This window comes from Alteromonas sp. CyTr2 (assembly GCF_947311905.1).
Classification (GTDB): domain Bacteria; phylum Pseudomonadota; class Gammaproteobacteria; order Enterobacterales; family Alteromonadaceae; genus Alteromonas; species Alteromonas macleodii.
In genome coordinates this window covers 173015-259621 of sequence record NZ_CAMZMZ010000003.1, presented here as the reverse complement: position 1 = coordinate 259621, position 86607 = coordinate 173015, and the positions used below count along the sequence as shown (strand labels likewise).

The following is an 86607-nucleotide window of genomic DNA, read 5'->3' as shown; positions in this document are numbered from 1 at the left end:
TGGCTCCCCCTCCCCGACTCGAACGGGGGACCTGCGGATTAACAGTCCGTCGCTCTAACCAACTGAGCTAAGGGGGACCTGTGCTTCAACGGAGGCGAATATTAAAGACGTACTTAGGAACTGTCAACAACATAAATGAAATATTTGTGCTGACTGCGCAAAAAATAGCTTTTTACGGCTTTTATGTTCATTTTGTCGCCAATGCTGAGAAAATGATGGTTAATAACTGCACATTATTCCCTCATTGCTTATGAACAAGAGGTTGTTTTAGTAATTGATAGTTTTACCCATCTCGTTTTCTTATATATCTCACTAAAGTTAAAGGGTATAACTAAATAGAATAAAAAAGCGCTTCCATACTGGTATTATGTACAGGCTTTAATAAATCTGTAACCTGTACCTGAGGATTAAAAGGTTAGTCACCACTTACGTGCTGAGAAATTAATCGAGCACGAAATCCCGCCGAATATGGTCTGGCGTTAGTTATCCACTAAATCTGTGGATAACTATGTTGATAGCTTAGAATCGCTGTAGTTATTTACGAGATCGCGTACGTATTGATCTAATCAGGTTATGGCGTTATTGAGTGGATAATCTTTTTAATACAGGGGTTTAGGGTGTTTTTTTTGATCTTGTTTCTCGATCGGAATAGATCGGTTGAACAAAAAGTAGCTTGTGTGTTAATTCAACGAATGCCTAAATGCTATTCAATGAAATCCATCTTAATTCTCAATGCCTTACATTTTGTTAACATTTTTGTGTGTCTTTTAAACGCTCTATTTGGATAGCTAGATGCGCCCGAGACGTTTTGCCTGCATATTAAAAGTGAAACAGGATAGAAATTAAACTGTAATGAACACATACGCACGTGTTTTGATTTATTTTTACAAAAACTCGTAGTTTTGTGGCGTAGCCAGCGAAATGGGTCATCGCACGTACTTTTGTCAAAAACATCGCTTTTCATACAACCCTCTTATGCTTTGTTTTGTTTGTCGAATACACATAGCTAAATAGTGTTCACTCTTTTACACTAACGCGCAATTGATGAGGGGATTTTAGTTTGCCGGAGCTCAAGTGATAAAAAGTAACGCTAAACAACGTACTTCCGACTTATTGGAAGGAGATATAGGTACTACGTTAAAGCGTATGACTATTCCCATGATACTGGGAATGGTAATGATGATGAGCTTTGGACTTATCGATACCTTTTTTGTGAGCTTGCTGGGCACCGACCCTTTAGCCGCTATTAGTTTTACCTTTCCCGTTACTTTTACCGTAATAAGCCTAAACATAGGTTTAGGTATTGGTACCTCTGCAATTATAGGCAAGTTACAGGGCAGTAAAGAAATAACCAAGTCTCAACATTATGCGACGGGTTCATTAATGCTGTCCGTTTTGCTTGTGGGTGCACTAGCTGCAATTGGCTTTTTCACCATAGAGCCTGTGTTTAAGTTGCTTAATGCAACAGACAATCTAATGCCGTACATTTCTGACTATATGGGGCTATGGTACTTGTCGAGCATCTTTCTTGCTATGCCGATGGTTGGCAATAGTGTGCTGCGAGCGTGTGGCGATACCCGCACACCCAGTATTGTTATGGCGGCAGGCGGCGGATTAAACGCGTTGCTTGATCCTATTTTCATTTTCGGACTTGGGCCCATTCCGGCAATGGGAATAAAAGGTGCGGCACTCGCTACCTTTATAGCGTGGATAGTTGGTGCATTATGGATTCTTTATATTTTAGCCGTTCGTCGAAAGTTGATGTTGCCTCGACTGCTGACACTTGCCGAGCTGCGTGATAGCAGCCGTGAAATTCTCAAAATAGGACTACCTGCGGCGGGTGCAAATATGCTTACCCCTGTTGCCGGTGGCGTGATGACAGCTGTAGTTGCTGGTTACGGTGCTGAAGCGGTTGCAGCGTGGGGAGTGGGAAATAGAATGGAGTCTATTGCAAGTATTGTTGTGCTAGCACTTTCCATGACACTGCCTCCATTTATCAGTCAAAACGTTGGAGCAGGCCAAGTAGAACGGGTAAAAACGGCATATTCGCTTACATTGAAATTTGTTCTGGTTTGGCAGTTCGCTATTTTTCTTGTCATGTGGGGACTATCTAGCTGGATAGCCGTCGCCTTTGCTAATGAAGCAGAGGTAAGCGTACTAATACAGCTGTTCCTTATGATTGTACCGCTGGGTTATGGCATGCAAGGCATTATCATTCTGACTAACTCATCGTTGAATGCCATGCATCGCCCAATGACGGCATTAACGTTAAGTGTCATCCGCTTATTTGTTTTCTTCGTACCTATCAGCGTTGCGGGTAGTTTTCTATTTGAACTGAAAGGGTTATTTGCAGGAACGGTCATTGCCAATATTGCAATGGCGTGTGTTTCATTTGTTGTTTTCAAACGTGCGATTACTCAGTTTGAATTAGATAAAGAAACGTCTGAGCACAGCTAATACCAGAGCGGTTATTTAAGGTTGTGCGTTTTTAATGTTGAGTAGTTTGACCGCAAGCAAGATGTTAAGCAGTAAGCTAAAGAAAAGGTTAAGTAAATGAGTAGAGGGTTTGAGCTTCATTCTAAATACAAGCCAGCAGGCGACCAGCCAAAAGCAATAGAAGCTTTGGTGGATGGCCTAGAAAGTGGCTTGGCCGGCCAAACACTGCTTGGTGTTACGGGGTCGGGTAAAACCTTTACCATGGCTAATGTCATTAAAGAAGTGCAGAGACCAACGCTTATTCTTGCACACAACAAAACATTAGCGGCTCAGCTTTACGGTGAGATGAAAGAATTCTTTCCCAATAACGCCGTAGAGTACTTCGTTTCATATTACGATTATTATCAGCCAGAAGCCTACGTTCCAAGTACCGATACCTTTATTGAGAAAGACGCGTCAATCAATGATCATATTGAACAAATGCGACTGTCCGCCACTAAAGCGTTGATGGAGCGCAGAGACGTAGTCATTGTAGCGAGTGTGTCGGCTATTTATGGTTTGGGTGACCCTGAATCCTACATGAAGATGCTATTGCACCTTCGCCAGGGCGACACCATGGACCAACGTGACATTTTACGTCGCCTTGCAGAACTGCAGTACAAGCGTAACGATTTAGCGTTTGAAAGGGGTACGTTCCGTGTGCGTGGCGATGTTATAGATATTTTCCCTGCGGACTCTGAAAAGCAAGCCGTAAGGGTTGAGCTTTTTGACGATGAAATAGATAAAATTAGTCTGTTCGACCCGCTAACCGGGGCTGTCGATAAGTCAGTTATTCGAGCAACGGTTTTTCCTAAAACGCACTATGTAACCCCTCGAGAGAAAATCCTCAATGCTATTGAGCATATCAAGGAAGAACTTGGCGATCGCAAAAAGCAACTTCAAGAGGCGAATAAGCTGATTGAAGAGCAGCGTATTTCACAGCGCACCCAGTTCGATATCGAAATGATGATGGAGCTTGGCTATTGTTCTGGGATCGAGAATTACTCTCGCTATCTTTCAGGAAGAGCACCGGGCGAACCACCTCCAACCTTATTGGACTATTTTCCAGCAGATGGCCTAATGTTTATCGATGAGTCTCACGTAACTGTCTCTCAAGTAGGGGCAATGTATCGCGGGGATCGCTCTAGAAAAGAGACCTTGGTGGAGTTTGGTTTCAGGCTGCCGTCGGCGTTGGACAATCGTCCGCTTAAGTTTGAAGAGTTTGAACAGATTTGCCCTCAAACCATCTATGTTTCTGCGACGCCTGGCGATTATGAATTAAAGAAAACTGACGGTGAGATAGTGGAGCAGGTTGTGCGTCCAACAGGTCTGCTAGACCCTGTTATTGAAGTACGTCCTGTAGCCACTCAGGTAGATGATGTCCTGTCTGAAATTCAAAAGCGGGTAGAGCTTGACGAACGTGTGCTTATTACTACCTTAACCAAGCGTATGGCTGAAGATTTAAGCGAGTATTTAAATGAGCACGGCGTTAAAGTTCGTTATCTGCATTCGGATATCGATACCGTAGAGCGAATTGAAATAATCCGAGACTTGCGACTGGGTAAATTCGACGTGTTGGTAGGTATTAACCTTTTACGTGAAGGTCTAGATATGCCGGAAGTGTCGCTGGTGGCGATTTTAGATGCCGATAAAGAAGGCTTTTTGCGAGCCGAGCGTTCATTAATTCAGACTATTGGTAGAGCCGCGCGTCACGTGAATGGTAAAGCTATTTTGTACGCTGACAGTATTACCAAGTCGATGAAAAAAGCGATGGACGAGACTGAGCGCCGTCGTGAGAAGCAAATGGCGCATAATGAGGCAAATGGTATAACGCCGATGCGACTTAACAAGCCTATTACCGATATTATGGACTTAGGCGACAGCGCGCACCCTGCGTCTGGAAAAGTCAGACTGCGCAAAGTTGAAGAGAAGAAGAAGCAACAGAAAACAGCAAGTGCTACTGAATTAATGGACCAAATCACGGAGCTTGAAAAGCAGATGTTTGAATATGCGCGTGAGCTTGAGTTTGAAAAAGCAGCATCATTGCGTGACGATATTGAAGCACTTCGAAAGCAAGTTGTTACACTCTCTTAAAAATGGCGATGTGTCCCGCTAGCTGAGGCTGTATGTGGGTTCTTTCCGTATAAAACCGGATAACTCACCACAGCACTTTTCCTTTTGATGTAAGAAAATCCCCCTTTTTTCCTGTGGACAATACGACTTGACGTCAGTTTTTGGGTAGCACAAAACTCAAATTTTTAATAAAAAATGAGATGAAAAGCCGCAAAATGTCGTTGTAATAGCACAATTAGTTGAATATAGTTCTAAGTTGAGTATCGATAACTATACCTATAAACAGGTGCTAATATGCTTAATCGTCTTCAGGAGTCAGATATAAAGCTACTGCGTGTGTTTTACGCTGTAGCGAGCTGCAACGGATTTACTGCGGCAGAACCCGTGTTGCGTATGCAACGACCCAACATCAGTGCAGCCATCAAAAAACTGGAAGAACGTTTAGATTTGGTGTTATGTCATCGCGGTCGTGGTGGCTTTCAAATGACAAAAGAGGGTGAGGTGGTTTTCCAAGAAACCAAACGCATCTTTAATGCCTTCGACAACTTTGTCTTCAATCTGAAATCGCTGCATGATGACTATTCTGGTCATATCACTTTGGTCTTGATGGCTGGTCTTCCGCTTTCTATGCACTTAGCCGTAAGTAAAGCGGTTAAAAGTACAATGAAGAAGTTTGACGATATTCACGTTAATATCCAAACTCGTTTATATAATGAAGTTGAGCATGTCGCTCTATCTGGTGAGTGCCACCTCGTTGTTTCAACCTATGACATGGTCAAACCGGAATCAGTAACCTTTCATCCTGTCGGCATTAAAACTGAAGGGCGATTGTACTGTGCGCCTACACATCCTCTGGCAAAGTATCGCGACACTGATTTACCAGAAGGCGTGAAAATTGGTGATTATCCTGCCATTGGTATTTCTGGATTGTCGTCGGCAAACTACATTGAAGATGAAACCAGATTATCGATTCAAACTTTCTCTGACTCATTTGATGCAGCGATGTCTGCGATTATGACCGGCGAATATGTTGGTTTGCTGCCAGACTATATGGCGAAAGAGCAGGGCGCTGCACTTGGGCTCGTGCCTATTGCAAAAGGGAGCTTATTTAAATTTAGTCACGAACTGTTTGTAATGAATGGAAAAAATACGCGATTAAACCCTGTATTACGCCACTGTATTAAAGAATTGAGCTACTTCATTTCAGAAAGTCAAAAGTAGTAGCAACAAGCACCTGCGATCACACCTCTTATTGTTTATAAACGCTTGGAATAAAGCGCTTATAAACAATAAGAGGTGTTTTTATTTCAGATTACGCTATTCGTATTCTAGAGGATCGACGGCGTTATTTTCCTTGAACGCCTCTAAGCGCTCTTCGCACGCACCGCATTTTCCGCATGCTTTTTCTCTGCCGTTGTAACAGGTCCACGTTTGGCCGTAATCCAGTCCCATTGACAGACCATCGGTCAAGATAGCGGTTTTGCTGTCGTCGATATAAGGCGTCATAATCGTAACCGGTGTATAATTCGCAATGCCGCACACATCATTCATTTTATGAACAAACTCAGGGCGGCAGTCTGGGTAAATGGCGTGATCGCCAGAGTGAGCGCCATAGTAAACTTCGTTAGCGTCTAAACTGACCGCGTAGCCAACGGCCAGCGATAACAAAATCATGTTGCGATTGGGCACCACGGTTTGTTTCATGCTTGGCTCTTCATAGTGGCCTTCTGGAACTTCGATATCTGAGGTTAACGCTGAACCCCCTATGAGCGTATTTATGGCGCTAATATCTACAATTTTGTGGGGAACGTTAAGCGAATTACACACGTTGGCAGCATAATCGAGTTCTTTCTTGTGGCGTTGTCCGTAGTTAAAGCTCAGTGCATGAACTTTTTTGCCTGCTTTTAGCGCCTTATGCAGCACTGTGAAGGAGTCCATGCCTCCTGAATAGATAACAACAACGTTTTCTGACATAGTTTTTCGAAGATTTAAGAAATTATGCCCGAATTTTATGTGATCCTTGGTAAAATCCCAACATACAATCGTTAAAGGGTGTCAAATTGTCTGTAATGTCCACATTAAACATCAATGAGATGTTTGAAACTATCCAGGGTGAAGGTGCTCACACTGGTATTCCCTCTATCTTTGTTCGTTTACAAGGCTGTCCTGTGGGCTGTCCATGGTGTGATACAAAACATACGTGGGAAATTAAGCCTGACTTGAGTGTGTCGCCACAAGCTGTGATCACAAAAGGCGAAGAGTCTGAAACCTATTTCATCTCCAGTGAGGAGGCTTTGCTGGCTGAGTTTGGGAAACAAGGCTATGTGGCAAAGCATGTGGTTATTACCGGCGGTGAGCCATGTATGTACGACCTACGTCCTCTGACGAGCCTACTTCACGACAACGGATACACAACACAAATAGAGACCAGCGGTACTTTTGAGGTACTTTGTGACACGCGTACGTATGTGACGGTTTCTCCTAAAATAAACATGAAAGGCGGATATGACGTCTTAGTAAGTGCGCTTGAAAGAGCGAATGAAATCAAGCACCCCATCGCAATGCAAAAGCATATTGACGAGCTTGATGCGCTGCTTGCTAATGTATCGTCATTAGACGGAAAACAGGTTTGTTTACAACCAATTAGCCAGCAAAAGAGAGCCACAGAACTTGCAGTGCGTACTTGTATTGAACGTAACTGGCGGCTATCTTTACAAACACATAAATACATTGGTATTGAATAAGTGTTTGAAATGCGCCGCCTTTGTGGCAAACACGTCTTGCGCTTAAGTATTCAAATTAACAAAGGACATAAAGAAGATGCATAGCTTTAATCTGCTAAAAAAAGCCGTGATAGCGGCCGTCGCTTTATGTTCTTTTACTGCTGCATCAATGGTTGAGGCCGCTACTTGGACAATCACTTATCCGCGTCCGATTGACGACTCAGATGCCCGTGCTCAATATCCGATAGCACTGCTTAAACTTGCGCTCGATAAAACCGGCGTAAATTATGAGCTACGCCCTTCTGATCGTATATTGCTGACGGGCAAAGCGATGCGTCAGCTGCGTGAAAACAGAGAAGTTAACGTAGTATGGAGTATGACGGACAGCCAGCGCGAGAAGGAACTGACCCCCATTCGTATTCCAATCGCAAAAGGGCTTATAGGTCTTCGTGTTTTCGTTATTAACGAAAATAAAAAGACGAAGTTCGACGATGTCTTATCGCTGACCGACATGCGTAAACTTATACCCATTCAGGGTGAAGAATGGCCGGACACCAAAATTCTTCAAGCCAACGGGTTTAACGTGTTTACTGTGCCTGAGTTTCGCGAAGCGTATGACATGATTAAACAAGGTAAAGGAGACTTCTTTCCTCGTTCTGTTATGGAAGTGGACGCAGAGCTGGAGGTGGAAGGTCGTCGTAACAACCTTTACCTTGAGCCTTCAATGGCGCTGTATTACCCCACAGCTATGTATTACTTTGTAAGTTCAAGTAATAAGACGTTAGCGAATCTTATTGAAACAGGCCTTAACAGAGCCATTGAAGATGGCTCTTTTGATGCGTTATTTGAATCTACGTACGCCCCAATCTTAGCGTCTTTAGGGGTTAATGAGCGTAAAATTTTCACTCTCGAAAATCCGTTATTACCCATTGAGACTCCTCTTACTAATTCTGCTTTATGGTATAAACCAAAAACAGAAGCTTCAAAAGAATAAATAGACAATAAAAAACGCGGCTTAGGCCGCGTTTTTTTAATGTTAGCTCTGCTTGTACGATTGTCTATTAAGACTCGCCAGCGTGGACGCCTTTCATCGAACGGCCAGAAGGATCTGCGTTGTTTTTAAAGCTCTCATCCCACTCAAGTGCTTCTGCTGTACTACACGCAATAGATTTACCGCCTGGCACACAGCGCGCCGCACTTTCTTGAGGAAAGTAGCTCTCGAAAATAGTGCGGTAGTAGTAGCCTTCTTTGGTGTCTGGTGTGTTAACTGGGAAGCGGAATTCCGCTGTTGCAAGTTGCTGATCAGTCACTTCGTTTTCAACGAAATCGCGAATTGAATCAATCCACGAATAACCTACACCATCACCAAACTGCTCTTTTTGACGCCAAAGTACTTCTGCTGGAAGGGTTTCGCCGTTATCAAACGCTTTACGAAGGATCCACTTCTCCATTTTTCCATCTAGACACATTTTGTCTTGTGGGTTTAAACGCATAGCTACGTCAATGAAGTTCTTATCTAAGAATGGTACACGAGCTTCTACACCCCATGCTGATGTGGCTTTGTTAGCACGCGCACAGTCAAACATATGTAGACGATCAAGTTTACGTACCGTTTCTTCGTGGAATTCTTTGGCGTTTGGCGCTTTATGGAAATATAGGTAACCACCAAAAATTTCGTCAGAACCTTCACCCGATAGCACCATTTTAATGCCCATCGCTTTAATCTTGCGTGTCATTAAGTACATTGGAGTAGCGGCGCGGATCGTTGTTGTATCGTAGGTTTCCAAGTGATAGATAACATCACGGATGGCATCTAAACCTTCTTGAATGGTAAAGTGAATTTCATGGTGTACGGTGCCAATCATGTCGGCCACTTTCTTCGCTGCCTTAAGGTCAGGTGCTCCTTCAAGACCTACAGCAAAACTGTGCAGGCGAGGCCACCATGCATCTGTCTTGTCTTCGTCTTCAACGCGCTTTGCAACGTACTGCGCAGCGACAGCTGAAACCAGTGAAGAGTCCAAGCCGCCCGATAGAAGTACAGCGTATGGAACGTCAGACATCATGTGTGACTTCACAGCTTTCTCGAATGCTACACGTAGCTCTTCTAGGTTGCTGGTGTTGTCTTTTACGTTGTCGTATTCCATCCAGTCGCGTTTGTAGTACTTGGTAATTTTACCTTCTTTGCTCCACAGGTAGTGGCCAGGAGGGAACTCACTGATTGTCTTACATACGCCTGCTAACGCTTTCATTTCAGATGAAACATAGAAGTTACCGTGTTCATCGTAACCGGTATAAAGCGGAATAATACCAATATGGTCGCGGGCAATAAGGTAAGCGTCTTGTTCTTCATCGTATAGAATGAACGCAAACATACCCTCTAGTTCATCGATAAAGTCGATGCCTTTTTGCTGAAAAAGCGGAAGAATAACTTCGCAATCAGAACGGGTTTTAAATGGGTACGGCTCATCTAGATTAGCAGCAAGTTGCTTGTGGTTGTAAATCTCGCCGTTAACGGCAAGAATTTGTTTATCGTTTTGGCTGATAAGAGGCTGCGCCCCTGTATCAACGTCGACAATCGCCAATCTTTCGTGACAAAGAATGGTATTGTCATTATTCCAGATACCCGACCAGTCAGGGCCACGGTGGCGCAAAAGTTTTGATAAATCGAGGGCTTGGGTTCTGAGTTCAGACACATCGGTTTTGATATCAAGGATACCGAAAATACCACACATATAACGGATTCTCTCTGTTCACTTGTTGAAAAAAATAATAGAAGTTTTTTCTGTCGGTACTCGCGTACGAGTGGGCGATGATTTGTTGTTATTCTTATTCGCGTGCCCCTGAATGTGCCAGTCTGACAGGAAATTGCAAGTACATTATGATGAGAAAATGGAAATTCTTATTCCATTTATCCCAAAATAGCCGTTTATTAACATTTTTATCCTAATTCCATGCAAAGGTAAGCTTATGAATGCGGTAAGCAGTGCTTAATATAGAGGGAAGTGAGTTCAAATGTAGAGGGTAGTAAATTAATGCGGGTCAATAAAAAAGGGTTTCACGAAGAAACCCTTTATTAACGATAAAGAAGACGCGGCCTTCTTTGCGTTTTTACGTCAAGGTGATTTAGTTTTGGCGCTGGAACTCGCTTGCTTCATTCCACTTCGGCCAAGCCTCTGCATTTGCAACACCTACACCCACATCAAACAGCATTTGTGTGTCTTGCACGATACCGCTTAAATCCCAATCGTCACGATACTGATCGCACACTTGATGATAACAGCCCGTAACAATGACATTCATACGTTTTCTGTATTTGGCTGTCTCTTCATCTGCTGGTTCATTTCCGCCTTCAGCGTACAGTGCTGGAACACCTTGCTTGGCAAAGCTGAAGTGATCTGAGCGGTAGTAGTACCCAGCTTCTGGTCTGTCTTCTTGAGTCAGTGTACGACCTTGCTTAGCCGCAGCGGCTTCAAGATAGTCTTCCATTTCTGACTTACCCATGCCTACAACGGCAACGTTTTTGGTCTTACCTAATACGTTCATTGCGTCCATGTTGATATTAGCAACCGTATTTTCAATCGGAATAACAGGATTGCTTGCATAATATTTACTGCCTAACAGCCCTTGTTCTTCAGCAGTTACTACTAAAAATGATACCGAGCGTTTTGGTGCAGGCGTCAACTCTGAGTATGCTTTGGCCATGGCTAGAATAGCCGCAGTGCCCGTGGCATTATCATGAGCGCCATTATAGATTTGGTCGCCTTCTTTGCTCTCATCTTTACCTAAATGATCCCAATGTGCCGTGTAGATAATATGCTCATCAGGAAACTCTTCGCCCGGCAGAGTCGCGATAACGTTGTTGCTCTCTGACTTTTTGAAGGTGTTGTTAACCGTAACCGATGCTTTGATATCCATTGCTTTGTTGTAAGGACCTTGCATGGCGTTTGCTTTCTCTTGGTCAAAGTCGAGCCCTGCATCAGCAAACACTTTTTTCGCCGCATCTAACGTTAACCAACCTTCAACAGCCACACGGCTTGCTCCTTTGTCGGCGCTTACAAGGCCGTACTGCGGACCACTCCAGCTGTTAGCAACAACTGACCAGCCGTAAGAGGCAGGTGCAGTTTCGTGAACAATAATGGCGCCAGCAGCGCCCTGACGGCTCGCTTCTTCATATTTGTAGCTCCAACGACCGTAGTAGGTCATCGTTGTGCCTTGAAACTTACCACTTTCTGGATTTTCAAATCCCGGGTCATTAATTAGCATGACGACGGTTTTGCCTTCAACATCTAACCCTTCGTAGTCGTTCCAGTCGTACTCTGGTGCATTCACACCATAGCCAACGAAGACTAATTCTGAATCTTCGAGCGACACTGAGCTCTGTTCTCGCTTAGAAGAGGCAACCATTTGCTCTTTATACGCGAAGTTATTGTCGCCAATAGTCATGGTCATATCTGGGTCAGCAGTAATTTCCATAAGGGCTACTTTTTGTAAAAAGCTATCCCCGTTACCCGGTTTAAGTCCCGCTTTGGTAAATTCACTAACCAAGTATTCAATGGTTTTCTTTTCGCCTTCAGTCGTCGGTAAACGGCCCTCAAACTCATCTGAAGACAGTACCTTTAATGGCTCGCGAATATCGGCGTCTGAAATATTGTTGTAAACACTGTCAAAGTTAGACGCCACAGGCATCTCTTTTTTCGCAGACTGATTTTGTGACGCGCTGTCGTTGTTAGGTGTGCAAGCACTTACGCTCAGAAGGGTAGGTACAAGCAATGGCAAAAACATTTTTTTCATTGTTAGTCTCTGTTTGCTCTACAATACTTGCTCAGTATAGAGAAAACCCCAGAGCGAACCAATAGTTGATATGCAATCAGACTCAATCCCTTTCTGTAAAGACTACTTAAAAAAACACGCAAGTTATCCTGTAACCATTCTTTTAGATGAACTCGGTTTAACGAGTCATAGTAAGTTTCCATCTCCTGATGTGCTTAATGAACTTACATCTAGATATCACAAGCAATGGACGGGGCCTGTATTTAAAGGACAGAGTCAGTTTTCAGAAGATGAACAGCGTTACTATGAAACGATTATTAGTGAAGATGGGGTTGTCCCTACCAGAGAGCAAAGCTGGCACGATTTGTTTAATGCACTGATCTGGCTGCAATTTCCCAAAACAAAATCCTTATTAAATGAACTGCATATAAGCGATATCGAGGCGTACGGCGTAAACCCTCGCACCGCACGTCGCAATCGGATTACCCACTTTGATGAATGTGGCGTGGTGCTAGCGATAGAAGAGCCCAGACCAAGTGGCGTTGAATCGCTAGAAGTTTTCCTACAGCAACTGGCCACCCATGAATGGGAACAGGTATTTCTAGCAAATCGAGGGCGTTGGCATGCTGAAGTAACGCCCTATGTATTTGGGCATGCGAATTTAGAAATGATGCTGAACCCGTTTATTGGGCTTACTGGAAAGTGGCTCGCGGTTTCAGTGCCTCAAGGATTTAGTGAGCTCGATAAATGGCAACAACGCGCCGTACTCGACGATGCAATGTCAGCCCGAATTTCAGCACTCGATGCTTTTCAGATCACACCGCTCTTAAAGCCCCTTCCTTTGTTAGGCGTGCCTTTATGGCATTCACCGCAGGATGCGAAGTTTTATCAAAATAAAGATTATTTCAGGCCGTTACGACAAGGGGCTAAGCCAACGAAACAGCTGCCGCTGTGGGTGTAATACCATATATGGTATAATGATACTTCGTGTGACGACAAAAGCGGCAATGATGCTATTCATGGGTAGTGAAAGAAATGAAAGGGTGCGTCTTTTTAAAGTAAGGCTGCGCGGCCAGTTTATAGAAACGCTGTACTAAAACACGGTAATCACAAACATTATATTCATAACTACTGTATTAATAGCACAGCGCACTTTTCGTATAGTGGGCGCGTTACATTCGCAAGGTTAATTAGAACAAGGCGAGGGCAATCAACCAGATGCCGTAGATAACAATATAAGGTGCACTTGCAATTAATGCCGCTTTTTTAAGAGAAAAGGCGGTCCATTGAGTAATGCCTACGGTGGCTAAATAAATGCCCCAGAATAGCTCTACCCTTAACGCCTGGCCGAAAGCGTACCAAGGCGAGTCCATCGGGATATTCGCAATATACCCAAGAGACGCTGGCGATAAAATTGATGGCGCTACTTGATGGTCGCCTGCGAACAACAGCAAAGCAACACCCACCAAACCAGTAAGCACATAAGGCATTGAAAGCCACCAAGCGAAACCATACCAGTCAGTAAAGCCATACACATGGCTGTCGTCAGAACGGGTCATTAAATTCACGTACACGGCGTAAATGGCGTTTACGATAATAGGAATAAAAAAGGCACCTATAACCGATGACCAAAGCAAAGCATCCCTGGTGAAGAAGGCCTTCATTTGCTCTTCTTCTGCCGGACTCATATCCCCTTGCGCGGCAATATTCATCTGAGCGAACCATTCAATGTCAACGAAGTTTACATACAAGTACTGGGAAACAAGCGAAATTGCCATGATCAATATAAATGGCATCCAGCTCCAATTGTTGTTTTCACCTACTGCTTTAAATACGCCATTAGGCTTGAAGAAAATATCGTTACACGCTTGAAAGGGGTTCGTTACATTGTGCATCCCTTGCTCCTATTTCGTTTTTCTTATTACTCTGGCTCTGGGTAAAGCCATGAGTCATTGTTAGCTTGCCAACAGGCAGGCAATAAATTGAGGTATAGATTACTGTTGGCTACAGGTGTTGTACAGCACAACATCTTGATATTTGTAAGAGAAAATGAATGTATTGAAAGGTTATAAATAGAAAAAGGGAAGCGCTTGCTTCCCTTTACGTAATGCTGCTGATTGCTGCTCTATCTTTGGTGATTTTCTGTGTACTCTCAAAACACGCCGCAAGACCTTACAAATAAGTAATATTAAGCAGTGTCAAAACTATGGTGCTGTACAACAGCGAAATAGGCAGTCCAATTTTCATAAAATGCGAAAACTTATAATTCGCCGCATTATAAACAAGCAAGTTGGTTTGATAGCCGAATGGTGAAATAAAACTGGCACTTGCTGCAAATGCTACCGCTAATGCAAATGGCATTAGCGGTGCGCCAATGATTTGCACTAACCCGTAGGCAAACGGGAACATTAACGCTGCAGCAGCGTTGTTGGTAACGAACTCTGTTAAAACCAGTGTTAGCAAGTAGATGACTAACAATGCTATGAACCAGTCAGTACCCGACAACACCGGCATAAGTGCCTCGGTGGTTATATTAATAACCCCTGAATTTTCTAATGCGGTTGCCAGGCTTAGCGCGCCTACAATCACAACAATCAAATTCAACGGTAAATTTCGTTTCATTTCGCCGTTTGACGTTACCCTTACGCCAATTAGCACAGCGGCTAAAAACAGCAGACCAATAGCCAGTGAAATGACATTAGTTGCAGCCAATAACACCGTGGAAAGGAAGCCGCCAAGGGTAATCCACTCTTGCTTGTTGGTTAGTGGGCGGGCTATTTTTTGCTCTGACAAAATAAAAAAGTTTTTATTTAAATTTTGACGAGTCGCAAAGTCTGGGCCTGTAGCTAAAAGTAAGAAGTCACCTGCTTGAAGCTTAATTTCTCCTAACTTGCCTGACAGCTGCTCTCCATCGCGGCGAATGGCTACAACGGCCGCATCAAACAGGGCTCTAAAGCCAAGTTTTTTAATGGTTTGCCCAATAACTTGAGCGCGATTGGCAACAACTACCTCGGTTAAGCTCTCACGCAATACCCCATCGGTCTCAGCAAACATGCTTAGCCCCTTTATGTGGCTAAGGTTATCAAGCTTTTGAACGTTGCCAGAGAAGATAAGTTTGTCGTTTTCCAGAATGACCAGGTCAGGCCCAACAGGAGATATCAGGTTGCCATTGCGCACCACTTCTACCAAAAAGAGTTCTGGTAAGTTACGTAAATGGTTTTGTTCTACGGTTTTGCCTATGAGTTCTGAACCAGACTCCACTTCGGCTTCAACCATATACTCGTGATAGTTATTACTCTTATTGCCAATATGAGGTAGCAAAGGAAGTAGCAAAAACATGAGTAGACCACAGCTTAAACCCGCTACGGTGCCATAAAGTGTGAAGTCAAAAAAGTTAAAGCCTGGATGCCCGTGCTCTTGCAAGAAGCTGTCTACGATTAGGTTGGTAGACGTACCAATTAAGGTTACCGTACCGCCTAAAATAGCTGCGTATGAGAGCGGGATTAGTAATCGAGAGGCAGGATGATATTGGTTTTGCTTAATTGGACCAATAAGGCTTGCCACAATAGCAGTATTGTTCAAAAGCGCAGACGATAAAAAGGTCAGTGAAAACAAGCGCCAATAGGATTGAGTAAAGTTAGCACTTACAAGTTTCCTACCTAGGCGTTTTATTAACGCTGTTTTATCAATTGCACTGCTTACCAAAAGCAACAAAACAAGGGTAATAAGCCCCTTGTTTGTTAAATTTAGCAAAATGTCATCAAGAGATAACTGCTGGGTAACCAGTAAAGCTAACACTGCACCAGAAAACACAGTGGAAGGGCGCTGATTGGTAAAGATCAGCGCGCATATCGTACCGGCAAATACTGCCAGTACGATGAACTGGGTCACATCCATATTGCTCCAGTCCTGCTTAAAGTTTACTGATATCCACAGAGTTCCAATGCGGGAAGTGCTTGCGTACTAGTGCATTGAATTCAAGCTCGAACTCAGAGAAGTTTGGTGAGGTATGCTGTGCGTCACCCGCAATTTCGTCAATGATCATACCTGCACCAACGGTTCCGTTGGTCAAGCGATCTATGACGATGAATGAACCGGTAGGGCGGTTGCGCTTATACGGGTCGCAGGCAACAGGTTGAGTAAACTTAACGTCTACTACACCAATCTCGTTAAGATTTAAGTGCATGGCATCCGTTTCTTCCAACGTGTTCACATCAATTTGATTATCGATATGAGCAACTACCCCTGGCGTTGATTTAGTCGCGAACTTAAACAAGTATTGCTTGTTTGGCATTAGCGGCTCTTCAGACATCCACACGAGGTGAGTTTTAAATTGCGTGTTAAGCAGTGGCAAGTTGTCTGATTTTACAATCATATCGCCACGAGAGATGTCAATTTCATCTTCTAGCGTTAACGTTACTGCTTGAGGTACATAAGCGCGCTCTTGGTCGCCTTCAAACGTAACGACTTGCTTCACCTTTGATTTCTTACCAGAAGGAAGTGCCGTTACTTCATCACCAGGTGCAACTTGGCCAGATACCACGGTACCCGCAAAGCCGCGGAAATCTAAGTTAGGACGGTTAACGTATTGTACAGGGAAGCGAAAATCTTCTAAGTTATCGTCTTCACCAATTTCAATGTTTTCCAACATTTCCATAAGTGGCGTGCCGTCAAACCATGGTGTCTTTTCGCTCTTACCTACTACGTTGTCGCCTTCAAGTGCTGAAATAGGTACGAACTGAATGTCAGGAATATCAAGCTGCTCAGCAAACTTCAGGTAGTCTTCCTGAATTTGCTTGTACACTTCTTCTGAATAGTCCATCAAGTCCATTTTGTTGATAGCAACAATAACGTGTTTTATACCTAGAAGAGAAACCAGGAACGAGTGACGTTTCGTTTGTACCTTAACGCCGCCGCGAGCATCAACAAGAATAATAGCAAGGTCGCATGTTGACGCACCGGTTACCATGTTACGAGTGTACTGCTCGTGCCCCGGAGTATCAGCGATAATAAACTTACGCTTGTCAGTAGAGAAGTAGCGATAGGCTACGTCGATAGTAATCCCTTGCTCACGCTCAGACTGAAGACCGTCTACAAGAAGGGCAAGGTCAACTTTCTCGCCGGTAGTGCCCACTTTTTTACTGTCTTTAGTGATAGCGGCAAGTTGGTCTTCATAAATCATTTTAGAATCGTGAAGTAAGCGACCAATAAGGGTACTTTTGCCGTCGTCTACGCTACCGCAGGTAAGGAAACGTAGCATGTCTTTCTTTTCGTGTTGCTCAAGGTAAGACAGTATATCCTGTCTTAATAATTCGTTTTCGTTGTTCATGTTATGCGCTCACAAGGAAAAAGGGGTTTAACACAGACTCTTTTTGGTTGTACGTAAGAGCGTCAGCGTTGTCATCTAATGGGTTTCCAGGGTCTAGTACGGTTACGTTTGCGCCTGCCGCTAATGCGACGGCGTGCGCTGCTCCCGTATCCCATTCAGATGTTGGGCCTAATCGAGGGTAAAGATGTGCTTCGCCCTCAGCCACCAAGCAAAGCTTCAGTGAGCTACCCATCGCCACAAGCTCGGTTTCACCTTTAAGCTGTGCCAATAAATTCTGAATTTCTGGGCTTTGGTGAGAACGACTACCTACCACTTTCCACACTTCGGCACCATCGTGCTTGCGCGCAGAAATAGCGGAAAATTCGCCATTTACTTCAGTCCACGCACCTTCACCAACAATACCTACATAGCTTTTGTTTAGTGCTGGCGCGTAAACCACACCCATGGTCGGTTTACCGTTTTCGATAAGTGCAATATTTACCGTAAACTCACCGTTTTTCTTAATAAACTCTTTAGTGCCGTCTAGCGGGTCTACCAGCCAGTATGACGACCACGTTTTGCGCTCTTCCCATGAAATATCTGCTGACTCTTCAGAAAGAATCGGTAGGTTAGATTCAGCTTCAAGGGCGTCAACGATTACGTTATGTGCGGCAAGGTCAGCTTCTGTTAGCGGGCTGGTATCCTGCTTTTCATAAATGGCGAAGTCTTTCTCGTAAATGGCCATTATCTTATCGCCGGCTTCTTTGGCGATAGCTAGCACTTTCTGTGCAAGACTATTTAAAGGCTGTGTCATTACACCAATCCCTTTTCTTGAAGCAAAGCATACAATCGCTCAGCGGTTTGCTCTGCTGGTTCATCCTGATAGGTTAAGTGTACTTCTGGCGCTTCAGGTGCTTCATAGGCTGAATCAATACCTGTGAAGTCCTTAATTTCACCGCTACGCGCTTTCTTGTATAGCCCTTTCGGGTCGCGTTTTTCACACACTTCAAGAGGTGTATCGACAAACACTTCTACAAACTCTCCGTCTTCCATTAAGCTGCGGCAATAATCGCGGTCGGCTTTGAAAGGCGAGATAAAAGCGGTAAGCACAATGGTACCGGCATCGACAAAAAGTTTTGCGACTTCGCTAATGCGGCGAATGTTTTCAACGCGATCTTTATCGCTGAAACCTAAATCGCCACACAGACCGTGGCGCACGTTGTCGCCGTCAAGCAGATAGGTGTGCTTGTTCTGCTCGTGAAGCTTTTTCTCAAGCAGGTTGGCTAATGTCGATTTACCAGAGCCGCTTAAACCCGTTAGCCAGAATACACGAGGCGTTTGACCAAGCTTTTCAGAGCGGGTGGTCTTGTTTACTTCGTGTTTATGCCAAACAACGTTGTCGGTGGCCATTAGAAGTACCCTTCCATTTTCTTCTTCTCCATAGAGCCTGCGCTGTCATGGTCGATAACTCGGCCCTGACGTTCAGACGTCTTGGTAAGCAGCATTTCTTGGATAACTTCAGGTAGGGTAGCTGCTTCTGATTCTACCGCACCGGTAAGTGGGTAACAGCCAAGAGTACGGAAACGCACAGAGCGCATCTCTGGTACTTCACCTTCTTCTAGCGGCATACGGTCGTCGTCAACCATAATAAGAACGCCGTCGCGCTCAACGACAGGGCGAGGCTTAGAAAGGTAAAGTTGCGGAATATCGATGTTTTCTAGGTAGATGTATTGCCAGATATCTAGCTCAGTCCAGTTAGACATTGGGAATACACGAATGCTTTCGCCTTTGTTAACCTGAGAGTTATAAATATTCCAAAGCTCTGGACGCTGGTTTTTTGGGTCCCAGCGGTGGTTGCTGTCGCGGAATGAGTAAACACGTTCTTTGGCACGTGATTTTTCCTCGTCGCGTCGAGCACCACCAAATGCAGCATCGAACTTATATTTGTTCAGCGCTTGCTTAAGTGCTTGGGTTTTCATGATGTCAGTATGTTTTGCTGAACCGTGGCTAAATGGGCCAACACCAGCTTCAACACCTTCTTCATTGATGTGAACAAGCAAATCAAAACCGTGCTTCTTAGCTTGTTCGTCACGGAACTTAATCATTTCACCAAACTTCCACGTGGTATCTACGTGTAATAGTGGGAAAGGAATTTTGCCGGGCGCGAACGCTTTACGGGCAAGGTGAAGCAGTACAGAAGAGTCTTTTCCTACAGAGTAAAGCATAACTGGGTTTTCAAACTCAGCAGCAACCTCACGGAAAATCTGGATACTCTCGGCTTCGAGTTGTTTCAAATGCGTTATAGACGGGATACTAGCAGTCATTTTGAAGTCCGAATTTTATGTTATATACAAAAAAGTTATATGTGGGTTATTTTTCTGCATAGAACGATAGCATATTTAATTTCAAAAGTAGTATGCGATTTTGCTATTTAAAATAGCTATCTTATTCCGTTAAATAAAACTGTCATGCAATTGAAGCATAAGCCACTTTTTTCAAGGCCTATAAAAAGAAAAAAGCCCTGTTTAGTAATATAAACAGGGCTTGTTATTCACTTTCGTTGCGAATGACTTATTTCGTATCGTTCGCTTACCTTTCACTCAATTTGGTCTGGAAAGCGTCGAACGTATCAACCACACCTTCTCTTGGCGAGCCAGATTTACTTAAAATCATGATGGTTAAGCTAGATAAAATAAACCCAGGGACAATTTCGTACATCCAGTCACCAAGCTTTTGGCCGCCGATTTCAATAGGAAGATAAATCCAGAATAACACCGTCACTGCACCAACGATCATACCGCCTAAAGCAGCACGGCGAGTCATTTCACGCTTAAACAGGCTAAATAGTACAAGCGGTCCGAAGGCTGCACCAAAGCCAGCCCAAGCATTACTTACAAGCGTTAAAATGGTGCTGTCTCTATCATAAGCTAGATAGATTGCTACAAGCGCGACAACTACTACGCTGACACGACCAGCAATGACGAGCTCGCCATCTGACGCATCACGTCTTAGGAAGGCTTGATAAAAGTCACTGGTTAGTGAACTTGAGGTTACCAACAGCTGAGAAGAAATCGTACTCATGATCGCCGCTAAAATAGCAGCGAGCAGGAAGCCACCGATAAGCGGGTGGAATAGAATTTGAGATAAGTAGATGAAGACGGTTTCTGGATCGATTTCGTTTCCGTTACCTGTCACATAGGCAAGGCCGAAAAGCCCCGTCATTAACGCACCAATAATCGACACAATCATCCAACTCATACCGATATTGCGCGCAGTTGGTATATCTTTAACAGAACGTATCGCCATAAAACGCACAATGATATGAGGCTGACCAAAATAACCTAGGCCCCATGACATCAGTGAAACAATGCCTATTACGCTTAGTGCTTCATTGGTAGACGCATCCATAAATGCATCGAAAAGCGCCGGATTAATGGTATCTAAGGCGTCAATTGACGCGCCGATTCCACCCAACTCACTAATAACAACAGCAGGTACCATAATGAGAGATACAAACATGATGCACCCCTGAACGAAGTCGGTCATGCTTACTGCCATGAAACCGCCAACAAGGGTATAAGCTACGACAACACCCGCGGTGACGTATAAGCCGGTCTCATAAGTTAATCCAAATGATGTCTCAAAGAGCTTTCCGCCAGCTACCACACCAGAAGAGGTGTAAAGCGTAAAGAAGACAACGATAACCACAGAGGCTATAACGCGCAGTAAACGCGTGTTGTCAGCGAAGCGATTTTCAAAATAGTCGGGGAGGGTAATGGAGTTGTTGGCTACTTCAGTGTAAACGCGAAGGCGTGGAGCAACTAACATATAATTTGCCAGAGCACCGAGTGTCAAACCAACGGCAATCCAGCCAGCAGATAAGCCTGATACATACATTGCACCGGGTAAGCCCATGAGCATCCATCCGCTCATATCCGATGCACCTGCCGAAAGCGCGGTTACCGCGGGACCTAGTTGGCGGCCGCCAAGCATATAGCCTTCTACGTTGGTGTCTGTCTGCCGATAAGCGAAAAGGCCTATCCCTAACATTACAACAAAATACAAACCCAACGAGATTATCGTGCCAGTAGCCATATAAATTCCCTATGTTTTTTCTTTCATGCTAACACCTATGACATAGAGTCTCTATGTCAGTCAGCGACCTTGCATGTTTTCTATACGGTAATTCGTAAATAAAGTTTGGCGAAAGATTAAATTGGAAAAGATGCAACGCGTGCTCGACCTTCTCTTTTGGCTCTGTAGAGAAGCTCATCGCACATCTTGATAATGGTATCTAAGTTGGTTTCTCCGTTGACGTCTAACAGACCCGAAGAAAAACTCACGGAAAACATTTCTTTTGTATTGCTCCAGTGTTTCTGGCGAGAAAGCGCGAAATTCAGCTCGTCCAGAATTCGCTTAGCAGACTTTTGATCGGAGTCGGAAAAGTAAATCAAAAACTCTTCGCCGCCATATCGGCAGAGCTTGTCTGACTTACGAATTCGGTTTTTGATAGTCTGCGTAAAGGTAGTCAACACTTCATCACCGACAACGTGGCCGTATTTGTCATTAATCTTTTTAAAGTTGTCGACATCAAGTAGAGCAATACAGGACGCTTTATTGCCTTTCAGTGCTTTTTTCAAACTGTTTAGCATAGCTCGTCGCGTGAGAGCGCCGGTAAGTGAGTCACGCTCAGCTAGCAAGTCGCTCTGTCGTTTTGAAATCCATAGCCATAGTGCAAGAATGATGAGAATTGTGATAATCAACGCAAAAATGGTGGTTTTCATTGCTTCTTTGTCGGTAGAAAGGCCATCTTTTTCACTTCTGAGCACAGTGAGTTCTTTTTGTCGATATCGCGCTAACTCGATATCTTTCGCAATGCCGTCGGTAAACGAAGAATTTGATAGCTTGAATTGCTCAGTGTTTTTTTCAACAAGAAGCCTATTGTAGGTTTTCGAATGCTCATATGCTTTTTCGTAGTCACCCGAAGCATCGTAAAGCCTAGAAAGCTCCCGCTCTAACCTAAGCTTGATTTTTTCTTTAAAACCCGAATTTGGAATAGTAGCCAGAACGATATTGCGGTAACGCTGAAGGGAGTCTTGAAATTTAGCATCATCGTTCAATACCGCTGCGTAAAGTGCATCTGCGTAAGCTGAAAGCTCCTCAGTTCTTTGTTTTACCTCTGTGGTATCAAGCTGCCTGATTTGCGTCATGACTTCTTGCGCTAGCAGTTCATATCCTTCGCTTTTTTGAAACACTACTACACGAAGTCTTTGGACATACGTCAACAACTTTTCGTGCACTGACGTTACTGTGGACAAATGCTCTATTGCGTCGTTTGACATAGCCAATGCTTCTTCAAACTTATTTTGAATTAACAATGAATCGATGGCCGAGAAGTAGGCCCAAGTCTTTACCATGGTGTTGTTATCTTGCGTTTTACTTTCAATGATCTCTTTTGAGTGGAAAAATGCTCTGCTTGGAACGAAGAGTTCCAGATAAGCACCTCTCAGCCAATCATGTGCAATTACGTTTGATAACGCATTTTCTAAGCTTTTGTCTGATGAGTATCGAGGAAGGTGCGGTAACGCATATTCGATTTCATTAATTGCTTGTATTGGGTTCGCAAGGGTGAGTTCCATCGCTAACCATATGCTAGCTATAGCAGTGGCTCGTCGACTCCCAGTTTCTAGCGCTTCTCGCTGTAAACGGCGCAGTTCAGGAACAGAAAAATTTACCCTATGGTCAGAGCCTTTAAAATCATTTACCGCTCTAGCATAAATGTAATATGCCTTCGCAGCAGCGAAAAGCTCAGGCTTAATTGTCTTAAGCTCTTGCCAATGCTTATCTAATAGAGGCTCTTTAACGAAAAGTGGGATTCTCGGCGAGTCAGCATCATTCGCAGTATAAGTGGCCAACAAGTGTCTAAATATCACGCCTTCACTTTGCGTGTCATTCTGCAAACCGGCGCTCGTTAATATAGCAATGATATTCTCATTGCTCACCTCGCTAGGTGTATTCCAATGATAAATTGCCGTTGCAGCTATATGACTATAATTATCAAGTTTTTTTAGTCTAAGTGCGTTGGGAATATCTATACTTTGAGCAAAGACAGTGAAACAAGCTATTGCAGGAATCAAAAGGCAAATCATTAGCCTTGTAAAACGAAACCAAGCGCTCATTGTGATGGAGACCTCTTTACTGCGGGTAAGTGAATGAAGTGATTAACTGAAATTAAAACGGACGTTTTAACCTATAAGTCGGAGTATAAGTTTTATTGAACAGGGTTTCATCTTAATTTTGGGCAAAAAAAATCGGCCCATAGGAGGCCGACGAAGGGAAGTGCTAAAGATACGCACTTTTTTGGAACACTTTACAGTTACTTAACGTGTGTTAAGCAGAGAATTGAATCCTTTCTGACACCGCCTTTTTCATATCGCTTAAATCAGCATCTTTATCGCCAACAATCATTACATTGGCATGCTTCATTTTAATGCTCTCTCCATGGTACTGACCATCGGCAAACTCGCTTGGTACGGAGACATCTCCACGTTCAGGTACTACGAATACCGACATCTTGCCTTGCGGCGTATTCACAATCAGATGAAGGCTTCTAACTGTGCTCAAATGACAATAGTTTGCGACCTCTACACCGTCGAGCATTTCGCTAAAGCTGCCACCAAAGCTTGCTAGCTTTGCGTTAACCATATTCAAATCAACAGGAAGCAACGAATGAGCGTGTTCCATTTCTGCGTACTGCATATGGGCAAGTGCTTGCCCGCCAATACTAAGCGGCTGGTGATACCACATAGTAAGGCCAATGCCTATCGTAAAGGCAACTGATGCAGCCATGGCTAAATACCAGCGACTTCTGCGTTTATAACGGGTGAATTCGTCTGCAGACTGCTGCCATATTAGCTTGCTTGCGAGATCCTCTGGTACATCGACTTTCAATGCTTGCTTTAATTGCTTATCTAACTGCTTTTGTTCATTCCAGAAACTGCGTTTACTTTCATCCGCTTTTGCCGCTTCTACAACATCACTGTCAGTCGTCTCTGGATCGGCGTAGATACGACGCCTAAATTCTAACTCATCCATTTACACGACCTCTCTGTTCATTTTGCTTCTCTAATGCCTCTTTTAGCTGATTCCTCGCTCTGAAAAGGCGAGTCATTACCGTGTTTTTATTAAGTCCTAACTGGTTGGCGATCTCTTCGCCACTAAAACCGAAAATCAACTGGAGTATTAAGGGTTCACGATACTCCACACTCAATCCACCTAATAGTCGCTGAAGCTCTCTATCTTTCAAGTCCCCATCAGCATGCTGTGTGTCATCTTGAATATGGCAATCATCAATATCTACTGTGTCGAACTGTTTGCGTTCAAACCGACGGGCGTTTTCGCGGCGAAGAATGGTAATTAACCATGACTTTGCTGCTTTTTCATCATTTAGGGCGTCTAATGAGCGCCAAGCACGTAAAAAGGTTTCCTGAACAACATCTTCAGCAATGTTCTGGTCTTTGATAAGCCAAAATGCATAGCGGTAGATGTCGGCGTGAAATGCCTTTACTAATGCTTCATATCTTTGGTGTTTTGCTTTCATACCCGATAAGACCTGAGCATTATCAGATTTATTTCGCCCAAACATAAAAAAATCCAAAAACTTAATTTTTTCTCACTATGGCATAAAAAACGCGCCATTTCGTTAGCCGAAAGGCGCGTTTTCATTTTATTTCCAGTGATCAGAGCACCTAGTTCGAAAAGCTAGGCACGTTTTTGGGAAGTAATCCAAGCATTAATGTTTTCTTCTAAAATAGAAAGTGGGACTGGACCGTACTTCAACACCTCGTCATGGAAGCCTTTCCAATCAAACTTGTCACCAAGTTCAGCTTGGGCATGCTCTCTAAGTTCCATAATTTTAAGTTTACCAATCATATAGGCCGTAGCCTGACCTGGCATAGCAATGTAGCGCTCAATGGCTTTTTGCGCGTCGTATTCAGGGTTTGGCGTATTTTCAACAAGGTAATCTACGGCTTCTTCACGCGTCCATTTTTTCGCATGAATACCCGTATCAACCACAAGTCTGCAAGCGCGCCAAAGCTCCATGGCTAGACGACCGAAATCAGAATAAGGGTCTTTATAAAAGCCCATATCTTTTGCAAGTTCTTCGGTATATAGGCCCCAACCTTCTGTGTATGCGGTAAAGCTCAAGAATTTCTGGAATTGAGGTACACCTTCTAGCTCTTGTGCAATAGCGCGCTGCATGTGGTGACCTGGGATGCCTTCGTGATACGCCAGCGCCTCTAACTGATAAGTAGGCATTGCTTTCATGTCATAAAGGTTTGCGTAATAAATACCTGGGCGGCTGCCATCTTGCGCCGGGCTTTGATAAAACGCCTTGCCCGCAGACTGTTCGCGGAATGCTTCAACCCGTTTAACAATCATGGGCGCCTCTGGAAGAATACCGAAGTATTCAGGGATAGCTTCTCGCATGTCGTCTATGGCGGTTTTCGCCATATCAAGGTATTGCTGTCTACCTTCATCTGTTGAAGGTAGATAGAATTGCTCGTCTTCACGCATGAAAACGAAAAACTCTTGAAGGGTGCCTTCAAATTTCACTTGTTTCATAATGTCGCGCATTGCATCGTGTATGCGCTCTACATTGTCTAAGCCAATTTGATGGACTTCTTCAGCGGTTAGGTCTGTAGTGGTAAACCAGTTTAGACGATTCTGATACCATTGATCACCATTGGGTAAGCGCCACACACCATCGCCTTCAGGCGTGATTTCCCTTTGATGAGCGAGTTCTTCGATAAACTTCTCGTATGACGGCATGACTGACGTTACCAAAGCGGCTTTCGCTTCACCTAATAACGTCGTTTTTTCCGCCTCTGTAATATCCAGGCTATTTACTTTATTTTGAAAATCTTCCCAGATAGTTGAAGGTATTTCGCTAGAATCAAACGGTGCGCCGGTAATCACGTTTTTTGACGCATCAATCATTTGATCGTAGGCCCATGCAGGGGGGAATACGCCGGCTTTTTCGCGAACTTTCATTTGTTCGATAACTTGATCAAAGTACGTACGTACATTGTCTAGTCGTCCAATGTAGGCCTTAGCGTCCTCTTTACTCTTTACGCTGTGAATGTTGATAAGGAAGCTAGGCACTTGTGTATGCGCGGCGCGGAACTGATGTACAATGTAACGGTGATGTCGAAATTCGTCGTTAGCTAAATCGCGCTCAATACCTAGTTTGTACAGGCGCAAGCTTAGTTGTTCCTGTTCACTTAACTTACTGGTGTCAAAACTATTAAGCTTTTCTAGTCGGTTTTTGGCGATGGCAATGCGAGCATCAGCTTCTTCGTCACTGATGTCATCCCATTTGTCATAGTCCCATTTTTTACCCAAGTAACTTTGAAATAATGGCGAACGCTTAAGATCTTCTTCAAAAGTACGTTCGAAGAACGCATTAAGGCGCTCTGATTCAGACTGCCCGGCTGGCTGTTCTGTTTTAATAGGTTCTGGCGCTGTTTTAGCGGTTTCACTTGCAGGAGAGCAAGCCGTAAGCGTGGTAATGGCCAACGCAATTGGCGTTAGCTTTACTAGTGTTTTCTTCATTATATTCCCCGTCGCGTTTAATTGATTATTTTTATAAGCTAAAGCTTCAAAGATTAATAAGCCTTAAAGAGGACAATAAGGCTCAAAGGCTCGACTGTTTCTCAAACGCAAACATTTCTGTTACGAAGCCCTTGCCACTGAGATTTAGCTAGTGGCAAGGGCTTTCATTACGCAAATTCTAGTGTATTGGCAAATGAAATGCGTTTTATGAAGCAGGATATAAGGCAGATAGCGTGTTATTGCTCCCTTCACTTTTTTGCTTCCATTCGCTGCGGGCAAGCTTAGCTTCATGTGAAAGTTTATCTAAAGCTTTCATGACCTGTTTAGATTGGGTGTTAGCGTCAGCTTTATTGGCTGAAAAGCGCAATGCATAGAGCTCATTAACACTAGCGTTGATTCCTTCAAACTGCGAAAGTTGCGCTTTACCCGAAGTTAACGCGTTTATCCACTGCTTAAGAGCAGGCGTAAGTAAACGTGTGTCCTTTGCCTTTATTACTGACATTAGGTTTTGAAACTGTGCTTTTTCATCCCACTGAGCATAAGAGTGGAGGCGCTGTGCAGAACCGGTTTTGTTAGTGATCCCAGGTCCCATAAACTGAGCCTGTTTAAGCTTTCTGTAGGTAACTAACCATCCTGTAAGCGCAATGATGAACAGCAAAAGTAATACACAAGTTACCATCCAATTAAGCTGGGTACTTTCGTCAGTACTGACGTCACCTGAAGCGCTGTCTAATGGTTTATTCTCATTGCTAGCACTAGCGTTAGGCTGTTTTGCAGTTGACGGTATATCATTTTGAATATCTTCATTGCTTGCACTACTGATTGATGGAGTGTCTAAGCTATTCGGAGTATTGGCATTATTTGCGCCAGACGCTGGCGCTACCGTAATTGAACGGGCGGGAATAGTGGCATACTCTGTTTGCTGAGTAAGCGTATTAAACCAAGGAATAGTAATTTCAGGTAAGACAAAATTACCTGGCTGCGTTGGAATGATCGCCAGCGACGTTTGGCGCTGTGAAATTAAGCTCTGGTCTTTTTCGACTGTCGTAGTATTAGATTGATCAGGGTACAGCTTAAAGTTTGGCGGATAAAACTCAGGAATATCAGGAAGCTGCTCTTCTACTATGCCCAATGCGGTTAGCGTAACAATACGAGTGACTGGTTCACCTGCTACAAAACTATCACCCTGTGGCCATTCTTCATCCACTCGCACCATTTCAGAAGGCAACCAAGGGTAATCTATCCCCTGAGGAATGGGCTTAATGTTCACCGTAATGTCGGGCCCAACCCGATTGATTTGCTGGGTGCGGTTGAAGAAGCCAAAACGTTGGTTAGTATTGGCAGCCATCACTTCGCCAGTGAAAATAGGGCCTCTTAGCGTGAATTCACCGGATGCTTGAGGCACAACGGCAAATTGACGCTCTATAATCTGATACCTTCTACCGTTTACGATATCTGTATACTGTTTATCTTCTCCTAGCTGGGTGATTTCCGCATTTTGCATTTCTGGCGCTTGTAGGCTGCCGCGCTCAATATTGCTAGAAAGAAACAGCTTAACCGTGTAAAGCAGCTGTTGATTTAAATAGGCCTCTTTCACGTCGATGTCAGTGGTAACAAAATAGTCTCGTGCGACATTACTTTGTTCTTGAACTGGTATTACTTTAACTTGAATAGGCTTGGTTGATTTACCTTCAATGGTTAGTGAAGGAATGGTGAACGTGCCTTCCTTACGAGGAAATAACGTAGTGGTCCAAACGGTGGTACGCTTGGTGTCGAAATTAACAATTGAGGTTTGGCTACTTACCGATGTTCTTCCGACCACAAAGTCTTTAAGCAGGGGAGAGCTGTCGAATGCATCTCTGTCCGCGCTGCCGTCTGCGGTAACCGTTAAGCGAATGGCTTCATCCAACATGACAGGGTTTCTATCAATGGTGGCTTCCAGCGAATTTACATCGGCATAAGCCGCCGTACTTAAGAGTAGGGTTAATAAAAAAACTATACGTGTAGACTGTAATAAGGCTCTCATCTACCAATCACTCCGGTTTGAAGGCATACGTTGACGCTGACGTTTTTGTGCTTCTAATTGCATTTTTCGTTTTAGTAAGAATGCAGGATCGTCTGGCACGCGGCGCATTAAACTCTCCATTCGCTGCAGCTCTTCTTTTTCTGCGTCGGTAAGCTCGGCCTCTTGACCTTGCATTGCCTGTGCTTCCTGCTCTGCTTGTTGTTCGTCTTTTTGTGCTTGCGCGCTGTCACCTTGATCAGACTCTTCTTGTTCTGCATTTTGCTGCTGAGAGTCTGATGACTCGTTCTGACTGTTCATCTCGGAATCATCAGGCTGTTGTGAGTTATCTCCGCCACTTTGCTGTTCATCGTTAGCTTGGCTTTGGTCAGACTGTTGACCCTCATTATCGTTTTGCTGACCATTCTGCTCGTTTGAACCTTCCTGATTGTTCTGGTCCCCTGATTGCTGTTTGCTATTGGGGCTATCAGAGTTATCAGAGCTATCTTGGCCATTATCCTGCGAGTCACTCTGTTCGCCATCATCGCCATTTTCGTTCTGGTTTTGCTCCTGATTCTGTTGTTGCTGCTGTTTCAGCAAATCCTCGACAATCTTTTTGTTGGTTCTTGCATCGTCGAAATCGGGGGCTTCGCTTAACGCCTGATCATATTTCTTAATAGCGTCTTCAAGCTTACCGAGTTTTGCCAGTGCATTGCCTTGATTGTAAAGACTCTCGGGACCAGGAATGTTTTTGAAGGCATTTAATGCACCTTCGTAGTCACCTGATTTATAAAGTGATGATGCTTTCCAAGTGTCGTCATTAAACTGATTAACGGCGTCTTTGTACTTGCCTCTTTGATAGCTGTTTAATGCTTCTTGGTTGTCATTCATAAATGGCGTTTGCCACCATGAGAGTGAATCAGGTTGATTTGCCATCTCTAGAGAATCTTCTGGTGCGCCTATGCCTTGTGACGTGCCTATGCCTTGTGACGTGCCAGCAATTTCTGAGGGTTGGGCACGTTGCAAAGCATGGGCGTTTTTAATCATAGAGGGGCTAAGTAAACCCACTAACACGATGAAAACTAACCCGCGTTTGAATGCAAAGGCGGCAAACGGTAGAAGTATAAGCAGCAAGTAAGGGCCAACTTCTTTCCACTGGTCTCCTTGCAAATTACTCTCTTCTTCGTTCTCTTCGCTGTCGCTTTTATCAAGCAGAGATACCGAGGCGAGGGCATCAATGTCGGCGTCGTTTGATGTAAAGGATTCAAAGCGTCCGCCGCTCGTTTTAACCACGCCTTTCACTGCGCCTTCGTTTAACTTGGGTATAACGATGCTGCCGGTGAAGTCTTTTAATAGCTCGCCGCTTTGCTGGCGGATAGGCGCGCCTTCAGATGTCCCAACGGTAAGTGCATTTACTGTAAAAGGAATAGAAGCCACATACTCTTGAAGCTCTTGTTGTTGTTCTAACTCTATTCCGTCAGTAATCCAGTAGATCATGCCTGAGTTATATCCGGCATTCGTGAGAAGCTCTGACGCACTCTCTATACCTAGGAGAGGGTCGCTGCCCGGAACGGGCATAATTTCCGGTGACAGGCTAGGGATTAGGGTTGTGATATTTCCTGCGTCTTCGGTTAAGGGGCTAATGACAAACGCATCGCCAGCGTAAGCAACCAAGCCCATTTCACCTTCACCAATAGCGTTGACTAGGTCTATCGCTTTATATTTAGCGCGAGTTAGCCTGTCTGGCGTCATATCGGTAGCGCGCATTGAAAGCGACATATCTATGACTATAACGTGTCCCATTTTCAACTGGTAAACCGGCTGCGGCAGGCGCTCCCATGTTGGGCCAGCGAGTGCTATCACACTTATAATCCACACAAGAGCAAGCATCCACATTGGAGGTTTTGCGCCCATTTCGTTTTTTCCAATCACCATGTATTGATATAGGTGAGAAGGGATCACAGATTGCCAGCCAGATTGCTTAGCCGTGGTTTTTCTAATTAAAAGCACAAGCAGCATCAGGGGAACGAGCGCGATAAACAATTTGGGGCGTAAAAAATGAAATTGGTTTAAGAAGTCGAATTCCATTACTTCGTCTCCCTATTTATTTGAGCTGCTTGTATTGAATCAGCTGAGTTCGGGGGTTGCTGGGACGAGTTAATTCGTCTTTGTGCGAACCAACGAAATGTTGATAAAAGAACCGTCAAGAATGCCCATAGTGCTGACAGTAATATTGCCGCACCAAGGGGATAGTAAAACAGTGCGCTCAATGGACGCATCTTACGCGTTTCACCTTCAATAGGCTCAAGCGCGTCAAGTTGTTGATAAATAGCTTGAAGTTCCTGGGCATTTCGAGCCCTAAAATATTGGCCGCCAGAGCTAGTCGCAATGTCGGTTAACATGCCTTCATCAAGTTCTTGCGATGGGTTTATTTGTCGGCTGCCGAAAAAGCTCTGGATCAGGATTTTATCTGCGCCCACACCTATAGTGTAAACCTTCACACCCTTACTAATCGCCAACTCTTTCGCCTGCTCAGGTGTAATATTCCCTGCAGTATTTTGCCCATCGGTAAGAAGAATTAATACGTTATTAGACTCTTCCCGTTCGTCAAAGCGCTTCACCGCTAAACCTATCGCATCGCCAATAGCCGTCTGTTCGCCAACCAACCCAATGACAGCTTCACTCAGAAGTGTAGAAACGGTATCTCTGTCATAGGTAAGCGGCGCTTGAACGTACGCGGTATCGGCAAATAAGATAAGGCCAATTCTGTCGCCAACGCGACGCTGAATAAATTCATAAACCACCGACTTAGTCATGGTTAAACGGTTAACTTGTCGGCCATTTAGCTGCATGTCATCTATCTTCATACTGCCAGATAAATCCACCGCTAACATCATTTCTCGACCTTCATTCGGTATGCTGACAGGCTCTCCTAACCATTGAGGGCGTGCGGCAGCCGTCACTAGCAGCAGCCATATCAAGCTACTTACCAACAGCGGTATTTTGGTTTGTTTCAACTGGGTTTGCTCTGACACATCGCCAGGTCGCAAATTAGGAACCCGCAATGCAGCCATAGGCATGTCTTGTGCTTTTTTAGAAAGCAGGCGTACGATAATAGGCAAGGGGAGTACAAAAAAGACCCACCACCAAGCAAAATTAAGCATGATGCGGCTCCTTGGCTTGTTTATCATGAGGGCTACCATCGTTTAGACCGCCATCATTCACATCGCCGTAAGCCCCCTTGTTTTTTGGCAGTTTGGCTTTTGAAAGCCAGTTTTTTACTGCCCTCTTGCAGGTTTCAAAATCACTAGGGGTGGGGGTGGCTTGATAAACATTGCTTACTAACAAACCTAAATCACTTTCAAGTTTGCTATCACTACTTTTCAATGCAGAGGTTAAGAACGCTTGCCACTGTTTACCATATAACCCAGCCACTTGCTGAGTTGGGTAATAGCTCATCGCCGTGCGTTTTAGAATTGAGTTTAACGCTACGGGCCAATTGCTTTGTTGTGCTGAAATCGATTCAAGTAAGGCTAAAGCTTGCTTACGTGCCTTATTGTGACGTATGTGAGCAGTGATCGCTTTATATAGGCAAAATAGGGCAAGTAAACATACTGCGATTGCGACCCACCAACCCCAATCTAATGGCCAAATGTTGACCTCTGTAGGTACGTGTATATCGCGCAGTTGAGCAAGTGGGTCTTGCTGCTGAGGGGGCACTGGCATTTGATTTGCCGGCGGCATCGATTGAGCAGCTGATTTTGTGTAACTAGATAGAAAGCTTGATAAAAAATGGGTTGAAAGAATACTGCTCTGCATTAATTAAGCTCCAACCTTTGTTCTTGTTGCATACTTTGAAGCTGTTCGTCTAGGGGAAGACCCGCTGAAACACTGAATCGAGCGATATTGTTTTTGCGCAAGGTGCTATAAATCGCGCTGTTGTGTTCACTGCGCCATTTTTGATATTGCTGTTGCTCGGTATTGTCGCCTAACACCCAGCGTTGTTGGTTTCGGCCATCAGAAACGCTGACGGTTTGTAGTGAACTGGTTTGTGGCAAGGCGTGTTCTATTGGATCGTTAATTACGATAGCCCTTACTTCACAGTGTCGTGTTAAGTGACTCAAGTGTTGAATAGCTTGGGTACTTAAATGCTGAAAGTCTGACACGAGATAAACCAGGCTCCCCGGCCTTGCTAGTCGTCTTGCCCTAGCACACGCATCGGCAAAAGCTTGTTCGTCTTGGTCTTTGTCCGGCTCAGATTGCGCGCTCTGTTCGTGCAATGCCATAAGTTCATGACACACGTGCAACACGGCCTTTTTGCGAGTTAGTGGTTTAATTTCTTTGTGCTGTTGCTGATTAAATACCAGTGCGCCAACTTTATCGCCACGAGCGGCAGCAGACCAGCTTATTAATGAAGATACATGCGCGGCTTGCACCGCTTTAGTAAGCAGCTGCGTGCCAAATGCCATTGAAGGTAGGTAGTCACAGAATAGAAAAACCGGGCGCTCTCGCTCTTCCCGATACACTTTAGTGTGAGTTTTACCCGTGCGCGCAGTAACGCGCCAATCAATAGCGCGAATATCATCACCGGGCTGATAATGCCGGGCCTCATCAAACTCCATGCCTCGGCCTTTGTGCTTGGTGAGATAACTTCCAGCAAGTTTAGCTTGTGGCATACGTTTAGGCGCCAAACTAAACAGCTTAGCTAACTGCTGGTAGCGTAATAATTCTGCTGTAGACAACGAGACGCCATTACTTTGCAGCTTGTTTAGCTGCGCTTGTACATTCACCATAGCTTAAGGGACTGCGACAGTTGCAACAATCTTATCAAGTACGTCGTTAATCGTTACGCCTTCAGCCTCGGCTTGATATGACAGAATAATGCGGTGGCGAAGCACGTTGTGAACCACAGCTTGAATATCATCAGGGCCAACAAAATCTCTGCCGCTAAGCCATGCGTGAGCGCGTGCACAGCGATCTAGACTGATGGTTGCTCGAGGGCTTGTTCCCATCGCTATCCACTGGCCTAATTCCGCGTCAAAATTTGCAGGCTGACGTGTGGCCATAATCAATTGAACTAAATACTGTTCTAACTCAGGCGCCATATACAAAGACAACGCTTCTTTACGCGACGTAAAAATATCGTCTTGAGTTAGCGTTGGTGGCGTAACAGGCGGTTCTGAGAGGGCTTCACCTCGCGTTAAACGCAATATCTCTAATTCTGTCTCGGCGCCAGGATAATCGATGTCCACGTGCATTAAGAATCGGTCTAGCTGTGCTTCAGGTAGTGGATAAGTTCCTTCCTGTTCTAGCGGGTTTTGCGTTGCCATTACTAAAAATAGCGGAGGAAGAGGGTAGGTTTTACTGCCTACCGTAATTTGACGTTCCGCCATGGCCTCAAGCAAAGCCGATTGCACTTTTGCTGGTGCGCGGTTGATTTCGTCGGCTAGCACTAAGTTATGAAAAAGCGGCCCTTTTTGAAAAACAAACTCACCGGTTTCGGGGCGGTATATGTCTGTACCGGTTAAGTCGGCAGGCAAGAGGTCAGGGGTAAATTGTACGCGATGAAAGTCGCCGTCAATACCATTAGCAAGTGCATTTATTGCGCGTGTTTTTGCAAGCCCAGGAGGACCTTCTACCAAAAGGTGGCCGTCGGCCAAAAGAGCGATAAGAAGGCTTTTGGTTAACGCGTGCTGACCAATAATCTGCTGGTCTAAATAAGCGTGTAACTGTTGAAATTGCGCTGCTGCCATAATGCAAAATTTCCGTTTGAGTTCTCGTTATCAGAAAGTGTCATTTGAACGATAGATTTATTAAATACCTTACAAAGTGATCGCTTAGCTAAAAAGTAAATTACATATTAATTTAGATAGCTCTAGCCCGTCACAATGACACAAAACAGACTTTCATTTCCATATAAGGTTCATTCTATCTTTCTTCAAGTCGTCAAACAGTAATAAAAATGCGATATGCGGTTGGATGCAAAGCAAGCTTTTTAAATTTCGATAGCATAAAACGGTCAAAATTTGTAAACAGGGCAAACTTTAGTTTCATTTATATTGCCCTTAACCCTGCATTATTTGCTATTTTGTTCATTGTTTGTAAAAATCGGGTTTATTACAGGTCAGACCACTTTGGGGCGATAAGCTCAAACGGAAGTCGGTCATTAATTTAGGTGCATTATGGCAACAAAACAATCAGTTACTACCCGAGAGGGTGATCGCATCGCCATTGTCGCGGGGTTGCGTACTCCGTTTGCGAAAATGGCTACATATTTCCACGGTGTTCCGGCTGTTGATCTAGGTAAAATGGTCGTAAACGAACTTCTCGTTCGCCATGGTGTTCAAAAAGAATGGGTTGACCAGGTTGTCTACGGTCAAGTAGTACAAATGCCTGAAGCGCCAAACATTGCGCGCGAAATCGTGCTTGGCACGGGCATGAATATTTATACCGACGCTTACAGCGTATCTCGCGCATGTGCGACGAGTTTTCAATCTACGGTTAACATCGCAGAAAGCATGATGGCTGGTACGGTACAAGTAGGTATTGCTGGTGGTGCTGATTCAACGTCGGTATCACCTATTGGGGTTTCTAAGAATTTAGCGCGTGCGCTGGTTGATTTACAGAAAACCAAGACCCTTGGCCAAAAGCTAAACATCTTCAAGCGTTTAAGCTTAAAAGATCTAGCGCCTGTTCCTCCTGCGGTAGCAGAGTACTCAACCGGTTTGTCGATGGGACAAACGGCAGAGCAAATGGCGAAAACGCATCAAATATCTCGTGAAGAACAAGACAAGCTCGCACACCGCTCGCACAGCCTAGCCGCTGAAAGCTGGGAAGCAGGCAAGCTGTCTAGCGAAGTGATGACCGCTTATGCTGAACCGTATAAAGGTGCGCTTGAGCGCGATAACAACGTACGTTTCGATTCTAAGCTTGAAGGCTACGCGAAACTTCGCCCAGTATTCGATAAAAAGTACGGCTCGGTAACAGCTGCAAACGCTACACCGCTTACCGATGGCGCCTCTGCAGTGCTTATGATGACAGAAAGCCGAGCGAAAGAGCTAGGTTATACGCCGCTTGGTTACATTAAGAGCTACGCGTTTTCGGCAATTGATGTTTGGGAAGACATGTTAATGGGACCGTCGTACGCGACACCAATTGCGCTAGACCGCGCAGGCATGACGCTAAACGACCTAACGCTGATTGAAATGCACGAAGCGTTCGCAGCGCAAACCTTGGCAAACGTTAAGATGTTCGCAAGTGACAAGTTCGCTAAAGAGAAACTTGGCCGCGACAAAGCGACGGGCGAAATTGATATGGACAAATTCAACGTAATGGGTAGTTCAATTGCTTATGGTCACCCGTTTGCTGCAACCGGTACACGCATGATTACGCAAATGCTTAACGAACTAAATCGCCGTGGCGGTGGTACAGGCCTTCTTACTGCATGTGCTGCGGGTGGTCTTGGTGCCGCAATGATTGTGGAGACAGAATAATATGAGTCAGGAACAAGAAATGACAAATGAAGTTCAGCCAACATCAGGCGCATTTACGTTAACTAAGCAAGATAATGGCGTTGCTATTCTTAGCATGGACGTACCTGGCGAGAGCATGAATACGCTTAAAGCTGAGTTTGGCGATGAGATATCTGCCATGCTTGATGATATTGAACGCGACAGCAGCATCAAAGGTGTGGTGTTAACAAGCGGCAAGCCAAGCTCATTCGTAGCAGGTGCCGATATCACCATGCTAGCAGCGTGTAAAACTGCGGAAGATGCCACAACCATAGCCGCTGGCGGTCAAGCCATTTTCGATAGAATTGAGAACATGAAGGCTACCTTCGTTGCGGCTATTCACGGCCCAGCGTTAGGCGGTGGTTTAGAGCTAGCATTAGCGTGTCACTACCGTGTATGTACCGATTCACCTAGTACTCAGGTAGGTCTACCGGAAGTGCAGCTTGGCTTGTTGCCAGGCAGTGGTGGTACTCAGCGCCTTCCTCGCCTAATCGGCATTCAGCAAGCGATGAAAATGATGCTTACTGGGTCTCCAGCACGCGCTAAGCAAGCTAAAAAGTACGGTATTGTAGATGATGTGGTCCCTCACAGCGTTTTGCTAAAGGTAGCTGAACAGTTTGCGCTTAAACGCAAACCAGAAAGAGAAGCGCCGCAAAAGAGTGTGATGGACAAAGTGTTAGAGAAAACCGGCCCGGGCCGTAACATGATGTTCAAAAAAGCGCGCGAAGCGACATTTGCCAAAACCAAAGGTAACTATCCAGCGCCAGGTTACATTATTGATGTAATTGAAACGGGCATGAACGAAGGGATGAAAGCGGGGCTTAAAGCCGAAGCTGAAGCCTTTGGTAAGCTTGTTATGACGCCGGAATCTTTCCAGTTACGTGAGATTTTCTTCGCTACGACAGAAATGAAGAAAGAAAACGGCGTTGAAGGTGTTAAACCTGAAAAAATGAAGAAAGTCGGTGTGCTTGGCGGTGGTTTAATGGGTGGTGGTATCGCCTATGTAACGTCGACCAAAGCTGGTGTACCTGTCCGTATTAAAGACGTGCGTGCTGAAGGCATAGCCAATGCAATGAAATATAGCTATGACATCTTAAACAAAAAGGTGAAGAAGCGTTTCATGCGCAATAGTGAAATGCAGAAACAGTTGGCGCTTCTTACCGGTACGCTAGATTATAGTGGCTACCAAGATGCTGATATCGTGGTTGAGGCGGTTTTTGAAGATTTAGATCTTAAGCAAAAAATGGTGGCGGATATTGAAGAGAACTGCAAAGAAAGCACGATCTTCGCGTCTAATACGTCGTCTATTCCAATTACACAAATTGCAGCTAAAGCAGCACGACCTGAAAACGTGATTGGTCTACATTACTTCTCGCCAGTAGACAAAATGCCGTTGGCCGAAGTTATTGCTCACGATAAAACGTCTGACCAAGTCATTTCATCTACGGTAGAGTTTGCTAAAAAGCAAGGCAAAACGCCGGTAGTTGTTAAAGACGGTGCGGGTTTCTACGTAAACCGTATTTTAGCGCCGTACATGAATGAAGCGGCAAACCTCATTCTTGACGGTGAGCCTATTGAGCACATCGATAAGTCATTGGTTAAGTTTGGCTTCCCTGTAGGCCCTGTGAAACTACTTGATGAAGTGGGCATTGATGTTGGTACTAAGATTATCCCATTCCTTGTAGAGGCGTTCGGCGAGCGCTTCACTGCGCCAAGTGCTTTCGATAAAGTACTTGCAGACGGCAGAAAGGGTAAGAAAAACCAAAAAGGGTTTTATTCTTATGAAGGCAAAAAACCAGGTAAAGAAGTGGACGAGTCAATCTACGAACTACTGGGTCTTTCACCTTCTGCTAAGTTAAGCGAAAAAGAAGTAGCGGAACGCTGCGTATTAATGATGCTTAACGAGGCGGCACGCTGTTTGGATGAGGGCGTTATCCGCAGTGCCCGTGACGGCGATATCGGTGCTATCTTTGGTATTGGTTTCCCTCCATTCTTAGGTGGCCCATTCCGCTATATGGATACACTGGGAATTAAACACGTTGTTGCTCGTTTAAACCATTATGCTACTGCTGTAGGTGATAAATTTGCACCTGCTGAAGTGCTAGTAAAAATGGCAGAAAACGATCAAAAGTTTTACAGCTAAGTTTATAAAATGTTAAAAGCCGGGCATTGCCCGGTTTTTTTATGTCTAATGGGTATTTTTGCTGGTTTATTGTTCTATTTTGGGTAGAATTCCTGCGGTTAAAAAATGAACGTGTCAAATTGTTGGCGTAAATTATCAGTAAGTTAAATTGAATAATTGATGGGGATAAGTAACCCCACGTAACTAGGTCAAACAGGCGGAGGCAGTGTGATTTCACTCGTAGTATTAAGCGTTATATTTTCTCTGTATTTTTATGTAGAAGCGTTTAAATGGGGAATGAGCGCGAAGAAGTGGGCGATAGCGGGTTTTGTGTTAGGTCCAATCTTACTGCCCATGTTCTCAATCTCTCGCCATATACATTGGCGCAATGCAGTAGGGTTTAACAACCTTTATATTTCTGCGTAGTCTTTCCTAGCGGTCTGCTGAAATAAGTAAGTGGGGCGTAAAATACAGGTATAAAAAAAGAGAGCGTTGCTCTCTTTTTTTTGGAAATTCTAAGATATCTCTTAAAGACCAATTCCCATGCCACTTCCACCCGTCTTTGGGCGAACTGTTTGTGGTTGAGTTACGGTCTCTTTCTGTGACTCAGGAGCTTGTTTAGCGCCTTCTTGCTTGTCGGCAGCAACTGGGGTAGCGGTAGAAAGTACTAGTGCAACTGCGTACTCTTTTAACATGTTAATTTCCTCTGATTATTTTGAACGAACAAACAAAACCGATTTTTTATATTTGTCATCGGTACTTAATACTTAGCTAAATGCGTGCCAGAAATAATATTTTTTAAAATTTTCTTTATATTCAAGGATTTATAGTTTGTTTTTGGTGCAGGGATTTATCGACGTTCATAAGCGCCATTTTAATGGCACTAAAGTCTAATAAACTAAGGTTGAATAGGCATGACTTTGCCTAAAGCTGCAATGAGTGGCGTCAAGGAGGGGAAAGCAAACGCCCTAAACGCGAATAAAAGGTAAGGGCTATTAAAAGCTAGAGTGGCCAAGCAGTGTATGAAGCTTTTGATTCTCGGTAAGAAGCTTCTCAAAGCGCTCTGCATTTAATGGTCGGCTGTACAAGAAGCCTTGCAACATTTCGCAATCGTAGCGACGTAAAATATCTAGCTGAGCTTCTTCTTCAACGCCTTCCGCTACAACTTTTAAGCCTAGATTGTGGGCGATATTTATAATGGCAGCCGCCATATGACGATCTACATTACTTTTTGCAATATCGTCAATAAATGCTTTGTCAATTTTTAGCGTGTTTAACGGGAAACGCTTTAAGTAGGCTAGAGACGAGTAACCTGTACCGAAATCGTCTAGCGCTAGGTGAATACCTCTTTCGCGAAGGCGAGTCATCATTTGAAGGCCGTTTTCAGGGCTTTCCATTAGCGTACCTTCAGTTATTTCGCACTCTAAATGTAGTGGCGACAAACCAATATCGCTTAAAATCTTGTTTATTCTGTCGTCTAAGTCAGGTAATTCGAACTGCTTCGCAGATATATTCACAGCTACACGACCACTAAACAAACCTTGGTTTACCCAGCGTTTGGTATCTGCACAAGCCTTTCTTAGCACTTGTTCACCAATTTCTATAATTTGGCCCGTTTGTTCTGCCAGAGGGATGAATTGCCCAGGGCTTACTATGCCCTTTTGTGGGTGTTCAAAGCGCACCAAAGCTTCCATGCTGACTAGCTTACCTGAGGCTATATCAACTTTCGGCTGGTAGTAAACCGTAAACAAGTCATCTTTAATACCTTGTCTTATAAGGTTTTCAATTTGCAGTTGCCTAACGGCGTTTTGATTCATCTCTCCGCTAAAGAATTGATAGCTGTTGCCGCCATTGTTTTTAGCGAAATACATGGCTGTGTCGGCGTTTTTCAGCATTTCTTGAGGAGAAGTGCCGTCGTCAGGGAAGAATGCGATTCCAATACTGGCACCCAATACAAACTCTTGCTTATTAATGATAAAGGGGCGAGATAGTGTGTCTAATAGATTCTGTGCGTAATGCGTTACCGTGTGGATATCGGCATTGTCTTCCATTAACACACTAAATTCATCACCACCTAAACGATAGCAGGTCGCACTCTTACCCGTAATTCTCTGTAAGCGCTTTGCTATTTGTTTAATTAATATATCGCCCGTTTGGTGGCCTAAAGAATCGTTTATTTTCTTAAAGTTATCCATATCCAAACAGAGTAGGGTATGTTGTGCCCCTTTCCGCACCAAGTTCTGGTGGCTAGCTTGGAAGAACGAACGATTAGGAAGCTCCGTGAGCGGGTCGGTATTAGCTAGTTTCAATAGTTCTTTTTCAGTACTTTTTCTTGACGTTATATCACTAAATACGCCTACAAAATGGCTTATTTTTCCGTCATCGTCATGGACGGCGTCTATGTTTAATTCCATTTCATAACGCTCACCGTTCACTCGCACACTTTCTACTTCACCTGACCAGTTACCTTTCGCTTTTAGCGTTTTCTTGATTTCTTCGGTAAAAGCGTCTGGATATAGATGGAAGTGCATATAGCTTGCTAACGCTTGATCGCGGGTCTCGCCGGTGTAACCGCAATATGCATTATTTACACTTATGAATTTAAATTGGGTATTAGTTATGAATACACCTTCAGAAATATTCTCAATTGAACGCTTAAATAGATTCAGCTGCTCTTCAGCTTCTTTTAAGTGATGAATATTCTTAAGCGTACCAGTCATTCGTACCGGCTGAGCATTGTGGTCTCTTTCAACCACTTTTCCGCGGTCAAGTATCCAAATCCACTGATTCTTAAATGTCTTTGCGCGGTATGCAAGCTCGTAGAGGTCGCTATTACCTTCAAGATGGTCTCTTAGGGCAGTTTTAACACGGTTTACGTCGTTAGGATGAATGTTTGCATCGTAAGCGCCTGTAGTGCGTATATCATCTTGTGGAAAATCAAGTGTGCCCCACGTATTTGCACGGTAAACTTGGCCTCTATATACGTCCCAGTCCCACAGCTCATCTCCAGAACTCCATAGCGTCAGTTTAAGGCGTTCTTCCGACTCTTTAATGGCAAGCTGGTTTGCCTTCCTTATCTGATATTGGCGAACGATGAATGCAAAAATAGCGAATGCGACAATACAGTAAAAAACAATAGCAACAGTATGAAGCCAAGGTGGTCTTGCGATTTGAACTGAAAGATTTCTGCTGTCAGACCACAACCTTCCAGGCGCTTTTGCTTGTACCTCGAAAACGTAGTTTCCAAAGCTTATATTATTAAATTGAGCAACTCTGTCGTCTCCATTATCAATCCAGTTGTCGTCAAAACCAAGCAACCGATATCGATAAACCACGTGCTGCGGATAAACAGCGTTGAGTAAATTGAAAGATATGCTGAATCTAGACTCGTTATGCTCAAGATAAATAGAATCTTTATAGTTGATATTTTGAGCGGATGAAAAGTAACTTTTTTCAGTTCCATATTCTCGTTGCACAATATTTGACTTATTATTTGAAACGCCAAAGATTTTCAGCTCAGAAACCTCAGGTGTGAGAGTTTTTGACAAGCTTTTCACAGTTTTCAGGTGATTTCTATTTACGACGTTGTACCCGGTCATTCCACCAAAGTAAATACTGGAGTCAGATGATACAAAAATTGAACTTTCACCCAGTGAATTAAAATTCAATTCTGAGTTAGGTATCGTTATTAACTCCGTTAAATCTGGTAGGTGGATCTGGTGAACACCTGCAGTATCTGCATACCAGATTCTGTCACCCACGCCTATTGAAGATATAATCTGGCCAGAGTTTTCCTGACGACTTTGCCTCTGAGTTATCTCCCAGGTATTTTTGTTTACACCGATTATTCCTTTGGATCTGGTTGTAAGCCAATAGGTATCGTTTGCTTCGAAAACTCGGTAAACTTGGGAGTCGAAACCATTGGATTGTTCAAGAGAATATACCTGTCGTTTCTCTGTTAATGAATAAATGCTAACTCCAGACTCACTTCTTAGCCAAAGCCTATTATTTGAATCTTTGAAAATAGGAACAAGAAGTGAGTAATCTATTTTAACGTCTATTTTCTCTACTAAAACTTGATTTGATTTAGGATCAAAAGTTAATTTATGTGGCCCTTTCGTATCAACCCACACCCATATTTCATCATCGTCTCGGTAGAAAAAGTCGATAAAAACTCCTTCAAAAAAATGATTAGTAATTTTCAGCGTATTATTTGCCTTATCAAGTACATAAATGCCATTTGATGAGGCAAGCCAAATTTTTTCATACGGGTCTATTTCCAAGTCCCAGTATGTTATGGACTTAGGTAATTTACTAAGAGTCTCAAAAAATTCGACTTCACCTGAGCTTGAATCGAGTTTTCCTAGTCCTCTCTGCTGAGCAACAACAAAAATATCTTGGTTCTTATCTTCTGCAAATCCCCATATTGCCGAGTAATCATCTTCAGCAGCATTTGGTGAATTAAATACAGACTTATACCTTGTAGTCGCATATTCAGGATGAAATCTGAATGCGCCGCTTTTTATAGTTGTGACCCATACACCCCCAAGTCTATCGGCCACCAGATTCATGATAGTTGCTGTAGGCAGCCCTGTTAACTCTTGGTTGTCGTGAGCCAAAAATAAAGTTTGCGGATTAAAATTGGAATCTATATCAGTAATAGCAGCTTCGCTGAAAATGAAAAGACCTGCTTGGGTTCCAACCCAAATATCATCTTCCTTTTCGAAGATTGAAAGCGTATTTAATGCTTCATTAGACTCAGAAGTAAATTCATCTTTTAGATGCTGTAATATCTTGCCGGAGGCCGACATTACGTAGATGCCTTCATTCGTTGCAAGCCAGTAATTTCCATTTATCACTTTGACATCGTGAATCGAGCGAACATCCAGATTTATTCCCCAAGGGTTAACCTTGGTTGCGGAGTAGAGGGACTCGTCAGATTTATCAATAAGCGAAAGACCAAATTCGTTTGAGCCCAACCAAGTGCGGTTCGCTTCATCATAAATGACCTTGATAAAGCTCTGGTCTCTGTGTATTTGTTTTACGACTTCGATTTGATGTGTATCTTTAGATAACTTGTAAAGAAATTTTAAGTCAGCAAATAGAATATCGCCTTCATATGACTCTCCAATTCCAGTAATAAAATCAACTTTAATTACGCTATTTTGTCGATTAAATATTTTAAAATTGTCGCTTTCTGGTTGATATTTCGCGAGTCCTGCTTGCGTACCTATCCACAAATCTCCCTTGGAGTCTAAGAACAAATTCTGTATGTAACCAGTTGGGAGCGAGTAAGGATCGACATCTGAAGGGTGATATTGCTTTACTTCATATCCGGAATAACGGTTGAGTCCATTGGAGGTCGCGAGCCAAATGTAACCATTGTTATCTTCTACAATGTCCAATACCGCAGTGTCAGAGAGTCCTTGCTGCTTATTTAGCTCTGTAAAATGAAGATCAGAAACCTCTATCGCCTTTGCAGAAGAAAAAAGAATTCCTGACAAAGCCAACAAAAGAAGAGAAATTGAATAAATTAGGGTTGAGCGCACCTACACACCTTTGGCATACGCCATTTATTATTTTTTTATTTTACTGGCGGCATCCCTAACAGCCAGAATAATAAATATGCCGAATTAACTAAGCCTCTACAAGGACTTTTTAGTAATAACAAGAATGATGGTTTACTTATTAACCAACCTTGTCTGCGAATACCACTGGGTATCGGCAGATTGGTTAAAATCTTAACGACCGTGGCACGTGCCTACAATGCAGCTTTAGTAGTAAGGAATTTCTTTTTTGAATTCAGAAATACTGTTAATCGTTCGTTTTTCCTGGGTGGGAATACTCTCAAATTTTCCTCGAGAGAACAGCACCAATTCCCCGCAGCGCTCTCGTTTAGCGAGTTGATGCGCGAAGTCTTGAATCTCTTCGAAACTCAAGCCTTTGATCCTTTCAGCAAGCTTTGCATTTCTATTAAACTCTAAATCTTGCGTACCCAAACTTACCCATAAACGCTGTGACTTCATCGAAAGAGTAAGATCTCTCTCTTCTAACTGCTTAATAAGGTTTTGTTGGATAGTCGGCCAATAAAAACGATAGAACTCTATTTCATTGAGTTGCTGGAATAAAAAGGCGGTCATTGCATCTAGCAACTGCTTTGGATTGCATTGCGGGCTTTGTATATAAAATGCCATTCCGGGGTGTTGATTATGTGGCACATAGCCTGTACCGACTATGTATCCCAATTGCTGTTCTGTTCTTAACGAATTGAAGAACGGTGCTGCCAGCATCTGTTCAAGAACCATACATAATGCGGTGTCGGTGAGGCTCGGAGAAGGCGCTTGTAAATAAAGTACGACCGCTGAGTCATCGTGATTACACAACACTTCATGATAAAGAGTTTCGCCCACAGGCAGCTTAGATACGGCACGAGAAAGGGGAGCTCCCCCTGCATTTTTACAATGGCTATGAAGCGACGTCGAAAACGCCTTTGCTTCTTCGCTTGCCCAGTTGCCATGCATAAATGCCTCTACAAAATAATGCTCAAAGGCTGCACTGCGACATCTTAGCATCTCGTTATAAGAGATGTTTTCTATCACGTCTAACAATTCAACTGGCGCTTGCGTGTTGCGTTGAATAAGAACACTTAAACGAGAGAATAAACGGTTAGTCGGCTTATTTAACAGTGAATTATGAAGGCTTTGAATTTGAAGTGCTTTGTGATGTTCAAAGGCTCTTTCGTCAGGAATAAAACTGAGAACGGCGTCAAGAAGTTGACTTGCTAACAATGTCTGCTGATTCGTAAAACCACGGGTGTGTAGTGTGAACCCAGCTTGATGTCCATAAATCCGATAGTGAAGTCCTGCTATTTCAGCGCGGTAGTATTTAGCTTGGAGATGATCGTTAAGTGCGCCGAGCCAAATTCGCTTGGCCGCAACAGAGGTCAAAGAGTCTGAAAACTGAGCGGCGTCGAAAGAGATATAAATATCGCCTTTGGGGCTATGGAATTGTTGGTCCTGAGCGAACCAAAATCGATAGCCACCATTATCTACCAACCTATTTGGAACATTAAACCCCGTTTCAGGGAGGATAAGCGTGTATTCGCTCGCCAAATAAGGATTGGGTGGTGGAAGGCACAATTCTGGAATTTTCTTTGCGCCTTTAAGTGAATATATTAGCGCATCGTCGATGTCTTCAACGCTATATTCAGCCTCATAAAATGCGCAAACCTGAGTGGTTTTAACATCTTTTGATATAACCTTTAAACGAAGGTTCTTGGGCGTGAAAAAGGACAGAGCATGCTCAATTATGCTTCTGTCATAACTACCAATAGTAGAGCGAAGTCTATTTAATTCGTCAGGTTCGAATATAAATTGATGCTGTGCATACTCAGTTATGATCCCAAGCGGCTTCACATTTTCTTCGTACTCTAAGGCCAGCGCGTTTAGCTGCGACTTTTCGTGAAAGCGCCACTCTTCAGTCGATGCTTCTCTAATTAATTCGATGTAGCTAAATAGTGCCTCTAACACCTGCGCTTTGTGTTTAAGGCCTTCCTGGGTAAGCTGAAAGCTCACATTAAAATCTTTAAATTTATCGCCTTCTATGCCAGAGCCCGCTATCAGGTTTAACGCCCAATCTTTTTCTTTTAAATAGGCAAGTAGGCTTCCTTCACCTTCGTCACCAATCAAATGGCTGATGTAGTTCAGCGGTTTGGTTTTGTAGTCGTTCTGTAAAGCGGGGAGGGCAAATGTCACTATCATACGTCTAGCAGATTGCAGCGGATGAATGTTGATTTGAATGCCCAGTTCATTTTCTGTGTAAAGCGAAGGCCAGTCGTCAGAGGCTAACTGTCCACTTGGCAATGTCCCAAAACACTGATTCACTAACGCCTCGAGTTGACGTTTTGGCATAGGACTGGCTATGCACAAGCTCATGTTAAGCGCACAGTAATACGATTGGTGCAGTGACTTCAGGCGACGTTTAAGCTCTGAACATTCGTGTTGAGAAAAGGTATCGCAATTGCCTACAGAAAATTTTGCAAAGGGATGCTCTGGGTTACATGTCTCTTTATGAATTTGATAAAGGCGGCGAAGGTCGTCTTTTTTCTTAAACTCAAATTCAGCATGAATGTTCTTTATTTCGTTGGTTAGCGCGTCTTCTTCAAATAAGGGTTGCCTAAGCATATCTGCAAATGCAGGCAATGTTTGCGCAATAGCGTCACCGCTGCAATTGAAATGGTAATTTGTGTACTCGGTACCTGTCCATGCATTGATTGTGCCGCCGTGTTGCTCAATGAATCCATTTATAGCATTGGGTTTGGGCAAATGACGGCTACCCATAAAAAGCATGTGTTCAAGAAGATGGGCTAACCCTTGGCAATCGTTTGGGTCATAAAAGTGTCCGGCTCTTACCGCCATTGAAACAAAAGATTCACTTGCTTCTGGCGTGTGACATAACATGGCACGCAACCCATTAGGTAAAGTAACGTGATGTGCGTTTTCTAAATTTATGGTGTTGTTCACATTGTCTCGTTTTTGGTCAAGAGCACCTTACTGCTGGAGCGTCTATAAAGAGAAACTTCACAAAACGTTAAATAATGTACGAAAATTCTCACTATTCGCGGTTTAGCGCTAGGCGTAGTATCAGCTCTCTGATATCGTTAGCATACTTTCATTAATACTATGCGCAATGTTATGTCAGGTCAAAGTAGCAACGACGACATTTATCTTTTCATTATGCGTCACGGTGAAGCAGAAGCGCCCAGACTCGATGATAAAAGCAGGCAACTTACACCATTAGGTAGAGAGCAAGCCAAAACAGCAGCTTTATGGTTAAAAGACCAATATTGCCAGAAAGGCATTGTGGACTTAGCGCTTGTGAGCCCTTATCGTCGAGCCAAACAGACCCATGATATGGTATCGCTTGATATCATTGCGAACAAAGTTGAAAATAATGAAGATATTGTTCCGGAAGGCTCGCCAAGACTGGTGAGTGATTATATTGATGGACTTCTTCACGCCGCGGTCAATTCCAAAAAACCAATCAAAAAACTTCTTGTTGTTAGTCACATGCCGCTAGTTAGCTATCTCGTTGATGAACTGTGCCAGTCTTACACCACAAGTTTGTTTTCTACGGCCTCAATTGCTGTTATCAAGTATTCTTTAAAAGAGCACAAAGGCACGCTGGTAACGCATTATCAAGGGCTGTAAACGCCTTGCTCCTTCTTAGCGATTAATTTCGGAAATTGAACAATTAATCGTTAAGTATATTCCCACATGGTCGATAGACTCTTTGAGAGTGTCAAAGTTTATTCTATTAAAGGGTTGGGAAATGGACAGCAAATCTATTCCTGAGCTCCTTAAACGTTCATTGCAATCGCATATGGCGGAGGCTGATTTACGTGAAGATAAGGAGACGCAGGATATTATTGCCAAATTATCTGAATTGTCAGATAAGGTTGCTGCTGCGAAAGCTAGAGCGCTGGCAAATAGAGCACAGCGTCTAGCTGACGAATCAAAAGGTTAGCTGATAAGGCCGAAAGGCAGGTTAACCACCAAAACGCTTAGTGGTCATTATTCGACTCTTTAGGTGCAACATAGTATTCCGGCATGATTCTGACGGTTTTTATCATGCTTTCTGAAATGTCTACAATTTCTAACGGATAACCCGCCAAACGCACGCTTACTTTGTTCTCAGGAATATCTTCAAGATACTCAAGTAATAAACCATTAAGGGTTTTAGGGCCTTCCGTAGGCAGGTTCCAATCCATTTCTCTGTTCAATTCTCGGACGTTGGCACTACCATCAACCAATACTGAACCATCCTGTTGTACGTGTGCTTCCTTACTGTGGTCTGGAACCATACTGGTGGTAAAGTCACCGATAATCTCTTCAAGAATATCTTCAAGAGTGACTAGACCCATAATGTCGCCATACTCATCAACAACCAGAGCAATGCGCTCTTTTTCGGCTTGAAACTTATACATCAGCGTGTGCAGCGGGGTAGATTCAGGCGTGTAGTAAATCTCACGAACTGCGCGAAGCAAGCTTGATTTAGTGAACTGGTCTTTTGATAGAAGGCGCAGGGCGTCACGCACATGCACAAAGCCTACCGCATCGTCGACACTGTCTCGGTATAATAAAACACGGGTATGTTGAGCATGGGTTAACGCTTTTTGAATTTTCTTCCAATCGTCGTTAATGTCGATAGCAAAAATTTCAGCACGTGGCACCATGATATCTTCGGCCGTTACACTTTCTAAGTCCAAAATACTCACCAACATATCTTGGTGTCGCTTAGGGATCATGGCACCAGCTTCAAAAACCACGGTTCTTAACTCTTCTCGACTTAACGAGTCGTCACTTCCACTTGCAGGACTAATTCTTAGCAAAGCTAGAATGCCGTTTGTGATACCGTTAATCGCTGCCACAAAAGGGTACAGCAAGGTAAGTAGTGGAAGCAGAATAATGGAGCTCGGAAATGCCACTTTTTCTGGATACAGCGCAGCTAGTGTTTTCGGCGTTACTTCTGCAAAAATAAGTAGGACCAACGTTAAGCCAAAGGTAGCAGCAAACAGCCCCCAATAGTCACCGAATAAACGAATACAAAGTATGGTTGCAAGCGAGGATGCTGCAATATTAACTAAGTTGTTTCCGATGAGAATAAGGCCGATAAGGCGATCAGGTCGTTCTAGAAGTTTAGCAACACGTATAGCTGAGCGGTTGCCTTCTCCTTGCAAATGCTTGAGTCGATAACGATTAATCGACATCATGCCAGTTTCTGAACTAGAGAAATACGCAGATAGTAATATGAGTACGCCGAGCGCGATAAACAGCGTACTCGTTGATATGTCGTCCAATTAATGGGTTCCTGTCTTAACTTAGGCTTCAAATGTATTGATTTGAGGTGCGAGTTTCAAGGGAAAATTGTTGATATGTCCCTAATTAACTAGATAACACCAAAAAGTGACAAGCGCCGCCGAGCCGCCTGAAAAGCAAGCTCGGCATCGAGCTCAGCAATAAATACAGGGAGTTTTAAAGAAGAAATTCGCGAACTAATTTGCTACCAAAATAGGCAAGGGACAGTAGCGTCACACCCAAGACTGTCATCACAATAACTTGTCGCCCGCGCCAACCTCGAAGTTTCTGGCCTATTAAAAGAATGAGAAAAACAACGAGAGCGGCCGCTGATAGCACCGTTTTATGCGCGTAAGTTTTGTTAAACATATCTTCTAAGAAAACAAACCCGCTAATTAGTGAGACGGTTAGTAAACAAGTTCCCGCAAGCAACAGCTTGAACAAAATGTTTTCTACAAGCATTAAAGGCGGTAGTGATGAATGTAGTAGCGCAGCACCTTTTTGCTTTAACCGGTAGGTAATGTAGGACATTTGCAGTGCGTATAAGAATGCAATGACCAAAGTGCAGTAAGCAAACAATGACAAACTAATATGGATAACTAAGCCCGGCTGCAGCTCTATGTGCATGATGTACGACACGGGAATAAACTGTGAGGCGAGTACCGTAAGACTTGCAAAGCCGAAAACAACAGGAAGTAAAATAAGATTAGGAATGGCGCGGGCAAATATAAGCATGGACACGGTGATTATCCACGACACTAATGAAAGTACGTTGGTTACACTCATGTCTTGCCCAGGCGCGACAATAATAACGTTGGTGAGAAAAGCGATATGTGCAATTGCCCCAACACTAGCGATGGATAGCCCTAATCGCTTATTCGGGCCGTCTTGGTGTACGAATTTGCCAATAAGTACTGCCGCAGCTAATGCGTAGAGTAAAGCAGCAGAAATGGCGAAAAGGGTGTTCATGATGCGTCCTGTAATAGGTAGGTGACGTCTTCACCGACTGAGTCGGTATTGATACTGCAACTTGCAAGTAAATTCAACCATCTCCTTGATTTTGTTTGTTTCACACCCACTTTTAGTGTGGGTATAGGATCATGGAAGGACAATTTTTACTCCATATCGACTTCGAAATTCGTACATCAAATTTCGACAACCCTTGACGCAAAAGTTTAAAAATTTAACCGCAATTGTGGGTACGTTACCGTTCGCTTTTACGTTACAATGCGGGCATTACGTCTGAAATAAAAAGAAGTTTCATACTATGTTTGAGAATTTATCAGAACGCTTAGGCCAGACATTACGAAATGTCAGCGGTAAAGGGCGTCTTACTGAAGACAATATTAAAGAAACGCTACGCGAAGTGCGTATGGCGCTACTTGAAGCCGACGTTGCGCTACCCGTAGTAAAAGCGTTTGTTGCACAGGTAAAAGAACGTGCAGTTGGTACCGAAGTAACCAAAAGCCTCAAGCCTGGCCAAGTATTTATTAAAATCGTTCAGTCTGAACTAGAGTCGGTGATGGGGGAGGCGAACGAAAAGCTTAACCTCGCAACTCAACCTCCGGCTGTTGTGCTTATGGCGGGCTTACAAGGTGCGGGTAAAACTACGTCTGTAGGTAAACTTGCGAAATACCTAACTGAGCGCGAGAAAAAGAAAGTGATGGTAGTGAGTGCCGACGTTTATCGTCCGGCCGCTATCAAGCAGCTTGAAACCCTTGCCGGTGAAGTGAATGTAGCTTTTCACCCGTCAACGATTTTACAAAAGCCCATTGATATCGTTAATGATGCCATTGTTGAAGCGAAGAAGAATTTCTTCGATGTACTACTAGTGGATACAGCAGGTCGTTTGCATGTCGACAACGACATGATGGACGAAATTAAAGAGCTTCACGCTGCTGTTAAGCCAATTGAAACTCTGTTCGTGGTTGATGCCATGACCGGTCAGGATGCTGCGAATACGGCAAAGGCGTTTAACGACGCGCTACCGCTAACCGGTGTAATACTGACCAAAGCAGATGGTGATGCACGAGGTGGTGCTGCACTGTCGGTTCGTCACATCACGGGTAAACCTATCAAGTTTATCGGTATGGGCGAAAAGGTTGATGCACTTGAGCCTTTCCACCCTGAGCGTATTGCGTCTCGTATCTTGGGCATGGGCGACGTACTTAGCCTTATCGAAGAGGTTGAGCGTAAAGTCGATAAGTCGAAAGCGGAAAAGCTGGCCAAGAAGGTACAGAAAGGAAAAGGCTTCGACCTGCAAGACTTTAAAGATCAGCTTGAGCAAATGAAGAACATGGGCGGCATGATGGGAATGCTTGATAAGCTTCCTGGCATGGGCGGTATGTCTGATAAAATCAAAGATCAGGCAAACGACAAGCAGTTTAACCAAATGGAAGCCATCATTAATTCAATGACACCGGCCGAACGTGCGCGCCCAGATATGATTAAAGGGTCGCGTAAGCGCCGTATTGCAGCAGGCTCAGGTACGCAAATTCAAGACGTAAACCGTTTACTTAAGCAGTTTACGCAAATGCAGAAAATGATGAAGAAAATGTCTGGTGGCGGCATGAAGAAGATGATGCGTCAGATGAAAGGCATGATGCCTCCTGGTGGCGGTTTTGGAGGCCCTGGTGGACCAGGCGGCCCGGGTGGATTCGGCGGTCCTGGCGGGTTTGGCGGAGGCGGTGGCTTCCCACCACGTTAAAAGACTATCGCATTACTTAACAATGCTTAAAAACCTCAATCGCAGCAATGCATTGAGGTTTTTTTATTTTTTTTGCATCCAGTTTCACTCATCAATCGTTTGGCTTGTTGAACAGGACGTGAGCAGTACTTATCGCATCGCGCGTTTAAGTGACGTCTCTTCACGAATCAACAAGTACGGAGATGAAGATGGAATTCAATAAAACATCACAGCAAAAATTAAAACTGTCACTGTTGGCGACGGCAATGGTTCTCGCGCTAAGTGCCTGCGACGGTGACGACGGAACAGATGGTGTCGATGGGACTGATGGCGCGCCTGGCCAAGATGGTGCACCCGGTCAAGATGGAACCCCAGGCTTCGCGTCTGCGACATTCTTGGTCGCAAATAATGGCGATGACAACCGCAATACGGTTACTTCGATTGACCAAAACGCAAATGTTTTGTCTACGGTAACCACTGGAGCGAATGAGGGGATTGTATTCACGCAAAGCGGAAGCTTGGTACAAGCTGGCGACAGTGATTTACCGTTATTAAGAACGCTTTGTAATTTTGAAGCTCAAGCCGACTACATGATGAGTACAGGGCATGAGATAACGGGCGCAACTACGGGCCTTGTTAATCCGAAAGGTATTGCCTTTGCTGAAAATGCAGGTTTAGTTATGGTGGCTGACTTTAACGGTCAAAAGGTTAGCGTATTCGGTGGCCAAGCAGCAGGCAATGTTGCACCGATTGCAGAAATAATGACCTCAGCAAAACCATGGGATGTGGCCTATGACGAACAAAGCGATAGATTGTTTGTTGCACTGACCGATGGGACACTCGCGGTTTACGATAGTGTCGCTGGTTCTGATTTTGCGCCCACAGTTATGCGTTCAGTGGTGCCTTCAGATGCAGACGGAAATCAAATATCGATTAATCTGCACGGTATCGCTTACGAGCCTATGTCCAATCGTATGGTGTTATCAGACGTTGGCGATGCTGCAATTGCTGATGATGGACAAATTTTTGTTTTAGAAAATGTCTCTACGGCTGATGGGGCTGTTGTACCAAGTAGAGTGATTGGCGGCGCATCGACCCAGCTTGGTAATCCGGTAGACATTGTTTTAACCGGTTCTGATCTTCGTGTGGCGGAAAAGTCCAATGACGCCATTTTGGTGTTCTCAAACATATTCAACGGTACTAGTGGCGACGTTGCACCAACGCTATCAACGCCTTCAGTAAAACCAGAGTCGTTGGCCGAGTTAACTCAGCTGAACGAGATGAAAGACGCATCGGACGATGGCATAACTACCATGCCTATTATGGGCCTTTCGGTATCAAGTAACCCTGCAAGCGAAGGTGCAACCACGGGGCAAGTAGCGCAATACAGCGCTGTACTTTCCAGTGAGCAAAGCACTTTTGACGCTGGTATGAGCATTGAGAGTGCCGCTTTCACGGCTAGCGGTGATGGCGTCATTACTTTCGATGATGTTGAAACCTCAACGGGTGGTTTACTCGTGATTAATCGCCTCAAAACCATGCGAGAGGGTATGATGTATAGCGATAGTTTCGACCACATGATTGCGGGTAGCGATACCGGACTGATTGCACCGAAAGGGCTAGACATCGCCTCTGAAGCCGGTGTGGTATTTGTGGCTGATGTTAACGAAGCTACTCCTGCCGTTCGCGTATTTTCGCCTTGTGCGTCAGGCAATGTTGCGCCTCTATTAACACTTGAAGCTGCCAACGGGGCGCGCCCTTGGGATGTGGATTACGACCCATCAACTGATAGCGCGTATCTGGCGTTAACTAACGGTTCGGTTGCCGTGTTTGAAGAAGTGATGCGCAAAATGGAAAGCGGTGAAACCGTAATTACGGGTGAAGACAGGCTGATTGTCCCTGCAAGTGGTGGGACAGCATTTGCCGTGCCAACCAACATCCATGGCATAGACTATGATAGCCAAAGCGATAGTTTGGTCATTTCTGATGTAGGCAGCGCAGCGGATGCTGCTGACGGTAAATTGTACGTGATTCCTGGCGCAGGCAGTGCCGATGGCATAACGGATGTATCCGTCAATATTGCAGGACCGAGTTCAATGTTGGGTAATCCGGTAGACTTGATGCTCAGCAATGGTCATGTATATGTTGCTGAAAAATCAAATGGCATGATCCTGCGCTTTGACAATATTCTAAATGCAGCCTCGGGTGATGTTACGCCCAGTTTTAGCATGATGTATCCCGCACCAGAGTCGGTAAATGTATTGTCAGTGAAGTAAAACAACTGATGAACAGCCTTGTAGAAACCGTTCATTTCATCGCTGTTCTATGAAAGCTCAATGCTTTCGCTAAAGCGGCACGTACCTAATCAGTACGTGCCGCTTTATATTTATTTGGCGTTATTGGGATATTCAAAAGCTTTGCCAACTAACTTTTAAACAATAGCATGCTTTATAACCAACAAATCACCGCGCATCTGTGCAAATTCGTGAATTCATAATACACTGACGGGCTACATCGTGCGCATGTGCTCGCTTTCTTTAAGGTATGCAACTTTTACCTATTAAAGCAGGTACAGTTTTGTGCTGTGTGAGCGTTCACGCGGCAGAGTTATTGATACAGGAACACTATGGCAGGCTTAAAACGTATTATTCTTATCGACACGCATTTACCAGGCGTGGTCGAGCTAAAGCTTGATGGACACACCAATATTTGTGGTACCAATGCGTCGGGTAAAACCACGCTTCAACGACTTATTCCCGTTTTTTACGGCGAGTACCCAAGTCGCGTGGTACCGGCAACCCGTGACAGCTTTGAACGCTGGTATTTGCCTCGTTTATCTAGCTTTATTATTTATGAATACACGCGTGCTGAAGGTGACCTGTGCCAAGCAGTGTTAAGCTCAAACGGAACCGGCGTCAATTATCGTTTAATCGGCAAGCCATTTGAAATCAGTGATTATTTGATAGAGCAAAAGAACGGCAAACACGCTAGTGTAAGCAGCGCCGAGCTTGCACGCGCCATGAAGCGTAACAACATATTGGTTACGAGCTTACTTAATACGAAAGACTTCCGTGCCATCATTCAAAACGACAACGGGGTGCTTAACCAGAGTAACAATGCCCGTGAGCTATTAGGCTACGCCAAAATCTTTAGCCTTTGCGAACCGTCGAAACACATGCGCCACATTGAGAAGTTGGCTAAAGCGGTTCACTCTAAAGAAGGCAAGATGGAAACTATCAAGGCCATGATTGCCGCCATTTTAGAAGAGGATGGTGTTACGCCACCTACTTCAGGCCTAAGCCGCCACCGCGTCGATGACTGGATTAAAGAATGTCACTTAATTAAACAATTCGACAAAATTCGCCCTGAATTTTCTAAACTCGAACAAGCTGACATGGCGCTAACCACAACAGAGCAAGTGCTTGCTAACCTCAAGCATAGCTTCGAGCTTGATAAGACCTACTTGGCTGCGCGCGTTGAAACAACAAAGAATGAACTGGATGAGAATAGCTTCCAGCGCAAACAAACGGACAGCGAGTGGGGTGATACCCGTGATCACCTAAACCAGGTAATTTCATCTGCTCGCGCTGATGTTGAGAAGTTCACCAGTGAACTTGATACGGTAGAGCGTGAATTCGATAAGTGGCAAGACGAAAATATTGAGCAGCTTAAAGAAGACGTGGCAAATCTAGCGCAGTGGCAAAATGAAAAGGCCATGGCCGATAGTCGCTATGTACTGCTTACTGAAAAACACCAAGATATTGAGTCGGCCTACAATAAGCGCTTGGCTGAGCTAGGTGAAAAGCTGTCAATTACCCTGGAAGAAATGTCAGCCGCACGCCAAGAAGCCGCAGAAAATAAAGCTGAGCAGCAGCAGAGCGAACGTGAAGCATTAAGTCGCATTCAGAGCGACTACAATAGCCAGCTAAGCGCGCTTCAGAACGACTACCAAAATAGTTTGAATGTGCTAAAAGTTGCTGAAGCTGAACTAAAAGCTTCATTAAGTAACGCAGGCTACAACGAGTTTGAACAATCTCAGCTAGATATTCTTGATGCGGCCATCAAAGAAGCATCTATCAATGAAGATGCAGCGCGCGGTGAGCTGCGACAAGCGCAGCAGGCGCACAGTAAATCAGTTGAGTTTCGCAAAGAATGTTCAAATGCGTTAGATAAAGCACGCAACGCCTTTCAACAAGAAGAAAAAGCGGTTAACAAAATAAATGCGCTTCTTTACCCAGGCGAAGGCTCGCTACTTGAGTTCTTGCGCGCCAATGTCGATGACTGGGAGTTATCCTTAGGTAAAGTTATTCGCCCTGAGCTACTAGAGCGCACTGATTTAGCGCCTGCTATGGCAAAGGATGCACAGGGCGACAGCGATACCTTTATGGGCGTGAAGTTAGCACTTACTGAACTTGATACCCCAGACTACGCCTTTACCGAGCAAGCCCTTAAGCAGCAACTGCAAGAAGCTGAAATTCGTCAAGCCGCTGCCCTTGCTGCGCAGAACGAATGCGAACAGCGCCTAGCGAAAGCGAACGAAGATGTGCGCAACGCCGAGCTTGTGGTTACTCAAAAAGACAACGCCGTTAAAAGTGCCGAAGCCAGCCGTAAACGTGCACAGCAAGACCGCGATACGGTACTTAGCGAATATCAGCAGGCGCTTTCTGCACGTAAGCAAAAAGCCAAAACTAAGCTTGAAGCGAATCAACAGTCGCAAAAGCAAGCGAAGGCACAATTTGAGCTTAGTCGTGACGAAATCAAAGATCAGCAGCGCGAAGCGGAAACCGAACACAAATTCCATTGGCAGCAGCTTATTGCTGACAGTGAAGCACGTATATCTCAGCTTGATAGCGACATGCGTAAGGCGAAAGACAATGCTGCCCAAGACCGCAAAGATATGCAGGATTGGCTAGAAAGCGAATTGAGCAATCGCGGTGTGGATGTTGATGAAATAGGTCAGCTTAAAAAGCAAATCAATAAGCTTAAAGAAGACATTACGCGCACTGAAACCCACCGTCATAAAGTAGCCGACTACGAGCGTTGGTACACTAACGTGTTTACCAAGCAAAAAGTGGTATGGCAGGAAGGCTTGTCTAAGTCGCGTAAGTTATTGGGCGAATCTGAGCGTAATTTAGCCAGCAAACAAGCAACCTATAAAGCTAACCGCGAACAGCTTCAAGAGCAGCACGGACAGCTTGAAACTACGCTTAAAACTGCCAGTGAGCACCTAGAACAGGTTAAAACCTTAAGTAAATCTCTTGCCAAGCTTACGCTTCAGGCAGGTGATGAAACGGCTGAAATTAAGCACGACGATGTAAGTATTGGTCAGCGTATTTCAGAAGTGCAAAGCCAGCTTCAAGAGCGCGAAAACTTACTAAGCGATATTCGCGCCTATGTAGAAAGATTCGACCAGCTTATTGCCGCGCAAGCGGGCACAGGGCTATCTGATACGTGGGAGCGCGCCCGTGAAGAGTGTGCAACGCTGAACGCCCACGGCGTGAAGAGCTTTGATCATCGCCGTATGGTGTCGCATTTAGCACAGCTTCTAAACGTGATTGTTCCGCAGAAGCTACAGGGCTTGCGTGAGCAAGGCCGTATCTTTGGTGCCGATCTTTCGCAATACTATTTTGTACTTGCCGATATCGACAAACGCATTGTGTCGCAAAGCCGCCGTATTACCCAAGAGGTCGACGGCGACCTTTCTCTTGATGGTGTATCAGACTCGGCTGTTAAAATTCGCTCACGTATTAGTGAACTTGAATTCTGGCCCGAACTTGAGCAATTCAGAAAGCTCTATGAGCACTGGATGGAAGAGGGGGCTAACGAGTTACCAGAGGAAGAGTACGGTCAAAGTATGCGCCGGGTTCTTGATATTCTTGGCCGTGCAGCGCTTACGGGCGGCATTAGCAAGCTACTTGATATCGAGCTACACCTTCGTGAGGGTAAAAGTGACCTTGTCATTCGTACTGATCGCCAGCTTAACGAGTCATCAAGCCACGGTATGGCCTACCTTATTCTGTGTAAATTCTTACTCGCTTTCACCCGTCTGCTGCGTGGCGATGCCGACGCCACAGTGCATTGGCCGATCGATGAACTAGGTACACTTCACCAAAACAACGTGAAGAAAATCTTTGAAGCGTGTCAAAACAATAACATTAGTGTAGTCGGCGCATTCCCTAACCCAGAGTCAGAAGTATTGACGTTGTTTGAAAACCGCTACTTGATAGATAAGGTAACCCGCCAACTGCAGGTGGTTCAGCCAAAAGCAAGCTCTATAGGGGCGCGCATTAAACAGAAAAAAGAAGCAGAAAAGAACAGTGAAGTAGCAGGTGAGGAGACATCAGCATGATGACAGAACAAGGCCGTGTACTGAGTGCACTTTTACAAGGCGCGTTTATATGTCAGGTGACCGATGAAGAGGCATGGCGGCATCTTAAATCAAGAGACAACGCTGCGCAGTTAGAACCTCATTTAGCGTTATTAAATCGTACATTATCGACCACCGCTGAGGGTGACGTATTCTTTGCCAGCTTCCTCACCATTGGTGAGAACGAGCGCAAAGTGCTTACACAGCAGTTCCAAGATACAGCATCTAACCTAGTGCCTCTGGTAGAGTGGTTGTTGCTAGTTCAGCAAGCTAATGAATCTGATATGCCCATTACCATGGGCAGCGCTATTCGATTAAACGAGCTGCAAACTACCATTGAAGATACGCCCGCCTATGCTGAGCAGTTAGAGAAAATATCGCGCTATCGCATGTTTGGTTCTACCAGTGTGAATTTGGATGGTCAGCTAAAGCAGGTGTTTAAACGCTTAACCGAAATGGGTTATCTGATTAAGCCAAACCCAGATAAACAGATTTATCTGGGCACTGGCAAAATTGAACACCTTTACGAAATGCTACGTTTCATTGATGAAACTGAAGCGCTGAGTTTATCTGAGCAGGCGGAGGCCGCTATTTCGCAAGGTAGCTTGATATGAGCCAGGTGTTAATTCAGGCAGGGACTAAACTATTAAACGCATTGGGTCGTCACAGCGACCTTATCATGCAGGCGTACATTAATGGTTCGGTAAAAGAGCGCGATCACAGCCCTAAGGTATTAGACCAGCTTGTTCAACTAGGCGTATTGTGGCGTCCGGAAGCGCAAAGCGAACTGCGTTTGAAAAGCGCGGTGAGAACCCTTTTAGAGGGGAGCTTACAAGACGAACGCAACCGAACTATCAACGCTAATATTGGTGCGTCGCTGGCAAGCCTTAAAACCCTAACCGAGCACTATAAAGAAGCCCTTCATTACAACAAGTACAATGAAGCGGCAGCCCACATGGGCGATTTAACCGAGCATGTCTATCAACTTTCAGAATCATTGAGTAATAGCGTACGTGTCATGTTTGGCCGTATTAACAATGAGTTTGGCTACGTGTCTTCGGTTGAAGCTAAAATTCGCGAAAATGAGCTAGCGCAAGGACAGGTAACCGATTTACTTGCCCAGCTTGAGTGTTTCCGCTTCGATGAGTTAAGTGAACTGGCGGGTTCTAACCGTGAACTTCGTCACTTGCTGGTGGTGTCGCTACAGCAGCGCTTTGCCAAGGCCGCACAGGAGTTATCAGTAGTACAAGCACGCTTATTAGACTTGTTAGGCCGGTTTAGAGAGTTCCAAGGCCGTACACGCTTGCTTAAAGGCTTCTTGCTACACATAGAGCAGCAGCCTGATTTTGCGCCTGGCAACTACGCCAACCTGACTAACGTACCTGTGTTGTTTAATCAATCGGACACGATTATTGCTAACGCAGCACCAGACGTGAACAACGTTGAGCATGAAGCCGATTATCAAAATATTGTGGCGTCGTTAACCCACGTACACAAACGTCAGACTAAGCACGAAGACACGAAGCCAGTCGATATTGATGTGACTGAGCAATCAACTTTGTCGCTTGAAAAAGATCCATTGCAGCAAGCGGTAGAAGCGTATTTTTGTGAAGTCATCGATTCCGGTCAGCCTAAAACGGCGCTGGATTACTTTGAAGAACAGGCTTTAGACTTTGACCCTGAAGTGTGGATTTATCAGGTGATCGGGGGGTATCAAGCCCTAAACGATGAAGATAAGCAGTTTTTTGCATTAGAATCCCACGGTAATAACGATAAAGTCTATACGGGCAATTTCTACATAAACGATATCAAGTTAGGCTTGCGTTAACGTCATTTCTTAATTTTACCCATCGCCTATCAAGGTAAAGTCTGGCCCACGCTTATCAAGGGTGTGCCAGGCTTTCATACAACGTCAATGGTTCAAATTTAAACGTAAGTTAACAATGTTGATTAACTTCGTTCTTTTCTTTTTCACGCCAATTTTTGCGATGTGTGACACTTGGAACCTGTCAAAAAACACCTATAATGCAATAGGTGTTTACACTTATTTAACATTGTGAACTAAAAGCTTCATCGCGGCGTAACACTATCGTCAATTCAGCGGTCTACATTATTAGCCCTGTTAAACCTTGGAACCAAGTTAAAGGTTTATAGGTCCTATCGTAGTTCAACAACGACGCGTTATTGATGCTTTGGGTGTTAAATAGCTCGGTGTAGACACAAAAAAATTATCGCTACTGCTAGGACGCAGAGCATGTTGTGGTACTGCCGCGTACAGTACGAAGAGGAAGAGTGTTATGCAATTATCAGAACAACAAAGTTTTAACCAAGCCCTTATCAAGCTTTCAGTATTACTTTATCAAGTCGACGGAATGGTCACATTGTCGGAACAAGACTACCTGAATGCAATGGTTGAGTCTTTAGACTGGCAAAGCCCAATCTGTCGCGAAGCATTTCTAAACGACACGATATACCAAACGCGAAAGGCCATTGACACCGGTGATGCCAGGACGTTTTTACGCAGTTTGAAGCACGACCTATCGTTTGATGCCGAGAAAACGTTAGAGGTTGCAATGGCGATCACGGGCGTTGATGGCGAACGAAGCGAGGAAGAAACCGAACTGCTATCATTACTTACCCATAAATTACTCGCCAAAGCATTAGTTTCGGGTAAAGATACACTGCAATAATCGCTTTTTATTGCCATAGACCTAAACGTTAACAATGCCAAATTTTACCGTTAAAGCAGCACACGCATGTGCTGCTTCTCTCGCGCTGTTCTTATTGAGCGGCTGCCATTCGTCGCACAGTTCTCAGTTCAGCGCCAGTGCACAGGCCTTCCCGGTTGGTGTGCAGCCTTTCGATAATTACCTAAATGAAGTTGAACGTTACTTGCTTGAACATAGGGCATTTATTTCTGACGACAAAGCACAAGAAATGTCCATGAATATGCCATTTGAATGCGGCACACAATACCGCAATATTGGCGTCTTGTTAGTTCATGGATTAGGCGATTCACCTTACTTTTTTCGTGATGTCGCCAACGCCATGTGCAGTGAGGGCATTCACGTTAGAACCATCTTGTTGCCGGGACACGGCTCAAAACCCGGAGACATGCTAAATGTTAGCTATCAGCAGTGGCAGACAGAAACTAATCATCACATACGACTATTTTCCGAAGAAGTAGACAACCTCTACATTGGTGGCTTTTCGACGGGCGCTAACTTGACCACAATAGCAAGTTTTTCGATGGCTGAAGAGCTTGATATAAAAGGGCTAATGCATTTTTCACCAGCCTTTAAATCACGCTTCTTTGTGTCCCGTTTAGCGCCTTATATTGACTCATTATTTCCCTGGCCTAATGTTGAAGAAGAAGATAACCCAAGCCGCTATAACTCCACTGCAATGCCAGGGTTCGCTGCCTATCAAGAAAGCGTAAATGTGCTTCAAGATTTATTCTCTAAATCGGAAAAAGAAAAGCGTGCGTTGAATTTACCTGTGCTTATGGTGGTGGCAGAAAAAGACAGTGTGGTTGACACATCAAAAGTAGCTGAACAGTTTAGAGATAATTTTACTCATCCACACAAGTGTTTATTGTGGCAGGGTGAGGATGAACCCGATGTACCTGAAAATACACTCGTCATGCAAACCACGAAGGTCCCGGAGCAGCGGATTAGCGCAGCCTCCCATATGAGTACACTTTTTTCAGATAAGAACCCGCTATATGGTACTTCGAGTGACTTTCGCATATGTGATAACGGTCAAGGTAGTGACGCTGAAGCGCGCTGCAAAGCGGGCGAAGAAGTGTGGTATGGGCCGTGGGGATTTGAGCCCGATAACGCTGATGAAGAGTTAGCAACTAATAAGAAAGATAAAGTGTATGCAAGGCTAACCTACAACCCTTACTTTGATAGAATGGTCGATCAACTACTCGCCTTTACTGGTAAAGCCAAAGTCAAAGCGTTCTGTAAAACCTACTAGGGCAGTAGGTTCTTAATCCATTTGAAAGCTCTAGCATCAGCCGTTTTTTAATAAAAAAACGCCCAAGCCTTAACGCGGGAAGTAACACTTGTTGTGACAACACACGTAGCTTGGGCGTCTCTCTTAATTCTCAAAGCAAACCTAGCGCACAGTAGCCGTTTAGATGCCGCTTAAATAGGCATAGCGCCTACTTAAGCGGGAAAATCCTAGGAATGCTGTGCGTTGGCTTCTTCCATTTCCTTCTCAAGCTTAGCGCTTTCGTCTGCGCGTGGCTTGGTAAATCGGGCAAGTGCAAGATACAAAACCGGTGTCAGGTAAAGGGTAAATACTACGGCAATACCCAATCCACCAAATACGACCCAGCCAATAGCATTACGAGCTTCTGCGCCAGCGCCTGTGGACAGAATGAGCGGCAGGCCACCTAGGATTGTTGAAACCAGCGTCATCATAATAGGGCGTAAACGCACTCTACCAGCCTCAACAATAGCATCGTAAATATCATAACCCTTATCGCGAAGCTGGTCGGCAAATTCAATCAAAAGAATCGCGTTTTTGGCGAGAAGACCTATCAACATTACCAAGCCAATTTGCGAGTAAATATTAATGCTGGTGCCGGTTAAAAACAGGGCATAGACCGCGGCTGCAATACCAAAAGGAACGGTAAGCATAACCACAACCGCACTGTTCACACTTTCAAATTGTGCAGCCAATACAAGCAGTACAATGACAAAAGCCAACACATAGGTAAGCGCTACTTGCTTAGACGTTTCTTCGTAAGTTTGTGCTTCGCCAAGAAACACAAGTCCGATACCGTTCGGTAATGATTCTGCCGCTAGATTGCGAATATTTTCCACTACATTACTAAGCGCTACGTCTTCGGGCAATTCCATTTCCAGCTTAATTGCGCGGCGCTGTGCCTGACGCTCTAATTCAGCGGCAACACCTTCTTCACTGATGAAAGCTACGCTAGAAAGAGGCACCAAGTTTCCGTCGGTACTTTTCACATACAAGCTAGTAAGCTCAGATGGATCTAATGTACTGCGATTATTAGTTTGCAGCATGATAGGGATAGATTGGTCGCCCACATTCAAATCTGCGATATCATCGCCGTTCACAGCGGCGCGCAGGGTACTTGCTATATCGGTAAGCGGCACGCCCAGTTCTTCAGCACGGCGTCTGTCAATATTTACTCTCATCTGAGGTTGGGTAGGGTCGTAGCTTATTCTCGGTCTACCTAGTTCAGGTAGTGCATCTTCAATCTGACGAGAGAACGCTTGTGAAGCTTCGAAAATGTTTTCATAAGTGTCGCCAGTTAAAGCTATTTCAAGCCCGCCGCTTTGACCGCGAAGGTTCAAACTATTGCCGCCGAAGGCACTACCTGGTGCACCAGGAATTTGCTGAAGCTTAGGGCGTATTTCATTTACTACTTCTTGCAGAGATTTGTCTCGGTCATCCCAATGCTTCAAAGGCGCTGTGATAAAGACGATGTTGGGATCCCACGAACCGACTACCGTGTAAATGGAATCTATGGTGCCGTTATCCACATAGGGAAGCAGCAGTTCTTCCATCTTTTCAGCTTGTCTGTCCATAAAGTTTAGGCCAGCACCGTCTGGACCTCGTGCAAAAATACGAATTGTGCCTCTGTCTTCGCTTGGCAGTAATTCATTATCGATATTTTGCGATAAAATATAAGCGCCACCGCCTGCTGCTAAGCTCAACACACCAACTACCCAGCCATATTTGAGCGCTTTTAATAATGACGCCTGATACAGGCGCAAACAAGCGTTGCCAAAACGGCCAAAGGTCTTGCTAAACAAATCGCTTTCTTTCGCTTTTTTCACCTTAAGTCGGGCGGTAAGTGCAGGAACCAAGGAAAGGGCAACGAAAGATGAGATTATAACAGCGCCAGCTAATACGCCTCCAAACTCCCTGAATAAAAGCCCTGCAGTAGAAGGAAGGAATGCGATGGGAATAAATACTGAGGCGAGTACTGCGGTTGTTGCTACTACTGCGAAGAATACTTCTCGTGTGCCCACCACGGCTGCCGCACGGGCACCTAGACCCATACTTCTACGACGCTGTATATTTTCAGAAACCACAATAGCGTCGTCTACTATCATACCCGTGGCCAATACAAGAGCGAGGAGGGTAAGAATATTAATGGAAAAGCCCATGCCCCAAATAATAGCCAGTGCACCCGCTAGCGAAACGGGTATCGACAGGGCAGGGACGATGGTGGCACGCCATGAACCAATAAACACTAAGAGTGTGACCACGACTAACGCCACGGTCAAGCTGAGTGAGACGACCACTTCTTTAACCGAGTCGCGGATAAACTCTGCATCATCGGACGTTACTACGATATGCATATCAGTAAAACGCTTGTCGAGGTCTGCGACCATGGCCAGCACTTCATCTGAAATCTCGATCGTATTAGAGCTTGCTTGACGTATTACGCCAACGCCTATGACTGGCGTTCCATCCAAACGAACTACGCTGGTGGTGTCGGCAGGGCCGAAGTACACACTGGCAACATCATTAATGCGAATGTCACCGCTTACAACAATGTTACCCACATCTTCTGCCGATACCGAAGTTGCATCAGCTCGCACGATTAACGCTTGTTCGGCAGATTGAATACTGCCAGCGGGTACATCAAAAGGCGCAAGCGATAGTGCATTAGCAATGTCACTCATCGATAGGCCAAAACTGGTTAATCGTAGAGGATCTACAGAAACGCGCAGCACACGCTCTCTTTCTCCATCTAACATAACGTCGGCAACGCCAGGAATGCTTAAAAACAATGGTGCTACATCGGTGTCGACACGTTCGGTGAGCGTCTCCATGTCCAAGGTATCACTTGAAATAGCAAGGCTTACGACCGCCTGAGCGTCGCTGTCGGCCCGAATGATCGATACTTGTTCGACATCTTCCGGAAGCTGTCGCTGAATTCGACTGACCGACTCACGTACTTCGTTAGCCGCGTCTTCCAAGTTAACGCCGGGGCGAAACTCAACCCGAACACGGGCCGAGTTTTCTTCACTTTGCGCATAGATGTCTTTGACGCCACTCACACGCGCAACCGCACCTTCAAGGCGACCAGTTACTTCGGCATCTACTGTTTCAGGAGATGCGCCGGGAAATTCTGCTGTAACGGTTACCTGAGGTGTATCTACATCGGGCAGTTCGCGCACTTCAAGACCGCTCAATGCAGCAAACCCAGCGATAGCAATAAGTAGATTTAGTACAACAATAAGAACCGGGCGTCGAATAGATAGCGATGGTAAGTCGCTAACTGACGAAGATAGGTTTGGATCACTCACCTTGAGGCCCTCCGGCCAGTTCGGTAGTAATCTCTTGTCCGGTACGTAAGCGTTGTACACCTTCAGAAATTAGTGTGTCACCTTCTTCAATGTCGCCCGAAACAAGGATAGTTCCTCTAAGACGCTGATGAACACTCACGTCAACACGTTTAGCCTTACCGTCTTCGGCAAGCCATATGTAAGCGCCAGTAGCTCCCCACAAAAGTGCGGCTTCTGGAATGGCAGCAAAGCGATCGCCTTCAATGCTTAAATTAACCCGAAAGCTCATGCCAGGGCGAAATTGATCAGAAGAGTTGTCGAGTAATGCTCTAGCGCGAAGCGTTCTATCAGCCTCATTGATACGAGAATCAACCTGAGCTATCTCGGCTCTTACTAGTTTCTCTCTGTCACTCCATGGCTCAAGCGTTACGTTTGGCGCATTCAGTAAAACGGGCAATGCTGCTTCAGGCGCTCTGAAGTTAATAAAGAGTTTGCTTCTGTTATCCAGTGTAGTGATCACAGTCTGCTCGTTAATGCGATCGCCTACTTCAACGTCAGTTATGCCCACAACACCGTCAAAAGGCGCAACGATGTGTCTGTCTTGTAAATCGGCTTGAGCTTCTTCCAATGCAACTTCTGCAAGGTCACGTTGAGTGCGTGCTAAGTCCAATTCACTGACCGGCACAGCGCCTTGCTTATAGCTTGATGCTAATCGTTCTACGGTGCGCTGTGCGTCTTCCAAAGTGAGTTTGGCGCGTTTTAATGCCGTTTGCTGACGTCTATCATCAAGACGAACAAGCACCTTTCCTTTTTCTACTGTTTGCCCAGGGACAAAGTTAATTTCTGTTACTTCATCAGCGACGGCAGGATATAACACAATTGAACGAACGGCTTCAGCACTACCTACTGCTTCCACTTTTCGCGTTTCGTTCATAAATTCAATGGGCTTGGTTACTACAAGCTTTGCTTGCCTGTCTCCCATAAACTGCGCATTTGCAGTTGGCACCATCATTAAAAAAAGAGCGCAAAGACCTGTCCATGTCTTCATTGCACCATAGAATGAATTTTTCATTTTAAACCCGTAGCGTTATTGGAACCTGTGCAGAAAAAGCTGCTGGCCCTTTATTTTTGTATTACCAAAACGTATGTTTTGTAGTCGATTGGTCGACCTCGTTGTTTGTACCGTATAGCACCACAGGCGGTTCAGCTAAGCAATTGCAGTTCGGCGTATTCCCTGTACAGGGTATCGCTTTTCATTAACGATGCATGGTCGCCGCTTCCTACGACCTGACCTTTATCCATAACTAATATGCGATCGGCGTGCTGCACTGTCGCAAGTCGGTGAGCAATCACAATGCTGGTTTTGCCTACCATTAATCTATCTATCGCTTGTTGAACCATACGCTCACTCATCGCATCAAGCGCACTCGTCGCTTCATCGAGGAGTAAAATTGGGCGGTCGGCCAAAATAGCGCGAGCAATAGCAATACGTTGTTTTTGACCGCCAGAAAGTTTTACGCCTCGTTCGCCTAACTGTGTGTTGTAGCGCTCATCTAGGTTATCTATAAATTCGTGGGCAAATGCCTGCTTCGCTGCATTTATCACGGCGTCGTCACTTGCATGTGGGCTGCCGTAGCGAATGTTTTCCAACACGGTATCAGCAAAGACCACGGGCTCTTGGGTAACTATCGCAATATGTTGGCGCAGAACGTCTACAGGCATTTTGTTGATTGGCGCACCATTGAACAGTATTTGTCCGGCACTTGGGTCGTAGAAGCGCATTAATAATTGAAATAGTGTTGTTTTGCCTGCGCCACTTGCTCCTACCAGAGCAAGACGTTCTCCTGCTTGAATGTTAATGTTTAAATTATCAAACAAAGGTTTGCTGTTGGGGTAAGCAAAGCTGACATTTTCCAATTCTATTTTTGGTGCCGCTTTGGAGATTATCGGTTTAGCGCTTGCTCCTTTTAATGCTGAGTACGTTGAAGAAGCAGAGGCTTCAGCTGTGTCACCATTCAAAGATCGAATAGAAGGCTCAGTGGTAAATAGCTCGTACAAACGCTCACTTGCACCAACTCCTCGCTGTACTTCACCAATGACTTCGCTGATTGTGGCCACACTGCCGCCAGCCATTACGGCATAGAAAAGGAAAGCGGAGAGTTCACCTACGGTCATAGTGCCGTCTAATACTTGCCTTGCCCCCACCCAAGCAATGAAGATGATGGCCGTCATACTGATACACATGATGCAGCCAATAAGTAGTGAGCGATAGTGAATACGCTTTTTAGCTACGTCCATGGCAAGCTCTACCTTTTTAGAGAAATGCAGTCGTTCGGCATTTTCAGCGGTATAGGCCTGTACGGTCATAATTTCATGGAGACTTTCATCAATGCGTGCACCCAAGTCTGCCACTTTGTCCTGGCTTTCTTTGGCATAACGGCGCACTTGAGGCGCCAGTACCTTGATAGGAACCAGCACAGCGGGTACTGCAACAATTACACAGAAGGTAAGAAGGGGACTAGAAAACGTCATAAGTGCCAGTGCACCAACGAAAGTCACGACCGAGCGAAGGGTCATCGACAAACTCATTCCCACTACAGTCTGGATAATTGTAGTGTCGCTAGTAAATCGAGAAATGACCTCGCCAGTTCTAAGTTCCGCAAAAAATGAAGGCGGAAGAGACAGCAAGTGCGCATATACCTGGTTTCTGATATCAGCACTAACCCGCTCGCCAAGCCAAGTCATTAAGTAAAAGCGCGCATATGTTGCTAAACAGGCCACGATAGTAATGGCTAGCACTAATACTGTGGCTTTGTTTAACGTATCCGCTGCGTTTTCTATGAAGCCGCTGTCGATAGCGTACTTAATGCCTTGCCCAAGTAAAAGCCATGCAACTGCGGCCGTGAAAAGTGCTATAACTGCACCTACAACGCGCGCTTTGTAGCGAAGTAAATGTGAGCCAATCCACTGTAAGACTTGTTTGGTTGATACACTAGCGAGTGGTGTTGTCAAAATTACCTCTTCATGCGCATAACTAATTCATAGCGTTGATTTCGCTACGCTTATTAAAATTCATTATTTGGATTATACGGCAAAGCATGTACATTGGACGTAGGCAATGCGATTACAGCGGCAGTATTTACGCTGGGATGAAAGTTAACGTCGCAGAAGCAAAGCAAAATAGTTAAAACGGGAAAATAACGATGAGTGAAGCACGTACTTTGTATTATGTTCATGATCCAATGTGCAGTTGGTGTTGGGCATTCGTTCCTACTTGGGAGCAAATACAGCGTGAGTTACCCAACGACATTGAGGTTGTCTACTTGCTTGGCGGGCTCGCACCGGATAGTGATTTACCTATGCCGGAACAAATGAAACTTACTATTGCAGGCTATTGGCAAACTATTCAAGATCGTGTGCCTGGAACACAATTCAACTATGATTTTTGGACAAAGTGTCAGCCTCGTCGTTCGACCTACCCTTCGTGTCGAGCAGTTCTTGCAGCAAAAGCGCAGGCTAGAGATAGCGATGAAGCAAAAGCATTAGAGAAGGCAATGATCAAGGCAATTCAAGAAGGGTATTACCTGAATGCGAAAAACCCGTCGGATTTTGATACCTTGATAGCATTTGCTGAAGAAATAGGGCTTGATGTCGAGCGCTTTGAAATAGCACTTAACAGTGAAAGTACAATTGAGAAATTAAACGAAGAAATGCATATGGCGCGTAGTATAGGCGCCCAAGGCTTTCCCAGCTTAATACTCAAATCAAACAAATTTGCCGAGGCAGAAGAGACAAAATCACAAGCGCTTAAAAAGCCACAGTGGCAAAACGTTCCCTACGACTATAACGACGCAAGTGTAACCCTGCGTCATCTATAATCGTTATTGAAAGAAGCGAGTACTTTTAAACTGTGCCTTCCTTGCATTGTTCAAGGCGTAAATCTCCCACCGATTTTGGGTATTCAACACGGGTTGTAACGATTTCAGAAACAGGGACGCCAGAATCCGTTTCTTGGAGCCATACTTTCATATCGTGATGGTCACGAGATTGGTTGAGCGAGTAACGCTTGCCGCCTTCTAAGTTTACATCTAGCCTAACTATCGCCTCGCGAGTGGTACCATCAGGCAGGTCAGTGTTTACGACACTGGCTTGAACAAATAGAACATGCTCTCCCGGCTCAACATCCCGAAGAACTAACGCACCGTTAGGGCGTTGGTTAAAACACATCAACTTTACGTACTCTCGCTTATTGTCAAAGGCTTCTCCGCGGTTAGCGAAAAAGTCTATACGAGCTTCATTGGGTTGGACTTCTGCTTGTTGTGTGACCATATCTGTAGCGGATGAACACGCGAAAAGTGGAGCAATTGATGTAGCGAGTATGAGTGATGATAATTTCATTCGAATAATCCTTCTTCGTGATCCATTTACTGAAGCCTTTGATTAACAAATGCGCCAGAGAAAAACTAAAATCCAGTTAACTGCCATCCTTTAAACTGCATATGGCTTAAGTTTTTTATCCACACTAAATTCTAGTGCTACGTTAACAATACACCACCAGATGTTATTTTAAAGAAACTTACGAAAGATCATGCATGTGTATTTGCGTTCTTAGGCCATCACCTACTTACGGGAGCGATATTGAACTAAACAAAGGATAAATCAGGTTTTTACTTGCATTGAGTGGTGATATCCGTATAATTCGGCGGCCTTCTAATTGGTGTCTAATTTTTAGACGTTGGTTGAAGGCTTAAGTTAACGGTAACGCTACAACGAGTTTGAGGCATTTATGGTTACTATTCGTTTACAGCGTGGTGGCGCGAAAAAGCGTCCATTTTATCAACTAGTGGTGGCTGATAGCCGTCGTGCAAGAAACGGTCGTTTCATTGAAAACATCGGTTTCTTCAACCCAACTGCACAAGGTCAAGCGGAGCGTCTTCGCGTAGATCTAGAGCGTGTTGAATACTGGGTTGGTGTAGGCGCGAGCTTATCAGATCGCGTTTCTAGCTTGGTAAAAGAAGCGAAAAAATCTGCAGCGTAAGCTGTTATTAACTGGTGGTATAGATGAGTCTAGCGTCTGACAAAGTGATTGTTGGCAAAATTGGCGCACCGTACGGTGTTAAAGGTTGGGTCAAAATCAACAGCTATACAGAAACGCCAGAAGGTATTTTTGATTACGCGCCATGGTTTCTTGGCGATGAAAAGGAATACCAAATTGACCAGTGGCGACCGCACGGTAAAAGCCTCGTTGCAAAAATTGTGGGCGTTGATAGTCGAGATGATGCTGAGCGCATCAAAAACTTGGATATCAACATAAATGCTTCACAGCTGCCTGATTTAGGCGACGAAGGGGTTTATTGGCGTGAGCTCACCGGCATGAAAGTAGTAACAACGCAAGGTTACGACTTGGGTGTGGTGAAAGAAGTGTTTAATACAGGTGCTAACGACGTGATTCACGTTAAAGCGAATGTAGGCGATGCTTTTGGTCAAAAAGAAAGACTATTACCTTTTGTGTTCGACGAAGTCGTACAAGAGGTGGATAAGGAAGCGAAGATCATTAAAGTTGACTGGGACCCGGGGTTTTAAGTGACACCGGAAAAGTGGTTCGGCGTTGTTAGCCTGTTTCCAGATATGTTTGCCCCTTTTACCCAACAGGGTGTTATAGGTCGAGCAGTTAAGTCTGGAACGTTATCGGTTGACACCTTCAACCCCCGTGACTTTACACATGATCGCCATCGTACAGTAGACGATCGCCCCTACGGAGGCGGACCCGGTATGCTGATGATGGTAAAACCGCTAACCGACGCAATACAAGCTGCCAAGAAAGTTGGTGGCGAAAAAAGTAAGGTGATCTACTTATCACCACAAGGGAAACCCCTTGACCAAGCAGGCGTACAGCGCCTTGCTAACATTGACCGCACAATTTTAATTTGCGGCCGATATGAAGGCATCGACGAGCGAGTAATCGAAAGCCATGTAGATGAAGAAGTCTCTATTGGTGATTACGTGCTAAGCGGCGGTGAACTGCCAGCAATGGTCCTTATGGACGCGGTTGCTCGATTAGTTCCTGGCGTGTTGGGGCATAAAGCCTCAGCAGTTGAAGATTCTTTCACTGACGGTCTTTTGGATTGTCCGCACTATACGCGGCCCGAAATACTCGATGGTCAAAAGGTACCTGATGTGTTGTTAAGTGGGAACCATGAAAAAATTAGGCAGTGGCGATTGATGCAATCATTAGGTAGAACCTGGCAGCGTCGCCCTGAATTGTTAAATCACCTAGCTCTGACTGAGGAGCAGCAGCGTTTGCTTGAATTATTCCAAGCGCAACTGCAGCAAGATGACAGTTAACTAGGACGAGAGGATATGATGAGCAAAGTCAGTCAAGATATCATCAAAAAAATCGAAGAAGCACAGCTAAAGACTGATGTTCCTGCGTTTGGTCCAGGTGACACAGTAGTTGTTAAAGTTCGCGTTACCGAAGGTGACAAAGAGCGTCTTCAGGCTTATGAAGGTGTTGTTATCGCTAAACGTAACCGTGGTCTGCACTCGTCTTTTACCGTGCGTAAAATTTCTAGCGGCGAAGGCGTTGAGCGTGTGTTCCAAACACACAGCCCGGCAGTTTCTTCAATTGAAGTGAAACGTCGCGGTGCGGTTCGTCGTGCTAAGCTTTACTATCTACGTGAGCGTTCAGGTAAATCTGCACGTATCAAAGAGAAGCTTAACTAAGATTACTAATCCTTGCGTTATTGTTAACTTCGAAAAAGCCCGCTTTAAGCGGGCTTTTTTGTGCCTGCAATTCGATCCATTCAATCTGTTTTTTAATACAAGCATTAAGGTTTCTTAGTAGAGAGAAGGATGAGTACAGAATACTTTATCGTGTTAGGCGTTGTTGGCGTCGCATTTTTTGCTGTATCGGGAGCATTGCTGGGGCATGACAAAAGTATCAATGGGTTTGGCATCGTCGTTGTCGGCGTGATGACAGCCCTTGGCGGAGGTACTTTAAGAGACCTCCTATTAGGAAAACCTATTTTCTGGGTAGAAACCTCAGAGTATCTACTAGCAACCTATTCAGCTATATTCGCGACAGTCTTATTCATTCGCTATATGCCTTCTCCTTCCAATTTTTACTTTATACTTATCGACACCATAGGGCTTGCTATTTTTAATGTCATAGGCATCGAGAAAGCACTTATTAGTGGAACCGGAATGATTGTCGCCCTAACGATGGGTATGACAACCGGTATCTTCGGGGGCTTGATGCGCGATGTGGTTTGCAGAGAAGTACCTTACGTTATGCGTGGAGATGTTTACGCGAGTGCATGTTTTGCCGGTGGTCTCACTTACGCCGCCTTATTTGCCCTAGACATCCCTTACATTTGGTGCATTTTAGGTTCTATCTCTGTAACAGTTTTAATGAGAATTGCATCGTTGCATTGGGGGGTTAAAGTCGATCTTTTTAGGAAGAGAACACCAAGGCCTAACTAACAGTGTAGAGTCCAACATCGATATGCCCATGAAAAGACTTATTAGCAAATATCGGTGAAGCGTCTTAAGTGACGCTTCACCATAGCGCCGGTTATTGTTATGCCATGAGTGATAGCGATTCTATTAACGGTTTGTTCTCGTTATCGATAGTGTGGATGATATGTTTGTGTAGACGCTTTTTGTGTTCGCCAAAAATGCCACGCTTTTTATCAAAGGTCTTAGCGTAGTTCAGCGCACCTTCCATCAAGCTCTCTTGTGTATCGTACGCCTTTTCTACCACGTGATCTTGCTCTAATTCTTTACCAGATACACGCCTTCCGGAAAGCTTCATTTCATTAAATCTGTAATACGGCATCGCTTTTTTAACAAACTCAATCATACCGGGCAGAAAGGGGATTGATAAATCTACTTCAGGGAAACAGAAGAAGCCTTTGTCTGCGCGCATAAATCTGAAGTCGCAAGCGCACGCCAAAATTGCTCCGTTTCCGAAGGCGTGTCCGTTGATTGCAGCAATAACGGGAAGAGGGAACAGAAGCAGCGCTTTAAACACGTCATCCATACCGTACATAAATTGCTTTATTTCCTCAGTGCGAGCTGCTTTCATCGCTGGCATTAGCCAGTCTGTGTCTATACCTAGACTAAAGCATTTCTCATCATTTGATGTGATCACTAGCGCTTTACAGCTTTCATTACTTTTAATGGTATTTAACGCTGAAAGCATCTCCTTTGCGAAGAGAGGATTGTGGCGGTTCTCTCCATTTTGCATGGTTAGAATGGCGACGTCGCCAGTGTAGGTTAGGGCTAAATATTGCATTGTGTTCTCATTATTATTCCGTTGTCGCAATGATACAAAATCCTGACAATAAATGAGAAATTTAGCTTATTTATGTTGGTCAATTATGCCATTAAATTCGTGGAGCATTTGAAAACGTAAGGGCGGGATGTCACTACAAAGCGTTTGACTAATGAGGTAATTCGGAACAAGCCTCACTGTCGATTAAAAATTGTGCTATCCCTATGCACTATTGCCATTCAGTCATGCTCATTCGCTTCGAATCTACCCTAGATTAAAGTATTATTCGTTATTACTTGCGCGATTACGCTTGAGTTGCTAAAAAGTCAATGACGTTAAAGAAATATAGAAAAAGCTGGTTGTACAATAAAGTTTACATGCAGATTGCACACTCTTTTGGCGTTTAATTTTCCGTTTTTTATTTGTAGTTAAGAGAGTAAGAGAGCTCCCATGATCAAGGACACCGTAAATAATGTTCACGTAAGTACCGAAGATGTACTTATAACCCCTGAAGCGCTTAGTGCTGAATTGCCTGTGTCAGACAAAGCGTTAGCGGCTATCTCTGAGTCTAGAAAGATTGTTTCAGATATCATTCATCGTCGCGACCATAGATTGCTTGTAGTGTGTGGACCATGTTCTATACACGACGTTGAAGCCGCGAAAGAGTACGCACTTAAGCTTAAAGAGCTTCATGAATCATGCAAAGACACACTATTTATCGTTATGCGTGTGTACTTCGAAAAGCCGCGTACCACAACAGGTTGGAAAGGTTTAATTAACGACCCGCATATCGACGGTACATTTGATATTGAAACCGGTCTTCGTAAGGCAAGAGAGTTGTTAATTTGGCTTGCAGAATTAGAGCTGCCTGTTGCAACAGAAGCACTGGATCCAATTAGTCCACAATATCTTGCTGAGCTATTTAGCTGGGCTGCTATCGGTGCGCGTACCTCTGAATCGCAAACCCACCGTGAAATGGCCAGCGGCCTGTCTATGCCTGTAGGATTCAAAAATGGTACAGATGGAAGCCTAGATATTGCCATAAACGCCCTTAAATCGGCGGCATCGGGTCACCGCTTTATGGGAATCAATAAGCAAGGCCAGGTAAGTATTATCGGGACCAGCGGTAATCCAGATGGCCACATTATTTTGCGCGGTGGAAAGCAGCCTAACTACGACTCGGTTTGCGTATCAGAGTGCGAGATTGAGCTGCAGGATGCTGGTTTAACAGCGGGCTTAGTAGTAGATTGCAGCCATGCAAACTCTTCAAAAGATTATCGCCGTCAGCCATTGGTTGCACAGAACGTGGTCAATCAAATTCTAGAAGGCAATCAGTCTATCATTGGCGTTATGTTGGAAAGTCACTTGAAACCGGGTAATCAAAAAGCTGAAGGTAAAAAGCCAGAAGAACTTGAGTATGGTGTTTCAATCACAGACGGATGTATTGATTGGGAAACAACAGAGAACTTAATATCTCAAACCAGAGATAAGTTAATAACTGTGTTACCCTTACGCCAAAATAAGCGCACGGTGGCATAAATCCAAGCAACGCCTAAAGTGGCAAGAAAAATTTGCCAATAAGTCCCGTGCCATTTGATTCAAGGATAAGACAGAATGGCCGATTTATCGCAGCACTTAAAAAAGTTAGATACGCTGCGTGAAGGTATCGACGAGCTGGATACCCAGCTTGTCGAATTACTCGCAAAACGCAATCAAATTACAACCCAGGTCGGTCAAATTAAGGCTGAAGCTGGTATGCCCGTTTATGTACCAGAGCGTGAAAAAGCGTTGATAGCCTCCCGCCGTGCTCAGGCAGAAGCACTTGGGGTGTCGCCCGATCTCACCGAAGACTTATTACGTCGAGTAATGCGAGAGTCTTATCACACGCAAAACAACAAATATCGCTGTGTGAAACCTGATGTCGACAACGTTGTTGTAATTGGTGGAGCAGGGGCACTTGGCCGTGTGTTTGTGAGCTTGTTCGAACGAAGTAATTACAACGTTTCAGTTGTGGAAAAAGACGACTGGGAAAGTGGTAGAGCAACATCGTTATTGAGCTGTGCTTCACTGGTTGTTGTTGCAGTGCCTATTAATCTAACCGAAGCCGTGATTAGCAAGCTTACTATGCTGCCAGAGGATTGCGTGCTTGCAGATATAACCAGTATTAAAGCTAAGCCACTTGAGGCGATGCTTGCCGCACACAATGGTCCGGTTGTTGGACTGCACCCCATGTTTGGTCCTGACGCGCCTGGCATGATTAAACAGGTAGTGGTAGTGTGCGACGGACGTGGCAGTGAGAAATACAGTTGGCTCATTGAGCAAATGCGAATTTGGGGTGCTACCATTCACGACTCCAGCGCACAAGAACATGACCAAGCCATGGCTTATATTCAGGTAATGCGTCACTTCAACACGTTTGTGTACGGGCAACACTTAAAAGGTGAAGATCCTAATCTGGAATCACTCACCATGTTTAGCTCACCTATTTATCGTTTAGAACTCGCAATGGTAGGCAGGTTATTCGCTCAGTCACCACAACTTTATGCCGATATTATTTTCAATAACCCTGATAACTTTGCACTTCTACGTCGCTTTTACGAACGTTTTGGGATTGCATTGTCATTACTTGAGAATGGCGACAAAAAAGGCTTTGTAGAACAGTTCATGAAGGTCGGCGCGTGGTTCGGAGATTATGCGAAGAAGTGTTTAGTAGACAGCAAACAGATGTTGTTAAAAGCGGATGATGGTCAGCTTTTAAGAGACAAGTAGTTTTAATAAAGCGGTTAATTGGTAAAAAGGTGAGCTTCAAAGCTCACCTTTTTCGTGTTAATCAGCCAGCGCACTCGCCGCGGCCACTTTGGTCGGGCTAATTTCTTCGCTTGGATAGCAGCCCAATACTTTGATGTAGCGGGTAATACCACGCAATGCATCAAGGGCATTTTGTACAGGGCCATCTTCTACATTGCCTTCTACATCAATGTAGAACATCTCTTCCCATGGATTACCTGGAATAGGACGCGATTCAAGCTTCGTCATATTGATGCTGTTCTCTCGTAGCACCAACAAGGCCTCTACAAGTGCACCTGGCTTTTGGATGGTAGACATAACAAGTGTTGTTTTAGCAGGAACTTGAAGTGGAACCACTACTGGGTTGCGCGCAACAACGATAAAACGGCTATGGTTTTCTTTTTGGTTTGCTAAGTTACTCTTTATTGCCATTAGGCCGTACAAGTTACCACCCGCTTCGCTGCCTATTGCGGCTACGTCATCGCGTTTAAGCTCACTAACTGTCAACATGGCAGACGAGGTGCTGTCCATGGTTTTCACTTCTACGTTCCCTAGTTCTGCTAAGAAATGGCTACACTGAGTGAACACTTGAGGGTGAGCGTAAAGCGTTTTGATTTTATCGATACTGGTGTTGGTTCCCACTAACAATGTATGGCGGATAGGGTGGGTGAGTTCACCAATAATACTAAGTTGGGTATGCTGTAGTTGGTCATACACTTCATTGATACTGCCAGACGTCGTGTTCTCAATAGGCAATACCGCGTAATCGGCTTCTGTACTTTCAACTTTGTGAATAATTTCAGCAAAGCTCTGACAGCCAATTTCCAGCAATTCGCCGGGGCGACGAGAGAAGTACTTTTGCGTTGCTAGATAAGAGTAAGAGCCCTTGTCGCCCAAGAATGCCACTCGGTTTAAGGGCAATGTACTGCCAGGGTTAGCGCGTTCAGCAAGCATAGCCTGCTGGTTTAAAACAGAGTCTTCAATAATAACGTGGAAAATTTGTGTCACATAATGAGGGTCTAAGCCGATGTTTTGGCCTTCTTTTATTAGGCGCACCAATAGCTGTTCTTCTCGCTTTTGATCTCTCACAGGAATGTGATGCTTTATTTTCGTCTCAGCCACTTCGTTGGTTAACTTTCTGCGTTCTGAGAGTAAAGTAAGTAATTCACTGTCTAAAGCGGTAATCCGCTCTCTAACAGTATCTAATGCATTGTCTGACATATCATTCCCGTGCGTATCGTATAAGAAAATTCTGCTAAAAAAAAACCTCCCAGTTGGGAGGTTTTCATGCATGTAGCCGCGCCTCCCTAGTTAAAGGATATAAACGCAAAAAAGAAAAGTGCTACGTGCATAGTATTCTGTTTCATAGGTTTGAATGTATGTTGAACGCCTATGTGTGTCAACCGATTTTTACAAATTGAATAGTTGTTTTTAATGTGGAGGACTTGAAAAAGTAATTAAAATGCGCTGTTGGCTTTATAAAAAGCCAAACGGTTAGGGCATGAAGCGTTGGCAGGTGCCGTAAATATACACCTGCCGGTGGGTAATTTGAGAACGCCGTTTAATATTTTTGCGCTTAGTTACCTAATAGTGCTGAAAGCATTTGTCTTACTTCGTTGGGCTCAAAAGGCTTATCGCATAGCGCGTTCACACCTGTTTGCTGAATATTAGCCATATGTGCACTGTCAGCCGACTCTGACGTTACCATGATAATCGGTATATGTGTGGTTTCTGGATTAAAGCGGATAAATTCCGATAGTTCCCTGCCATCCATTTCGGGCATATTGTAGTCGGTAACCACGAGGTCAAAAGGTTCATCTTTTATATAAGTTAGCGCCATTGCGCCATTCTCAGCTTCTTTTATGCGTTGAAGCCCCATGCCTTCTAATACGCGTCGAATATGATTACGCGCTAATTTACTGTCATCAACAAGAAGTACGCGAACATCGTGTACGTCAAATAGTTCTAATTCTAGTTCATCGTGATTGATTAAATCTAAGCTTGCGTTTAACGCACGAGACAAATGAAGGGGTTCAAATGGTTTAGGAAGAATTGCCGCAACACCTGCCTGCTTAAATTCTTCTAGTTTGCTTAAACGATTTTCACTGGAAACCAACATGAAGGGGATCGTTTTAAATGCGTCGTCTTCTTTAATGAATTTAAGTAGTTCTAGTGCGGTTCCATCTTCGTAGTACATCGCGCTTACGATTAGGTCAGCACCGTGCGCTTTTACCGCTGAACGAGCTTCGGAAAGGGTACTGACGGGGTCAATTTCCTTTACGTGTTCTTTTAACAACAAAGTGGTGATGATCTTTCTTTGTGTGTCAGAAGGCTCAACTAAAATAATGTGTAGATCAGAAATTGACAGCTTTTCCATTTCAGACTCTTTTTGTTATATGTTTATGAAAAAGTGAGAGCTCGCTAGCTGGCTAGCGTTACATTAGCCCCCAGCAAGCTTAACTTTATACCCTTTATCGGTAAGTAGTGTGCGGAGCTTTTCCCTGTCATCAGTTTGTACTTCAATGACACCGTCTTTCACTGCGCCGCCGCAACCACATTTTTTCTTTAGCTCAGAGCCTAGTTTTTTCAGCTCATCAGACGCGAGGTCTAATCCCTTAATCAGAGACACCCCTTTTCCTTTGCGACCTTTAGTTTCCCTGTGAATACGAACAACGCCGTCAGAAGACACCGAACGCGCTTGCTCTTTTGGCTCAGGCTTTATTTTGCCACTTTCAGTACTATAGACCAAAAGGGCGTCTTGCCAGTCTTGCATACATACCTCAATAAATTGCGTCTTTCCATCTAAATGGCGATAAAAAAAGCATTACCATACGAAAGTTTAAGATGACTTTCATGGCGATGTGTAAAAGTTCAACTAGTATAAGAATAGCAAAGTTAAAAGCATGTGATGAAGCATTTCTGCTTACATTTTTAAGGAGCGAATATGGAAATAACGTCGAGCTATCAAAATCAAGGGAAAGTACTAGTGGTAGATGTAGGCACTAAGTTTGACTTTAGTAAGGTAGAAGACTTCAGAAACGCCTATGGCGAACTGGGCGCCGATGTCTCTCACATCACCGTAGATTTATCGCGTACTGAATACATGGATAGCTCTGCCTTAGGTATGTTGTTAAACATGCAAAAGACACTCGCTGAAAGAGAATTAACCTACAGTATCGAAAATGCCCGTCCTCAGGTTGCTAAAATCCTGAAAATATCTCGATTCGATAAAAAGTTCGACATTAAGTAAGAAAAGCAAGTCGCTAAATTAACATTTTATCGAAGAGACATACGTGAAGATCCTCATTGTTGACGACGAGGCTATCAACCGTACATTGCTTACTAACATGCTTTATAACGCAGGTTATAAAGAGTGTATCGAAGCGGTGGATGGTGTTGAAGCTATCAAAAAATTTACGCACGAAAAACCCGACTTGGTTTTGTTGGATGTTGTGATGCCTGGGCTCAGTGGTTTTGACGTTGCACCCAAAATACGCAAGCTTGCGAAAGGGCCGTATCTACCTATTCTTTTTATCACCGCTTTAGAAGATAAAGAAAGCTTAGTGAGGTGTCTGGAAGTTGGTGGGAACGACTTTGCCACAAAGCCCTTCGACCGACACATTCTAATTGCCAAAATTCGAGCCCACTTAAAAATACGTGCTTTGAGTGAACACATAGAACAGCAAAATAAAGCACTTCGTTTATTCAATCAAAGAGTGGCGAGAGAGCACGCCATTGTGGAACATATTTTTAGCCACGCTATTGTCAATCGACCCGAGGTAATGGCGCATTTCGACTGCTTCCTAAAGCCAGCTGAAACCTTTAATGGCGATCTCTTTCTATGCGAATCAAGCCCTAGTGGTGGTATTTATTTTGTGGTGGGAGATTTTACAGGTCATGGTTTGGCGTCAGCAATTGGTGCGTTGCCTGTAACCCGAGCCTTTCAAGAACTCAGCCAGCAAGGGGTATCTATTTCTGAGATTATTTCAGAATTAAATCGAATTTTAATTAAGTTTCTACCAAGTGACATGTTTATGGCCGCAGTGGTGGGCGAAATTAACGCGGGGGGCAATAGAATCAACTTATGGCAGGGTGGAATGCCGGCTGTCATTGTTCCTGCCAAAACTGATTTAGCATTGCGCTGCATTCCCTCACGTCACATGGCATTAGGGATCCTAGACGAGCATGAACTCAACACCGATTGCGATACCATTCAACTAGGATGCAATGAACAGCTTGTAATTTGTAGCGACGGGCTAATTGAGAGTACTAATCAGGAGGGAGAAATGCTTCTTGAGGAAGGCTTGGTAAGAATAGTAAAAGAGCAAATGCAGACGCATGGGAAAATAGAATCCAATTCACTTTTTCTTAAGGCAAAAGAGCATTGCGCAGCCTCTTCATTTCACGATGATGTCACGCTAGTCGTGTTTACCTCTCAACCCATTAAAACGCCCGTATCACCAAAGATGGATTTTGGATTGCCATCGGTGCATGAAGTTGCGCTTGACGCACAACATTTGAAACAGCCTGACATTCTCCAACGCGTGCTACAGCTTGCGGGGCAATGTGAGGGCATTCAAGCGGTGCGTTCGATAATTTATACCGTGTTGTCGGAACTGTTTAATAATGCGTTAGAGCATGGGATCTTGAAACTCGACTCAAAACTCAAAGCTGATAGTACAGGGTTCCATCAATATTACGAAAACCGCGAGGCTTCACTAAAAGCGCTTAGTCACGGGCGAATTAATATTAGGATAGAGTCTTTACCCCTTAAAGGTAAGGTGCTGATAGCGGTTGAAGATAGTGGTGAAGGCTTTGAGTGGAATAAGGCAAGTACGGTAGGCCGGCGTCATTCCGTTCATGACGAAAGCTTTGGGCGTGGGCTCCCTTTGCTTCACGCGCTGTGCGAACGAGTGTGGTTCGAAAATGGCGGGAGTAAAGTGATTTGCTTACTTGATACTAAAATTTAGGCGCCTTTAGAAAATATCTTTACGAGCAAAATGTTCATATTCATGTTTCTCTGAGGGCTTTTAAACTCTCACTTTACAGCTCTAGTCGCTGAGTACAGTTTACATAGACTTGCTTGCTTAGTCATCGCTGTAAATCTGTCCATCTAATCCAGCAATTAATCGAATTTAGCTTTTACCGAGTAAAAGTTTTATCGATACTCAAATTTCATTAACCGCGGGCGTTTCTGCGGTGACACAAGAAGTAGGGCCCCATGCTGAAATCATTTCTTAAACTTTTCGAAGACACGCATAAGCGCACAGAGCCAACGTATACCGTTGAATTGGCGACTGCTGCATTACTTAGTGAAATTGTAAACGCTGATAATGAAGTAACGGATAGCGAGAGAAGTGAATACGAGAAACAGCTCAGAAAGCATGTAAACATAGATGAGGAAGCGATGTCGTTGTTGCTTGAAAGAGGGCAAGAGACGGCTGACGATTCAATTGACTTAGTGCGTTTTACTCAAGTACTAAATAAACAATGCAGCGCTGATGAGAAAAGAGATGTGATAAAGAGCCTCTGGGCTATTGCATACGCGGATGAATCTTTAGCGCCTCTTGAAGAGAGTACTATTCGTCAAATAGCTGATTTATTGTACGTTCCCCATAGCCAATACATTAAAACTAAACTTGAAGTAGTTGAAAGAACATAGCGTTCATCATCACTCAGTTAGTCTTTTTTGTATTAGCTAAAAAAATGGATTCAAATTTAGCGACCTGTACCTTACTATTGTGAACAAATAATAATAAAAGCTTAGCGGTGACAGTGCTGTTTCAGAGCCTATGGCATCACTTGCTTACAACAGCTTGCAGTACTGAAGTAAGGGTAGTTGAGTGTTTAGAACGTTGAAAATCCCAATTGGGCTTGTCATTGCATTGACTATGTCGGTGCTGGCGCTCTCTGTGGTAATTGTTAATAAATTAGAACACAACGCTTCTGTGGTGGATGTGGTTAAAGGCAATACCGCGACGTTAAGTAACGCTTTGTCGCTGCAGTTATTGGTTGTCATGGAGCGAAGTCCCGGTGATAACGCATTATTTTCCTCTCTTTTTCAACCGATAAAAGAACACGATAATCTTATTTCCGCCACGCTATATGACAACGACTATCAAGTCATTTCCACTATTCAACCTGATTCCTTAAGCCAGCTTTCCAATCAATCTGTTCCACTTGATCCTGCAGAAATTCCATTTGGTGTTACGCAATACGACAATGTTATCACTGCCCATCAAATTGTAGGTAGTAGCCTATACCCACTTGGACATGTTGTTCTTTATGTGGATATTGAAGACACCATGGCGGCAAGTTCAGCCCGCCAGCTCATTAAGCAAGTGCCTATCGTTATCGCGGTTTGGCTGCTTTGCACTGGCACTTGTGTCTTTATTTTATACCGTTTGATTTCTCCTATTGGGTCGCTGAGGCAGTTTACTCAAGAAGTATTTGAGTCAAAAGATTATGCGCTGCGCAGTTCACTTAATACATCTAATGAAATTGGACAGTTATCGAATAACATTAATAGTTTATTGGATACCATTGAAGTTGAGTTATTTATCAACTTTGAGCAAAAGCAAACATTGGTTGATCAACAAGAAACCATGTCTCGTCTGGCAAACTTCGATAGTTTAACCGGTCTTCCCAATCGACAGTTTGTTCTCGATAACTTAAGACTTGAGCTAGCCAGAGCCAAAAGAAATGATGAAGACTTGCTGCTCCTGTTTTTTGATTTAGATGGGTTTAAGGGCATCAATGATTCTTTAGGACATGAAACCGGAGACCTCATTCTCATAGAGGTTGCTGACAGAGTTCAGTGTTTGCTGCGCGACGGCGATTTATTCGCGCGACTGGGAGGGGATGAGTTCTTAGTACTGCCCGATAGAGATGTGACTACTGACCAAGCGCAAAGCTTGGCAACGCGACTTATTACCGCATTTGATGAGCCTTTTGAACTGCGTGGCTTATCACTAACGGTAGGTTTAAGCGTTGGAATTGCTACGGCTTCCGATGCGGGCTACGACCTAAGCGAGCTGATGAGCAATGCAGACCTTGCAATGTATCGTTCAAAAGCGCGAGGGCGGGGCAGCTACACACTGTTTACACCTGATATGGTTGAGTCGCATAAGCGTAAACTCCACTTAGCTAACGGTATTGAGCAAGGAATCAGCAACGATGAGTTTGTTGTTTATTACCAGGTTAAAGTTAACAACGAAGGGAATGTAATAGGCGTAGAAGCGCTTATTCGTTGGCAACATCCTGAATTTGGCTTGGTCATGCCGAACGAGTTTATCCCCATTGCTGAGCAGGGCGGTAAGATCACTGCAATTACCCGTTGGGTAATTAAGCGCGTTTGTATTGATATGCCAGATTTAAAACAATGGGCCACGTCTCCGTTTAGAGCCTCAATCAATTTATCTGGACATGATTTGCGAAGCTCGCAGCTGTTTGACTACATCTACAATACTTTCAAGCTTTATGACATCAACCCAGAAAACATTGAATTTGAAGTGACAGAAAGTGCGTATCTAGAAAACTTTACTCTTTCAAACAAGTTCTTCAGACGCATCGGAAATATGGGGTGCGCCATAGCTCTAGATGATTTTGGAACGGGTTACTCCTCGTTAAGTTACCTGACGCAAATCAATATCGACACGCTAAAAGTTGACCGACAGTTTGTAATGGAAATTCAAACTTCAGAACGAAGCCGTCTTGTGACTGGGGCAATTATTGATTTGGCGAAAAGACTGTCACTCTCGGTATGTGCTGAGGGCATAGAAAACCTTGAACAGTGGAATTATCTTAGAGAGCATGGATGTGACAATGTGCAAGGATTTATGTTTAGCAAGCCCATCCCCTTATCGGAGCTCACTTGCTCTCCCTCCCATTACAGCGATAGCAGTTTCTCTGTATAGCAAGGCATCGATAAAGCCACTTTGACATACAGTGTTTCAAAGTGGTGTTTCTTTTTTGCAACATTTAACCTGTATGCTGAGTTCTTAATAGTATATTTATTTATATATGTCGCTGTTTTTATTGTGCTTTTTCTTTTTGGTCTGAAAATCGCATAAGCAGTTTGAATGCAATTATGATAGTGGTTAATTGAAGACTAGTGGTAGTATCCATGAGCTTTAATAGCAGCATAACCTGATAACACAGGGCTGGTATCAAAGCGGATTGAGAAGGATTTTAAAAGCGTTTAGCGGAGGATTCATGATGAAACGTCTCGAAAAAGTTTTCTTAGCACTTTGTGCTGTTGCTGCAGTACAAGCCATTTCAGTAGCGGACGCGTACGCAAGTCCAGCGCGCTCGTTGATGCAGGAATTAGACACAGATAAAGACGGTCTGATATCACTTAAAGAAGCCGTTCGACACACAGGTCTACTGCGTAACTTTGGGCTGATTGATGACAACGAAGATGGCAAACTTTCCGAAGCCGAATTGGCAAAAAGCAAGTTGACGCCAGGCAATGAAAAGCTCACAGCAAGTGAGTAGATAAAATAATATATTTAAGAGGGTAAGGTTCTGATAAACAAGGTTTCGTTTGGTGAACGCTTGGTACAACTTGGTTCACTAAGGCAGTTGACGCTAGGTAGTTTTGTACTGGCCCTTATCCCTCTTATAGCCTTACTTTGGCAAAGTCAAAGCGACTTAGCCAAAGTGGGTCAAATGACAACACTTGAAACACGGTTTGTTGTCGATGTTGTTAGCGACATGCAAAGACTCGATAACGCGGTCGTTGACGTAGAGCGCAGCATTCGCCAATTTGCTGTGTTGAGAAATGATAGGGTGGCCTCTCTTTCTGATAACGCCATCGATCAATTTGCCGTGGCCGCTGACAATCTATGTCAGGCTCTCTCGGTACCAACTACCTGCACACGACTTTCTGAACAGCTAAATCAATTAGCCGAATATCGAGCGATTGAAGACCAGCTTTTACTCAATGCTTACCTTGCATCGGTGGGCGATAGCGTCGACCAGCTTCGCGACGATGTCGAAGCCGCTATTACTGAACGTGTCAAAGTCCAGCAAGATGACTTAAATGCCATGCAAGCAAAACAAGCTTGGTCTACAGCTATGCTTGTAAGCGTTTCGTTATTGCTAATACTGATGGGGAGTCAACTTATTGTTAACCCCGTTAACAACTTAAAAAAGATTATAAGGATCATGGCCCACAGCGATGGTCAGCTTCCACCCCTTTCAAGACAAGCGCCAAAAGAACTGATTGATGTAGAGAAAGATTTACATTGGCTTTATGATCGACTACAGCAGTTGGAGCATATTAGAACCGCCTTGCTGCGACACGCTGCTCACGAGCTCAAAACTCCGCTTGCCAGCATTAAAGAAGGCTGCAGCTTGTTGTCTGAAAACGTGGTGGGCGAGTTGAATAACAGTCAACGCGAAGTACTTTCGCTACTTACTGCTAGCACGCAAAGGCTCAACACGCTGGTGGAAAAGTTGCTCGACTACAACCTGCTGTTGCAACAAGCTCAGCCAAAAATGGTACAAAGTGACGTTAGTAAGTTAGTTTCTGCTTGTTTAGAAGATTACGCGCTCGCCATTCAGGATAGAGAAGTGGAAGTAAAGATAACTGCGTCCGAGGTGCGTATAGACGAGGAGCTGTTTAGAAGAATACTTGATAACTTGGTGTCCAATGCAGTCGCGCATGGCGCAGTGGGAAGACCGATAAATATTAGCCTTTATAACGAAAACGATAATCTTGTACTGGATGTTGCCAATCGCGGTAAGCGTA

Annotated in this window: 65 protein-coding genes and 1 tRNA gene (1 of these 66 running past the window's edge); 32 read left to right on the top strand and 34 right to left on the bottom strand. The window is 44.4% G+C overall.

Features of this window, described 5'->3' with window-relative positions:
• A tRNA-Asn gene (locus tag QME20_RS03760) sits at positions 1-77 on the bottom strand.
• A gap of 1081 nt (positions 78-1158) precedes the next feature.
• Between QME20_RS03760 and QME20_RS03755 the strand changes: the two genes are divergently transcribed.
• From QME20_RS03755 to QME20_RS03745, 3 genes are all read left to right on the top strand, one after another.
• Positions 1159-2457, top strand: a complete 1299-nt coding sequence (locus QME20_RS03755) for an MATE family efflux transporter (protein ID WP_207198421.1) — start codon at positions 1159-1161, stop codon at positions 2455-2457.
• A 96-nt stretch (positions 2458-2553) separates the two neighbouring features.
• Positions 2554-4569 (top strand): excinuclease ABC subunit UvrB, encoded by a 2016-nt coding sequence (uvrB, locus tag QME20_RS03750; protein ID WP_014948785.1) that lies wholly within the window; start codon positions 2554-2556, stop codon positions 4567-4569.
• Between the two features lie 273 nt (positions 4570-4842).
• Complete coding sequence (locus QME20_RS03745) at positions 4843-5769, top strand: LysR family transcriptional regulator (RefSeq protein ID WP_014948786.1); 927 nt, start codon at positions 4843-4845, stop codon at positions 5767-5769.
• Positions 5770-5865: 96 nt separating this feature from the next.
• Here QME20_RS03745 and queC read toward each other — a convergent pair whose 3' ends face one another.
• Entirely contained in the window at positions 5866-6522 is a 657-nt protein-coding gene (gene queC, locus QME20_RS03740; RefSeq protein ID WP_014975995.1) for a 7-cyano-7-deazaguanine synthase QueC, read from the bottom strand.
• A 95-nt stretch (positions 6523-6617) separates the two neighbouring features.
• Between queC and queE the strand changes: the two genes are divergently transcribed.
• Complete coding sequence (gene queE, locus QME20_RS03735; RefSeq protein WP_014948788.1) at positions 6618-7292, top strand: 7-carboxy-7-deazaguanine synthase QueE; 675 nt, start codon at positions 6618-6620, stop codon at positions 7290-7292.
• Positions 7293-7368: 76 nt separating this feature from the next.
• Complete coding sequence (locus tag QME20_RS03730) at positions 7369-8265, top strand: amino acid ABC transporter substrate-binding protein (RefSeq protein ID WP_014975996.1); 897 nt, start codon at positions 7369-7371, stop codon at positions 8263-8265.
• Between the two features lie 67 nt (positions 8266-8332).
• On the opposite strand, the gene asnB is transcribed toward QME20_RS03730, so the two are convergent.
• Together asnB and QME20_RS03720 are read right to left on the bottom strand one after the other, a co-directional pair.
• Positions 8333-10003 (bottom strand): asparagine synthase B, encoded by a 1671-nt coding sequence (gene asnB / locus QME20_RS03725; RefSeq protein ID WP_014948790.1) that lies wholly within the window; start codon positions 10001-10003, stop codon positions 8333-8335.
• 391 nt (positions 10004-10394) lie between these two features.
• Positions 10395-12062 carry a M28 family metallopeptidase gene (locus tag QME20_RS03720; RefSeq protein ID WP_281715477.1) on the bottom strand — a complete coding sequence of 556 codons (1668 nt, stop codon included), beginning with the start codon at positions 12060-12062 and terminating at the stop codon, positions 10395-10397.
• A gap of 70 nt (positions 12063-12132) precedes the next feature.
• On the opposite strand from QME20_RS03720, the gene QME20_RS03715 reads away from it, so the two are divergent.
• Positions 12133-13002, top strand: coding sequence for a DUF3025 domain-containing protein (locus QME20_RS03715; RefSeq protein WP_281715476.1), 870 nt, complete (start codon positions 12133-12135; stop codon positions 13000-13002).
• A 229-nt stretch (positions 13003-13231) separates the two neighbouring features.
• On the opposite strand, the gene QME20_RS03710 is transcribed toward QME20_RS03715, so the two are convergent.
• The 17 genes from QME20_RS03710 to QME20_RS03630 all read right to left on the bottom strand — a co-directional run bounded on the left by QME20_RS03710 (position 13232) and on the right by QME20_RS03630 (position 34719).
• Complete coding sequence (locus QME20_RS03710) at positions 13232-13936, bottom strand: YIP1 family protein (protein WP_014948793.1); 705 nt, start codon at positions 13934-13936, stop codon at positions 13232-13234.
• Between the two features lie 277 nt (positions 13937-14213).
• Positions 14214-15938, bottom strand: coding sequence for an SLC13 family permease (locus tag QME20_RS03705; RefSeq protein ID WP_239259038.1), 1725 nt, complete (start codon positions 15936-15938; stop codon positions 14214-14216).
• Positions 15939-15954: 16 nt separating this feature from the next.
• Positions 15955-17370 (bottom strand): sulfate adenylyltransferase subunit CysN, encoded by a 1416-nt coding sequence (gene cysN, locus QME20_RS03700; protein WP_014948795.1) that lies wholly within the window; start codon positions 17368-17370, stop codon positions 15955-15957.
• A gap of 1 nt (position 17371) precedes the next feature.
• Positions 17372-18163 (bottom strand): 3'(2'),5'-bisphosphate nucleotidase CysQ, encoded by a 792-nt coding sequence (gene cysQ / locus QME20_RS03695; RefSeq protein WP_049585840.1) that lies wholly within the window; start codon positions 18161-18163, stop codon positions 17372-17374.
• Complete coding sequence (gene cysC, locus QME20_RS03690) at positions 18163-18759, bottom strand: adenylyl-sulfate kinase (protein ID WP_049585841.1); 597 nt, start codon at positions 18757-18759, stop codon at positions 18163-18165. Before cysC ends, cysQ begins: the two co-directional genes overlap by 1 nt.
• Positions 18759-19673, bottom strand: a complete 915-nt coding sequence (cysD, locus tag QME20_RS03685; protein ID WP_049585842.1) for a sulfate adenylyltransferase subunit CysD — start codon at positions 19671-19673, stop codon at positions 18759-18761. The genes cysC and cysD overlap by 1 nt, the downstream gene beginning before the upstream one ends.
• 265 nt (positions 19674-19938) lie before the next feature.
• Positions 19939-21444, bottom strand: coding sequence for a sodium/proline symporter PutP (gene putP, locus QME20_RS03680; RefSeq protein WP_281715475.1), 1506 nt, complete (start codon positions 21442-21444; stop codon positions 19939-19941).
• A gap of 116 nt (positions 21445-21560) precedes the next feature.
• Complete coding sequence (locus QME20_RS03675; protein WP_281715474.1) at positions 21561-23528, bottom strand: GGDEF domain-containing protein; 1968 nt, start codon at positions 23526-23528, stop codon at positions 21561-21563.
• A 211-nt stretch (positions 23529-23739) separates the two neighbouring features.
• A complete protein-coding gene (locus QME20_RS03670; RefSeq protein WP_239219005.1) occupies positions 23740-24444 on the bottom strand; it encodes a DUF3379 family protein in 705 nt (234 codons plus the stop codon).
• Complete coding sequence (locus QME20_RS03665; protein ID WP_281715473.1) at positions 24437-24994, bottom strand: sigma-70 family RNA polymerase sigma factor; 558 nt, start codon at positions 24992-24994, stop codon at positions 24437-24439. The genes QME20_RS03670 and QME20_RS03665 overlap by 8 nt, the downstream gene beginning before the upstream one ends.
• A 116-nt stretch (positions 24995-25110) precedes the next feature.
• A complete protein-coding gene (locus QME20_RS03660) occupies positions 25111-26964 on the bottom strand; it encodes a DUF885 domain-containing protein (protein ID WP_281715472.1) in 1854 nt (617 codons plus the stop codon).
• Between the two features lie 205 nt (positions 26965-27169).
• Positions 27170-28990 (bottom strand): BatD family protein, encoded by a 1821-nt coding sequence (locus QME20_RS03655; protein ID WP_281715471.1) that lies wholly within the window; start codon positions 28988-28990, stop codon positions 27170-27172.
• A complete protein-coding gene (locus QME20_RS03650; RefSeq protein ID WP_281715470.1) occupies positions 28991-31054 on the bottom strand; it encodes a VWA domain-containing protein in 2064 nt (687 codons plus the stop codon).
• On the bottom strand, positions 31054-32130 hold the full coding sequence (locus QME20_RS03645) for a VWA domain-containing protein (protein ID WP_281715469.1): 1077 nt from the start codon (positions 32128-32130) through the stop codon (positions 31054-31056). Before QME20_RS03645 ends, QME20_RS03650 begins: the two co-directional genes overlap by 1 nt.
• Positions 32123-32785, bottom strand: coding sequence for a DUF4381 domain-containing protein (locus QME20_RS03640; RefSeq protein ID WP_281715468.1), 663 nt, complete (start codon positions 32783-32785; stop codon positions 32123-32125). Before QME20_RS03640 ends, QME20_RS03645 begins: the two co-directional genes overlap by 8 nt.
• Positions 32785-33759: a DUF58 domain-containing protein gene (locus QME20_RS03635; protein WP_049585850.1), complete on the bottom strand. Its 975-nt coding sequence runs from the start codon at positions 33757-33759 to the stop codon at positions 32785-32787. Before QME20_RS03635 ends, QME20_RS03640 begins: the two co-directional genes overlap by 1 nt.
• 3 nt (positions 33760-33762) lie before the next feature.
• Positions 33763-34719: a MoxR family ATPase gene (locus tag QME20_RS03630; protein ID WP_014948808.1), complete on the bottom strand. Its 957-nt coding sequence runs from the start codon at positions 34717-34719 to the stop codon at positions 33763-33765.
• A gap of 429 nt (positions 34720-35148) precedes the next feature.
• On the opposite strand from QME20_RS03630, the gene fadI reads away from it, so the two are divergent.
• The 3 genes from fadI to QME20_RS03615 all read left to right on the top strand — a co-directional run bounded on the left by fadI (position 35149) and on the right by QME20_RS03615 (position 39025).
• The gene (fadI, locus tag QME20_RS03625) at positions 35149-36459 is read left to right on the top strand and encodes an acetyl-CoA C-acyltransferase FadI (RefSeq protein ID WP_187446097.1); all 1311 of its coding nucleotides are present in this window, start codon (positions 35149-35151) and stop codon (positions 36457-36459) included.
• 19 nt (positions 36460-36478) lie between these two features.
• A complete protein-coding gene (gene fadJ, locus QME20_RS03620; protein WP_281715467.1) occupies positions 36479-38620 on the top strand; it encodes a fatty acid oxidation complex subunit alpha FadJ in 2142 nt (713 codons plus the stop codon).
• A 207-nt stretch (positions 38621-38827) separates the two neighbouring features.
• Complete coding sequence (locus tag QME20_RS03615; RefSeq protein WP_014948811.1) at positions 38828-39025, top strand: hypothetical protein; 198 nt, start codon at positions 38828-38830, stop codon at positions 39023-39025.
• 101 nt (positions 39026-39126) lie between these two features.
• Here QME20_RS03615 and QME20_RS03610 read toward each other — a convergent pair whose 3' ends face one another.
• The 3 genes from QME20_RS03610 to QME20_RS03600 form a co-directional block, all read right to left on the bottom strand.
• Positions 39127-39294 carry a hypothetical protein gene (locus tag QME20_RS03610; protein ID WP_239245616.1) on the bottom strand — a complete coding sequence of 56 codons (168 nt, stop codon included), beginning with the start codon at positions 39292-39294 and terminating at the stop codon, positions 39127-39129.
• Positions 39295-39594: 300 nt separating this feature from the next.
• A complete protein-coding gene (locus QME20_RS03605) occupies positions 39595-44148 on the bottom strand; it encodes an EAL domain-containing protein (RefSeq protein ID WP_281715466.1) in 4554 nt (1517 codons plus the stop codon).
• Positions 44149-44373: 225 nt separating this feature from the next.
• Positions 44374-47121, bottom strand: coding sequence for an insulinase family protein (locus QME20_RS03600; RefSeq protein WP_281715465.1), 2748 nt, complete (start codon positions 47119-47121; stop codon positions 44374-44376).
• Between the two features lie 171 nt (positions 47122-47292).
• On the opposite strand from QME20_RS03600, the gene sixA reads away from it, so the two are divergent.
• Positions 47293-47808 (top strand): phosphohistidine phosphatase SixA, encoded by a 516-nt coding sequence (gene sixA, locus QME20_RS03595; protein WP_014976012.1) that lies wholly within the window; start codon positions 47293-47295, stop codon positions 47806-47808.
• A 121-nt stretch (positions 47809-47929) separates the two neighbouring features.
• Positions 47930-48124, top strand: coding sequence for a hypothetical protein (locus QME20_RS03590; protein WP_014978722.1), 195 nt, complete (start codon positions 47930-47932; stop codon positions 48122-48124).
• Positions 48125-48161: 37 nt separating this feature from the next.
• Here the strand turns inward: QME20_RS03590 and QME20_RS03585 are convergent, their stop codons facing one another.
• Entirely contained in the window at positions 48162-49457 is a 1296-nt protein-coding gene (locus QME20_RS03585; RefSeq protein WP_014948817.1) for an HlyC/CorC family transporter, read from the bottom strand.
• 175 nt (positions 49458-49632) lie between these two features.
• Entirely contained in the window at positions 49633-50424 is a 792-nt protein-coding gene (gene ccsA, locus QME20_RS03580; RefSeq protein ID WP_014948818.1) for a cytochrome c biogenesis protein CcsA, read from the bottom strand.
• A 298-nt stretch (positions 50425-50722) separates the two neighbouring features.
• Here ccsA and ffh point away from each other — a divergent pair, with 298 nt between their 5' ends.
• From ffh to QME20_RS03545, 7 genes are all read left to right on the top strand, one after another.
• Entirely contained in the window at positions 50723-52162 is a 1440-nt protein-coding gene (gene ffh / locus QME20_RS03575; RefSeq protein ID WP_014948819.1) for a signal recognition particle protein, read from the top strand.
• Between the two features lie 188 nt (positions 52163-52350).
• Positions 52351-54417, top strand: a complete 2067-nt coding sequence (locus tag QME20_RS03570) for a hypothetical protein (protein ID WP_281715464.1) — start codon at positions 52351-52353, stop codon at positions 54415-54417.
• Positions 54418-54767: 350 nt separating this feature from the next.
• Positions 54768-58490 (top strand): ATP-binding protein, encoded by a 3723-nt coding sequence (locus tag QME20_RS03565; protein ID WP_281715463.1) that lies wholly within the window; start codon positions 54768-54770, stop codon positions 58488-58490.
• Positions 58487-59122: a hypothetical protein gene (locus QME20_RS03560; RefSeq protein ID WP_281715462.1), complete on the top strand. Its 636-nt coding sequence runs from the start codon at positions 58487-58489 to the stop codon at positions 59120-59122. Before QME20_RS03565 ends, QME20_RS03560 begins: the two co-directional genes overlap by 4 nt.
• Positions 59119-60336: a phosphoenolpyruvate carboxylase gene (locus QME20_RS03555; protein ID WP_281715461.1), complete on the top strand. Its 1218-nt coding sequence runs from the start codon at positions 59119-59121 to the stop codon at positions 60334-60336. The genes QME20_RS03560 and QME20_RS03555 overlap by 4 nt, the downstream gene beginning before the upstream one ends.
• 469 nt (positions 60337-60805) lie before the next feature.
• Positions 60806-61198, top strand: a complete 393-nt coding sequence (locus QME20_RS03550; protein ID WP_049585858.1) for a TerB family tellurite resistance protein — start codon at positions 60806-60808, stop codon at positions 61196-61198.
• Positions 61199-61232: 34 nt separating this feature from the next.
• On the top strand, positions 61233-62489 hold the full coding sequence (locus tag QME20_RS03545; RefSeq protein WP_281715460.1) for an alpha/beta fold hydrolase: 1257 nt from the start codon (positions 61233-61235) through the stop codon (positions 62487-62489).
• Between the two features lie 206 nt (positions 62490-62695).
• Here the strand turns inward: QME20_RS03545 and QME20_RS03540 are convergent, their stop codons facing one another.
• From QME20_RS03540 to QME20_RS03530, 3 genes are all read right to left on the bottom strand, one after another.
• Entirely contained in the window at positions 62696-65812 is a 3117-nt protein-coding gene (locus QME20_RS03540; protein WP_281715459.1) for an efflux RND transporter permease subunit, read from the bottom strand.
• Positions 65805-66863 (bottom strand): efflux RND transporter periplasmic adaptor subunit, encoded by a 1059-nt coding sequence (locus QME20_RS03535; RefSeq protein WP_014948828.1) that lies wholly within the window; start codon positions 66861-66863, stop codon positions 65805-65807. Before QME20_RS03535 ends, QME20_RS03540 begins: the two co-directional genes overlap by 8 nt.
• Positions 66864-66994: 131 nt before the next feature.
• Entirely contained in the window at positions 66995-68803 is a 1809-nt protein-coding gene (locus QME20_RS03530) for an ABC transporter transmembrane domain-containing protein (protein ID WP_131137018.1), read from the bottom strand.
• A gap of 191 nt (positions 68804-68994) precedes the next feature.
• Here QME20_RS03530 and QME20_RS03525 point away from each other — a divergent pair, with 191 nt between their 5' ends.
• Entirely contained in the window at positions 68995-69669 is a 675-nt protein-coding gene (locus QME20_RS03525; protein WP_168532678.1) for a DsbA family protein, read from the top strand.
• Positions 69670-69694: 25 nt separating this feature from the next.
• On the opposite strand, the gene QME20_RS03520 is transcribed toward QME20_RS03525, so the two are convergent.
• Positions 69695-70189: a hypothetical protein gene (locus QME20_RS03520; RefSeq protein WP_039227272.1), complete on the bottom strand. Its 495-nt coding sequence runs from the start codon at positions 70187-70189 to the stop codon at positions 69695-69697.
• A 388-nt stretch (positions 70190-70577) separates the two neighbouring features.
• Here QME20_RS03520 and rpsP point away from each other — a divergent pair, with 388 nt between their 5' ends.
• The 5 genes from rpsP to QME20_RS03495 all read left to right on the top strand — a co-directional run bounded on the left by rpsP (position 70578) and on the right by QME20_RS03495 (position 73273).
• Positions 70578-70829 carry a 30S ribosomal protein S16 gene (rpsP, locus tag QME20_RS03515; protein ID WP_014948832.1) on the top strand — a complete coding sequence of 84 codons (252 nt, stop codon included), beginning with the start codon at positions 70578-70580 and terminating at the stop codon, positions 70827-70829.
• Positions 70830-70852: 23 nt separating this feature from the next.
• Positions 70853-71374 carry a ribosome maturation factor RimM gene (rimM, locus tag QME20_RS03510; RefSeq protein WP_049585864.1) on the top strand — a complete coding sequence of 174 codons (522 nt, stop codon included), beginning with the start codon at positions 70853-70855 and terminating at the stop codon, positions 71372-71374.
• Positions 71375-72136, top strand: coding sequence for a tRNA (guanosine(37)-N1)-methyltransferase TrmD (trmD, locus tag QME20_RS03505; RefSeq protein WP_080986369.1), 762 nt, complete (start codon positions 71375-71377; stop codon positions 72134-72136).
• 18 nt (positions 72137-72154) lie between these two features.
• Entirely contained in the window at positions 72155-72514 is a 360-nt protein-coding gene (gene rplS / locus QME20_RS03500; protein ID WP_024015986.1) for a 50S ribosomal protein L19, read from the top strand.
• A 129-nt stretch (positions 72515-72643) separates the two neighbouring features.
• A complete protein-coding gene (locus tag QME20_RS03495; protein WP_014948836.1) occupies positions 72644-73273 on the top strand; it encodes a trimeric intracellular cation channel family protein in 630 nt (209 codons plus the stop codon).
• Positions 73274-73370: 97 nt separating this feature from the next.
• Here the strand turns inward: QME20_RS03495 and QME20_RS03490 are convergent, their stop codons facing one another.
• A complete protein-coding gene (locus tag QME20_RS03490; RefSeq protein WP_281715458.1) occupies positions 73371-74087 on the bottom strand; it encodes an enoyl-CoA hydratase/isomerase family protein in 717 nt (238 codons plus the stop codon).
• A gap of 429 nt (positions 74088-74516) precedes the next feature.
• On the opposite strand from QME20_RS03490, the gene QME20_RS03485 reads away from it, so the two are divergent.
• Entirely contained in the window at positions 74517-75605 is a 1089-nt protein-coding gene (locus QME20_RS03485) for a 3-deoxy-7-phosphoheptulonate synthase (RefSeq protein WP_014948838.1), read from the top strand.
• Between the two features lie 75 nt (positions 75606-75680).
• Complete coding sequence (gene tyrA / locus QME20_RS03480) at positions 75681-76835, top strand: bifunctional chorismate mutase/prephenate dehydrogenase (RefSeq protein WP_014976023.1); 1155 nt, start codon at positions 75681-75683, stop codon at positions 76833-76835.
• 57 nt (positions 76836-76892) lie between these two features.
• On the opposite strand, the gene pheA is transcribed toward tyrA, so the two are convergent.
• The 3 genes from pheA to yciH form a co-directional block, all read right to left on the bottom strand.
• Complete coding sequence (pheA, locus tag QME20_RS03475) at positions 76893-78074, bottom strand: prephenate dehydratase (protein WP_039227282.1); 1182 nt, start codon at positions 78072-78074, stop codon at positions 76893-76895.
• A 355-nt stretch (positions 78075-78429) separates the two neighbouring features.
• Positions 78430-79230, bottom strand: a complete 801-nt coding sequence (locus QME20_RS03470) for a response regulator (RefSeq protein ID WP_014948846.1) — start codon at positions 79228-79230, stop codon at positions 78430-78432.
• A 63-nt stretch (positions 79231-79293) separates the two neighbouring features.
• The gene (yciH, locus tag QME20_RS03465; protein ID WP_014948847.1) at positions 79294-79626 is read right to left on the bottom strand and encodes a stress response translation initiation inhibitor YciH; all 333 of its coding nucleotides are present in this window, start codon (positions 79624-79626) and stop codon (positions 79294-79296) included.
• A 171-nt stretch (positions 79627-79797) separates the two neighbouring features.
• On the opposite strand from yciH, the gene QME20_RS03460 reads away from it, so the two are divergent.
• From QME20_RS03460 to QME20_RS03435, 6 genes are all read left to right on the top strand, one after another.
• On the top strand, positions 79798-80103 hold the full coding sequence (locus QME20_RS03460; RefSeq protein ID WP_014948848.1) for an STAS domain-containing protein: 306 nt from the start codon (positions 79798-79800) through the stop codon (positions 80101-80103).
• A 43-nt stretch (positions 80104-80146) separates the two neighbouring features.
• Positions 80147-81823: a fused response regulator/phosphatase gene (locus QME20_RS03455; protein WP_049585867.1), complete on the top strand. Its 1677-nt coding sequence runs from the start codon at positions 80147-80149 to the stop codon at positions 81821-81823.
• Between the two features lie 251 nt (positions 81824-82074).
• Positions 82075-82515: a TerB family tellurite resistance protein gene (locus tag QME20_RS03450; protein WP_281715457.1), complete on the top strand. Its 441-nt coding sequence runs from the start codon at positions 82075-82077 to the stop codon at positions 82513-82515.
• Positions 82516-82696: 181 nt separating this feature from the next.
• Positions 82697-84769 (top strand): EAL domain-containing protein, encoded by a 2073-nt coding sequence (locus tag QME20_RS03445; RefSeq protein WP_168532668.1) that lies wholly within the window; start codon positions 82697-82699, stop codon positions 84767-84769.
• Between the two features lie 298 nt (positions 84770-85067).
• Positions 85068-85349 carry a calcium-binding protein gene (locus QME20_RS03440; protein WP_223866688.1) on the top strand — a complete coding sequence of 94 codons (282 nt, stop codon included), beginning with the start codon at positions 85068-85070 and terminating at the stop codon, positions 85347-85349.
• Between the two features lie 60 nt (positions 85350-85409).
• Positions 85410-86607, top strand: the 5' portion of a protein-coding gene (locus QME20_RS03435; protein WP_014948855.1) for a HAMP domain-containing sensor histidine kinase. It continues 200 nt past the right edge of the window; the window shows 1198 of its 1398 coding nt (coding positions 1-1198); it begins with the start codon at positions 85410-85412; its stop codon lies beyond the right edge, outside the window.

Excerpts from the sequence above, each read along its gene's own strand:
- QME20_RS03755 (WP_207198421.1), top strand. The coding sequence starts at position 1,159 with ATGATACTGGGAATGGTAATGATGATGAGCTTTGGACTTATCGATACC.
- uvrB (WP_014948785.1), top strand. The coding sequence starts at position 2,554 with ATGAGTAGAGGGTTTGAGCTTCATTCTAAATACAAGCCAGCAGGCGAC.
- QME20_RS03745 (WP_014948786.1), top strand. The coding sequence starts at position 4,843 with ATGCTTAATCGTCTTCAGGAGTCAGATATAAAGCTACTGCGTGTGTTT.
- queC (WP_014975995.1), bottom strand. The coding sequence starts at position 6,522 with ATGTCAGAAAACGTTGTTGTTATCTATTCAGGAGGCATGGACTCCTTC.
- queE (WP_014948788.1), top strand. The coding sequence starts at position 6,618 with ATGTCCACATTAAACATCAATGAGATGTTTGAAACTATCCAGGGTGAA.
- QME20_RS03730 (WP_014975996.1), top strand. The coding sequence starts at position 7,369 with ATGCATAGCTTTAATCTGCTAAAAAAAGCCGTGATAGCGGCCGTCGCT.
- asnB (WP_014948790.1), bottom strand. The coding sequence starts at position 10,003 with ATGTGTGGTATTTTCGGTATCCTTGATATCAAAACCGATGTGTCTGAA.
- QME20_RS03720 (WP_281715477.1), bottom strand. The coding sequence starts at position 12,062 with ATGAAAAAAATGTTTTTGCCATTGCTTGTACCTACCCTTCTGAGCGTA.
- QME20_RS03715 (WP_281715476.1), top strand. The coding sequence starts at position 12,133 with ATGCAATCAGACTCAATCCCTTTCTGTAAAGACTACTTAAAAAAACAC.
- QME20_RS03710 (WP_014948793.1), bottom strand. The coding sequence starts at position 13,936 with ATGCACAATGTAACGAACCCCTTTCAAGCGTGTAACGATATTTTCTTC.
- QME20_RS03705 (WP_239259038.1), bottom strand. The coding sequence starts at position 15,938 with ATGGATGTGACCCAGTTCATCGTACTGGCAGTATTTGCCGGTACGATA.
- cysN (WP_014948795.1), bottom strand. The coding sequence starts at position 17,370 with ATGAACAACGAAAACGAATTATTAAGACAGGATATACTGTCTTACCTT.
- cysQ (WP_049585840.1), bottom strand. The coding sequence starts at position 18,163 with ATGACACAGCCTTTAAATAGTCTTGCACAGAAAGTGCTAGCTATCGCC.
- cysC (WP_049585841.1), bottom strand. The coding sequence starts at position 18,759 with ATGGCCACCGACAACGTTGTTTGGCATAAACACGAAGTAAACAAGACC.
- cysD (WP_049585842.1), bottom strand. The coding sequence starts at position 19,673 with ATGACTGCTAGTATCCCGTCTATAACGCATTTGAAACAACTCGAAGCC.
- putP (WP_281715475.1), bottom strand. The coding sequence starts at position 21,444 with ATGGCTACTGGCACGATAATCTCGTTGGGTTTGTATTTTGTTGTAATG.
- QME20_RS03675 (WP_281715474.1), bottom strand. The coding sequence starts at position 23,528 with ATGAGCGCTTGGTTTCGTTTTACAAGGCTAATGATTTGCCTTTTGATT.
- QME20_RS03670 (WP_239219005.1), bottom strand. The coding sequence starts at position 24,444 with ATGGATGAGTTAGAATTTAGGCGTCGTATCTACGCCGATCCAGAGACG.
- QME20_RS03665 (WP_281715473.1), bottom strand. The coding sequence starts at position 24,994 with ATGTTTGGGCGAAATAAATCTGATAATGCTCAGGTCTTATCGGGTATG.
- QME20_RS03660 (WP_281715472.1), bottom strand. The coding sequence starts at position 26,964 with ATGAAGAAAACACTAGTAAAGCTAACGCCAATTGCGTTGGCCATTACC.
- QME20_RS03655 (WP_281715471.1), bottom strand. The coding sequence starts at position 28,990 with ATGAGAGCCTTATTACAGTCTACACGTATAGTTTTTTTATTAACCCTA.
- QME20_RS03650 (WP_281715470.1), bottom strand. The coding sequence starts at position 31,054 with ATGGAATTCGACTTCTTAAACCAATTTCATTTTTTACGCCCCAAATTG.
- QME20_RS03645 (WP_281715469.1), bottom strand. The coding sequence starts at position 32,130 with ATGCTTAATTTTGCTTGGTGGTGGGTCTTTTTTGTACTCCCCTTGCCT.
- QME20_RS03640 (WP_281715468.1), bottom strand. The coding sequence starts at position 32,785 with ATGCAGAGCAGTATTCTTTCAACCCATTTTTTATCAAGCTTTCTATCT.
- QME20_RS03635 (WP_049585850.1), bottom strand. The coding sequence starts at position 33,759 with ATGGTGAATGTACAAGCGCAGCTAAACAAGCTGCAAAGTAATGGCGTC.
- QME20_RS03630 (WP_014948808.1), bottom strand. The coding sequence starts at position 34,719 with ATGGCAGCAGCGCAATTTCAACAGTTACACGCTTATTTAGACCAGCAG.
- fadI (WP_187446097.1), top strand. The coding sequence starts at position 35,149 with ATGGCAACAAAACAATCAGTTACTACCCGAGAGGGTGATCGCATCGCC.
- fadJ (WP_281715467.1), top strand. The coding sequence starts at position 36,479 with ATGACAAATGAAGTTCAGCCAACATCAGGCGCATTTACGTTAACTAAG.
- QME20_RS03610 (WP_239245616.1), bottom strand. The coding sequence starts at position 39,294 with ATGTTAAAAGAGTACGCAGTTGCACTAGTACTTTCTACCGCTACCCCA.
- sixA (WP_014976012.1), top strand. The coding sequence starts at position 47,293 with ATGTCAGGTCAAAGTAGCAACGACGACATTTATCTTTTCATTATGCGT.
- QME20_RS03590 (WP_014978722.1), top strand. The coding sequence starts at position 47,930 with ATGGACAGCAAATCTATTCCTGAGCTCCTTAAACGTTCATTGCAATCG.
- ccsA (WP_014948818.1), bottom strand. The coding sequence starts at position 50,424 with ATGAACACCCTTTTCGCCATTTCTGCTGCTTTACTCTACGCATTAGCT.
- ffh (WP_014948819.1), top strand. The coding sequence starts at position 50,723 with ATGTTTGAGAATTTATCAGAACGCTTAGGCCAGACATTACGAAATGTC.
- QME20_RS03570 (WP_281715464.1), top strand. The coding sequence starts at position 52,351 with ATGGAATTCAATAAAACATCACAGCAAAAATTAAAACTGTCACTGTTG.
- QME20_RS03565 (WP_281715463.1), top strand. The coding sequence starts at position 54,768 with ATGGCAGGCTTAAAACGTATTATTCTTATCGACACGCATTTACCAGGC.
- QME20_RS03560 (WP_281715462.1), top strand. The coding sequence starts at position 58,487 with ATGATGACAGAACAAGGCCGTGTACTGAGTGCACTTTTACAAGGCGCG.
- QME20_RS03555 (WP_281715461.1), top strand. The coding sequence starts at position 59,119 with ATGAGCCAGGTGTTAATTCAGGCAGGGACTAAACTATTAAACGCATTG.
- QME20_RS03550 (WP_049585858.1), top strand. The coding sequence starts at position 60,806 with ATGCAATTATCAGAACAACAAAGTTTTAACCAAGCCCTTATCAAGCTT.
- QME20_RS03545 (WP_281715460.1), top strand. The coding sequence starts at position 61,233 with ATGCCAAATTTTACCGTTAAAGCAGCACACGCATGTGCTGCTTCTCTC.
- QME20_RS03535 (WP_014948828.1), bottom strand. The coding sequence starts at position 66,863 with ATGAAAAATTCATTCTATGGTGCAATGAAGACATGGACAGGTCTTTGC.
- QME20_RS03525 (WP_168532678.1), top strand. The coding sequence starts at position 68,995 with ATGAGTGAAGCACGTACTTTGTATTATGTTCATGATCCAATGTGCAGT.
- QME20_RS03520 (WP_039227272.1), bottom strand. The coding sequence starts at position 70,189 with ATGAAATTATCATCACTCATACTCGCTACATCAATTGCTCCACTTTTC.
- rpsP (WP_014948832.1), top strand. The coding sequence starts at position 70,578 with ATGGTTACTATTCGTTTACAGCGTGGTGGCGCGAAAAAGCGTCCATTT.
- rimM (WP_049585864.1), top strand. The coding sequence starts at position 70,853 with ATGAGTCTAGCGTCTGACAAAGTGATTGTTGGCAAAATTGGCGCACCG.
- rplS (WP_024015986.1), top strand. The coding sequence starts at position 72,155 with ATGAGCAAAGTCAGTCAAGATATCATCAAAAAAATCGAAGAAGCACAG.
- QME20_RS03495 (WP_014948836.1), top strand. The coding sequence starts at position 72,644 with ATGAGTACAGAATACTTTATCGTGTTAGGCGTTGTTGGCGTCGCATTT.
- QME20_RS03490 (WP_281715458.1), bottom strand. The coding sequence starts at position 74,087 with ATGCAATATTTAGCCCTAACCTACACTGGCGACGTCGCCATTCTAACC.
- QME20_RS03485 (WP_014948838.1), top strand. The coding sequence starts at position 74,517 with ATGATCAAGGACACCGTAAATAATGTTCACGTAAGTACCGAAGATGTA.
- tyrA (WP_014976023.1), top strand. The coding sequence starts at position 75,681 with ATGGCCGATTTATCGCAGCACTTAAAAAAGTTAGATACGCTGCGTGAA.
- pheA (WP_039227282.1), bottom strand. The coding sequence starts at position 78,074 with ATGTCAGACAATGCATTAGATACTGTTAGAGAGCGGATTACCGCTTTA.
- QME20_RS03470 (WP_014948846.1), bottom strand. The coding sequence starts at position 79,230 with ATGGAAAAGCTGTCAATTTCTGATCTACACATTATTTTAGTTGAGCCT.
- yciH (WP_014948847.1), bottom strand. The coding sequence starts at position 79,626 with ATGCAAGACTGGCAAGACGCCCTTTTGGTCTATAGTACTGAAAGTGGC.
- QME20_RS03460 (WP_014948848.1), top strand. The coding sequence starts at position 79,798 with ATGGAAATAACGTCGAGCTATCAAAATCAAGGGAAAGTACTAGTGGTA.
- QME20_RS03450 (WP_281715457.1), top strand. The coding sequence starts at position 82,075 with ATGCTGAAATCATTTCTTAAACTTTTCGAAGACACGCATAAGCGCACA.
- QME20_RS03440 (WP_223866688.1), top strand. The coding sequence starts at position 85,068 with ATGATGAAACGTCTCGAAAAAGTTTTCTTAGCACTTTGTGCTGTTGCT.